General features: G+C 50.8%; 93 protein-coding genes, 3 tRNA genes and 3 riboswitches (2 of these 99 only partly in view). Of the genes, 64 read left to right on the top strand and 32 right to left on the bottom strand.

From position 1 onward, the window contains the following. The 4 genes from DEV76_RS09110 to DEV76_RS09095 form a co-directional block, all read right to left on the bottom strand. On the bottom strand, window positions 1–701 hold the 5' portion of the coding sequence (locus DEV76_RS09110) for an MBG domain-containing protein (RefSeq protein WP_109697566.1). Its footprint begins 4,732 nt before the window's first position; 701 of the gene's 5,433 nt are visible here — the first part of the coding sequence; its start codon is at window positions 699–701; its stop codon lies off the left edge, out of view. Window positions 702–788: 87 nt separating this feature from the next. Then, window positions 789–2,108, bottom strand: coding sequence for a RagB/SusD family nutrient uptake outer membrane protein (locus tag DEV76_RS09105; protein WP_109697565.1), 1,320 nt, complete (start codon window positions 2,106–2,108; stop codon window positions 789–791). A 21-nt stretch (window positions 2,109–2,129) separates the two neighbouring features. After that, complete coding sequence (locus DEV76_RS09100; RefSeq protein WP_109697564.1) at window positions 2,130–5,045, bottom strand: SusC/RagA family TonB-linked outer membrane protein; 2,916 nt, start codon at window positions 5,043–5,045, stop codon at window positions 2,130–2,132. Window positions 5,046–5,423: 378 nt separating this feature from the next. Continuing rightward, window positions 5,424–6,821 (bottom strand): Gfo/Idh/MocA family protein, encoded by a 1,398-nt coding sequence (locus DEV76_RS09095; protein WP_109697563.1) that lies wholly within the window; start codon window positions 6,819–6,821, stop codon window positions 5,424–5,426. A gap of 221 nt (window positions 6,822–7,042) precedes the next feature. Here DEV76_RS09095 and DEV76_RS09090 point away from each other — a divergent pair, with 221 nt between their 5' ends. The 10 genes from DEV76_RS09090 (at window position 7,043) to argH (ending at window position 18,387) form a co-directional block, all read left to right on the top strand. Further along, the gene (locus DEV76_RS09090; RefSeq protein ID WP_109697562.1) at window positions 7,043–9,070 is read left to right on the top strand and encodes an alpha-L-fucosidase; all 2,028 of its coding nucleotides are present in this window, start codon (window positions 7,043–7,045) and stop codon (window positions 9,068–9,070) included. Window positions 9,071–9,466: 396 nt separating this feature from the next. Next, window positions 9,467–10,249 carry a GNAT family N-acetyltransferase gene (locus tag DEV76_RS09085; protein WP_232826912.1) on the top strand — a complete coding sequence of 261 codons (783 nt, stop codon included), beginning with the start codon at window positions 9,467–9,469 and terminating at the stop codon, window positions 10,247–10,249. Window positions 10,250–10,298: 49 nt separating this feature from the next. Continuing rightward, window positions 10,299–11,495 (top strand): argininosuccinate synthase, encoded by a 1,197-nt coding sequence (argG, locus tag DEV76_RS09080; protein ID WP_109697561.1) that lies wholly within the window; start codon window positions 10,299–10,301, stop codon window positions 11,493–11,495. A 4-nt stretch (window positions 11,496–11,499) separates the two neighbouring features. After that, window positions 11,500–12,474 (top strand): N-acetyl-gamma-glutamyl-phosphate reductase, encoded by a 975-nt coding sequence (argC, locus tag DEV76_RS09075; RefSeq protein WP_109697560.1) that lies wholly within the window; start codon window positions 11,500–11,502, stop codon window positions 12,472–12,474. Window positions 12,475–12,493: 19 nt separating this feature from the next. Further along, complete coding sequence (locus tag DEV76_RS09070) at window positions 12,494–13,630, top strand: aspartate aminotransferase family protein (RefSeq protein ID WP_109697559.1); 1,137 nt, start codon at window positions 12,494–12,496, stop codon at window positions 13,628–13,630. Beyond that, window positions 13,630–14,583 carry a Rossmann-fold NAD(P)-binding domain-containing protein gene (locus tag DEV76_RS09065; RefSeq protein ID WP_109697558.1) on the top strand — a complete coding sequence of 318 codons (954 nt, stop codon included), beginning with the start codon at window positions 13,630–13,632 and terminating at the stop codon, window positions 14,581–14,583. Before DEV76_RS09070 ends, DEV76_RS09065 begins: the two co-directional genes overlap by 1 nt. Next, on the top strand, window positions 14,583–15,380 hold the full coding sequence (gene argB, locus DEV76_RS09060) for an acetylglutamate kinase (RefSeq protein ID WP_109697557.1): 798 nt from the start codon (window positions 14,583–14,585) through the stop codon (window positions 15,378–15,380). The genes DEV76_RS09065 and argB overlap by 1 nt, the downstream gene beginning before the upstream one ends. A gap of 4 nt (window positions 15,381–15,384) precedes the next feature. Continuing rightward, window positions 15,385–16,458, top strand: coding sequence for a M20 family metallo-hydrolase (locus DEV76_RS09055; RefSeq protein WP_109697556.1), 1,074 nt, complete (start codon window positions 15,385–15,387; stop codon window positions 16,456–16,458). Between the two features lie 5 nt (window positions 16,459–16,463). After that, window positions 16,464–17,042 carry a GNAT family N-acetyltransferase gene (locus DEV76_RS09050; protein WP_109697555.1) on the top strand — a complete coding sequence of 193 codons (579 nt, stop codon included), beginning with the start codon at window positions 16,464–16,466 and terminating at the stop codon, window positions 17,040–17,042. 13 nt (window positions 17,043–17,055) lie between these two features. Beyond that, window positions 17,056–18,387, top strand: a complete 1,332-nt coding sequence (gene argH, locus DEV76_RS09045) for an argininosuccinate lyase (RefSeq protein ID WP_109697729.1) — start codon at window positions 17,056–17,058, stop codon at window positions 18,385–18,387. A 70-nt stretch (window positions 18,388–18,457) separates the two neighbouring features. Here the strand turns inward: argH and DEV76_RS09040 are convergent, their stop codons facing one another. Continuing rightward, window positions 18,458–18,832 carry a hypothetical protein gene (locus tag DEV76_RS09040; RefSeq protein ID WP_109697554.1) on the bottom strand — a complete coding sequence of 125 codons (375 nt, stop codon included), beginning with the start codon at window positions 18,830–18,832 and terminating at the stop codon, window positions 18,458–18,460. A 144-nt stretch (window positions 18,833–18,976) separates the two neighbouring features. Between DEV76_RS09040 and DEV76_RS09035 the strand changes: the two genes are divergently transcribed. Further along, the gene (locus tag DEV76_RS09035; RefSeq protein WP_109697553.1) at window positions 18,977–19,984 is read left to right on the top strand and encodes an AraC family transcriptional regulator; all 1,008 of its coding nucleotides are present in this window, start codon (window positions 18,977–18,979) and stop codon (window positions 19,982–19,984) included. Between the two features lie 53 nt (window positions 19,985–20,037). Here the strand turns inward: DEV76_RS09035 and DEV76_RS09030 are convergent, their stop codons facing one another. Beyond that, window positions 20,038–22,410, bottom strand: coding sequence for a TonB-dependent receptor (locus DEV76_RS09030; protein ID WP_109697552.1), 2,373 nt, complete (start codon window positions 22,408–22,410; stop codon window positions 20,038–20,040). Between the two features lie 105 nt (window positions 22,411–22,515). Continuing rightward, a riboswitch (TPP riboswitch) is annotated at window positions 22,516–22,608 on the bottom strand. Window positions 22,609–22,797: 189 nt separating this feature from the next. Between DEV76_RS09030 and DEV76_RS09025 the strand changes: the two genes are divergently transcribed. From DEV76_RS09025 to DEV76_RS08980, 10 genes are all read left to right on the top strand, one after another. Further along, window positions 22,798–23,217 (top strand): single-stranded DNA-binding protein, encoded by a 420-nt coding sequence (locus tag DEV76_RS09025; RefSeq protein WP_109697551.1) that lies wholly within the window; start codon window positions 22,798–22,800, stop codon window positions 23,215–23,217. A gap of 378 nt (window positions 23,218–23,595) precedes the next feature. Beyond that, window positions 23,596–23,667 (top strand) — tRNA-Met (locus DEV76_RS09020). A 235-nt stretch (window positions 23,668–23,902) separates the two neighbouring features. Continuing rightward, window positions 23,903–23,974: transfer RNA gene (locus tag DEV76_RS09015), tRNA-Met, on the top strand. A gap of 1,057 nt (window positions 23,975–25,031) precedes the next feature. Continuing rightward, window positions 25,032–25,103: transfer RNA gene (locus tag DEV76_RS09010), tRNA-Met, on the top strand. 202 nt (window positions 25,104–25,305) lie between these two features. Further along, window positions 25,306–26,178: a GTPase Era gene (gene era / locus DEV76_RS09005; RefSeq protein WP_109697728.1), complete on the top strand. Its 873-nt coding sequence runs from the start codon at window positions 25,306–25,308 to the stop codon at window positions 26,176–26,178. A 26-nt stretch (window positions 26,179–26,204) separates the two neighbouring features. Further along, window positions 26,205–27,518 (top strand): ribosome biogenesis GTPase Der, encoded by a 1,314-nt coding sequence (gene der / locus DEV76_RS09000; protein ID WP_109697550.1) that lies wholly within the window; start codon window positions 26,205–26,207, stop codon window positions 27,516–27,518. 80 nt (window positions 27,519–27,598) lie between these two features. Next, complete coding sequence (locus DEV76_RS08995; protein ID WP_109697548.1) at window positions 27,599–27,805, top strand: hypothetical protein; 207 nt, start codon at window positions 27,599–27,601, stop codon at window positions 27,803–27,805. A 117-nt stretch (window positions 27,806–27,922) separates the two neighbouring features. Next, window positions 27,923–28,147 carry a hypothetical protein gene (locus tag DEV76_RS08990; protein WP_109697546.1) on the top strand — a complete coding sequence of 75 codons (225 nt, stop codon included), beginning with the start codon at window positions 27,923–27,925 and terminating at the stop codon, window positions 28,145–28,147. A 106-nt stretch (window positions 28,148–28,253) separates the two neighbouring features. After that, complete coding sequence (locus DEV76_RS08985) at window positions 28,254–28,796, top strand: hypothetical protein (protein ID WP_109697544.1); 543 nt, start codon at window positions 28,254–28,256, stop codon at window positions 28,794–28,796. A gap of 81 nt (window positions 28,797–28,877) precedes the next feature. Then, window positions 28,878–29,276 carry a hypothetical protein gene (locus tag DEV76_RS08980; protein WP_109697542.1) on the top strand — a complete coding sequence of 133 codons (399 nt, stop codon included), beginning with the start codon at window positions 28,878–28,880 and terminating at the stop codon, window positions 29,274–29,276. 203 nt (window positions 29,277–29,479) lie between these two features. On the opposite strand, the gene DEV76_RS25890 is transcribed toward DEV76_RS08980, so the two are convergent. Next, window positions 29,480–29,626, bottom strand: a complete 147-nt coding sequence (locus DEV76_RS25890; RefSeq protein ID WP_157962793.1) for a hypothetical protein — start codon at window positions 29,624–29,626, stop codon at window positions 29,480–29,482. Window positions 29,627–29,696: 70 nt separating this feature from the next. Further along, the gene (locus DEV76_RS08975; RefSeq protein WP_109697540.1) at window positions 29,697–31,304 is read right to left on the bottom strand and encodes a S41 family peptidase; all 1,608 of its coding nucleotides are present in this window, start codon (window positions 31,302–31,304) and stop codon (window positions 29,697–29,699) included. Window positions 31,305–31,418: 114 nt separating this feature from the next. On the opposite strand from DEV76_RS08975, the gene DEV76_RS08970 reads away from it, so the two are divergent. The 8 genes from DEV76_RS08970 to DEV76_RS08935 all read left to right on the top strand — a co-directional run bounded on the left by DEV76_RS08970 (window position 31,419) and on the right by DEV76_RS08935 (window position 41,055). Continuing rightward, on the top strand, window positions 31,419–32,273 hold the full coding sequence (locus DEV76_RS08970) for an N-acetylglucosamine kinase (protein ID WP_109697538.1): 855 nt from the start codon (window positions 31,419–31,421) through the stop codon (window positions 32,271–32,273). Between the two features lie 4 nt (window positions 32,274–32,277). Further along, a complete protein-coding gene (murQ, locus tag DEV76_RS08965) occupies window positions 32,278–33,090 on the top strand; it encodes an N-acetylmuramic acid 6-phosphate etherase (RefSeq protein WP_109697536.1) in 813 nt (270 codons plus the stop codon). Between the two features lie 22 nt (window positions 33,091–33,112). Further along, window positions 33,113–33,676: a hypothetical protein gene (locus tag DEV76_RS08960; RefSeq protein ID WP_109697534.1), complete on the top strand. Its 564-nt coding sequence runs from the start codon at window positions 33,113–33,115 to the stop codon at window positions 33,674–33,676. Window positions 33,677–33,780: 104 nt separating this feature from the next. Beyond that, a complete protein-coding gene (locus tag DEV76_RS08955) occupies window positions 33,781–34,467 on the top strand; it encodes a succinate dehydrogenase cytochrome b subunit (RefSeq protein WP_109697532.1) in 687 nt (228 codons plus the stop codon). A gap of 11 nt (window positions 34,468–34,478) precedes the next feature. Further along, window positions 34,479–36,452 (top strand): fumarate reductase/succinate dehydrogenase flavoprotein subunit, encoded by a 1,974-nt coding sequence (locus DEV76_RS08950; protein ID WP_109697334.1) that lies wholly within the window; start codon window positions 34,479–34,481, stop codon window positions 36,450–36,452. Window positions 36,453–36,481: 29 nt separating this feature from the next. Further along, window positions 36,482–37,225: a succinate dehydrogenase/fumarate reductase iron-sulfur subunit gene (locus DEV76_RS08945; RefSeq protein WP_109697332.1), complete on the top strand. Its 744-nt coding sequence runs from the start codon at window positions 36,482–36,484 to the stop codon at window positions 37,223–37,225. 239 nt (window positions 37,226–37,464) lie between these two features. Further along, window positions 37,465–38,853 (top strand): Gfo/Idh/MocA family protein, encoded by a 1,389-nt coding sequence (locus DEV76_RS08940; RefSeq protein WP_109697329.1) that lies wholly within the window; start codon window positions 37,465–37,467, stop codon window positions 38,851–38,853. Window positions 38,854–38,931: 78 nt separating this feature from the next. Beyond that, window positions 38,932–41,055: a S9 family peptidase gene (locus tag DEV76_RS08935; protein ID WP_109697327.1), complete on the top strand. Its 2,124-nt coding sequence runs from the start codon at window positions 38,932–38,934 to the stop codon at window positions 41,053–41,055. Window positions 41,056–41,140: 85 nt separating this feature from the next. Here DEV76_RS08935 and DEV76_RS08930 read toward each other — a convergent pair whose 3' ends face one another. Then, a complete protein-coding gene (locus DEV76_RS08930; protein ID WP_109697325.1) occupies window positions 41,141–41,707 on the bottom strand; it encodes an HdeD family acid-resistance protein in 567 nt (188 codons plus the stop codon). Window positions 41,708–41,845: 138 nt separating this feature from the next. Here DEV76_RS08930 and DEV76_RS08925 point away from each other — a divergent pair, with 138 nt between their 5' ends. Then, the gene (locus DEV76_RS08925; protein ID WP_109697727.1) at window positions 41,846–43,486 is read left to right on the top strand and encodes an ABC-F family ATP-binding cassette domain-containing protein; all 1,641 of its coding nucleotides are present in this window, start codon (window positions 41,846–41,848) and stop codon (window positions 43,484–43,486) included. Between the two features lie 94 nt (window positions 43,487–43,580). Here the strand turns inward: DEV76_RS08925 and DEV76_RS08920 are convergent, their stop codons facing one another. After that, window positions 43,581–44,000 carry a response regulator gene (locus DEV76_RS08920; protein ID WP_157962792.1) on the bottom strand — a complete coding sequence of 140 codons (420 nt, stop codon included), beginning with the start codon at window positions 43,998–44,000 and terminating at the stop codon, window positions 43,581–43,583. A gap of 243 nt (window positions 44,001–44,243) precedes the next feature. Then, window positions 44,244–45,206, bottom strand: coding sequence for a hypothetical protein (locus DEV76_RS08915; RefSeq protein ID WP_109697320.1), 963 nt, complete (start codon window positions 45,204–45,206; stop codon window positions 44,244–44,246). Window positions 45,207–45,313: 107 nt separating this feature from the next. Between DEV76_RS08915 and DEV76_RS08910 the strand changes: the two genes are divergently transcribed. Then, entirely contained in the window at window positions 45,314–46,039 is a 726-nt protein-coding gene (locus tag DEV76_RS08910) for a ribonuclease H-like domain-containing protein (RefSeq protein ID WP_109697317.1), read from the top strand. A gap of 21 nt (window positions 46,040–46,060) precedes the next feature. Continuing rightward, on the top strand, window positions 46,061–47,059 hold the full coding sequence (gene holA, locus DEV76_RS08905) for a DNA polymerase III subunit delta (RefSeq protein WP_109697315.1): 999 nt from the start codon (window positions 46,061–46,063) through the stop codon (window positions 47,057–47,059). Here the strand turns inward: holA and DEV76_RS08900 are convergent. Next, window positions 47,048–47,980: a bifunctional riboflavin kinase/FAD synthetase gene (locus tag DEV76_RS08900; RefSeq protein WP_109697313.1), complete on the bottom strand. Its 933-nt coding sequence runs from the start codon at window positions 47,978–47,980 to the stop codon at window positions 47,048–47,050. The genes holA and DEV76_RS08900 overlap by 12 nt on opposite strands. Before the next feature lie 96 nt (window positions 47,981–48,076). Here DEV76_RS08900 and DEV76_RS08895 point away from each other — a divergent pair, with 96 nt between their 5' ends. Further along, window positions 48,077–49,255, top strand: a complete 1,179-nt coding sequence (locus DEV76_RS08895; protein ID WP_109697311.1) for an AIR synthase related protein — start codon at window positions 48,077–48,079, stop codon at window positions 49,253–49,255. A 263-nt stretch (window positions 49,256–49,518) separates the two neighbouring features. Here the strand turns inward: DEV76_RS08895 and DEV76_RS08890 are convergent, their stop codons facing one another. The 3 genes from DEV76_RS08890 to DEV76_RS08880 form a co-directional block, all read right to left on the bottom strand. Then, window positions 49,519–50,340, bottom strand: a complete 822-nt coding sequence (locus DEV76_RS08890; RefSeq protein WP_232826920.1) for an energy transducer TonB — start codon at window positions 50,338–50,340, stop codon at window positions 49,519–49,521. A 486-nt stretch (window positions 50,341–50,826) separates the two neighbouring features. Further along, a complete protein-coding gene (locus DEV76_RS08885) occupies window positions 50,827–52,134 on the bottom strand; it encodes a M56 family metallopeptidase (RefSeq protein ID WP_109697307.1) in 1,308 nt (435 codons plus the stop codon). Next, window positions 52,131–52,502, bottom strand: coding sequence for a BlaI/MecI/CopY family transcriptional regulator (locus DEV76_RS08880; protein WP_109697305.1), 372 nt, complete (start codon window positions 52,500–52,502; stop codon window positions 52,131–52,133). Before DEV76_RS08880 ends, DEV76_RS08885 begins: the two co-directional genes overlap by 4 nt. Window positions 52,503–52,766: 264 nt before the next feature. Here DEV76_RS08880 and DEV76_RS08875 point away from each other — a divergent pair, with 264 nt between their 5' ends. The 3 genes from DEV76_RS08875 (at window position 52,767) to DEV76_RS08865 (ending at window position 56,286) form a co-directional block, all read left to right on the top strand. Then, the gene (locus DEV76_RS08875; RefSeq protein WP_109697304.1) at window positions 52,767–53,459 is read left to right on the top strand and encodes a cell division ATP-binding protein FtsE; all 693 of its coding nucleotides are present in this window, start codon (window positions 52,767–52,769) and stop codon (window positions 53,457–53,459) included. Between the two features lie 113 nt (window positions 53,460–53,572). Then, the gene (gene rpsO / locus DEV76_RS08870; protein WP_109697302.1) at window positions 53,573–53,845 is read left to right on the top strand and encodes a 30S ribosomal protein S15; all 273 of its coding nucleotides are present in this window, start codon (window positions 53,573–53,575) and stop codon (window positions 53,843–53,845) included. A gap of 86 nt (window positions 53,846–53,931) precedes the next feature. Continuing rightward, window positions 53,932–56,286 carry a polyribonucleotide nucleotidyltransferase gene (locus DEV76_RS08865; protein ID WP_109697299.1) on the top strand — a complete coding sequence of 785 codons (2,355 nt, stop codon included), beginning with the start codon at window positions 53,932–53,934 and terminating at the stop codon, window positions 56,284–56,286. 86 nt (window positions 56,287–56,372) lie between these two features. On the opposite strand, the gene DEV76_RS08860 is transcribed toward DEV76_RS08865, so the two are convergent. After that, a complete protein-coding gene (locus tag DEV76_RS08860; RefSeq protein WP_109697297.1) occupies window positions 56,373–56,948 on the bottom strand; it encodes a hypothetical protein in 576 nt (191 codons plus the stop codon). A 102-nt stretch (window positions 56,949–57,050) separates the two neighbouring features. Here DEV76_RS08860 and prmA point away from each other — a divergent pair, with 102 nt between their 5' ends. The 3 genes from prmA to DEV76_RS08845 all read left to right on the top strand — a co-directional run bounded on the left by prmA (window position 57,051) and on the right by DEV76_RS08845 (window position 59,572). Next, window positions 57,051–57,872, top strand: coding sequence for a 50S ribosomal protein L11 methyltransferase (gene prmA / locus DEV76_RS08855; protein WP_157962791.1), 822 nt, complete (start codon window positions 57,051–57,053; stop codon window positions 57,870–57,872). Between the two features lie 118 nt (window positions 57,873–57,990). Beyond that, window positions 57,991–58,635, top strand: coding sequence for a glycerol-3-phosphate 1-O-acyltransferase PlsY (gene plsY / locus DEV76_RS08850; RefSeq protein ID WP_109697292.1), 645 nt, complete (start codon window positions 57,991–57,993; stop codon window positions 58,633–58,635). Window positions 58,636–58,771: 136 nt separating this feature from the next. Then, entirely contained in the window at window positions 58,772–59,572 is an 801-nt protein-coding gene (locus tag DEV76_RS08845; protein WP_109697290.1) for a M48 family metallopeptidase, read from the top strand. Window positions 59,573–59,649: 77 nt separating this feature from the next. Here DEV76_RS08845 and DEV76_RS08840 read toward each other — a convergent pair whose 3' ends face one another. Both DEV76_RS08840 and topA read right to left on the bottom strand, forming a co-directional pair. Continuing rightward, entirely contained in the window at window positions 59,650–60,519 is an 870-nt protein-coding gene (locus tag DEV76_RS08840) for a transglutaminase-like domain-containing protein (protein WP_109697288.1), read from the bottom strand. A 44-nt stretch (window positions 60,520–60,563) separates the two neighbouring features. Beyond that, a complete protein-coding gene (topA, locus tag DEV76_RS08835; RefSeq protein WP_109697286.1) occupies window positions 60,564–62,915 on the bottom strand; it encodes a type I DNA topoisomerase in 2,352 nt (783 codons plus the stop codon). A 210-nt stretch (window positions 62,916–63,125) separates the two neighbouring features. Between topA and DEV76_RS08830 the strand changes: the two genes are divergently transcribed. The 5 genes from DEV76_RS08830 to DEV76_RS08810 all read left to right on the top strand — a co-directional run bounded on the left by DEV76_RS08830 (window position 63,126) and on the right by DEV76_RS08810 (window position 66,953). Next, window positions 63,126–63,887, top strand: coding sequence for a Rossmann-like and DUF2520 domain-containing protein (locus DEV76_RS08830; RefSeq protein WP_109697284.1), 762 nt, complete (start codon window positions 63,126–63,128; stop codon window positions 63,885–63,887). 70 nt (window positions 63,888–63,957) lie between these two features. Beyond that, entirely contained in the window at window positions 63,958–64,479 is a 522-nt protein-coding gene (locus DEV76_RS08825; protein ID WP_109697726.1) for a KdsC family phosphatase, read from the top strand. 27 nt (window positions 64,480–64,506) lie between these two features. Beyond that, on the top strand, window positions 64,507–65,448 hold the full coding sequence (locus tag DEV76_RS08820) for a geranylgeranylglycerol-phosphate geranylgeranyltransferase (RefSeq protein WP_109697282.1): 942 nt from the start codon (window positions 64,507–64,509) through the stop codon (window positions 65,446–65,448). A gap of 1 nt (window position 65,449) precedes the next feature. Beyond that, complete coding sequence (locus tag DEV76_RS08815) at window positions 65,450–66,019, top strand: Maf family protein (protein ID WP_109697280.1); 570 nt, start codon at window positions 65,450–65,452, stop codon at window positions 66,017–66,019. Window positions 66,020–66,146: 127 nt separating this feature from the next. Further along, the gene (locus tag DEV76_RS08810; RefSeq protein ID WP_109697277.1) at window positions 66,147–66,953 is read left to right on the top strand and encodes a hypothetical protein; all 807 of its coding nucleotides are present in this window, start codon (window positions 66,147–66,149) and stop codon (window positions 66,951–66,953) included. Window positions 66,954–67,195: 242 nt separating this feature from the next. On the opposite strand, the gene DEV76_RS08805 is transcribed toward DEV76_RS08810, so the two are convergent. The 3 genes from DEV76_RS08805 to DEV76_RS08795 all read right to left on the bottom strand — a co-directional run bounded on the left by DEV76_RS08805 (window position 67,196) and on the right by DEV76_RS08795 (window position 70,552). Further along, on the bottom strand, window positions 67,196–68,092 hold the full coding sequence (locus DEV76_RS08805) for a hypothetical protein (RefSeq protein ID WP_109697275.1): 897 nt from the start codon (window positions 68,090–68,092) through the stop codon (window positions 67,196–67,198). A gap of 94 nt (window positions 68,093–68,186) precedes the next feature. Beyond that, on the bottom strand, window positions 68,187–69,371 hold the full coding sequence (locus tag DEV76_RS08800; protein ID WP_109697273.1) for a homoserine dehydrogenase: 1,185 nt from the start codon (window positions 69,369–69,371) through the stop codon (window positions 68,187–68,189). A gap of 2 nt (window positions 69,372–69,373) precedes the next feature. Next, window positions 69,374–70,552: a trans-sulfuration enzyme family protein gene (locus DEV76_RS08795; RefSeq protein ID WP_109697271.1), complete on the bottom strand. Its 1,179-nt coding sequence runs from the start codon at window positions 70,550–70,552 to the stop codon at window positions 69,374–69,376. A gap of 215 nt (window positions 70,553–70,767) precedes the next feature. Continuing rightward, window positions 70,768–70,880, bottom strand: a riboswitch (SAM riboswitch). A 121-nt stretch (window positions 70,881–71,001) separates the two neighbouring features. On the opposite strand from DEV76_RS08795, the gene DEV76_RS08790 reads away from it, so the two are divergent. After that, window positions 71,002–72,351, top strand: coding sequence for a DUF2851 family protein (locus tag DEV76_RS08790; RefSeq protein ID WP_109697269.1), 1,350 nt, complete (start codon window positions 71,002–71,004; stop codon window positions 72,349–72,351). Window positions 72,352–72,400: 49 nt separating this feature from the next. On the opposite strand, the gene DEV76_RS08785 is transcribed toward DEV76_RS08790, so the two are convergent. Next, window positions 72,401–72,808 (bottom strand): OsmC family protein, encoded by a 408-nt coding sequence (locus tag DEV76_RS08785; protein ID WP_109697266.1) that lies wholly within the window; start codon window positions 72,806–72,808, stop codon window positions 72,401–72,403. Between the two features lie 162 nt (window positions 72,809–72,970). Here DEV76_RS08785 and DEV76_RS08780 point away from each other — a divergent pair, with 162 nt between their 5' ends. Beyond that, window positions 72,971–73,798: a hypothetical protein gene (locus DEV76_RS08780; RefSeq protein WP_157962790.1), complete on the top strand. Its 828-nt coding sequence runs from the start codon at window positions 72,971–72,973 to the stop codon at window positions 73,796–73,798. 29 nt (window positions 73,799–73,827) lie between these two features. After that, window positions 73,828–74,727 carry a lipoyl synthase gene (gene lipA / locus DEV76_RS08775; protein WP_109697262.1) on the top strand — a complete coding sequence of 300 codons (900 nt, stop codon included), beginning with the start codon at window positions 73,828–73,830 and terminating at the stop codon, window positions 74,725–74,727. A gap of 218 nt (window positions 74,728–74,945) precedes the next feature. On the opposite strand, the gene DEV76_RS08770 is transcribed toward lipA, so the two are convergent. Next, window positions 74,946–75,656, bottom strand: coding sequence for a hypothetical protein (locus tag DEV76_RS08770; RefSeq protein WP_109697261.1), 711 nt, complete (start codon window positions 75,654–75,656; stop codon window positions 74,946–74,948). Between the two features lie 98 nt (window positions 75,657–75,754). On the opposite strand from DEV76_RS08770, the gene DEV76_RS08765 reads away from it, so the two are divergent. After that, window positions 75,755–76,660 carry a phosphodiester glycosidase family protein gene (locus DEV76_RS08765; RefSeq protein WP_109697259.1) on the top strand — a complete coding sequence of 302 codons (906 nt, stop codon included), beginning with the start codon at window positions 75,755–75,757 and terminating at the stop codon, window positions 76,658–76,660. A gap of 4 nt (window positions 76,661–76,664) precedes the next feature. Here the strand turns inward: DEV76_RS08765 and DEV76_RS08760 are convergent, their stop codons facing one another. Together DEV76_RS08760 and DEV76_RS08755 are read right to left on the bottom strand one after the other, a co-directional pair. Next, complete coding sequence (locus DEV76_RS08760) at window positions 76,665–77,069, bottom strand: SdpI family protein (protein ID WP_109697257.1); 405 nt, start codon at window positions 77,067–77,069, stop codon at window positions 76,665–76,667. A 48-nt stretch (window positions 77,070–77,117) separates the two neighbouring features. After that, complete coding sequence (locus DEV76_RS08755; protein WP_109697255.1) at window positions 77,118–79,829, bottom strand: AsmA-like C-terminal region-containing protein; 2,712 nt, start codon at window positions 79,827–79,829, stop codon at window positions 77,118–77,120. A 96-nt stretch (window positions 79,830–79,925) separates the two neighbouring features. Here DEV76_RS08755 and DEV76_RS08750 point away from each other — a divergent pair, with 96 nt between their 5' ends. The 3 genes from DEV76_RS08750 to DEV76_RS08740 are packed head-to-tail and all read left to right on the top strand — an operon-like array spanning window position 79,926 to window position 82,099. Then, a complete protein-coding gene (locus DEV76_RS08750; RefSeq protein ID WP_109697725.1) occupies window positions 79,926–80,519 on the top strand; it encodes a TrmH family RNA methyltransferase in 594 nt (197 codons plus the stop codon). Beyond that, on the top strand, window positions 80,516–80,983 hold the full coding sequence (locus DEV76_RS08745; protein ID WP_109697253.1) for a TlpA family protein disulfide reductase: 468 nt from the start codon (window positions 80,516–80,518) through the stop codon (window positions 80,981–80,983). The genes DEV76_RS08750 and DEV76_RS08745 overlap by 4 nt, the downstream gene beginning before the upstream one ends. A gap of 42 nt (window positions 80,984–81,025) precedes the next feature. Then, complete coding sequence (locus DEV76_RS08740; protein ID WP_157962789.1) at window positions 81,026–82,099, top strand: hypothetical protein; 1,074 nt, start codon at window positions 81,026–81,028, stop codon at window positions 82,097–82,099. A gap of 318 nt (window positions 82,100–82,417) precedes the next feature. Here DEV76_RS08740 and DEV76_RS08735 read toward each other — a convergent pair whose 3' ends face one another. The 4 genes from DEV76_RS08735 to DEV76_RS08720 form a co-directional block, all read right to left on the bottom strand. Further along, window positions 82,418–83,680 carry a hypothetical protein gene (locus DEV76_RS08735; RefSeq protein ID WP_109697250.1) on the bottom strand — a complete coding sequence of 421 codons (1,263 nt, stop codon included), beginning with the start codon at window positions 83,678–83,680 and terminating at the stop codon, window positions 82,418–82,420. 381 nt (window positions 83,681–84,061) lie between these two features. Then, window positions 84,062–84,664, bottom strand: a complete 603-nt coding sequence (locus DEV76_RS08730) for a hypothetical protein (protein WP_109697247.1) — start codon at window positions 84,662–84,664, stop codon at window positions 84,062–84,064. A 216-nt stretch (window positions 84,665–84,880) separates the two neighbouring features. After that, window positions 84,881–87,250 carry a ribonucleoside-diphosphate reductase subunit alpha gene (locus DEV76_RS08725; RefSeq protein WP_109697245.1) on the bottom strand — a complete coding sequence of 790 codons (2,370 nt, stop codon included), beginning with the start codon at window positions 87,248–87,250 and terminating at the stop codon, window positions 84,881–84,883. Between the two features lie 62 nt (window positions 87,251–87,312). Next, the gene (locus DEV76_RS08720; RefSeq protein WP_109697243.1) at window positions 87,313–88,284 is read right to left on the bottom strand and encodes a ribonucleoside-diphosphate reductase small subunit; all 972 of its coding nucleotides are present in this window, start codon (window positions 88,282–88,284) and stop codon (window positions 87,313–87,315) included. 132 nt (window positions 88,285–88,416) lie between these two features. After that, window positions 88,417–88,617, bottom strand: a riboswitch (cobalamin riboswitch). A 544-nt stretch (window positions 88,618–89,161) separates the two neighbouring features. Between DEV76_RS08720 and DEV76_RS08715 the strand changes: the two genes are divergently transcribed. From DEV76_RS08715 to DEV76_RS08700, 4 genes are all read left to right on the top strand, one after another. Next, on the top strand, window positions 89,162–89,722 hold the full coding sequence (locus DEV76_RS08715; protein WP_109697241.1) for an RNA polymerase sigma factor: 561 nt from the start codon (window positions 89,162–89,164) through the stop codon (window positions 89,720–89,722). An 88-nt stretch (window positions 89,723–89,810) separates the two neighbouring features. Further along, complete coding sequence (locus DEV76_RS08710; RefSeq protein WP_109697239.1) at window positions 89,811–90,875, top strand: FecR family protein; 1,065 nt, start codon at window positions 89,811–89,813, stop codon at window positions 90,873–90,875. Window positions 90,876–91,055: 180 nt separating this feature from the next. Next, window positions 91,056–94,490: a TonB-dependent receptor gene (locus tag DEV76_RS08705; protein ID WP_198651990.1), complete on the top strand. Its 3,435-nt coding sequence runs from the start codon at window positions 91,056–91,058 to the stop codon at window positions 94,488–94,490. 24 nt (window positions 94,491–94,514) lie between these two features. Next, complete coding sequence (locus tag DEV76_RS08700) at window positions 94,515–96,179, top strand: RagB/SusD family nutrient uptake outer membrane protein (RefSeq protein WP_109697237.1); 1,665 nt, start codon at window positions 94,515–94,517, stop codon at window positions 96,177–96,179. A 63-nt stretch (window positions 96,180–96,242) separates the two neighbouring features. Here the strand turns inward: DEV76_RS08700 and DEV76_RS08695 are convergent, their stop codons facing one another. Then, entirely contained in the window at window positions 96,243–97,796 is a 1,554-nt protein-coding gene (locus DEV76_RS08695; protein ID WP_109697234.1) for a hypothetical protein, read from the bottom strand. A 245-nt stretch (window positions 97,797–98,041) separates the two neighbouring features. On the opposite strand from DEV76_RS08695, the gene leuC reads away from it, so the two are divergent. From leuC to DEV76_RS08655, 8 genes are all read left to right on the top strand, one after another. Further along, the gene (gene leuC, locus DEV76_RS08690; protein ID WP_109697232.1) at window positions 98,042–99,439 is read left to right on the top strand and encodes a 3-isopropylmalate dehydratase large subunit; all 1,398 of its coding nucleotides are present in this window, start codon (window positions 98,042–98,044) and stop codon (window positions 99,437–99,439) included. 21 nt (window positions 99,440–99,460) lie between these two features. Further along, on the top strand, window positions 99,461–100,060 hold the full coding sequence (gene leuD / locus DEV76_RS08685; protein ID WP_109697230.1) for a 3-isopropylmalate dehydratase small subunit: 600 nt from the start codon (window positions 99,461–99,463) through the stop codon (window positions 100,058–100,060). Between the two features lie 8 nt (window positions 100,061–100,068). After that, window positions 100,069–101,148, top strand: coding sequence for a 3-isopropylmalate dehydrogenase (leuB, locus tag DEV76_RS08680; protein ID WP_109697229.1), 1,080 nt, complete (start codon window positions 100,069–100,071; stop codon window positions 101,146–101,148). A gap of 19 nt (window positions 101,149–101,167) precedes the next feature. Next, window positions 101,168–102,673, top strand: a complete 1,506-nt coding sequence (locus DEV76_RS08675) for a 2-isopropylmalate synthase (protein ID WP_109697227.1) — start codon at window positions 101,168–101,170, stop codon at window positions 102,671–102,673. A gap of 588 nt (window positions 102,674–103,261) precedes the next feature. Continuing rightward, complete coding sequence (locus tag DEV76_RS08670) at window positions 103,262–106,243, top strand: SusC/RagA family TonB-linked outer membrane protein (protein ID WP_157962788.1); 2,982 nt, start codon at window positions 103,262–103,264, stop codon at window positions 106,241–106,243. Between the two features lie 18 nt (window positions 106,244–106,261). Further along, window positions 106,262–107,710, top strand: coding sequence for a RagB/SusD family nutrient uptake outer membrane protein (locus DEV76_RS08665; RefSeq protein ID WP_109697223.1), 1,449 nt, complete (start codon window positions 106,262–106,264; stop codon window positions 107,708–107,710). Window positions 107,711–108,241: 531 nt separating this feature from the next. After that, the gene (locus tag DEV76_RS08660; RefSeq protein ID WP_109697221.1) at window positions 108,242–111,226 is read left to right on the top strand and encodes a SusC/RagA family TonB-linked outer membrane protein; all 2,985 of its coding nucleotides are present in this window, start codon (window positions 108,242–108,244) and stop codon (window positions 111,224–111,226) included. 20 nt (window positions 111,227–111,246) lie between these two features. Next, entirely contained in the window at window positions 111,247–112,938 is a 1,692-nt protein-coding gene (locus DEV76_RS08655) for a RagB/SusD family nutrient uptake outer membrane protein (protein ID WP_109697219.1), read from the top strand. A 404-nt stretch (window positions 112,939–113,342) separates the two neighbouring features. Here the strand turns inward: DEV76_RS08655 and DEV76_RS08650 are convergent, their stop codons facing one another. Together DEV76_RS08650 and DEV76_RS08645 are read right to left on the bottom strand one after the other, a co-directional pair. Next, complete coding sequence (locus tag DEV76_RS08650; RefSeq protein ID WP_109697217.1) at window positions 113,343–114,176, bottom strand: 3-keto-disaccharide hydrolase; 834 nt, start codon at window positions 114,174–114,176, stop codon at window positions 113,343–113,345. A 34-nt stretch (window positions 114,177–114,210) separates the two neighbouring features. Next, window positions 114,211–114,885 carry a M15 family metallopeptidase gene (locus DEV76_RS08645; RefSeq protein ID WP_157962787.1) on the bottom strand — a complete coding sequence of 225 codons (675 nt, stop codon included), beginning with the start codon at window positions 114,883–114,885 and terminating at the stop codon, window positions 114,211–114,213. Between the two features lie 115 nt (window positions 114,886–115,000). On the opposite strand from DEV76_RS08645, the gene DEV76_RS08640 reads away from it, so the two are divergent. Continuing rightward, a protein-coding gene (locus DEV76_RS08640; protein WP_232826910.1) for an SDR family NAD(P)-dependent oxidoreductase crosses the window boundary here: on the top strand, window positions 115,001–115,343 show its 5' portion. 440 nt of this gene lie beyond the right edge of the window; 343 of the gene's 783 nt are visible here — the first part of the coding sequence; the start codon lies at window positions 115,001–115,003; the stop codon falls past the right edge of the window.

Here is a 115,343-nt window from a genome sequence, read left to right as displayed (position 1 = left end):
TAGGTGACGCCGTTTTTAAGTTGGTAAACAGTAGTGGGGGGAGGGTTAATATACCAGTTGTAGATAACATAGTTTCCTGTACCTATCTGTGTGCCAAAACCGAAGTTGGCGTTGGCATTGTAATTCACAAATTCAACAGGCTCAGCGTTTACAGCGCCGCCTTCCCGCATAACGATCATGCGACCATAGCCGTTTCCATGTGTCCAGCTGATGGTTGCCTTGTTCGCGGTAATGTTTGAGAATTGCAGACCTGAAACCTGAGTTGTGGGGGCCTGTACCGTTTTCTTATTGCCGGTGAGGAACCCGGTGGTTAGGTATTCAGTAGTAGTACCATCGCCATTGAATTCGAATATGGCGATGTAGTAATCCACTCCGGAAGTTAGGCCGGAGAGGGTTACCTGGTTGATATTACCATATCCTACCACAAATTCGCCGGGCTTAATAGCCTCGCCCTGTCCGAAGGTGAGGCTGGCAGTGTACGACTTGCCGTTTTCAGGTCTGGCAGAGACCGGCTGGCCTGCACGGGCAATAACGATGCGTTTATCGCCATCGCCTCTGGTCCAGTAAAATCCTAAGTGATTGCCTTCAATGGTGTTAAAAGTCACAGCGGAGGAAGGCAGTGTGGGGGTGGCGGCCCTCAGGCCTGTAAAGCTGCAAAGCAGCCATGCAAGCAGGGGCACCATACGTAGATAATGCTTCATGAGAGATGGTATTTATTGAGTTGGGGTTATGGCAGAAGGCTGCACGTTGGCAGCCTTCTGTCTTTTTGATTATTGATTAGAGGTGTTTTACTTGGAATTTTCTGAAAGAGGAACGGGGATTTGTGACCAGATCTTATCACCGGTACGGTCTACTGGTAATTGGTTAAGCCTGTTGTAGCGGCGCATATCGATCCATCTGTGGCCTTCGCCCCAGAGGGAGAAGCGGCGTTGTTTCAGGATCTCATCGATCAGTTTATCTTTTGTATCCAGATCGAGCCGGGCGGTGAGGCCGTGGCTGGTGCGAATGAAGTTTACCGCATCGGCAGCAGCAGGCAGCGCGTTGGTTTGTGCACTTGCTTCGGCAAACAACAGCACAAGCTCCTCGTTACGGATGATACCGATAGGGTCGGTCTGTGTTTTAAAGATGCGCATTTCATGGGTACCACTCAGATCTTCGAAAGCAATGGCTTTTGCACGGAGGCGCGCTTTGCCGATACGATCGTCACCTGCTTCCATAGCAGTAATATAGGATGGGTGAGCCATTTGAATTTCATCTTCATTATCCTGCTGGAGGAACAGCTCGTTTACCTGATCGTTAGTGCCGAGAGAGTAGATGTGTTTGGGACCAGTGGTGAGGCTGGCGCCGGCGGTCATGGAGAGGAAACTGTTCGGCAGGATAGTGAGTGCATCGGCCCAGCGTTCACGGTAAACTGCAACACGTGCAGCAAGGGCACGGTTGAATTTGCGGAAGTTAGCGGGTGTTTCAAATCCTTCAAATCCGGCAGACAGCGGGAAGCTGAATTCGGCGTTGGCCAGCAGTCCATCTGCTTCATTCAGCATGGTGGCAATTGCCTCCAAGGCTACAGCACGTGTTACAATCGGGCCGGGATTGTATGGGTCAGTAACTTCCAGCCGGATGCCATTATCGTGTGTGCCGTTCAGGATCAGCATCAGCTGGTATGCTTTGATCGTTTTGGTGAATGCGGAGTAACCGTTTTTCACATTGGCATTGGGGAAGTACTTGGAGTTTTCGATCCCCTGCAGTAACAGGTTACAGTTTTTAACGACGTTGTAGCGGGAATCCCAGGGGATGGAGGCGAAGAAACCGCCTGCGGGAAGCACGGTGGCGTCTTTACCCAGGATCACGTCTGTCCAGCGGGGATCGGAGCCGGAATGCCGGTAGTATTCCCTGCCCAGTACGCTTACCGCATCTATATAAATCTCCAGCCGGTTACGCATACTGCTTTCCGTGCCGATGATAAGACTGTTCAATTGTGTCAGCGTAGGGTTCTTGATGATTTCTTCCATCGAAGGGGCATTGGGATTGGGGATGGCCTCATTCTTACATGATGCGAGCATTCCGAACCCTGCCATTATTGCGATTGCACTTGCTAATTTCAGTTTCATTTTTCTGACTGCTTTTATGTTTTAGAAATTCACGGACAGGTGGAACTGCAGGCGTTTAGTAGCTGCATAAGGCGCTACGTCTATACCGGTTCCGAAAGTGGTACCGAAGTTGGACACTTCAGGATCATAACCGCTATATTTTGTCCAGGTGAAATAGTTGTTGGCTGATACGCCGATGGTTACGTTGTTCACTACGCGGGGCTTGATGGGGAGCTGATAGTACAGCGCCACTTCGCGGAGGCGGAGGTAAGAAGCATCTTCGGTGTAAAGCGCCAGGTTCTGACGGCGGGCCCTGCCCATGAATACGCCTTTGTCGTTGAGGTCGCTCCAGTCTTTCGACAGGCGGGCACCATCACGGAGGTAACGGGTCAGGTTTACGTTGTTGCTACCGTTTTTGTAGTGCAGCATAGCACGGAAGGTGAAGTTCTTGAAGAAATTCACTTCGTTGAACCAGCTGATCTGGTAACGGGGTTCGATGTCGCCGATCACTTCCAGTCCGGTTGCTTTTTCGATTACCAGCTGTGTGGCAGATTTACCTTCTTCAATCCAGATAGTACCAAGGCCGGCGCCGAAGCTGTCGCCCTGATCAAATGCAGGAACGTTGAGTTTCATTACACGGCTGCGGTTTTTCCAGTAGTTCAGGGTAGTGTTCCAGCGAACGTTACGGGTATTGAACGGAGTAGCACGCAGGCTGAGCTCAATACCACGGTTGCGGAGTTCACCGCCATTCACCCATCTGGCCACGAAGCCGGTAGAGCCATACCAGTCGGCAGCAACCAGCAGGTCTTTAATGAGTTTATTATATGCAGTTGCTTCAAAGTTCAGTTTGCCGGAGAACAGGCTGATGTCGAATCCACCTTCCAGTTCTGTCTGGCGTTCGGATTTGATTTTTGGATCACCCAGTGTGAGGCTGCCTATGGAGCCAACGTTTCCGCCGATTGCAGTGGCAGTAAGGGTAGTGAAACGGCTGTTGAATGTAGGGAAGCCGCTGCTCTCACCGTAGGCGACACGGAATTTAAGGTCGCTAACGATTGAGCTGTTCCATTGTCCCATTTTGCTGATGTTCCAGGAGGCATTGGCTTTAGGGTAGAGGTTATATTTTTTGTAGTCTCCGTTATTGGTTGATTTATCCAGGCGTACACCAGCCGTGAGGTTCAGGAACTCCTTATAGGCCAGCTCTTCCTGAAAGAAGAGGCCGTCGTTACGATATGAACTGCGGGCTTGCTGTACTCTTACAGCACCTGCCTGGCCCTGACTGGTTTCTGCACCGATGAGCTGAGAAGCTACGTTCAGCAGCTGATCGTATTCGCCGGCCTCGTGCGTCATACCTGCGGTGGTTGTTAATGAAAGATTACCGGCGCCGGGGGTAAAGGTGTTTACGAGGAAGCCTGCCCAGCTCGTGTTCATTTCATATGTATTACCACGGATGTTGCGGCCGCCTGTAGCAGCTTCGAAGAACAGCATGGCGGGGAAGAGGGCGATGGATTTGGTATGATAGTAATCCAGGCCAGCGCGACCGATCAGGCGGGTAGTGGATGTGGCAGACTGCTGAAGGATTGCATCAAAGTTGGCACCTGTAAGGATGCGGTTTACCTTTTCACTGTTTTCTGAGTGAGCAAGGGTTTGCAGGATGTTTGCACCACCGCGGGGATTGGGGAATACGCCATCCGCATTCGGATGCAGATCAATCCAGGGAGCAGTGGCGATCAGGCCATAACCCACGGTATTACCGGAGTTTTCATTACCGAACAGGCCACGGTCAGCATTCGTGTTCATATAAGAACTGGTGAAACCGAGCTTAACACGATCAGAGATTTTATGATTGAGGTTCAGACGCACGTTAGCATTGGAATAGCCGGTATTACGTACAATGCCTTCTTCTTTTTTCAGGCCGGTAGCCAGGTGGAAGGTAGTTTTGTCGTTACCGCCGTTCATGCTGAAAGTAGTGTTGCGTGCGAATCCTTTTTCACCGAATACTTCTTTTTCATAATCGAAGAATTTGCCGGAGTTAATGGCGGCACGTACGGTGGCAAGGGGCCAGGAGGCTCCTCTTGCAGTGATCTCTGCATCAGTAAGATCCATACGGGTGCCCTGCAGTTTACGTGCAGTTACAAGGCCGAGGTCCTGCCCTACATGGAACGTGGTTTTACCGGAGCGGCCTTTCTTGGTTGTAATGATTACCACACCTGCAGACGCCTGGGAGCCATAGATGGCAGAGGCGGATGCGCCTTTCAGGATCTCAACGTTCTCAATGTCGTTAGGGTTGATGTCTGCGATACGGGAAGCGGCGTTATCCTGACCGGAAGTAGCACTGGTGCCGCCCTGTGCTTCCGTTACCACGTTGATACCGGTGGAGGTGGCACGGTTGGAAACGATGATGCCGTCGATAACGAACAGTGGCTGAATGGTACCGAAGATGGAGGATACACCACGCAGTTTGATGGAGAGACCGCCACCGGGAGCGCCTGAGTTGGCAACGATGTTGGCACCGGTAATCTTACCGCTCAGTGCCGCATCGAATGTTTGGGCAGGAGCCGCTCCTGCCAGCTCCTTGGCGGAAATAGTGGCAACGGAGTTAGCTGCGTTTCTTCTTTTAACAGTTGTGGCCAAACCGGTAACAATTACCTCATCGAGTTTGGCGATGTCGTCTTCCAACACAACATGTACCGGCTCTGCGGGGTTGGCTGTAACAGTTGCTGATTTGTAACCTGTGAAATTGATGGTAAGTTTACTGCCGGGGGCTACGTTTATCTCGAAACGGCCTTCGGCATTCGTCACAGCACCCTGGCGGCCTTTCTGCACTGCAATGCTGGCACCAGGAAGAGGGTTTCCGGCCACATCCGTGACCCGTCCCTTTACGGTTTGATTTTGCGCTTGCATGACAAGCGGGAGTAACAGGCATAAGAGCGATAGGATGCCTTTTAGCGTTTTTCTCATTTGTTTGTTTTTAGATTGAAGCGATGAATCGTCAACCAGTGTGTATGGTCTGGTGATTGCATTATTACATAGGCCGCATGGTCCTTACTTATTGGCTGATATTCTATTCTTCAGGGTCAGATTAGATGTAAATGTAATCTCTGACCACCCTACAGGAATTTGCACCTGTTTCGAGGTGCTTGATGTACTGACTGAAGCAGCGGAATTTGATGCTGAACGGGTAAAAGCAGACAGGTTAAGGCAACGGGTTTGCCGGTTGGGAGCTGGAAATGAAGGTCCTGTCGTTAATAAAACATCGTTACGGCGGGTTTTCCGAAATGCAAAAAAGCCCGTTCCGGATCATCCGGAACGGGCTTTTGTATACGTTGCTAAACGGGATTAGTATTCTCCGTCCAGCGCGAAATTAGGTTTGCGGTTGATCCACTTGCCACGGGTAAAGTCAGGAATGTACTGTACTGTGCCTCCTTCCAGTACGCTCTGCTCACTCAGCGGAGTAATTGCGTACCAGGTAGCGAGGTCGTAAACATCCATCTGGTAATCTGTACCACGTTTAATGGATTCGATGAAGGAGTTGATCACGAACCAGTCCATACCGCCATGTCCTGCACCGGAAGCATCGTTGCCATAGCGCTTCCACAGCGGGTGGTCGTACTTACCCATATAGCTCTCAGGATCTTTCTCATCACCTGCCTTTTCCCAGCGGTGAGGCTTGCTTTTCCCTTCGATATGGATGGAATCGATATCGTCCATCCACAATCCGTTAGTACCCTGTACGCGGAAGTTCAGGGAGTAAGGACGGGGGAGGTTGGTGTCGTGAGAAAGCATAATGGTTTCGCCATTGTTGGCTTTGATGAGGGTAGTTACCACATCGCCCAGCTTAAATTCCACTTTTGCATTGGGGTGGTTAGGCCCGCCGTTCGGATGGTCTACAATGTATTTGTGCAGGCCCCGCGCTTTGGTAGCCACGCTGGTGAGAGACATGAGGCGGTTACCGCGGTTGGTGTTGATCATGTTGTTAACCGGTCCCAGCCCGTGGGTGGGGTACAGGTCGCCGTTGCGGTGAACGGAGTGGTTGGTACGCCATTTGGCTTCCGACAGACCTTTATCGCCAAACTCCACGCCGCCGCCGTAGTACTGCTTGCCGTCGTTGAATTTCACAGCGCGGAGGTCGTGCTGGTAACCGCCCTGCAGATGGAGCAGCTCACCAAAGAGGCCCTGGCGTACCATGTTGAGTACGGCCAGCACATCGCGGCGGTAGTTCACGTTTTCCATGCCAAATACGGGGATGCCAGTGGATTCGGATGTGTTCACCAGTTCCCAGCACTCCTGGATGTCAGCAGCGCCGCATACTTCCACGGCGGGTGTAACCCCTGCTTTCATGGCTGCCACTGCCTGAATGGTATGCCATTCCCAGGGAGTGGCGATGATCACCGCATCGATGTCGCCCCGCTTGAGGAGGTTTTTGTAATCGTGCGGACCGTTGGTGTATTCTGCTACCTTACGCTTGGCGCCATAAGCCGCCTGGATTTCTTTACGCACCAGTGGCATGGCGAAGTCGTTATCACAATCTGCCACGGCAACAACATCCACGTCGCTGCGGTGAAGACAGAGCTTCAGGTGCTCAATGCCCCGGGCGCCAACACCGATCAGTCCCAGTCTTACTTTATCTTTTTTAATGCCCGCAAAAAGCCGCGCGGGCGAGTTCATGAGGCTGAGGCCTACGCCTGCGGCCATGGTATTCCGCAGAAATTTTCTGCGATGCAAGTGCTTGTTCATAGCTGCTCGATTGTTTTGAATAAAGAGTAACGGTTTACAATGTAGGGCATTCAGCTTATTTCAGGAGCCAGTGGTAGATGAATTTTGACAATCGTGTGATGGACGGCAAACCGGAAGGGTTGTTTCTATAGTATTTTCTCATTCTTTTTCATGATATTGACAATGTTCGCTTAATGAGCGGCAGGATATTATATTAGATGCTTACGTCTACAAACTGATATATGAAGAAAGTGATTCTCTTAGCGCTCCTGCTGGCAGGGGGCAAAGCATGGGCACAGCCGGAGATTAAACCGGTAGGCGCCTTGCCTTCGAATGCACAGGTGAAATGGCAGCAGCTGGAATATTATATGTTCATCCACTTTGGGCCGAATACCTTTACGGATAAGGAATGGGGGCATGGTGACGAAGATCCTAAGGTTTTCAATCCTACTGAGCTGGATGCCCGCCAGTGGGCACGCACCGCCAAACTCGCCGGTATGAAAGGGATCATCATTACCGCCAAGCACCACGATGGCTTCTGCCTGTGGCCCAGCGAATACAGTAAACATACCGTACGCGAAAGCGCCTGGAAGAACGGGAAGGGCGATGTGCTGGCCGAACTTTCTGCCGCCTGCAAAGAGTATGGCCTCCTTTTCGGAGTGTACCTCTCTCCCTGGGACCGTAACCACCCTGCCTATGGTACGCCTGAATACAACCAGGTGTTTGCTAACCAGCTGAAGGAAGTGCATACCAAATACGGCGATGTGTTCGAGCAGTGGTTCGACGGTGCCAATGGAGAAGGTCCTAATGGCAAAAAGCAGGTGTACGACTGGAACCTCTTTGAATCCACCGTTACCAATATCCACCCCAACGTGATCTTCTTCAGCGATGCCGGCCCCGGCTGCCGCTGGATCGGGAACGAGAACGGATATGCGGGTGTTACCAACTGGAGCACACTTAACCGGGCAGATTTTAAGCCTGGCATGGGTGGTATTACAGAAACGCTTAATAAAGGGCAGGAAGATGGTACGCATTGGGTACCGGGAGAGGCCGATGTATCCATCCGGCCGGGATGGTTCTACAGTGAAACAACCGATAACCAGGTGAAGAGCCTGGCGCACCTCCTCGATATCTATTATGGTTCCGTGGGCCGCAATGCCAACCTGCTGCTCAATGTTCCGGTAGACCGCCGCGGCCGCATCCATGAAAATGATTCTATCCGCCTGATGGAACTGCGCCGTACTCTCGACGTGGATTTTAAGGAGAACCTGGCCCGTAAGGCGCGGGTTGCTGCTACCAATACCCGTCAAAACAGTTCTGTGACCAGCGCGGTATACCTTACTGATGGCAATTACAATACCTACTGGGCTACTGCCGACGGCAAAACTACCGGGGATATTACCCTCAGTTATGCCAGCCCGGTTACCTTCAACCGCATTTCCGTACAGGAGTTTATCCCCCTTGGTCAGCGGGTACGGTCGTTTTCCGTGAGTGTACTGCAGGGCAAGGAGTGGAAAGAGATAGCCCGGGAAACAACGGTGGGTTACAAGCGCATCCTGCGCCTGCCGCTCACTACCGCCAAAAGCATCCGTGTGAGCATCCTGGATGCCAAGGCCAGCCCGGTAATCAGCGAAGTATCTCTGTTCCGCGCGCCTGAGCTGATCTCAGATCCTGAGATTCAGCGTAATAAAGCGGGGATGGTGACGATCAAAACCGCATCACCCGATCCTGTGATACACTATACTACAGATGGAACGGCGCCAACAACGGCATCGCCGAAGTATGAGCAACCTTTCTCTTTCCCTGGTTCCGGTACTGTATCTGCTGTTGCTTTCGTGGAAAACGGGAAGCGCAGCAGTGTAGTGATCGATGCCATCTTCGGTATTGCCCCCACCAACTGGAAGGTGCTGACGCCCGGTGCTGATAATGCAATAGATGCTACGCCACGTGCCTGGACCACTAAAGAGAACGGCTATCCGGCAGAGCTGGTGGTGGATCTGGGACGGGAAGAAACCATTAAGGGTGTTGGTTATCAGCCAAATACCCATGGTGGAATCGTATACAAATACGCGCTGTACCTGAGCGCTGATGGTAAGGAGTGGGGGAAACCTGTATCTGAAGGGAGTTTCGCCAATATTCTGAATAATCCCATTGAGCAATACATAAAGCTTTCATCATCAGCTACTTGCCGGTATATCAAGTTCGTAGCTCTAGCTCCGGCCAATGCGCAGGATACCCGTGTTTCGGTAGGGGAATTGAAGGTGTTCTAAGGCTGATCCGGCCACCCGGAACGGGAGAAGGGAAACACAGGCTGGGCCTGCGTTTCCCTTCTTGTTTTTAAGTCAAAAAAAAATCGGTTGCATATGTAATAATGTTATAACTTTGCATTTACTTTAAAACTAAAGGCACATTTTTATCACAATTTAACGTCGAACTGCCGTTGGAATATATCGCAACCCATACCAACATATTCGCTTTTCACCCTTCTCTCGAAGAGGGTGTTCATGCTATTGGGTTTCCTGTCTTTAGATACCTTTCCCGACGACCTCGTATTTGATAGCGGCCACCCCGGTCGTGTAACCCTTCCATAACTACTGTTATGGGCCTGTCCCGGTAATGGGAATACTCAATTAATTTATTGCATCACAATTTTCAATTGTAAAAAGTTGGAAAATAAAGATATCATCGTTCGGGCAGCATCTGCCGATGATAAGCATTATGCCACCACCATCACCGATGAGATGGAGGCTTCTGCCAAAGCGCGTGGAACGGGCATTGCCAAACGTTCCCCGGAATATGTGCAGCTGAAAATGGACGAAGGAAAGGCCGTTATCGCGCTCACCAAAGCTGGGGAATGGGTAGGGTTTTGCTATATAGAAGCCTGGGGGCACGAAAAATTCGTTGCCAACTCCGGCCTCATCGTGAACCCTGCCTTCCGCGGGCATGGTGTAGCCAAGGCTATCAAAGAGAAGATCTTTGAATTGTCGCGCACCAAATACCCCGATGCCAAGATCTTCGGCCTCACTACCGGCCTCGCAGTTATGAAAATCAACTCCGACCTGGGATATGAACCGGTAACCTATTCCGAACTCACTGATGATGAGGAGTTCTGGAAAGGCTGCCGCAGCTGTGTGAACTACGAAGTGCTCATGTCCAAGAACCGGAAAAACTGCCTCTGCACCGCCATGCTCTACGATCCTGTGGAGAAGGCGAAGGAAATTGAGGAAAGAGCCGCCAAACTGCTGGCAGCCCAGCAGGTACCGCCCGCTGCAACCGCAGCAGCAGTAGCTGTGGAGCCCCATGCCCGGAAACGGAAATTTAAAGGAAACTTTTCCCTCTTTGAGCGGTGGATGCGGTATAAAAAGTACATCTTGCTGAAAGCAGCACGCAAATCAGGCGGCAGCGGCGCCGGAGCCTCCAGGAAGAGATTCTTCTTCGGATGGCTCTAAACCAATTTTTAAACTATTTACGAACTACCAAATACAAGCAAAAATTACCATGAGAAAAGTTGTACTGGGTTTCAGCGGAGGACTTGATACATCGTATTGCGTTAAATACCTGTCCGAAGAGAAAGGTTATGAAGTGCATTCAGTGATCGTGAATACGGGCGGTTTTACTGCAGAGGAATTGCAGGAGATCGAGAAACGCGCCTACAGTCTGGGTGTGAAAAGTCACAAGACAGTAGATGCGGTTCGCTCTTATTATGATAAAGTGATCCGCTACCTCGTATTTGGTAACGTTCTTAAAAACAATACCTACCCCCTCAGCGTAAGCGCCGAGCGTATGAGCCAGGCCCTCGCCATTGCCGAGTACGTGAAGGAAGTAGGTGCCGATGCCGTTGCGCATGGTTCTACCGGCGCCGGTAACGACCAGGTGCGGTTCGATATGATCTTCCACATCATGATCCCCGGTGTAGAGATCATCACACCCATCCGCGACCTTAAACTCAGCCGCGAAGAAGAAATCGCTTACCTCCAGGCCAAAGGCGTGGAAATGAATTTCGCCAAAGCCATGTACTCCATCAATAAAGGTATCTGGGGTACCTCCGTTGGCGGTAAGGAAACACTCACCTCCAATGGCATGCTCCCGGAAGAAGCATGGCCTACCCAACTGACCAATAACACCCCCGAGCAGGTTACCCTTACTTTCGAGAAAGGCGAACTGACCGGTGTGAACGATAAACAATTCTCTCACCCTACCGATGCGATCGTATACCTGCAATCTATTGCCGGTGCATTCGCCATTGGCCGCGACATCCATGTGGGGGATACCATCATCGGTATCAAAGGCCGCGTAGGCTTCGAAGCCGCCGCTCCCATGGTGATCCTCAAAGCACACCATGCCCTCGAAAAGCATGTGCTGAGCAAATGGCAGCTTACCTGGAAAGATCAGCTGGCTACCTTCTACGGTAACTGGATGCACGAAGGCCAGATCCTCGACCCCGTTATGCGCGACATCGAGGCTTACCTCGAACACAGCCAGGCTAACGTAACCGGTAAAGTATTCGTAAACCTCATGCCTTACCGTTTCCAGGTAACTGGTATTGAGTCTGCATACGACCTCATGAGCAGCAAGTTCGGCAAGTATGGCGAAATGAACAGCGGATGGAGCGGTGATGATGTAAGAGGCTTCTCTAAGATTTTTGGTAACCAGACGATGATCTGGAACCAGGTGAACGAATCCAACAAAAAATAAAGGCATGAAAACGAGAAAGGCAGGCATTATTGGTGGGGCAGGATATACGGGCGGCGAAGCCATCCGGCTGCTGCTCAACCATCCCGATGTGGAACTGGCATTTGTACATTCCCGCAGTAATGTGGGCAATCCGCTCCATGCCGTTCACGGTGATCTCCTTGGTGAAACCGATTTGGTATTTACCGGTGAGATCGATAACACCGTGGATGTGCTTTTCCTTTGCCTCGGCCATGGCGAATCAAAGAAGTTCCTCGAACAGAACGATATCGCTGCTTCCGTGAAAGTGGTAGACCTCAGCCAGGATTTCAGGCTGGGCGAAACCGTGAACGGCAGAGCATTCGTATACGGCCTTCCCGAAGCTAATCGCGATGCCATCAAACAGGCATCCAATATCGCCAACCCCGGTTGCTTTGCCACGGCTATTCAGCTGGGCCTGCTGCCCCTGGCGAAAGCAGGACTGCTGACAGAAGTGCATACCACAGGCATTACCGGTTCCACGGGCGCCGGGCAAAGCCTGCAGGCCACTTCCCACTTCACCTGGAGGGCCAATAACATATCTACCTACAAAGTACTGCAACACCAGCACCTGAAAGAAATACGACGAACCCTGCAGGCCATACAGCCTGCTTTCGGAGGAGGCGTTCACTTTGTGCCGGTGCGTGGCGATTTTCCGCGCGGCATTTGGATCACCTCCTATCTGGACTGCTCACTGTCGCTCGACGAAGCCTACGCCCTGTATGAAGCGTATTACGAAGGCCACCCCTTCACCCATGTCAGCCGCAAACAGATAGACCTCAAGCAGGTCGTGAATACCAATAAAGTACTCGTACAGCTGGAAAAGCAGGATAATAAACTGGTGATCCACTCCATCGAAGACAACCTGGTTAAAGGCGCCTCCGGACAGGCAGTCCAGAATATGAACCTGATGCTCGGCCTCGAAGAAACGGCCGGACTCAAACTGAAATCCATCGTATTCTAACAAGTCAAAACAACTAGTCATGCAATTATTCGACGTATATCCGGTTAACGATATTACCATCACCAAAGCACTCGGCTCACATGTGTGGGACGATAAAGGGCAGCAGTACCTGGACCTTTACGGCGGCCATGCCGTGATCTCCATCGGTCACACGCACCCGCATTATGTGCAGCGGCTGACGGATCAGCTCAGCAAAGTGGGGTTCTATTCCAACTCCATCCACATTCCCCTGCAGCAACAGCTGGCGGAGAAGCTGGGCAAGATTTCCGGAAAAGAAGACTATCAGCTGTTTCTGGTGAACTCCGGTGCGGAAGCGAATGAGAATGCGCTGAAACTCGCTTCGTTCTACAACGGTAAAAAGAAGATCATTGCTTTTAAGAAAGCTTTCCACGGCCGTACTTCACTGGCAGTAGCGGCAACCGATAATCCGAAGATCGTAGCGCCGGTGAATGAGACGGACAATGTAGTGTTCCTCCCCTGGGAAGATCTCGCTGCACTGGAAGCCGCTTTCAAAGAACACGAAGTATCGTCCGTAATCATCGAAGGTATTCAGGGCGTGGGTGGCATCAACGTAGCTTCTCCTGCATTCCTGCAAAAGATCCGGAGTCTTTGTGATCAGCATAATGCCGTATTCATCGCCGACTCCGTTCAGTGCGGTTACGGCAGAAGCGGTAAATTCTTCAGCCACGATCATGCCGGTGTTAATGCCGACATCTATACTATGGCAAAAGGCATGGGCAACGGTTTCCCTATCGGGGGCATCATCATCGCTCCCAAATTCAAACCTTCCTACGGTATGCTGGGCACCACTTTCGGTGGTAATCACCTGGCCTGCGCGGCAGCACTCGCTGTACTGGAAGTGATTGAAAAGGAAAACCTCATCGCCAATGCGGAAGCAGTAGGTAACTACCTTATGGAAGAACTGAAGAAGTTCCCCGAAGTGAAGGAAGTAAGAGGCAAGGGCCTGATGATCGGGATCGAGCTGCCGGAAGAACTGGCACATGTAAAGAAAGAATTGCTCTTTAAATACAAGATCTTTACCGGCGAAGCAAAGCCGAACGTGATCCGCCTCCTGCCTTCACTGGCTCTTACGAAAGATCAGGCAGATCAATTCTTAACCTCATTCAAACAAGCTTTAAAACCGGTACACGCTTAATGAAACAGTTTATTTCCGTTGCGGATGTTCCCGGCGTGCCACAAATGGTGGACATCGCTATGGGCTACAAAAACAGCCCTTTTAAAGACAAGGGCCTGGGCGAAAATAAAACGCTGGGCATGATATTCCTGAACCCCAGTCTCCGCACCCGCCTCTCCACACAGGTGGCCGCCAGGAACCTGGGTATGGAAGTGGTCGTGTTTAATATCGATAAGGAAGGTTGGGCACTGGAAATGAACGATGGCGTTGTTATGAACGGCAATACCACCGAACATGTGAAGGAAGCTGCCGCCGTGATGGGACAGTATTTCGATATCCTCTCCATCCGCACCTTTCCCGGTTTGAAGAATAAGGAAGAAGACTACACCGAAAAATACATCAACCAGTTCATCAAGTACGCGGGTAAACCGGTGATCAGTCTGGAAAGCGCTACCCTGCATCCTTTGCAGAGCCTTACCGATGCCATCACCATCCGCGAACAATGGAAACAGCCACGGAAACCGAAAGTGGTAATGACGTGGGCCCCCCACGTAAAAGCCCTTCCGCAGGCAGTTCCCAATTCCTTCGCGCAGTGGATGAACGCCTGGGATGAAGTTGATTTCTCCATCGCACATCCCGAAGGCTATGAGCTGGATCCGAAATTTGCCGGTAAAGCGCAGATCTTCCACAACCAGGAAGAAGCTCTGGAAGGCGCCGATTTCGTGTATGTGAAAAACTGGTCGTCGTACACCGACTATGGCAAGATCCTCAATTCCGACCCTGCCTGGATGGTGACCAACGATACCCTGAAAAATACCAACACCGCCAAAGTCATGCACTGCCTGCCCGTTCGCCGTAATGTGGTGATCGCTGATGAAGTGCTGGACGGGCCGCAGTCTATCGTAATCCCTGAAGCGGGCAACCGTACCTGGGCTGCACAGGCTGTGATCAGTGAAATCTTAAAAAACCGCTGATGGCTGCGAAAGAAAAAGTATTTGTAGTGAAAGTGGGCGGGAATGTCATCGACAATCCCGCCCTCCTTGATAAATTCCTGGCCGATCTCGCACAGGTATCCGGCCGTAAGATCCTCATCCACGGAGGCGGTAAAATCGCTACGCGGATAGGAGACAAGCTGGGCATCGAATCCAAATATGTGAACGGCCGCCGTATCACCGATGCGGAAACGGTAGACGTGGTGACCATGGTGTATGGCGGACTTGTCAACAAACAGATCGTAGCCAGGCTGCAATCGCTTGGAGCCAACGCCATCGGCCTCACTGGTGCAGATGCCAACATCATCCCTGCAGTAAAGCGCCCGGTGAAAGATATCGACTACGGTTTTGTAGGCGATGTACCAGCCGGTAGTGTAAATACTGCACCGCTGCAGCTGCTGCTGGATGCAGGCCTTACCCCCGTCATGTCTCCGCTTACGCATGATGGTAAAGGGCAGATACTCAATACCAACGCCGATACCATTGCTTCTTCGCTTGCCGTGGCTCTGGCCGCACATTATGATGTACGCCTCATTTTCTGTTTCGAAAAGAAAGGAGTACTCCGCGATGCAAACGACGATGATTCGGTGATCAACCTGATCAACCAGGAAGTGTACCAGGAGCTGATGGCTGCCGGGGCACTTTCCGACGGCATCCTCCCTAAACTGGAGAATGCCTTTTCGGCTATTGACAACGGAGTGAAAGAAGTGCTGATCGGCCATGCCGACGACCTTCGCAGAAACACTACCGAAGCAGTAGCCGGCACCTTAATATGCTGACTATATGTGGAATCAACAACGCTATGAAGACGCCGTACAGCTCCTGAAAACACTCATCGCCACGCCTTCCATCAGTAAAGAGGAAGACGGTACTGCGGCGGTGCTGGCTGCTTTCATGGAAGCACACGGAGTGAAATATAACCGCCACCTCAATAACATATGGGCACTCAACCGGCACTTCAATCCGGCAAAGCCTACCATCCTTCTCAATTCCCACCACGATACTGTTAAGCCTAACCCGCAATATACCCGCGATCCGTTTGAGCCCGCAGTGGAAGACGGTAAGCTGTACGGCCTCGGTTCCAACGACGCCGGCGGATGCCTGGTAAGCCTCATAGCAGCGTTCCTCCATTTCTATGAAGCGGAGAACCTGCCTTACAACATCGCCATCGCTGCTACAGCGGAAGAAGAGATCAGTGGTGTCAACGGCATCGAAAGCGTGCTGCCCCTGTTGCCGGTGATCGATTTTGCCATCGTGGGAGAGCCTACCAAAACCGACCTGGCAGTAGCCGAAAAGGGACTGATGGTACTCGATTGTATTGCACATGGTAAAGCAGGCCACGCAGCACGGGATGAAGGGGATAATGCACTTTATCATGCACTCGACGATATCCAATGGTTCCGGAACTACCGCTTCCCCAATGTGAGCGAAACGCTGGGACCGGTAAAGATGAGTGTAACCGTGATACAAACATCCAATAAAGCACACAATGTGGTGCCTGCAGAATGTGCCTTTGTGGTAGATGTGCGGGCTACTGATCAGTATACCCTCGAAGAAATGCTGGAAACCATCCGCGCCAATGTGCGATGCGATGTGAAGCCCCGCTCCATGCGAATGCGCCCTTCCTTTATTCCAGTTGAACACCCGCTGGTACAGGCAGGGATTGGAATGGGGAAGCAACTGTATGGCTCACCCACTACATCCGATCAGGCGCTTATACCCGCCACTTCGGTAAAGGTGGGTCCGGGCGATAGTGCCCGCTCCCATACGGCAGATGAATTCATTTACCTCGACGAGATACGCGCGGGCATAGATACATACATCCGCCTGCTGTCTGTCGTGAATGGTGTAAATTAGCGGATATGGAAAAGCTGACGCTTGAAAATAAACGTGTATTGCTCCGGCCGCTGGAGATAACTGATCTGGACAGCCTGCTGGAAGTGGCGCTCGTTCCAGAGATGTGGACAGTGGGTTCTACCGCTATCCGCGACAGGGCAGAGCTTGAAGGTTATATAAAGACTGCATTGAAGGAAAGGGAAAATGGACAATCTATACCGTTTACGGTGGTAGACAAGCAGAACGGCCGTGTTGCCGGAAGCACCCGTTTCGCCGCCATCTCTGAAAGTAATAAGCGTGCAGAAATAGGATATACCTGGATCCATCCCGACTTTCAGCGCACCGGCCTCAACCGTGCCATGAAATTCGCTATGCTGCAATATGCATTTGAGACATGGGGCCTGAACAGGGTAGAGCTGAAAACCGATGAACGCAACGAGAAATCCCGCAATGCCATGCTCGCCATAGGATGTACGCAGGAAGGCATTTTGCGGAAACACATGATCACCTGGACGGGGCATTTACGCAATTCTGTGTATTTCAGCATCCTCCGGGAAGAATGGCCTGACATCCGCGAGCGGATTTTCGGCAAGTATGATTTTTAAAAAAGGAATGAGTATGAAACTTTGGCAGAAAGATAAAGCCTCCCTCGCTTCGGTAGAGCAGTTTACCGTAGGCCGCGACCGTGAAATGGACGCCTACCTTGCACCTTTCGATGTGCTGGGATCGCTGGCGCACATTGCCATGCTGGAGTCTGTAGGACTGCTGCCGGCAGAAGACCTGGCTGTATTACAGGCAGAGCTGAAAAAGATTTACCGCGAAATCGCAGAAGGGAATTTTGTGCTGGAAGATGGTGTGGAGGATATTCACTCACAGGTGGAGCTGCTGCTTACACGCCGTGTGGGCGAGTCCGGCAAAAAGATTCACAGCGGTCGTTCCCGTAACGATCAGGTGCTGGTAGATCTGAAGCTTTTTCTCCGCCATGAGCTGGAAGGCATCGTAAACGAAACCAAACAATTATTCGACCTGCTGCAAACGCAGAGCGAACAATATAAGAATACCCTGCTGCCGGGCTACACCCATCTGCAGATCGCCATGCCCAGCTCGTTCGGCCTGTGGTTTGGTGCTTATGCCGAAAGCCTGGTAGATGATCTGATTATGCTGCAGGGCGCTTATCGTGTAGTGAACAAGAACCCGCTGGGTTCCGCTGCAGGCTACGGTTCTTCCTTCCCGCTGAACCGTACCATGACTACGAAGCTCCTGGGCTTTGAAGCCCTGAACTATAATGTGGTGTATGCACAGATGGGCCGTGGTAAAACAGAGAAACTGGTAGCATTTGCACTTGCCGGTATCGCTGCTACCGTGAGCAGAATGGCGATGGATGCCACACTGTTCATGAACCAGAACTTCGGTTTCATTGGTTTCCCAGATGAGCTTACGACAGGTTCCAGCATTATGCCACATAAAAAGAACCCCGATGTATGGGAACTGATCCGCTCACATTGCAACAAGCTGCAGGCACTGCCAAATGAGATTGCTATGATGACGGTGAACCTGCCCTCCGGCTACCACCGCGATCTGCAGCTGCTGAAAGAAAATCTCTTCCCCGCATTCTCCACCCTCCGCGATTGCCTCCGCATGAGCCGCCTCATGCTTGAAAACATCCGGATTAAGGAAGATATCCTGAAAGACGAAAAGTACCGCTACCTCTTCAGCGTAGAAGTGGTGAACCGCCTGGTGCTGGAAGGCACCCCTTTCCGTGAAGCTTACAAGCAAGTGGGCCTCGATATAGAAAGCGGTAAGTTTGAGCCGGATACAGACATCCGCCATACCCACGAGGGCAGTATCGGTAACCTGCAGAACGAAGCTGTTAAGGCACAAATGGAAGCCGTCATTGCAGGGTTCCCCTTTAGCAATGTACATGCAGCAATTGATGCGCTGGTGAAATAAGGAACACATTATTACCATACTAAAAAGGCCGCCTCAGCAAATGAGGCGGCCTTTTTCTGTTTCAGCGGTACTACGCAGTGGCCAGACTCCGTAATCCTTTTTGCTGAAGGAAAGCCATCAGGCCTACCCAAAGGGCTACCCCGGCAATGAGTAAAGAGCCTATACCGGAGATAGCTGAGAAAAGCAGGGCGATAGCCAGGAAGCTGCCGATTACCCAGGTGATATCCAGCGCAATAATCCATTTAACGGCGGAAAGAGAAGGGCGTTGGGCTACGAAGAGTACCCCTGCGGCAAAGATGACCAGGAAAACACCGGTGGCCATGAAGGGGAGGGTGGCAGTTACCCCGAAGAGCGATGCGGCCATGCCGGGGAAAATGGTGAGCAGGAGGCCGGTAGCGCCGGAAGAAAGTCCGTTAATGCGTAAGGTGGTGGTTAAAGGTATCATGGTGTTTGTGTTTTGATTTGTTGAAACAAAAGTACTCCGGCCTGCCGCCCCGGGAATTATCCTGACACGACAAACCATTGTCATTTTGCGACAACCATCGTAACTTCCCTCTCAGCCGCCCTAATTTTGGTGAAAAATTCCGCCATGCAGGACTTACAACAACAACTCATTCGTGCCCTTCTGGCTTACGCCGGCCAGCGAGGTGCCGATCCACGCCGGCTATGCTCCCTTTCGGGTATCGATGAAAAGATATTACAACAGGGACATATTGTGAAGCTTACCGCTGCGCAGGTCAACAGCTTATGGAAAAACGCTGCTCATGCCACGGCCGATCCGCAGTTTGGCCTCCACTTCGGGGAAGCCATGCAGCTGGCGGCCCTGGGTGTGGTAGGACAAATCATCCAGACGAGTAACACCGCCGGAGAAGCCATTGCCCACGCAGGTGCGCTTACGCCCTTGCTGACAGATATGTTCCGCATGCAGGTGCATCATGGTGCAAAGCAGTTTTCTATTTGTTTCGTAGCTGATCCTGCTAAAGTGAAAGAGCATCCATATACCTTTCGCCATTTAACGCCCTTTTTAGCCGTATTTTCCGTGCATGAGCTGGATGGGTTACTTATGCGCCGGTTAGCGCCTGTATCGGCTCAATTGCCTTACGAAGTGGCAGAAACGGGGGAGTATGAACGCGTGCTCCGGTGCCCGCTCCGGAAAAAGGGGAAAGACCTCACCATTACTTTTGACAACAGCTGGCTGCAGCAGGAAATACTTTCCGCCAATTATGAGCTACAGACCATACTGCTGCAGCAGGTACATGCATTGCAGGCAGGTGCGCAGCCTGCAGGGGATTTTCATGCACGCATCTACCAGTTCCTGCTGTCTAATTCCTTCCTCTACGCTGCTTCCCTCGAAGCCGTGGCCGCCAATTTCAATATCAGCGCCCGCAGCCTCCAGCGCAAACTGCGCGACGAAGGCATTACTTTCCTCCAGATACAGGACGAAGTACGTAAGGCTCTCGCGCTCGATTACCTCCGCTCCGGCCACCATTCCGTGAAAGACATTGCCTATATGCTGGGCTACAATGAATCCAGCGCATTCCTTAAAGCCTTTAAACGATGGACCGGTAAAACTCCCGGCGAAATGCGTGCGGCATAAAAAAAGCCGGCGTTATGAACGCCGGCTTTTCAGTTCTGGTTTGGATATGGTGATTACAGCCCGATTTTAACTCCGGCCATGAAGTTGATCCCCGCCATGGGGAAATAGTTATTCGTTGCTTTCATGCTGCCGCCTTCCAGGTACCCGTAGGTGTATCCATTGGGTGCATACAATTTATCGGTCAGGTTATAAACGATGAACTGCAGGCCCAGCTCGCGGAAGAAGCTTTGCGGCACCGTGTAGTTGAGTCGAATGTCGGTAACAGCGTAAGCATCGAGACGGCGGTTTTTATCCCCTGAGTTATCGAGATATTGCGCGCTTACATACTTCTCCACCACATCTGCGGAAAACCCTTTAAACGGACGGAAAGTGGCAGTAGCACCTCTTATGAAGGAAGGAGAGAAAGAGATTTCCGTGTTGTCGTACCGCTTAGGGGTTTGGCCGCCATTATCCCAGTCGTCCAGGTACTCCGTAAATCCTTTTACGCGGTTGCGGCTCAGTGCGGCATTAGCCTGTATGGTAAACCAGGAAACGGGGGTGTATTGTCCTTCCACTTCAAGGCCGAGGCGGTAGCTTTCGGGGATATTGGTGCGGGCATATGCGCCTACATCATTGATCCGGCCGGTAAGTACCAGCTGGTTGCGGTAGTTCATGTAATACACATTGGCAGTAAGACTGCTGTTGGCACCACGCCATACATAGCCTGCTTCAAGGTTGCGGAGCGTTTCATGCCTGGGCGCTTCGGCCTGTACCACTTCAAAATCATCACGGTTAGGTTCTTTGTTTCCGATAGCGTAGGAAGCATAGATGTACTGGCGCTCGTTGATCGTGAAAGTGGCGCCTGCTTTGGGATTGTAGAAGTCGTATTTTTTATGCTGGCGGATATTCGGGTTCTTCCGGAAACCGTTCAGTTTATATCCTACATGGCGGTATTGCATGTCTGCAAATACTTTCAGCCGGTTAGTGACAGCGTATTCCCCTTTCCAGTAAGCGTTGAGGTCGGTTTTGTATGCATCGAGGTTATACCAGCGGTGATCTTTATCAAAACCACCCAGCTCTGCCCAGATCACTTTACCATAGTGCTTGCCGTCGTATTTATTCCAGCCGCCGCCAGCCGTCCAGTTGAACTTGCCGAGATCGTGCCGGATGGAGAAAACACCGCCGTAGAAATGGTTGTCGAGCCACAGCTGGCGTACCAGGTCAGTTTCTGTAGCCGGTGTACCATTCACATCAGGACCGGTAACACCGTAATCGGTGTACAACTCATCTTCCCGCCAGTTCTCATAATATCCACGGCCGCGGGTATAGTGCAGTGCGGCGTTGAATTGCAGGTTGGAGCGGAAAGCGTGGTTGAACAGCAGTTGATAATGATCCTGCTGGTAATTGTCGGTTTCGTTATCATAGAACCCGCCTTTTTCCATTTTCCCGTTAGGATTGTAGCGGCGGCCATTTTCTTTGATCTGTTCGTCTGTAGCGCCTGTCCATGCCTGGTAGGTTTTTTCCTTACCGGAGAAAACGTTGAGGCGGAGAGATGATTTATTGGCGATGTATGCGAAGGAGGTGTAGAAAGATTTGAGATCGGAAGACGCGCGGTCGATGTACCCGTTGGAGGAAATGCGGGAAAGGCGCGCGTCAACGGTGAAGTGATTGTTGATCAGCCCGGAGCCTGCGCTAACCGTGGTTTTCCAGGAGTCGAAGGATCCGTATGTGGCATTTACTTCGCCGTAAGTTTTTTCGCGGAACTCGTTGGTGGAGAGGTTGAGGGAAGCACCGAAAGCACCGGCACCGTTGGTGGAGGTGCCTACACCGCGTTGCAGCTGGATGCTGGAAACGGAGGAAGCAAAATCGGGCATATTCACGAAAAAGGTGCCCTGCGATTCTGCGTCATTGACAGGGATACCGTTGACGGTAACATTGATACGCGTAATGTCCGACCCGCGAACACGCATGCTGGTATAGCCAATGCCTGCGCCGGCATCAGAGCTGGTGGTAACGGAAGGCAGCTGGTTGAGCAGGAGGGGGAGATCCTGCCCGAGGTTCTGCCGTGCGATCTCTTCGCGGCGGAGTTCCGATTTGGTGAAAGGGGCATTGGCGCCGGCACGGGTACTGGTCACTTCCACAGGCTTTACAAAGAGGCCTGTTTCGGTGAGGGCAAAGTCGAAGGTGGCGGTACCGGGGCGGAGTGTATCTCTCTGGGAGGCATATCCGATGAAGCTGGCCTGGATGATGGCGGGCTGGTGTTTAGGGAGCGGCAGAATGTACTTTCCGGAAGCGTTGGTGGTCACGGAAGGGCCGTTCAGTACGGATATAGTGGCGCCATTGAGTGGTTGGCCGGTACGGCGGTCGGAAGCGGTTCCGGAGATCGATCTTTGGGCCTGTGCGGCAAGGGTGCAGCAGATCAGGGCAAAGAGCATCAGATGTTTCATGATCGGTCCTGTTTTAAGACTTTGTTTAAAGTTCATGTCCAATAGCGGAGCGGAGCCATTATGGCCGCACCGGTGTACTATCGCAATAAAAACAGGTAAGTAGGAAAAAGTGCTGCTTACCTTTCCTTACCAGCATTACCTGGTCAGGTTCAACGGGTTTGATCTCAGCCTGATAGTAAGGCACCCCGAGGTGAAAAGAGGCCGCAGTGAAAAGCGCGGGCTCTGATTCTGGTGCAAAGTTAGCCACATGAAAGGAAATAAGCGGAAATAATTTTTTGCATACCAAAATTATTTATATTGCTTTTGTTGTTAACCGTTACGCATTACTACTTCTACTTATTCGCACCGCCAACTTTTTTTAATTGTTAACCTAAAATCGGAAGTACAATGATTAAGCTTGAATTAATCGGACATCTGGGCAAGAATGCCGTTTTACATGAAGTGAAAGGTAAGCAGGTGTTAAATTTCAGTGTGGCACACAATGAACGTTTCAAGAATCCGCAGGGTGTAGTTCAGGAAAGAACCATCTGGGTGGAATGTGCATTCTGGCAACCGCGGAATGTAGGGCCTTACCTGCTGCAGGGTACGCTGGTGTATGTGGAGGGTACACCTTATCTGGACATGTACACAACACAAACTGGGGCACCTGCCTGTGCGTTGAAAATGCTGGTGAAGAACATGGCGCTGCTGCCACACGGCCCGCGTCCGGAACACAAACCAGCGGCAGAGGGGGCAGGAGATGGAGGTGAAGCAGTTACGTTGCCAGCATCCATGCATGCGGACGAAGCGGAAGAGCTGCCATTCTAAAGCAACAATTATTCAAACGAATATGATACCAAACAAGTAGCCGGCTGGAACGGTCTGGCTGCTTGTTTTATGAAACATTCCGGATAACGGAGTGGAAAGGGAGAAGTATGTGTGGAAAGTAGAGTAGAGTAGAGTAGAGTAGAGTAGGGTGTGTATGTTTTTGAAGGTGATATTTAGCGAGTCCGCGTAATTTATTTTGTGCGCTATGTAGCTATTTTACGTTTGCAGATGCGTGATTGAATTGTTGGGGGAAATATTTTTGTTCCATTGCAACCCTTGTTGGTAGAAGGTTTGGTGAGAATGGTAAATGTTGTTTTGCGAAAGAATGTAAAATAAAATTAGGCAGGGCGAATAATTCTCTTACATTTGCACCCACATTGCGAGATAGAGCAGAGGTAGCTCGTCGGGCTCATAACCCGAAGGTCAGAGGTTCGAATCCTCTTCTCGCTACAACAGGAAACGGTTTTCAGATTATCTGGAAACCGTTTTTTTTATATAAAATCCCCACTGCAAACATCTCTGATCAGGCCCGGTTCAGTATCACTGAAATCCTGTAACAGCCCGGTTTTTAGAAACAGCTAAGTTTTTTTTAAAAGCAACTTTCGCAATAGTCAGAAGCACCTGGATTGCTTGTGAAAATAAAAATTAGGCAAGGCGAAATATTCCATTACATTTGCACCCACATTGCGAGGTAGAGCAGAGGTAGCTCGTCGGGCTCATAACCCGAAGGTCAGAGGTTCGAATCCCCTCCTCGCTACGAATAGGAAGATCTCCTAAAATACAAAAGGGCCGTTCTGCAAAGAGCGGCCCTTTTCTTTTCAGTTAGTTCATGATGTAATTTGCAGAAAGGAAAAGTAGATCAGGTCAAATTCCGGATCAAATCAAATACCTCGGGGATTGGGAACTCAGGCATACAATTTCCCCCAACCACCTGCCCAAACACGGGTCATTAATCCTGGAACTCCCCCCTCACAAAATTTGTCCTATAGCCCACACATCTGCCATCTCAAAGAAATGCTTCCGGCATAGCTTTTCTTCCATTTGTCTATTTCCGGTTGAAAGGAAAAACTACATCATAGACAAAAATGGTGGCCGGTTTAGCGCGTGACTGTTTTCCGCATATCCAACCGTAGGCTTACCCTTGGCTAGTCCCGGGGTAAACTGCCTGTAACTTCCTTCCAGACCCTTATATATTTAGCCTATATATAGCCTATACTTAGCCTATATTTAGCCTATGTATAGGGGTATAAGGGGCTAGACATAGGCTATATATACCCTGATTAATCCCTATGTATTCCCCATAAATTGGTAAAGCTTCCCCCCGCTAATACTTATATTAGAGGCAGGTAACACAATGTCAAAAGAAGGTTTAAAGAAGCAATATGCCCAGGCTTCGGGCTTTGAGATGGCACGTACGAAGCTCTCCGGCTTAGATTCATGCAACAGGATGACGGGTAACTTATGGCGTTTTTTAGTTCTTCCCCCAACTTTTTAACTTGAATTATTATTCTGACTTTTGGGATGAAGGCATTTAATTGCAGGATTAAGTTAGGGATTGGGGGAGGGGGTGCTCAAACCGGCAGGGCTACGGAAGTGCGGATCACAGGAAGTTTTCCAATTAAAGCATGCTTATGGGGTAAAATTCTAACGGCAGATATTGGCCGGCACACAAATTTGTACAACTTGTAAATATTTTCGTGCACCTGTAAGTCATGACAGGAGGAGGTTTAAGGGGATAATTGTCATGGTTTTATGACCTTTTTGTTAAAAAATATTTGGCCGGGAGAAATATTAGCTTACCTTTGCATCCACATTGCGAGGTAGAGCAGAGGTAGCTCGTCGGGCTCATAACCCGAAGGTCAGGGGTTCGAATCCTCTCCTCGCTACAAAAGAAAGTCAGAATCCCGCTCCCGGAGCGGGATTTGCTTTTTTATCACCAACGGACATACGCATACGGATTACCGGAAAAGGTACCTTCCATTGAATCATGCCGAACCACATTCGGCTTTTTTTATTTGTACTACCTTTGCACCCGGGCGTCCGGGGACGGCATCCCCGCTTACGTTCACCGTATCAAAAAACAACATAATGCATCGCGCAGGTTTTGTCAATATTTTCGGGAAACCGAACGCAGGGAAATCTACCCTCCTGAACGCCCTCCTCGGCGAAAAGCTCGCTATTGTTTCCCCGAAAGTACAAACCACCCGCCACCGCATTACCGGCGTACTCACCGAGCCGGGTTACCAGATCGTTTTCTCCGATACCCCGGGCATTATTGACCCGAAGTACAAAATGCACGAGAAAATGATGTCTGCAGTTAAATCTGCACTGGAAGACTCCGACGTGGCCATCCTCCTCATGGATGCCCGCGATAACCTCGAAGAATGCCTCGAACTCTTCGGCTCCCTCAGGCTTAAAGGCACTTCCATCCTCGTTATCAACAAAATGGATAACCTGGAAGCCCCCGCCATCGAAGCCATGAGGGAAAAGTGCCTCGCATGGGGCAAAGCCAAATCCGTCCTCTTTATCTCCGCCATTCAGAAGAAGAATATCGACCTCCTCAAAAAGGAAATCGTTCAGCTTCTCCCCGAAGGCGAACCATATTATCCGGATGATACACTCACCGACCGTTCCACCCGATTCTTTGTGGCAGAAATGGTCCGTGAGCAGATCTTCCACCTCTTCGAAGACGAGATACCCTACCATACTGCCGTAGTGGTAACCCTTTTCGAGGAAAAAACAACATTGACGAAGATTTCCGCAGATATCGTCGTTACCCGCGAAACACAGAAAGGCATCATTCTCGGTGAAAGAGGCCGCTCCATCCGGGAAATCGGATCGCGTGCCCGCCAGGAAATAGAAAAGTTCCTCGACCGTAAAGTGTTCCTGGAACTGCATGTAAAGGTGCGCGACAAATGGCGGGACAACGATAATTATCTCCGTGAATACGGATTGCTTTAATCAAAGAATTTTAAAATCAGAATAATATGCCTGGGTTCACAGTAGCCATCGTAGGACGCCCGAACGTAGGGAAATCAACCCTCTTCAACCGCCTGCTCGAACAACGCAAAGCCATTGTCGACGACGTGAGCGGCGTTACCCGCGACCGGCAATACGGCATCGCCGACTGGAACGGTAAAACATTCAACGTCATAGATACCGGCGGGTTCGTTTCCCGCTCGGAAGATGTTTTTGAACGCGAAATCCGCAAACAGGTGAAAATCGCCATGGAAGAGGCTAACGTCCTCATTTTTATGTGCGATGTAACCACCGGTATCACCGATCTGGATGCTGATGTGGCTGACCTGCTCCGCCGCTCTTCCAAACCGGTTTTCCTGACTGTCAATAAAGTGGATAACCACGAGCGCCAGCTCGAAGCTGCCGAATTCTATTCCATGGGCTTCGATAACATCCACTTCCTGTCTTCCATGACAGGCAGCGGCACTGGTGAACTGCTCGATGAAATAGCCGCCCTCATTCCCGACGAAGATCAGGCGGGCAATGAAGACGACGGGATTCCTAAAATCGCCATCATCGGTCAGCCTAACGTGGGTAAATCGTCGCTGCTCAACGCCCTTGTTGGTGAAGAGCGCAACATCGTATCCGATATCGCCGGCACCACCCGCGATACCATCCATACCCGCTACCGCCTGTTTCAGAAAGATTTCGTGCTGATCGATACGGCCGGTATCCGCCGGAAGGCCAAAGTACACGAGGATCTGGAATTTTACTCCGTGATCCGCGCCATTAAAGCCCTCGATGAAGCCGATGTGTGCCTCCTTATCCTGGATGCCGAAAAAGGTATCGCAGGGCAGGATCTGAGCATTTTCAGCCTGGCTGCCCGTAAAGGGAAAGGCCTGGTGATTTTCGTGAATAAGTGGGACCTGGTGGATAAAGAAACCAATACCGCCCGTGATTACGAAAAAGAGCTCAGGAACCGTATAGCGCCGTTTACTGACGTGCCTATCATCTTCGGCTCGGTAATCGAGAAACAGCGCATTTTTAAGACGGTAGAGACCGCCCTGGAGGTTTATGATAACCGTCAGCGCAAGGTGCAGACTTCCGTGCTGAACGAGGTCATGCAGAAGGCGATCGAAGCCCACCGTCCTCCCGTGGTTCGTGGTACAGCCATCAAAATCAAGTACGTTACGCAGTTGCCGATGCATACGCCTTCTTTCGCGTTTTTCGCCAATTTGCCGGATGATATCAAAACGCCGTATAAAAATTACCTGGAAAACAAGATCAGGGAAAACTTTAATTTCCAGGGAGTTCCGATCAGAATCTTCTTCAGGAAGAAATAATTTACCCGTATTACATAAAAATATATTTTGTAGTAACGGAATTTTGAATACCTTTGCGGCGTTTTAAAACAAACATTAATATGAAAAAATTATTCGTACTCGCTATCGCTACCGGCATGTTCGTAGCTTGCAACAACGCTACTACTACTTCTAACGATTCTACCGTTGTTCCTACCGATTCTCCGGTTGTAGTTCCTGCAGCTGACACTAACGCAATCGTTGCTGGTGATTCTTCCGCAATCGTTGCTGGTGACTCCACTAAAGCAGATAGCACTCACAAACACTAATCAGCGTTTGATGAAAGTATATGGTCCTTCCGGTGCAAACCGGAAGGATTTTTTTTTGTTTGGCACAGTCATTGCGCAAATGGGCGTATTAAACCATATAAAAAAACCATATCTCAGATGAAAAAATTATTTCTGCTTGCATTTGCCGCCGGATTGTTCGCGGCCTGCAACAACAACGCTACAGACACTACTGATTCTACCAACGTTTCTACCGACGCTCCTGTTGTAGAAGAAACCGCTCCACTGCCTGATTCTACGCAGCTCGCGGATTCTACTACCCTGAACGCCGATCCTAACGCTGCTCCGGTAGCCCCGGCAGACAGTGCTGCGCATAAACACTAATCGTGTCAGAGAATGCATTTGATCCTTCCCGCCACTGGCCGGAAGGATCTTTTATTTGGCACAGCAATTGTTTAGGTGCGGATACTTCACTAACGGACCCGAGCAAATGAAAAAGAGCCTGTTTACCGCCCTGCTGCTTTGCAGCCTGTACATCTTCGCCGCCGCCCAATATGATCCCGGGAATTATGTATTCCGCTTCCCCGGTACCGATCTCAAAGGCCTGGCGCAATTACCTCCTGCAACGCGCGACAGTATCCTAACCGCTTTTTCCCGCTTCGATCCTGCCACGCTCGATTTCAGCCAGGCTTCTCCTAAGCATGGTGCCGCACTGCGTGCTGTGTTGGTGGATATGATGGAAACCGTACGCACCGTTATCCGCGACCCTTCCACCGCTTCGGATATGGATCGTAAAATGGCTGTGCTCCAGCAGAAAATGGATGAAGTACAGGAAGATATTATTGAAGAAGATGCACTCCGGGAATTAAAGGATTCATATGAGGCAGATCGTGCCCGCCGTACCAGGGAGTTCGGGAACCGGTCTTACCCCAGCGACAGGGAGCAGAAAATGGCTAAACGCCAGCTGGAGCAGGAGTTGCGCGACCTCCGGAGAGATTATGAGGAAGAACGGGCCCGCCTGCGCCATCGCTGATTCCCCCTTTCATGTCATACGGCCGATAACAGGGATACCTTATTTTTGGGACTGATATCCTTATAACCGAACCGTACGCCTATGAAACCCGCACCCTTCAGGTATGCCCTGCGCATATGGCTGGCCAGTGTGGCCATTTCCCCGCTTATTTTTATTATTACCATCTTTGACCGCATGCCCGGAAGCCTGCCGCTCAATTTCCTGCTCATGGTGCTGCTATTGGCCGTATCCATGCTATTCGGACTTCCTTCCTTATTTGCTTTTGGCTGGCTGGTTTACAGGAAATCCGATACCGGTGGGGAAGAAGGTAGATGGAAACAGTATTGCATGCGAAGCGCTGCCATTGTGCTGGTCCTCAATTTTCTGCTGCTTTGGGCCATACTTCGTTCCGATGTAATGGCCGATGCCACATTTTATCTGCGGCTGATTGGAGTTTATCTCATAACTACGATGTTTTGTATCCGCTATATGCGTTACTAGCTGCTGCGTTACTCTTTTTTGGAATTGTGTTTCTTCTTATCAGGTAATAGGATGTATATAACCAGAATAGCAACCACTACTCTGAGGATATAGTAAATCATGCATTGAAATTATAAAAAAGCCGGACAGGATACATCCTGCCCGGCTTATTAATTTATTTCAAAAAAGGTTACGCCTGCTTTGCAGATGGTTTGGAATGCAAACTAATAAACAGGATGCTTCCCGGTAAAGGCCGGCTGATTGCCGGTGCGAGCCGCATTATCCGGGGGTCCATATGGCCAGTGTTGTATTTTAAAGAGGATGCCGATGGTGCCGGTAAGCATGGAAAGGATGAACGATGCAATTTTCATGGGAGGGGTAGGGTATAGGTTAAAAGAAAAACTGCCAGTGCAATGATCGCACTGGCAGTTTGTTTATTCGTTATTTCATTTCCTGCAGCTCTTTCACTGCACGTTCTATCACAGGGTCGCCGGCGTTGGACACTTCATAGAAGCCCTCACTGCGCCAGCGCTGGCGGGCCAGCAGTGCTTTAATGCGTGTGCGGATCTCCTCATTGTCTTTCGCAGTGGCACGCGCCATATTCACCCCTTCTTCTGCAGCCAGCGTACGGAAGCCGGCCAGCATTTTATCACTTACCTGGAACTCGCGGTTAAACGCAGATGCATCTTTGTATCCGCTGAATTCTGATGCGTTGGCAGTGTAATATTGGTAAACATAATCACCGAATACGTTGCGGTTGTACAGCTCCGTGAGTACATCCGAATACCGGGTGGTATCAAAAGGAATGAACACATCTGGCATAATACCGCCGCCGCCATATACTACTTTACCACCGGGCGTTTTGAACTGCAGGCTGGAATCCACGGGGCGGATGCTGTCGCGGTTCAGGAACTCGCCATGGCTGTAGCGGTTGGCAATATCTTCTTCATAAGCCTCGCGGCCGTTTTCATAGCTCTTCTGGATGGAGCGGCCCGAAGGCAGATAATAACGGGCGATGGTAAGGCGGAGGGTAGCGCCGTTATCCAGCTCGAAAGGTTCCTGTACAAGGCCTTTACCGAAGGAGCGGCGTCCTACGATGATACCACGGTCCCAATCCTGCACGGCACCGGCCAGTACTTCACTGGCGGAGGCAGAACCTTCGTCGATGAGGATAGCCAGACTGCCTTTCTCAAACACGCCGGGGCGGGTGGTTTTGTAATCCTGCCGCGGGGAGTTTTTACCCTGCGTATATACGATCAGTTTACTGCCTTCCAGAACTTCATCGGCCAGGCGGGTGGCTGCATCGAGGAGGCCGCCGCCGTTCTGCCGGAGGTCTATCACCAGCTTTTGCATACCCAGCTTTTCCAGTTTACGGGAAGCTTCGAGGAATTCGGTGTAGGTGGTGGCAGCGAATTTGCTGATTTTGATATAGCCAACCCCGGGAGCGGTCATATAAGCGGCATCCACACTGTTCAGGGGGATCAAGCCGCGTTTGATGGTGATATCCACCTGTTTGGAACCGCGCAGCATTTTGGTTTTCACCGTAGAGTTGCGGGGGCCGCGGAGAAGCTTCCGGATGTCTTCAGCAGTAATATTCTTACCGGCAACGTTCACGGAGTCGTCTACTTTCAGGATCTTATCACCTGTCAGAACGCCCGCGGCGTCAGAAGGGCCGCCGGCTATTACGCTGAGGATGTTAACCGTGTCGCGGATGATGTTGAACTCCACCCCGATACCCTCGAAGTTACCGTCGAGGTCTTCATTTACCTCCTGCACGTCGGCCGGAGGGATGTATACAGAGTGGGGATCGAGGTGAGAGAGGAGGCCTTCTATAGCCTCTTCCTGGATGGAGGCCACATCCAGCGTATCTACGTAATTATATTTCAGGAGGTCGAGCACTTCCTGGAGGCTGCTCCTTCTGTTGAGGAAAAAACTGGCGGAATCGCTATTCCGGGCCGCTGGCATCTTGTGCCCGAGATACATGCCCAGCGCAAGTGCGAAGGCAAACATCAGGGGCAGCCAAACTTTTAGTCTTCTGTTGTCCGACATATGATTATTTAAAACGTTGAAGGGAATCCTCCCTTTTGTTTAACTTGTGACAAAAATAACATATTCACAAGCAAAACATCTACATCTCAATCTTAATTTCATAAACGAACGGATATGCCTTCGAAAGTAAAGCTGGTGGCGGATAGTGGGTCCACTAAAACGGAATGGTGCCTGACGGACGGTAAGCAGCGGCAGCATTGGCTGACGCAGGGCCTGAGCCCTTATTTCCTGACCAGTATCCAGATAGAAGAGCTGATCCGTGCGGAACTGCTGCCGCAGATGGGGGATGTGGTGCCTGACCAGGTTGCCTTTTACGGAACCGGATGCCTGGCCGAAAAGAACGTGAAACTCATGCACAAGGCCCTCCATGCCGTATGGCCCCATGCTAAAATTGAAGTTACCCACGACCTGATGGGGGCTGCCCGCGCCCTGTGTGGCCATGAACCGGGCATCGCCAGCATCCTGGGTACCGGCTCCAATTCCTGCTATTATAACGGCAAAGAGATCGAAAAGAACAACCCGGGCCTGGGATATGTACTGGGCGACGAGGGTTCCGGCGCCTACCTTGGCAAAAAGGTACTCCAATATTACCTGTACGAAACCTTCGACGGGGAACTGCGATACCGCTTTGACCAGAAATTTGGCGTTAATAAGGAAGATATCCTCGAAAACGTATACCGGAAGCCGCTCCCCAACCGTTTCCTCGCATCTTTCACCCCCTTCCTGGCTGAGAACCGCGGTCATTTTATGATCGAGAACATACTGGAAGACGGGCTAAACGAGTTTTTTTTCAATCACATCTATAAATACCGCGAAAGCTGGACCGTGCCCCTGCACTTTACCGGCAGCGTAGCCTTCCACTTCCGCGATGTGCTCGAAGCCCTCTGCAGCCTGTATGAGCTCCAGCTGGGCAGGGTGCTCCGCAATCCCATGGATGGATTGGCATTATATCACGAAGAACAAGATTAACCTTATGGCATTTACCAAAGTCACAGAACAACCGAGCAGTTACCGTCACCTGGAAACCATGACCATTCAGGAAGTGCTGACGAATATCAATAACGAAGACAAAACCGTTCCCCTGGCTGTAGAAAAGGCCATCCCCCAGATTTCGAAGCTAACCTCCGCCATCACTGATAAGATGCTGGCCGGCGGACGGCTCTTTTACATGGGTGCAGGCACCAGCGGCCGCCTCGGTATCCTCGACGCCTCAGAATGCCCGCCTACTTATGGTGTGCCCCAGGGGCTGGTGGTAGGGCTCATTGCCGGAGGCGACTCCGCCATCCGCCGTGCGGTTGAGAATGCGGAAGACGACAGGGAGCAGGGCTGGAAGGACCTTCAGCAGTTAAACATCTCTGATAAAGATGTTGTGGTGGGCATCGCTGCCAGCGGTACCACTCCATATGTAATAGGCGCCCTCAAAGCCTGCCGGGAAAACGGCATTATTACAGGCTCTATTTCCTGCAACCCCGGTTCTCCCGTATCGGAACATGCCGACTTCCCCGTGGAAGTAGTCGTAGGTCCCGAATTCGTGACCGGATCCACCCGTATGAAATCAGGCACGGCGCAGAAGCTGGTGCTCAATATGATCTCCACTACCGTCATGATACAGCTGGGCAGGGTGGAAGATAACAGGATGGTTAATATGCAGCTCAGTAATGAGAAGCTGGTAGACCGTGGTGTGAAAATGGTGATGGAGCAGCTGCAGCTCACTGATTATGAAGTGGCCAAAGGCCTTCTGCTGGAGCATGGCAGCGTCAAGCGTGCAGTTGAAAGCCGGAAATAAAAAAATTCTATAAATTGCCGGCATGCATGAGATAGAACCATTTTATAACTGGCGGCACCTGTATGCTGCGGAAGAAGATGAACAGTCCCCGTTCTATGGACGAGAGTATAGTGAGTTCGAATTTACCAACACGGTTTACAACTACTACATTCATCCACAGTGGGATGATTTTGGCGCGCCCAACCTTTACATGAAGATACTGTTCGCCGATTACCAGTTCAATTTCGCCATCATAGAACTGATAGGGGAGTGGAACGATGCGGTGGAGAACAACATCATGACACTCAAGCGGGATATCATAGATATACTTACCCGCGAGGGCATTTACAAATTCATACTTATTGGTGAGAACGTACTTAACTTCTATTCGTCTGACGACTGCTACTATGAAGAATGGTGGGAGGATATCCGGGACGAAGGGGGGTGGATTGTTCTCCTGAACCTGCCCCCACAAACGCGGGAGGAGTTCGAAAGTGCGCGCCTGGACAATTACGTGCATTTGCTGGATGAACCCAAATGGCGAACTTTTCTGCCGCAACACTTGTTTAATCTCGTGGATAACTGGATGATGCGCCGTCTCGAATAAGCATTTTTCGTGACATTTATCATTTGGTTTTAATTTTTCATGTTATAAATTTGCCCGACATTTCACTTATTTATTCATACTAAAGGAAGCTTAGAACGTATCTTATGAAATGGTCGCAATTCTTTTCAACCTCCATTGGTAAAAAACTGCTGGTGGGTGCAACTGGCTTTTTCCTGTGCACATTTTTGATCGTGCACCTGGCCGGTAACCTGTCGCTGATGAAAGACGACGGGGGACAGGCCTTTAATCTGTATGCGGATTTCATGGGGCACAACCCTCTGATCCAGACATTGGCCTGGGGCCTGAAGGTAGTGATACTCATCCACGCTTTCCTGGCTATTCAGCTTACCATCCGTAACCAGGCCGCCCGGCCGGTTAAATATGCCGTTAAGCCCGGCAATTCCACCTCCTCCTGGTACAGCCGTCAAATGGCGGTTATGGGCAGCATCCTCTTCATTTTCCTCGTGATCCACCTCGCCAATTTCTGGTGGGCTATGCACTATGGAGACATTCCTTCCAGCACTTACGACGGTAAGGAAGTAGGAGATCTTTACACGGTGGTATGGACTGCATTTGAGAACATCGGGCTTGTGGTGCTTTACATCGCAGGTATGATCGCACTGTCTTTCCACCTGATTCACGGCTTCAAAAGCGCGATGCAGACTTTCGGCTTTAACCATCCGAAGTACAACGGCATGATCAATTTCGTTGGTCTTTGGCTTTTCGGCATCATCATCCCCGTACTCTTCGCCGTGATCCCCGTGTACATTTACTATAAACAAATCGCATAAAGCAAGGATATATGTTGAACGCAAAAATTCCTGCAGGGCCGCTGGAAACCAAGTGGAGCAAGTATAAAAGCACTGTGCAGCTGGTAAACCCGGCCAATAAGCGCAAACTCGAGATCATTGTGGTAGGAACCGGTTTGGCCGGTGCCTCTGCAGCCGCATCTCTCGGTGAGCTCGGGTACAAAGTGAAAGTGTTCTGCTTCCAGGACAGTGCCCGCCGTGCGCACTCTATTGCCGCACAAGGTGGCATCAACGCAGCTAAAAACTACCAGAACGATGGTGACTCCGTTTACCGTCTTTTCTACGATACCGTAAAAGGTGGCGACTACCGTGCCCGTGAAGGCAACGTTTACCGCCTGTCTGAAGTAAGCGGCAGTATCATCGATCAGTGCGTGGCACAGGGTGTTCCCTTCGCCCGCGAATATGGCGGCCTGCTCAGCAACCGCTCTTTCGGTGGTACCCAGGTTCAGCGTACCTTCTACGCTGCAGGCCAAACCGGCCAGCAGCTCCTCCTCGGCGCCTACTCCGCACTGGAGCGCCAGGTAGCCCTCGGCAACGTGAAACAATACACCCGCCACGAAATGCTGGATGTAGTGAAGATCGACGGGAAGGCGCAGGGCATCATTGCCCGTAACCTCGTTTCCGGTAAGATCGAGCGCCACTTCGGCCACGCTGTCCTCATCTGCTCCGGCGGTTATGGCAACGTGTTCTTCCTGAGCACCAACGCCATGGGCTCCAACGTTACTGCAGCATGGAAAGCCCACAAAGCAGGCGCTTTCTTCGGTAACCCCTGCTTCACGCAGATCCACCCCACCTGTATCCCCGTTTCCGGCGATCACCAGTCTAAGCTCACCCTTATGTCTGAATCCCTCCGTAACGACGGCCGCATCTGGGTTCCCAAAAAGAAAAACGACGAACGTAAAGCCGTTGATATTCCTGAAGACGAGCGCGACTACTACCTGGAGCGCCGCTACCCCGCATTCGGTAACCTCGTTCCCCGTGACGTGGCCTCCCGCGCCGCCAAGGAAAGATGTGATGCCGGATATGGCGTAGGCACTTCCAAAATGGCCGTTTATCTCGACTATGCCGACGCGATCAAACGCTATGGCAAAATCGAAGCAGGTAAACGCGGTGAAGAAAACGTAGGAGAAGAAGAGATCATTAAAATGGGTAAAGCCGTAGTAGCAGAAAAATACGGTAACCTGTTCGATATGTACGCCAAGATCACCGGCGAGAATCCTTATGAAATGCCTATGCGCATTTACCCCGCCGTACACTATACAATGGGCGGCCTGTGGGTGGATTATGAGCTGATGACCACCGTAGAAGGCCTCTACGCCCTCGGTGAAGCTAACTTCTCCGACCACGGTGCTAACCGCCTCGGTGCCTCCGCGCTTATGCAGGGGCTGGCAGACGGCTACTTCGTGATCCCTTACACCATCGGTAACTACCTCGCGAAAGAGATCCATACCAAACCTATCCCCACCGACCACCCCGCCTTCGTAGAAGCGGAGAATAAAGTGAAGGAAACGCTGAACAAACTCATGAGCATCCAGGGCAAACACTCTGTGGACCATTTCCACAAAGCCCTCGGAAAAATCATGTGGGACAAATGCGGCATGGCGCGTAACGCAAAAGGCCTCGAAGAAGCGATTAAGGAAATTCAGGCACTCCGCGAAGAATTCTGGAAGGATGTGCGCATCCCCGGAAGCCAGGATGAAATGAACCCCGAACTGGAGAAAGCAGGCCGCGTGGCCGACTTCCTCGAACTGGGAGAACTCATGTGCCGCGATGCACTGCAACGCAATGAATCCTGCGGTGGTCACTTCCGTGAAGAATACCAGGATGCTGAAGGCGAAGCAAAACGCGACGACGAAAACTATGCTTTCGTAGCAGCTTGGGAATACAAAGGTCAAAGCAATTACGAACTGCATAAAGAGCCGCTGAACTTCGAGATCGTTAAACCGACTCAGCGTAGCTATAAATAAGTTTGATAAGGGATATAAAACTGCATATTATGAAGCTCACATTAAAAGTTTGGCGTCAGAAAAATAAACAGGATAAAGGCCAGTTCGAGACCTACCAGGTTTCGGATGTTTCGAAAGACATGTCTTTCCTGGAAATGTTCGACGTCCTGAATGAGCGTTTGATAAACGAAGGAAAAGAACCGATCGCATTCGACCACGATTGCCGCGAAGGCATCTGTGGCATGTGCTCCATGTATATTAACGGCCGTGCACATGGCCCGTGGGATCAAACCACTACCTGCCAGCTGCACATGCGCGCTTACAATGATGGCGACACCATCGTGGTAGAACCATGGCGTGCTTCCGCTTTCCCGGTGATCAAGGATCTGACGGTAGACCGTAATGCGTTCGACCGTATCATCCAGGCCGGTGGTTACATCTCCGTGAATACCGGTAATGCGGTAGACGCGAATGCCATCCCCATCGAGAAGCATGATGCAGACCTCGCGTTTGCCGCTGCAGCCTGTATTGGTTGCGGTGCCTGCGTAGCTGCCTGCAAAAACTCTTCTGCCATGCTCTTCACTTCCGCTAAGGTTTCCCAGCTGGCATTGCTGCCTCAGGGCCACCCCGAGCGCGCCACCCGTGCTGCGGATATGGTGATGCAGATGGATAAGGAAGGATTCGGTTCCTGCACCAATACCGGCGCCTGCGAAGCGGAATGCCCCAAAGGTATCTCCATCAGCAACATCGCCCGTATGAACCGTGAACTCTTCTCCGCAGGGTTCACCAAGTAAGATCGTATCATACTGACTATAAGGCAATTGCTAAGGCCGGCCTGGGGTATCATAACCCCGGCCGGCCTTATGCTTTTCATTTCCCGATTCCCTGCTTCAGGATTGCAGCGGCCTGCTGCACAGCCCCGTTCACCAAACGGATTGACCATTGATCATTTTATACAGCCGGATGCAGTGTAGTGGCGCCTCTTCGCAGCATCCGGCTTGCATTTTCTGCCTTGCTTCGTTATCTTGCCTTTATGTCAAACAATTCCCGTAGAAAATTCATCAGGCAGCTGGGCAGCACTGCCGCATTACTGGGAGCCGCTCCCCTGGCCGGTTTAGCAGCAGAACCCGGAAAAAGGGTTCTCCTCAATCCCGAAAAGCGCGTGAGCGCCAACGATAAAATCCGTATCGCCGGTATCGGTATGGGCATCATGGGCTTCGGTGACGTGTCCTGCGCACTCAAGGTTCCGGGTGTGGAACTGGTAGCCGTGGCAGACCTCTACGACGGCCACCTCGAAAAAGCCAAATCCACTTACGGCAAACATATCCAGACCACCCGCGACTACCGCGAGATACTGGAACGTAAAGATGTGGATGCCGTAATAATTGCCACTCCAGACCACTGGCACGATACCCAGGCCATTGCAGCACTGCAGAAAGGTAAAGCCGTGTATTGCGAAAAGCCCATGACGCAGCAGATAGAGGAAGGACATAAAGTGATTGCTGCCGTAGAGCGCACCAAAGGCATCCTGCAGGTAGGCAGCCAGCGTGTGAGCAGCGTAGCCATGGCCGAAGCAAAGCGCCGCTACCAGGCGGGCGATATTGGCAGGCTCAACCTCGTAGAAGCGAAGATAGACCGCCACAGCGCACTCGGTGCCTGGCAGTATTCCATACCCACCGATGCATCTCCTAAAACGATCGATTGGGATACCTTCCTGAAAGACACGCCCAAGATGCCCTTCGACCCGGTACGCTTCTTCCGCTGGAGAAACTACCAGGCTTTCGGCACCGGCGTTCCCGGTGATCTCTTCGTACACCTCATTACCGGTCTCCACTTCATTACCGGCTCCAAAGGCCCTAACAGGATCTTTGCCAGTGGTAACCTTGTTCAGTGGCAGGACGGGCGCGATGTGCCTGATCTGATGGTAGCCATCTTCGAATATCCCGAAACGCCCGAACACCCGGCCTTCCAGATGCAGCTGCGCGTGAATTTCGCAGACGGCGGCGGGGGAGGGGAATACACCCGCCTCATTGGCACAGAAGGCGTTATGGAAATGGGCTGGAACGATTTCACCATCAAGCAGCACAAACTGCCCAAAGCACCCGGTTATGGCGGATGGGACACTTATAACACTTTCACCAAATCGGAGCAGGAAGCGTTCGTAAAGGATTACATGTCTAAGTACAGTGAAGCCGACCGTAAACAGCTCAAAGCAGAAGAAATCAAGTACCACGCACCGGCTGGGTACGACGACCGGTACGACCACTTCGTGAACTTCTTCGACTCCATCCGTACCGGAAAACCGGTGGTGGAAGATGCCGCTTTTGGCTTACGTGCTGCTGGCCCGGCCCTGGCGGTTAACGAAAGCTACTTCAAAAAGAAACTGATCGAGTGGGATCCCATTAAAATGAAAATCAAATAATTTCCGATAGCCGGGGCCCAGGTGGCCCCGGTTTTATTTCCAGCTTTTCCTTACATTCAGGTATCCTAAAACTCTCATATGCGACTACAGCCCCTAACCGTATGCGCTGCCGTGATGCTGTCGGCCTGCGCTCAAAAAGATAAAAAAATGGAAAAAGTGAATGTGCCTGCACCTGTTGCGGAGAAAATTAAACATGAAATGTCGATTCACGGGGATACCCGGAACGATGAATACTACTGGCTTAACGAACGCGAGAACCCGAAGGTGATCGCTTATCTCGAAGCAGAAAACAAATACACAGACACGATGCTCTCGCCGGTGAAAGACCTCCGCGAAAAGCTGTTCACCGAAATGAAGAGCCGCATCAAGGAAAAAGATGAAACGGCTCCCGTAACTGAAAACGGTTACCTCTATTACATCCGTTACGAAGAAGGGAAGGAATACCCGCTGCTATGCCGCAAGAAAGGAGCGGAAACAGCTCCCGAAGAAGTATATCTCAATGTGAATGACCTGGCTTCAGGGCATGAGTATTTCCAGTTGGGTAGTGCAGACGTTAGTCCGGATAACAAACTGCTCGTTTACGCGCAGGATACCGTGAGCCGCCGCCTCTACAACCTCCGTATCAAGAACATGGAAACCGGGGAACTCTACCCTGAAACCATCACCAATGCAGACACTGAAGTAGCCTGGGCCAAAGACAATAAAACCTTCTTCTACGGCAAAAAGAATGATACCACTCTCAGAACGGAAAGGATTTTCAGGCATGTGCTGGGGACCGACCCCGCGAAGGACGTGGAGATCTTTTACGAGAAAGATGATACCTACTCCACCTGGGTGGGCCGCACCCGCTCGCGCGACTTTATTTATATCGGCAGCGAAAGCACTCTCTCTTCGGAATACCGGGTACTGGAAGCCGCTAAACCCGATGGCGCTTTCCGTGTGATACAGCCCCGCCAGAAGGATCTGCTGTATAGTATCGATCACCGTGGAGATAAGTTTTATGTGCGTACCAACCTTGATGCGAAGAACTTCCGGCTGATGGAAACCCCCATCGGTAAAACCACGAAGGATAACTGGAAAGAAGTAATCCCTCACCGTCCGGATGTTTTGCTGCAGGGCTTTACCCTGTTCAATAACTTCATCGTTCTCAGCGAAAGAAAGAACGGGCTGTCGCAATTACGCATCATGCCCGAAGGCGGACAGGAGCATTACCTCGACTTTGGCGAACCTGCCTATGTTGCCTCCGTGATCTCTAACCCAGAGCTGGATACCAAGATTGTCCGTTATAGCTACACCTCCCTCACCACGCCTAATTCCGTGTACGAATACAACATGGAAACCAAGGAGAAAACCCTGCGCAAACAGCAGGAGGTGATCGGAGGATATGATCCCAAAGAATATGTAACGGAAAGATTGTTTGCCACGGCAGACGATGGTACCCGCGTACCCATTTCCCTTGTGTATAAGAAAGGCTTCGAAAAGAACGGTAAGCAGCCGCTGTTACTGTATGGTTACGGCTCGTATGGCGCCAGCATGGAGCCCACTTTCAGCTCTAACCGCATCAGCCTGCTCGACCGTGGTTTCTGCTACGCCATCGCACATATCCGTGGCGGACAGGAGCTGGGCCGGCAATGGTATGAAGATGGAAAGATGTTTAAGAAGAAGAACACTTTTACCGACTTCATCGACTGTGCGGAGTTCCTCATTGAAAACAAGTTCACAGATACATCGCACCTCTTTGCACTGGGCGGTTCTGCCGGCGGGCTCCTGATGGGCGCTGTCGTAAACATGCGTCCGGAGCTCTGGAAAGGCGTGATTGCCGCAGTGCCTTTTGTGGACGTGGTAACTACCATGCTGGATGAAAGCATTCCGCTGACAACCGGTGAGTTCGATGAATGGGGTAATCCCAAGAACAAGGATTCTTACGATTACATGAAATCCTATTCACCCTACGATAATGTGGAGGCCAAAGTATATCCCAATATGCTGGTTACTACCGGCCTGCACGATTCTCAGGTACAGTATTTCGAACCGGCCAAATGGGTGGCTAAATTGCGGGAACTGAAGAAGGGAGATAATCTCCTGCTGATGGAAACCAATATGGAAGCAGGTCATGGCGGAGCCAGCGGAAGGTTTAAAGCACTGAAGGACGTTGCGCTTCAATACGCATTCATGTTCTACCTGCTGGGCATCGATAAGTAAAAACTAACTGGAAACTAATAACGAAGGGCCACCCGGAAGGGCGGCCCTTGTTTATTTAACCAAAACATTAGATCGGATACAGCCATCAGGCATGTTTTTGATGATGACCTTCAAAGCTTTTATGCACTTTCCGGAGACGGAAGCCTACAGAAAGCAGGAAGATGCCCAGTAAGAGAGCGTAGAAACCAAGATACCAGGCGAGTACTACCACGCCGGCCAGCGGCTGCATGAAAATGAGTATGCCGAATACCACAGACAGTATCCCTGCCAGTATAAGCATCCATTCGCCGGTGATTTCCTTCCGGAGGCGGATGGCTACGATGATTTCCAGCAGCCCCGTTACAACGGCCCAGATGGCCACCAGCGTTACAAGGAATACGGCTGTTACGCCGGGCATGAACAGCATAATACCCCCGGCAATGATACCCATGAGGCCTATCAGCAGGAACGTCCACCAGCTTTCATCCTTTTTCATGATCTGGAAACCATGAATAATGGAAAATATGCCATCTACAAGGAAATAGGCTCCCAGGAAGATAACAAGTACAGAGAGGGTGAGGGCGGGCCAGAGGAAAGCAAGGATGGCAAAAACTATGGCCATCACACCCCGGAAAACCACAAGGCCCCAGTATTTGGACAGTTCATGGATCATGGTAATAAAATTTGATTGTTATTGATAACAATACATATCCCTAAAATGTTCAATAACCGCATGTTGGAAAGGATGTTGCGGGCATGGACATATGCCCGGGATTTCGTATCTTTGCGGCTTCAAATTATTCAGCCAGGTATGATCAGTGTTAAAAATGTCACGCTTTCTTTCGGCAAAAGGGTTTTGTTCGATGAAGTGAATATCAACTTTACGAAGGGCAATTGCTATGGAGTGATCGGCGCCAACGGGGCCGGTAAATCCACTTTCCTTAAAATCCTGTCCGGTGAAATTGAGCCGAACAAGGGTTCTGTGGAAATTACCCCGGGCGAACGCATGTCCGTCCTCAAACAGAACCACTACGAGTTCGATGAGGTTACGGTACTGAACGCTGTGCTCATGGGCAACAAAAAGCTCTGGGACATTGCGCATGAGCGCGACACGATCTACGCTAAGGAAGATTTCACCGAAGAAGACGGTATGCGTGCAGGTGAGCTGGAAGCAGAATACGGTGAGATGGGTGGATATACCGCCGAAAGCGATGCCGGTGTGCTCCTGGGCGACCTGGGCGTGAAAGAAGAACTGCATCAAACCCTGATGAAAGACCTGAGCGGTTCCCTCAAAGTACGCGTACTGCTTGCACAGGCCATCTTCGGTAACCCCGACATCCTGCTGCTTGACGAACCTACGAACCACCTTGACGTTGAAACCATCGGGTGGCTCGAGAACTTCCTGGCCGATTATGAAAACATCGTGATCGTTGTGAGCCACGACCGTCACTTCCTCGACGCCGTTTGTACACACGTGGCCGACGTAGACCGCGCCAAGATCAAGATCTTCACCGGTAACTACTCTTTCTGGTACGAATCCAGCCAGCTGATCGCCCGCCAGATCTCCGATAAGAACAAGAAAATGGAAGATAAGCGTAAAGACCTCCTGGACTTTATCGCCCGCTTCTCCGCCAACGCCTCCAAATCCAAACAGGCTACTTCCCGTAAGAAAGCCCTCGATAAACTGGTGATCGAAGACATCGAGCCTTCCAGCCGTAAATACCCTGGTATCATCTTCAAACAACTGCGCGAAGTTGGTAACCAGATCCTGAACGTGGAGAAACTGGAGAAAACAGTGGATGGCCGTAAGATTTTCAGCGATGTAACCTTCTCTGTGAATAAAGGCGATAAAATCGCTTTCCTTTCCAAAGACCACCTGGCACTCAGCACTTTCTTCGATATCATCAACGGCGACCAGCAGGCCGACAGCGGAAAGCTCGAATGGGGTACCACCGTTACCAAAGCTTATCTGCCCGACGATAACGCCGCTTTCTTCAAAAGCGACTATAACCTGCTCGACTGGCTCCGCCAGTATGTGCCTGCGCACGTAACCGATGTGGATGAGCCTTTCCTCCGTGGTTTCCTCGGCAGAATGCTCTTCTCCGGTGATGAGATTATGAAGAAAACCACAGTACTCTCCGGTGGTGAAAAAGTACGTTGCATGGTGAGCCGTATGATGCTCCAGGATCCTAACGTGGTGATCCTCGATGAACCTACCAACCACCTCGACCTCGAATCCATCCAGTCTTTCAACGAAAGCATGAAGGATTTCAAGGGTATTGTACTGTTTACCACGCATGACCATACGTTCATGCAATCCGTGGCTACCCGTATCATCGAAATCACGCCCGCAGGCATTATCGACCGTCTCAGCACCTTCGATGAATACCTGGCAGATGAGCGTGTGAGAAACCTCCGTGCCGAAATGTACGGTGAGGCGGTAAGCGCATAACCGAAACAAGACTTACAACTACTGAAAATAAAAAGAGCGGATATTATCCGCTCTTTTTTATGGGTTACTTTTTTGGGTATTAGCTCTCTGCTACTCAGAGATATTCTTCGATTACTTTCATTTTGTGTTTGTCGAGCGGCTTTGTGATATAAGCCATCAGCTCCGGTGTTCTCTCCACTTTTTCCATATCCTGGATGTTCATGGAGGAGGAACACATTATAATGGGCACATCCTGCGTAAGCTTGCTTTTCAGCTTCCGGAAGGCCTCTATGAAATCCCACCCGTTCATCCGCTGCATATTCATATCGAGAATGATCAGGCAGGGGAGGTGGCGGGCGGCAAAATCGTTCAGATCCTCAATGGCGTCTTCCGCTGAAAGAAAGGAATTCACCCTAACATCCCATCCCTGTAAACCAAACATCTTCTTCACAATAAAGTGGAAAATCTCATCATCGTCGATTACATAAACTACTTTATTCTGTGCCATGTCAATAATATTATCGAATTGCTTCATATAATTTCGTTTACTATCTGCAATTCCCATTTCCGTTAGCATAGGTATTTACCGTATTGGGCCACACAAGCCGGGTTTTCATCAAAAGCCGTTTCGTAATTTCACCGCAAAGAAAGTTAATTTATTTTTAATATTAATATTTTTTAACCTTCAATAACCAATCTTTAACAAAGGGATGGAAAAAAGAAAGGGTATGACCGGAGCCATACCCTTTTACTATGAATGTTGGATTGTATATCCTGATTAATTGAACAGGCCGCCTTTTTTCAGGCTTACTTTGCCATTACCGATACGGAAGCCGTCCTGGTAAATTTCCACGCTGTAATCGCCTGGTTTGAAGTCAGAATTCTGTTTCCAGTCCATGCTCACGGGAGTGATGCCGCCAGACTGGTAAGAAACGGTTTTCTTAACGGTGTAGAGCTTCTCGGTACCGTCTTCCAGTGTGAAGCGGCCGCTGCCGAGGGCTTCTACTGCGAGGGGAGAACCATCGGGCGCTGTAATAGCCACGTAGATCTCTTTGTCGCCGGTGGTAGCGATACGGTTATCCAGGTCGAAGGATACACGCATCATATCAGCACGTTTGGCTTTGGTGGTTACTTCTTCCTTACCATTCTTACGCAGGTTTATGGGCGACAGTTTGATATTGGAAGCATGCAGTACAGATCCGAGATCTACACGTTTGCCGAGGCTGTCTTTCACAGTGGTTACAGAGTCGCGCTCTTTGCGGGCGTAATCACGTTCACCTGCCAGTACGATCTTCTCACCTTCAAGGCGCTCGATCGTTTGCACATAACCTTCGGTTTTGGATTTCAGCTCTTCAATAAGCCTGCGGGCTTCTGCCAGCTGGGCTGAAGTAGCGTTCTTGTTGCTGAGGATGCTGGTAATACGGCCTTTCATATCCGCAATTTCTTTATCCTTGCTTTTCACCAGGCTGTCCATCCGGCTGTTCTGAGAGATCAGATCGTCCAGGCGGGCGGATGCAGCTTCATATTCGGATTGAATCTGATTCCGGGATTCTGTCAGCGTATCAAGTTGATTTTCTTTAGTGGCTATCTCCCGGCTGGTTTGGCTCTTGTCATAATACATGTAACCCCAGGTACCCACGAGGGCTGCGATGAGGATGCCATATATCAGGCCGTTCTTACTGCTTTTCGGTTTTTCAGGCCCGGGATTGGGCGTACCAGCGTTAAAGGTGTTTTCCGCCATAATGATTGATGTTTTGTTAAGTTGATTGTTGTTATATGGGTAAAATTTTTCCCTCGAAATTGAAACGTTAAAATTTAACTAAATTACACGCTTTAAAATTACAGGCTTTGTTATATACCGTTGCGCTCGACCAGTTATTACTCCTGGATATTGAAACCACTCCGCTAACACCTTCGTTGGATCAGCTTTCCGCCGAATTGAAAGCGCTCTGGCTGGAAAAGAATGCAAAAACTTTGCCAGATTCTGAAGATCCTGCTGCTGACTACTTCGAAAAAGCCGGGCTCACCGCAGAGTTCGGGAAGATTGTCTGCATTTCTGCCGGCTTCTTTTTTACGGAAAACGGTCAGTATCAATTACGTATAAAATCATTTTATGGAGACGATGAAAAGGAGCTGCTCGCCGGCTTCCTCGACACTGTTGCCAGATTTCACCAAAAAATCCAACGTTTTCAGTTCGCCGGTCATAACATCCGCGAGTTTGATATTCCCTATATTTGCCGCCGCGCAATGATTAATGGCCTCATGCTTCCGGCTCCCCTCCAGCTGCACCAGTATAAACCCTGGGAACAGCCCCTCCTGGATACCCTCCAGTTATGGCGGTTCGGGGATTTCCGGAACTACACCTCCCTTAAACTGCTCGCCGCCGTACTGGGCATACCCACTCCTAAAGATGATATAGACGGCAGCCAGGTAGGGAAAGTGTACTGGGAAGAAAAGGACCTCCGCCGCATCGTGGAATATTGTCAGAAAGATGTACTCACCGTGGGCCAGCTCCTCCTCCGCTTTAAGGGCCTCCCCCTTATGGATAAAGAAGGCGTGGAAGTAGTTGCTTAACTGAATTGAAAAGAAAGGGTTATGGATTATCAGGACATTATTAAAGATTGGAAAAGCAATAAATTCAAGCCATTGTACTGGCTCGAAGGGGAAGAGGATTTCTTCATAGACCAGGTGGTGAATTACGCGGAGCATAACCTGCTTTCCGAAGCGGATAAAGGCTTCAACCTCACCGTTCTCTATGGGAAAGATACCGATTGGGCTACCATCGTTAATGCCTGCCGCCGCTATCCCATGTTCGCAGACCGCCAGGTGGTGATCCTCAAAGAAGCCCAGGCCATGCGCGACCTCCTGAAGTTAGAACCCTATATCGATAAACCCCTCGAATCCACCATATTCGTGGTGGCACACAAACAGGGCAAGCTCGACGGCCGCTCCAAAATGGCCAAGCTCGTTAAAGAGCGCGGGGTAATGCTCTCCACCAAAAAACTCTACGATAACCAGATACCCCAGTGGGCGGAAGCCTACGTCCGCTCCCAGGGCCTCGCCATATCAGAAAAAGCCTGCATTATGCTGGCAGATCATATCGGGAACGATCTCAGCCGCATCGCCAACGAGATCGAAAAGCTCATGGTGAACCTCCCCGAAGGCAAAAAGATCGATGAAGCCGATATCGAAAAGTATGTAGGCATCAGCAAGGAATACAACGTATTTGAACTGCAGAACGCCGTTGGCCAGCAGGATATGGCCAAAGCCATGCGCATTATCCACTATTTTGCCGCCAATCCCAAAGCAGCGCCTATCCAGGTTGTCATCCCTTCTTTATACGGTTACTTCTCCAAGATCAATCTCCTGTTTGGTGCCAAAGGCGGGGAAAAGGAAATGGCCGCAGCACTGGGTGTGCACCCCTTTTTCCTGAAAGATTATACTGCCGCAGCCCGCAAATTCGGTCCGGATGGAACTGAGCGTGCCATACTCCTGCTGGCGCAATATAACCTGCGCAGCATCGGTATCGGGGACAGCGGTAATGAAGACGGTGAATTGATGAAGGAGCTGGTATACAGGATATTAAGGCCTTGAGGCAATGGCCCGGGCCTGCTCCACGTCGTTTTTCATCTGAGCGATGAGCGCTTCCACATTGTCGAACTTCCGGTCTGACCGGATGAAAGCCAGAAAATCGACCCGGATGGGCGATCCATATATTTCCCTGTCAAAATCGAGGATAAATACTTCTATGCGGAGCTCCGTACCATTGAAGGTAGGGCGGGTGCCGATGTTGAGCGCGCCTTTATGCAGGTGCCCGTCTCCCGTATCCACGGTAACGGCATATACACCCTGTGCGGGTATCAGCTTACGGTAATCGTTCAGTTGTATGTTAGCGGTAGGGAAGCCCAGCTGGCGGCCCATTTTATCGCCATGTACCACAACGCCGTTCAGGAAGTAGGGATAGCCGAGCAGCTCACTGGCCAGCGCCACATCGCCTTCCTGCAGGCTTTTACGGATACGGGTAGAGCTAACAGCGGCATGGTGGATCACCTGTTGGGGGATCTCAAGCAGCTGGAACCCATATTTCTCCTGCTCTGCTTCCAAAAGCTCCAGCCCGCCTTCGCGGTTATGACCGAAACGGTGATCGTACCCGATAATGATGGTATGCGGACGGAAGGTGCTGATCAGGAAATCTTCGAGGTAAGCCGTGGCTGACATTTCTGAGAACTCCCGCGTAAAAGGTACCACCACCAGGTGATGGATGCCCCAATGGGCAAGGAGGGAGATCTTTTCTTCGAGCGTTGTGAGCAGCCTTACGGATTTGTCGCCCGCCAGCACTTCTCGCGGATGGGGATCGAAAGTAATAATAACCGTTTCTCCGTTGCAGGCAGCCGCTGCCTCCTGCAATTGCTGCAGAATGTGCTGGTGGCCGGTATGGACCCCGTCGAAAGTACCGATCGTGATGACGGCGTTCCGGAATGCGGGTAAATTATTTAATTGGCTGTGGACCTGCATGGTTAAACGATCATATTTGCAAAAACGCCGTGCAAATCTAAATGTTTTGACGGGATTACAATACTTTTGCATCTTAATCGCAAACAAAGCACTACCGTGGACCAGAACCTTTACGCCAAAAGAGGCGTTTCCGCCGGCAAGGAGGATGTGCACAACGCCATCCGCAATATCGACAAGGGATTATTCCCCCAGGCCTTCTGCAAAATCATCCCCGACCTGCTGGGGGGAGACCCTGAGTGGTGCAATATCATGCATGCAGACGGGGCGGGCACCAAATCCTCCCTCGCATACGCTTACTGGAAAGAAACGGGCGACCTCAGCGTTTGGCGCGGCATTGCGCAGGACGCGATTATCATGAATACGGATGATCTCCTCTGCGTGGGCGCTACAGACAATATCCTACTGTCGTCCACCATCGGCCGCAATAAAAACCTCATCCCCGGCGAAGTAATCGCTGCTGTAATCAACGGTACGGAAGAAATCCTCGAAGAGCTCCGCTCTTATGGCATGGGTATCTACAGCACCGGCGGCGAAACTGCTGACGTGGGCGATCTGGTGCGCACCATCATCGTAGATTCTACCGTTACCGCACGCATGAAACGCGCTGATGTGATCTCTAACGACCGCATTCAGGCCGGCGATGTAATAGTGGGGCTCGCCTCTTCGGGTCAGGCTTCCTACGAACGCGAGTACAACGGCGGTATGGGTTCCAACGGCCTCACTTCTGCGCGTCACGATGTTTTCAATAAAACCGTAGCATCCAAATACCCTGAATCCTTTGACCCCGCCATTCCGCAGGAACTGGTGTTTTCCGGTAAAAAGGCATTGACGGATATGGTAGATATTCCGGGTGTGGGACAAATCACCGCCGGTAAACTGGTACTGTCTCCCACACGTACCTATGCACCTGTGATCCGCCACATCCTCGAACAGTTCCGCCCGCAGATACATGGTATGGTGCATTGCAGTGGTGGTGCGCAAACCAAAGTGCTGCACTTCATCAACAACCTGCATGTAGTGAAGGATAACCTGTTCCCTGTTCCTCCGCTGTTCCAGCTCATCCGTGAGCAGTCTGGCACCGAATGGAGAGAAATGTACCAGGTGTTCAACATGGGGCACCGTATGGAACTGTATGTACCCGGCGAAATTGCGGAAGACATTATCCGCATCAGCCAGACCTACAACATCGAAGCGAAGATTGTAGGAAGGGTAGAGGAAAGCCCGGAGAAAAAAGTAACCGTGAAGAGCGAGTACGGTACTTTCGAATACAAATAACCAGATTGAAGTATACAGCAGAAGCCGGCGGTCCGTATGGGCCGCCGGCTTTTTTTGTGAAGTATTGTGGGCAAGAGACTTTCCTTTCAATCAGGATGCCTGATGCTTGTTGTTTTGTGTTCATTGCTGCACAAAGGATATGCGGGTTCTCAGTACAGATGCAGTATTGGTACAGTATTGGTACAGTACGATTACAGCGCGATTAGAACGCTATTGCAGCAGGTTTAGCTTATCGTAATAATGCTTAAACTGTATTTGCAAGGCTAATCCATTGAGAAGCGGATGGGTAAAGTGTAAAGCGTTTTTTCCGCTTTGCCTTTTGATGTACCGGGTATCCAATTGGGCATTAATCTCACCACACGCAGCGCTTCTTCTTCCAATCCAAAACCTATGGGTGCGCTAAGGATTTTATGATCTTCCGTTTGTCCGGTTTCTGAGATCGTAAACCGGACAAACACAGTGCCCGATTTTTCATGCGCCAAAGCTTCCTCCGGATATTTCATGTGCTGCTGCAGAAATGCGCGAAGAGAATCTTCGCCGCCAGGGAATCTGGGCTCTGGAGGAAAGCAGCAGATAATATCACTGTATGGGATTTTGGGGATTTCCATAGGTTCAAAGTCCTCAGCAATAACCAGTGAGTCTTCCAAAGGAGTGTCTAAACTGATGATAGATGGGCAATAATGGCTTTTTGAGCGCGGCAACAAAATGCTATGGATATGTGAAGAAGTGCTCCAGCTTACATGAAAATAATCAGGAGGGAGATCTGTCTGTTTCGCACTGCTTTGTACATAACAGGGAATTGACACTACCATGTTTACCACGGAAGCATATTCATACCCTTCGAATACAGGGGCTTCCCATAAAGTCATTTTACGGCTTACACGAAGCACTTCGTCTTCCAATCCGGTGTCATGGGGGCAACTACAAACCCGCATGTTATGAATGCTTCCTTTTTTATCCAGATAAAAGCTAACCGTAACGTTCCCGCCTGCACTTTCCCTGATCGCTTCCGCCGGATATCGGAAATGCCGGATGAAGAAGGCGCGGAGGGAATCGGGCCCGCCGGGATACACTGCTTCCGGCATACGAGGGGCATCGTAGGCAATTGGCGCATATTCCCTTGAAGCAGTATTCCTCAATTGTATTTGGATGTAGGATGCTGAATTACTCCGTAGCAAACAGGAGGAGGTGATCAGTATACAGGCAATAGGGAGGTACCGGTGCATCATAACGGATGTGCTTTCAAAATAGATGCTCCTGTTCAGCATTTCCATAATGGCACAAAAGCCCCTTATGAGGCAGGTTCAGGTAATTCTGCCTAATACCTAACCCGCCCTAAACCCGGATATATCCCGGGGATAAGCCGTAGATAAGCCGCCTCTATATAGGGGCGGCTTATGGGCGGGATATGGGCGGCTTATAGGCGGCTTAAGGGCGGCTTATCTCTTATTAAAACAGGGAGTTGTTCTGCAGTTAGGCCGGAGTAAAGGGGGGGCTTCCCGGTAATGGCTGCCGGGCATAAAAAAGGCGCCGCATTGCTGCGGCGCCGGGGAATATGAAGTGAAATCAGGTTAACATTCCTTGTTTTTGCCGGGCCAGTAAGATTGCTCAACGGGCCAGAAAGAGGTGGTTTTGCTGGTTTCATCCTCCTGCAGCGTATAGCGGATGGGGATGTTGAACAATACATCCACTTTTCTGCCATTCTGCACGCCGGGTTTCCATTTGGGCATTTCACGCACCACCCGGATGGATTCTTCTTCAAGTCCGGAGCCTATTTTGTCGCCAACCGTCTTTACTTCATCGATGCTGCCATCAGCACGGACAATGAATGTTACGAAGATGGTGCCGGAAACGCCATTCTCAACGGCATCTTCAGGGTATTTGATGCTTTCTGACAGGTATTTGTTCATGGCGGTACTGCCACCAGCGAAGGTGGGCGGTTGCTCTACCTCCGTGAAAATTACGTTGCTGGGGGTGTTCAGGACCTGCTTTTCCTGTGCGGTGATGTTGGCTTCATCTTTTTGAACACAGGAAACTGCGAAGAGGAGCCCGGCTGCGAGGGGGAGCGCCATCAGCTTGCGTGCGGCGGCATAACGGGTACGGGTGTTGCGGGTGAGCATCATGATTCTGCGTTTTACAGGAGGTTGGGAAAAATGGTGAATGAATAAATGGGCGGAAGGAGCGTGGAGAGCCTGGCGCAGGAGGTTTTCAGCATATTCGGCAGACTGGCCGTTGCCAGCCGGCACCTCATCGGCTTCAAACTCATGAACTACCGACAGTTCCTTTTTTACAAAATGAAAGAACGGGTTTACCCAGCAGATGGCCGTTACCAGTTCCATGAAAAGGGTATCCCAGCTGTGGCCTTTGCGCACATGCACCTGCTCATGCTGGAGCATATGCCGGCTTTCCGGGGAATGTTGCTCTGTGCCGGGGTTCCAGAATATGAAACGGAAAAAGCTGAAGGGCGATGGAACGGAAGGGTGGAGAACGAGGCGGTAATTAGGTCCTTCCTGCATTCGGCCTCCGTGGATGAGGCGGCGCAGCTGCCAGATGGCATATCCGAAACGTACCAGCAGCAGGATAGCTATGGCCGCATATGCAACGTAAGCCCATTGCAAAGCAGTGAAGCCTGAGCCCGGGGTATTGTTGCTGACTTCAAAGGTTGCGGCGGAATAACTGAACAGCGCAGCAGAGTCAGGCGTGCCTCCCGGCAGGGGGATGCGCAGCAGGGGTAATAAAAGACTGACACCGGTAAGGCCCAGCAGGTATACCCTGTTCCAACGGTGCTGGCGCTGGTTACGGAGCGCCACGCAGTAGTAAGCGAACAGTATGCCGGAGCATACGGCAGCTTTCAGGAGATAAATGAGGATCGGGCTCATGATTCCTTGTTTTTGGATTTGCGGATTTCCTCCAGCAGGTGCTCGAGGTCGTTAACAGACATGTCTTTTTCCTTCACGAAAAACGAAACGAGGTTGGAGAACGAGCCGTCGAAATAGCCTTTTACAAGATTTTTAACGGTGCGGCTGCTGTATTCATCCTTAGTAATAAGCGCATGATACTGGTGGCTTTTGCCAAAGGCCTTGTAGTCTACAAATCCTTTATCGACCAGGATCTTCACGAGTGTGGAAACAGTGTTGTAATGCGGCTGCGGCTCCGGCAGCACGGTAATAATGTCTTTCACGAAAGAAGGGCCCAGTGCCCAGAGGGCCTGCATAATCTGTTCTTCCGCTTTTGTCAGTGTTTTCATTGTATCGCTGTTTTATTTGGCGGGGTGCGCTGTCTATGTATTTTGGTTGTTTCCCTGTCCCGCCTCCAGGGTTTAAAAAGTAGCTGTGAATGTCCCTGATTCCTTGTCTGGTCTTAGTTTGGTCGTCTCAATTTCTGGTAGTTGCTCTATGCTTTTACGAATGTAGAACTATTTTCTTAGTTTACAAACTAAATTTATAGTTAATAAGGGATGTGGGTCATTGACAAGGATTTAATTATTTTTGGATTTTAAAACAGGAAATTAATGGCCGATCAACCGATAGTACAGCTGACGAATGCGAATATTTACCAGGGGAGTTCTCTGATCCTGTCCGATGTGAACATTTCGATCAACAAGGGCGAATTTGTTTATCTGATCGGGAAAACGGGCACGGGGAAGTCGAGCCTGCTCAAGACGTTGTATGGCGATTTGCCGTTGCGTGAGGGGAGTGGCCAGGTGGCGGGGTTTGATTTAACGAAGATGGACTGGAAGAAGGTGCCTTACCTCCGCCGGAACCTGGGGGTGGTTTTTCAGGATTTTCAGTTGCTGACAGACCGTACGGTGCATGAGAATCTGAAGTTTGCCCTGAAGGCAACGGGTTGGGCTGATCAGAAGCAGATAGAGGATAAGATAGCGGATGTGCTGGAGAAGGTGGGTTTGGCAACGAAGGGTTTTAAAATGCCATATGAGTTATCGGGCGGGGAGCAGCAAAGGGTGGATATTGCCCGTGCGTTGCTGAACGGGCCGAAGCTGATTCTGGCGGATGAGCCTACTGGTAACCTGGATCCTGAAACGTCTGACGGCATTATGCAGTTGCTGTTCCGCATTTGCCGGGAAGATGGAACTACGATCGTAATGGCGACGCATGATTATATTGTGTTGCAGAAGTTTCCGTCGCGGGTACTGCGTACGGAAAACGGTCAGGTTACTGACAATGCAGCAGTAAATTTTGTATAGATAAAACATTGGTTATCAGTAAAGGTGTTCCTAATAATTCTATTTGGAACTTGCCATATTACTTCTTACCTTTGCACCGGAAAAATAGCGAGTAATAATTTATTTTATCAAAGATGTCTTACTTAACTTTAGAAAAGAAAGCAAATATTTTCAAGGAATTCGGTGGTAGCGAAAAGAACACCGGCTCTGTGGAAGCGCAAATCGCCCTTGTAACTGAGCGTATCAACAGCATTTCCGCTCACCTGAAGCAAAATAAAAAAGACTTCTCCACTCACCGCGGCCTGATGAAGATGGTAGGTCAGAGAAAGCGTTTGCTCTCTTACCTGTCTAAAACCAACCTCAGCGGCTACCGCGCCCTCATTGAGAAGTTAGGTATCAGAAAATAATCCGAATTTATTGATAGCGCTATTCCCAACTATTCTGGTTGGGAATAGTTTTTTTGTATGTGTACCTTATTAATCCTCACACAAGTATGAATCTCACACCTACTTCGGTTAAATTTGATATAGGCGGAGGTCGCGAAGTGACGATCGAGACCGGCAAGATGGCCCGCCAGGCCGATGGAGCCGTGACCGTTCGCTGCGGAGACTGTATTCTGCTGGCTACGGTGGTGGCCAATAAAGAGCCCAAAGCCGGGCAATCTTTCTTTCCCCTCACCGTAGACTATCAGGAGAAATTTGCATCTGCAGGTCGTATCCCCGGTTCCTTCTTCAAACGTGAAGGCAAGCTGAGCGATTCTGAAGTGCTTGTTTCCCGACTCATCGACCGTGCCCTGCGCCCCCTGTTCCCCGATGACTACCTTTGCGATGTTCAGGTGCTGGTAACCCTCATCTCTTCTGATAAAGAAGTAATGCCCGACGCTCTTGCCGCACTGGCAGCGTCTGCAGCTCTCGCCGTTTCCGACGTTCCCATCCAGGAGATCATCTCCGAAGTGCGTATCGCCCGTGTAAATGGTGAATTCATCATCAATCCCTCCCGTACACAGCTCGCTGAAGCCGATATGGACTTCATCGTTGCCGCTACAGAGAAAAATATCATGATGGTGGAAGGCGAATCCAAAGAGTGTCAGGAAGAAGACCTGGTAAAGGCCATCGAACTTGCACACGACGCCATCCGCATCCAGGTAAAAGCCCAGGAAGAACTCCGCGGTCTTATCGGTAACCCCGCCAAGCGCACCTTCAACCTGCCTTACGCCAACGAAGAACTGAAAGCGAAAATCGATGCCTTTGCTTCCGGCAAAATCCTCGAAGTTTCTAAATCTGCCCTCGGTAAACACCAACGCAGCGAAGCTTTCAGCAAAATAGAAGAAGAACTGAAAGAGCACCTCGGCGAACTCCCTGAAGAAGACGCCCCGCTCGTAGGTAAATACTTCCACAAACTGGAAAAAGAAGTGGTGCGTAACATGATCCTCGATCAGTCTGTCCGTCTCGACGGCCGTGTACTCGATCAGGTTCGCCCCCTCGCCATGGAAGTAGACCTGCTGCCCAGCCCTCACGGCTCCGCACTGTTCACCCGCGGCGAAACGCAATCCCTCACCACCGTTACCCTCGGCACGCCCGATGACGAACTGCTGGTAGAATCCGCCGCCGTTTCCAACTACGTTAAATTTATCCTCCACTACAACTTCCCTCCCTTCTCTACAGGAGAAGTGAAAATGATGCGCGGCCCCGGCCGTCGCGAAGTGGGCCACGGTAACCTGGCAATGAGATCCCTCCGGATCATGATGCCCGGCAGCGATTACGCTTACACCGTGCGTGTAGTTTCCGATATCCTCGAATCCAACGGTTCCTCTTCCATGGCTACTGTTTGCGCTGGTTCCCTCGCCCTCATGGACGCTGGTGTTCCCATCCCCAAACACGTATCCGGTATCGCAATGGGCCTCATCTCCCGCGCTTCCGATGGCAAATGGGCCGTACTGAGCGACATCCTCGGCGACGAAGATCACCTCGGCGACATGGACTTCAAAGTAACCGGTACCCGCGATGGTATCTGCGGTGTGCAGATGGACATTAAGGTAGACGGCCTCAGCATGGATGTTATGCGCGCTGCGCTTGCACAAGCCCGCCAGGGCCGCCTGCACATCCTCGATGGCATGTACAACACCATCGAAACTGCACGTCCTGAACCGAAACCGCATGCTCCACGTATGGAGAAACTGATCATCGACCGCGAATTCATCGGTGCCGTTATCGGACCCGGCGGTAAAGTGATTCAGGAAATCCAGCGCGAAACCGGCACTACCATCAATATTGAAGAAGTTAACCAGCATGGTGAAGTTTCCATCTTCGCTACGCAGAAAGAAAACCTCGATAAGGCAGTTGCATGGGTGAAAGGCATCGTTTCCCAGCCCGAAGTTGGTGAAGAATACGAATCCGTAGTAAAAAGCGTAATGCCTTACGGCGCATTCGTTGAATTCCTCCCCGGCAAACAAGGCCTGCTCCACATCTCTGAAGTTTCCTGGAAACGTCTTGAGACAATGGACGGCGTGCTGAGCGAAGGCGATAAAGTGAAAGTGAAACTGGTAGGCACCGATCCTAAAACCGGTAAGTTCAAACTGAGCCGCCGTGTGCTCATGCCGAAACCCGAAGGTTATGTAGAACGCCCCGAACGTGAAGAACGTGGCGATCGTGGTGACCGCGGAGATCGTCGTGATCGTGGTGGTGACCGTGGAGACCGCCGTGGCGGTGGAGACCGTGGCGATCGTCGTGATCGTGGCGACCGTCCCGACCGTGGTGATCGTGGAGACCGTAATGACCGCGGGCCCCGTCCTTCCCAGTCAGAACAGAACGAAGGTCCTGAACTGGGCCCCGTTTTCGACGAACAATAATCGTGTGAATAGCTTACATAGAAAATGCCCCCGGTGTATAACCAGGGGCTTTTTCAATTATATGAGGCAGTGTCTGCAGTTTTCGTTTAGCGCCCTGCGTTATACACCTGTTCAATAAACACCTCGCTCTCGCGCCAGAGTATCTTGCCCTTCTCCAGTTTGAAGATCCGGAAAGATTTACCGTTTACATCTTCATAATCCAGCTTGTAAAGCTTCACGCGTTTGTTGGTAGAACGGTCTACCACCTGCACCTTGCCGGCCTCCAAAAGGTCGGGGATGATCTCGTCGATATAAGGGAGGATAATACCTTCATTGTCGTTCCAGAAAAGCGTGATCTTATCCGTGCTGTAACTAAGTGGATTGGCTTTGGAGGCAGTCCAGAATTTGCTGGCAAGGCTATAGTGGCGCTGCACTTCTTCAGGGCTCAGCGGGCTGAACTGGATGTTGCGGAACACGGTTTTGTTGTAGGCTTTCTGCACGAGGAGGGTGTCCAGGTTTTTGAAATAGTCCTCAATATCAAGCTTGTCGATGATGAGAACGGCATTGGGCACCTGGTAGAAAACGGAGTCCTTTTTCTCGTATTCGTGCGGGATGATGGTAGACTGTGCGGATGCATGGAAAGCACCGCCCAGCAGGGCTGCGAAGATGATGAGCTTTTTCATAGGATAAGGTTATATTTAATAAATATCAAATATAAATACAGCATGGGACATGACCAAGGAAATTTGGGTCAGGCAGCGGAAAAATGTCGTTATCTTGCGGCCATGTCTTACATCGCGATTACGATACCCGCGCCACAGGAGCTGCGGGATGTGTTGGTAGCTCAGCTGAGCGACATGGGTTACGAAGGGTTTGAAGAGCGGCCTGATGAACTGGTGGCGTTTATACCGGAAGCAGATTTTGAAGAAAACAACCTGGCGGGCCTTGCAGGCTCTCACGGTTTGGAATATACGAAGGAGACGATAGAACAAACCAATTGGAATGCAGTGTGGGAAAGCAGTTTTGAACCGGTGACGATAGGTGACTTCTGCGGTATCCGTGCTGGTTTCCATGCTCCGATGGGAGATGTGGTGAAGCACGAGATAATTATCACACCCAAGATGTCGTTCGGAACGGGGCACCACGCCACTACCTGGTCGATGGTGTGGCTCATGAAGGAATTGGATTTCAAAGGGAAGAAAGTGTTCGATTTCGGGTCGGGAACAGGCATTCTGGCGATCCTGGCAGACAGGTTGGGAGCAGCAGAAACGCGTGGTATCGATATTGATGCCTGGGCAGTGGAGAACGCAGAGGAAAATGCGGGAGCGAACGGGGCGAAGAACGTGCATTTTGCACAGTCAGATACCCTGGAAGGAGAGGAGATTGGTGCGTACGATATACTCCTTGCAAACATCAACCGTAACATATTATTAGCGAATATGGGGAGCATGAAAAGAATGCTCAAAAACGATGGTATATTGATTTTGAGTGGTATATTGCAAGAAGACGAACCTGCAATTGTAAAGGCTGCCCTGGCAGAGGGGCTGCGTCCCGCGGAGCGGGCAGAGAGGATGCACTGGCTTGCGCTTTCATTCTATGCTGGCTAATGTGGAAAAAATTACATATTTTAATTACTGATTTCAGAGTAATTAACTTATTATTGCAGTGAAATTTACATTCATTTTAACACATTAATTGCTAACTTAGCATTTCTAACTTATTGTGATGACAGAATTATTGCTAATACTCGGTGCCTATCTGATTGGCTCTTTTGCAACTGCCGTGTGGGTAAGCAAGGGAGTTTTCGGTATCGACATCCGCGAGCACGGTTCTGGTAACGCCGGCGCCACCAACACTTTCCGGGTACTCGGTCCTAAAGCCGGTACATTCGTGATGCTGGTGGATATGCTGAAAGGCGTACTGGCTGTCAGACTTGCCTATTTGATCCCTACTTACGATTCTCTCGAGCAAATGATTAACCTGCAGGTAGGCCTTGGCCTTGCTGCTGTTGTTGGGCACATTTTCCCCATTTGGGCAGGTTTCCGCGGGGGGAAAGGTATCGCCACCCTCTTTGGAATGGTACTTGCCATCCAGCCGCTCGTAGCCCTTTGCTGCGTAGGCGTATTCCTTATGATCCTGTTCCTCACCCGTTACGTATCGCTGAGCTCTATCCTTGCCAGCATCGCGTTTCCGGTATTGATTCTCTTCATCTTCCGCGAACAGGAAATCTATTACCGCATTTTTGCCATCGCCGTGGCAGTAATGGTTGTTTTAACACACCAGAAGAACATTGTACGGCTGATCAGTGGTAACGAATCCAAGGTTCCTCTCTTCAAAAACAGAAAAAACAAGCACGGGAACGACCTCTAGTTCCTGGTTTCTGTAAATCCGGCACAACGATTGTACTCTTTAAGGAAAGTGGTAATTTCGCCGCAACAACCGTTCGCATGAACGTGTTAATGTAATGCGCAGCGATTGTATCCTTTCTACTAAACTATTACACCCGATGAAAAAAATTGCGTTGTTATTGGTTGCCGGAACCGGGCTGATATATGCCTGTTCAAGAGTGCCTATCACAGGCCGGAGCCAGTTAAACCTCATTCCCGAAGCCACCATGCAATCCATGGCCCTCCAGGAATACCGGACCTTCCTTTCCCAGAACAAAGCCGTAGCAGCCACTGCCAGCAAAGATGCTGAAATGGTACAGCGTGTTGGCGGGCGTATCGCTAAAGCGGTTACCACCTACATGACCCAGAACGGTATGGGCAACGAAGTAGCCAGCTACCAATGGGAGTTCAATCTCGTTAACGATAAACAGGTAAACGCCTGGTGCATGCCCGGCGGCAAAGTAGTGGTATATACCGGCCTGCTGCCCGTTACCCAGAACGAAACTGCACTTGCCTGCGTTATGGGCCACGAAATCGCTCACGCTATTGCCCGCCACGGTAACGAGCGTATGAGCCAGGGCCTCGTAGCACAGGGTATCCAGATTGCAGGCGCCGTTGCCCTCAATAAGAACCCCCAGGCGCAGAACATCTTCATGCAGGCGGTAGGTGTGGGCGGTCCTCTCGGTCTTATGGCTTATGGCCGTCAGAACGAGCTGGAAGCTGACCACCTCGGCATCATCTTCATGGCTATGGCTGGTTACAACCCGCAGGAGTCTATCAGCTTCTGGAGCCGTATGGCTGCAGCAAGCGGTGGACAGAAGCCCCCTGAACTGCTGAGCACCCACCCGAGCGATGATAAGCGTATCGAACAGCTGAGGGCTAAAATGCCGGAAGCAATGAAATACTATACTGCACGCTAACACGAAAGCATTTCATATAAAAAAAAGCGGCCCCGGTATAACCAGGGCCGCTTTTTTATTGGCAGTAATATCATTGTTTAATCCAGTATCCGGGCAAGGTTCTGCAACTCGTCGTGCTTGTACTGCTCCTTATCGTTCCGGAAGCATTTGGCAGTTTCTTCCAGCAGGAACTGGATGACCCTTGCGTTGCTCTGGGGCTTATAGAAGTCGGGGTTTACCGGTACATTCACCCGTTTCAGGTAAGTATCCACATCCTGCTGTGTGTAAATCTGCCCCTGAATGGGGTCGATGAAGAAGAGAATGCGGTAATCTCCCGGATCGGCCGGCTCTGTAAAATCATAAAAGGTATCGAAATACGCGAGAATGAATTGCCGGGGGATGTTTACGGCATACACCGGCAGGTCGAGCATAGCGCATAACGCCTGGTATATGATGCCGTTGGTAAGCGGGTTACCTTTGCGCGACTCGATCACCTGGTTGAGGAAAAACTGGTTCTTACGCTGGTAGCTTACTTCTTCCCCTTTCAGTCCGAAATAGTTATAAATCATGCTGTTGAGCACATTGATCTGCTCCAGCGGGGTAAGGTAATTATTGAGTTCGAGCCAGATGTTACGTTTGATGCGGTCTATTTCAGTGTGTACCTGCTGCTCGGTGAGGTCCGGATACTGGTACCTCGCAGCGAGCAGGGCGCCCCGGATCAGCTCTTGTGAACCGGCAGTATGCCATACCCTGAAAGCTTCCTGCAGGTCGTGATAATGGACGCGGTGTATCAGCATCTCAATCCTTTCCTGGATATTTTCATCAACCGTGGTTTCCCACAAATGCTCCAGGTTGGGGATGATCTCTTTTCCATACATGAGGATCTTACTGGCCACGGTGTCAAAAACTTCCTGGTCAGGATCGTCCAGCAGATGGAATAGCGCGTTTATTTCCCTTGTTTCGTGCAATGGATTGTGTTAAGGATTCTTGTCTTTAAGTTACGATTTTTTGGCTAGTCCGCTTTCTTTTTGCGGGGCGGCGCCTTCTTCTTCGGCGGGTTGGCTTTCAGCTCTTCAATGATGGCTTTAGCCTCTTCCACAGTGATGTCGGCAGCAGTATCGTGTTTCTCTTTAGGAAGTTTATAGTTGCGTAAACCTACTTTTAAGTAGGGGCCATAAGGGCCTCTCAGTACCTGGATCTTTTCCTTCTCAAATACCTTGATGGTACGTTCGTCTTTAGCCGTGCGTTTCTCCACAATCAGTGGCGCCACTTCTTCCAGTTCCACGGTGTAAGGGTCCATTTCTTTTTTAAGGGAATAGAACTTCTTATCGTGTTGTGCATATGGGCCGAACCTGCCAATGTTCACGGATACTTCGGAATCTTCGAACATACCGAGTACACGGGGGAGGCGGAAGAGGTCCATGGCTTCTTCGAAACTGATGGTTTCGATGCTCTGGGTTTGCTTCAGTTTGGCGAAACGGGGCTTCTCCTCGTCCTCTACCTTGCCGATCTGTACCATGGGTCCAAAACGTCCCATACGGGCGGTAACGGGCTTACCGGAGGCAGGGTCTTCACCGAGGTGGCGCTCTCCCTTCACTCTTTCCGCCTTTTCGAGGGTTTCCTCTACATTATGATGGAAAGGTGCGTAGAAGTCCTGCAGCATATTGCTCCATTTCTTCTTACCACCGGCAATTTCATCGAACTCTTCTTCGATACGGGCCGTAAAACCATAGTCCATTACCCGGTCGAAATATTGTTTGAGGAAGTCGGTCACCAGCATACCGAGGTCGGTAGGGAACAGCTTGGATTTTTCCGCGCCTGTATTTTCCTGGTCGGTGACTTTACTGATCTGATCATTTTTGAGCCAGAGGATGCGGAAATCCCTCTTTACGCCTTCCTTATCACGTTTCTCCACATATCCGCGTTTCTGGATGGTGGTGATGGTGGGTGCGTAGGTAGACGGGCGGCCGATGCCCAGTTCTTCGAGCTTCTTCACAAGGCTGGCCTCCGTATAGCGGGGGGCAGGGCGGGAGAAGCGCTCAGTGGCTTTCATTTCCTTCAGTTCCAGTACCTGCTTAACGGCCAGAGGGGGCAGTACGCCTTCCTGGTCGTCTTCTTCCGCGTCTTCATCGTCACGGCTTTCCATATAAACTTTCAGGAAGCCGTCGAATTTGAGTACTTCACCGCTGGCGATCAGCTCTTCGTGATTGGTAGAGATATCGATCTTGGCGATGGTTTTCTCCAGTTCGGCATCCGCCATCTGGCTGGCGATGGTACGTTTCCAGATAAGCTCATAGAGGCGCTTGGTATCGGAATCCTCTACCGTGGCGTTCTCCATATATGTAGGGCGGATGGCTTCGTGGGCCTCCTGCGCGTTTTCGTTCTTGTTTTTGTATTTGCGGGATTGATAGTAGCGGTCGCCCCAGTTTTTGTGGATGGCTTTGCTGATATCTTCCATGGCTGTGTCGGACAGGTTTACCGAGTCCGTTCTCATGTAGCTGATCTGCCCGGACTCATACAGTTTCTGTGCGAGGAGCATTGTTTTGGACACGCTGTATCCCAGCTTACGGGAGGCTTCCTGCTGGAGGGTGGAAGTGGTGAACGGTGCTGCGGGGGATTTTTTCCCGGGCTTCACGGTCACATCTTTCACGGTATAGCCTGCACCCACGCACTGGGTAAGGAACTTCTCGGCGTCTTCAGCGGTCTTAAAGCGGGAGGGGCCTTCGGCTTTGAAACCGATGGTACGGCCCTGGATGTCTTTAGACAGGAACCAGGCCTCCACTTTAAAGCTGCTAACGGTCTCAAACTGGTTGATCTCGCGTTCGCGCTCTACGATGAGGCGGACAGCTACGGATTGTACACGGCCGGCAGAAAGGGAGTTGCGCATGCTCATCTTACGCCATAAAACGGGCGACAGCTCAAAACCAACGATCCTGTCAAGGATACGGCGGGCTTGCTGGGCATTCACCAGGTTCATGTCGAGCAGGCGGGGCGTACGCACTGCTTTTTCAATGGCAGGCTTCGTAATCTCGTGAAATACAATGCGTTTGGTAGAAGATGGATCAAGGCCGAGTACTTCGCAAAGGTGCCAGGATATGGCCTCCCCTTCACGGTCCTCATCCGTTGCCAGCCAAACCTCGTCAGAGTCTTTCACCAGTTTTTTTAATTCCTTGACAACCTTTTCCTTGTCTTCCGGTATTATATACTTTGGCTTGAAATTATTCTGAATGTCGATTCCCATGTCATCTTTCTCCAGGTCACGGATGTGACCAAAGGAAGATTTCACTTCAAAATCCTTTCCTAATATTTTTTCAATGGTTTTCGCCTTTGCCGGGGATTCTACAATCACGAGATTTTTAGCCATGAACGCCTTTTTATTTCTGTAATTACGCCAAATTTGTACAAATATTACAAATCCGAATGGTGCAATTATATAAAAGTAGGTTGATATAAAAAATAGATAAGGTTAAATACTTGATTTATAGTAGTCAACAGACGCCATATTATTATATTATCTCCTTTTCGCCGAAAGACGCTATTATTACATATCCATTTTTAATATTATTAAACCGCCATGGACATTGTCATCATCGGATCCGGAAACATAGCCCACTGCTTTGGCCATTTCATGAAACTTCACGGTCACCCCGTTAAGCAGGTCATCAGCCGGAATAAGGATAATGCCAGGGCATTAGCCGAATCCCTGGGAGCCGATTTCTCGGCAGATCTCATGGATATCCACATGGAAGCCGATATTTACCTCCTGGCGGTGGGAGATGATGCCCTTGCCGAACTGAACAACGATCTTCGCCTTGGCCGCCGCATCGTGGTACATACTGCCGGAGCCGTACCCCTGTCGGCCATCAGCAACATCTCTGTCAATACCGGCGTACTATACCCGCTCCAGAGCATCCGGAAGGAGAATAAAAGCTACCCCGAGATCCCCCTGCTGCTGGAAGCCTCTTCCGAAGAAGTACAGAAACGCCTGATGGCCCTGGCCCAAAGCATCAGTGGTTCCATTTCCGTTATGGACTCCGCCCAAAGGCTCCAGATGCACCTGGCGGCTGTATTCTGTAATAATTTCACCAACCACCTCATCGCCCTCGCCAAATTCTACTGTGTAAACGAAGGGCGTGATTTTGGGCTGCTGACACCCCTCATACGGGAAACCTTTCAGCGGCTCGATAAGTTTCCCCCGGAGAATGTACAAACCGGCCCGGCTGTCCGGAACGATGAAAAGACCATGGCCCTGCATGAATCCCTGTTGGTGGATTACCCGTCCATGGCCCAGATCTATCCGCTCCTGTCGGAAAGCATTCATCAGTTCCACAAATGATTGGCCGTCTCCCGATTAACAGATATTTTTGCGCACCGGCCCGGAGCCGGGCAACGCAGAAACGACAGCTATGAACGTATTGGAACACTTCTCCCGCATCCGCACATTTGTATTCGACGTAGACGGCGTGCTGACCGACGGCACCGTCCAGCTCCTGCCCGGTGGCGAACAGAGCCGGAAAATGAGCATACGCGACGGGTATGCATTGCAGCTTGCGGTAAAGAAGGGCTATCGCCTCGCCATTATTTCCGGTGGAAGGTCGGAAAGCGTGGTAAGCAGGCTTAACGGATTGGGTATCACCGACGTATATACGGGTGTGTCTGATAAGGTAGACCGTCTCGAAACCTATGTACTCATGCACGATCTCAAATGGGATGAAGTCCTCTTTATGGGAGATGATATCCCTGATTACCGTGCCATGCAGCTGGTAGGCCTGCCCGCCTGCCCGGCAGATGCCGCACCTGAGATCAAATCCATCAGCAAATACATTTCCCCGGTAAACGGCGGCGCAGGATGTGCCCGCGACGTGATCGAGAAAGTACTGAAGCTGAATGGCGACTGGCAGCTGGACGAAGGCATCAGCGCGAAATAAACCACTACTCCATATATAAAGCAACATATGACCCTCATAGCAGCTTTTTTCAGGATGATCCGGTATCCCAACCTGATCTATATTGCCCTCACGCAATTGCTGTTGCAGTTTTGCGTAGTGGCCCCCGTGCTGCAGAAAAGCGGGCTGGAGCCCTCCCTTTCCTGGCCGCATTTCGTGCTGCTGTGCATCTCCACCCTCATGGTGGCGGCAGGCGGCTATATCATTAACGATTACTTCGATATCAATATCGACCTGGTTAACAAGCCGGAGAAAATGGTAGTGGAAAAGATCATCAACCGCCGCTGGGCTATGGCCTGGCATACCATGCTCAACATGGCAGGCGTATCCATCGGTTTCCTCGTGGCCTTTAAAATAGGACAGTTTTACCTGGGCTTCATCCAGGTGATCTGCACCATGCTCCTCTGGTTTTACTCCACTTCCTTCAAGCGCCAGGTGATCATCGGCAACGTGGTCATCTCCCTGCTCACGGCATTGAGCGTGGTAGTGGTAGGGTTCTATGAGAAGCAGATCTATGAAAGCTTCGAAGCCATACTGTCTCCTGCAGGCCGTAAACTCATACAGATCATCGGTATTTACGCCCTTTTCGCCTTCCTGCTTTCCATGATCCGCGAGATCGTGAAAGATATGGAAGACATGATCGGCGATAGTAAAGACGGCTGCCGCACACTGCCCATCGTTTGGGGTGTGAAGAAAACGAAGAACTTCACCATGGTGCTCATTACCGTTTTGGAAGTGCTGTTGCTGATCCTGATGGCGGTAACGTTTATGCGCGGGTGGTATGCAGCGGTGGGCTATGTAGGCCTGTTCGTACTGTTCCCCCTGGCCTGGTTTATCCAGAAGCCGCTGTCGAAGGCTTACCAGCCGGAGCATTACCATTCCATTTCTACCTGGATCAAGATTGTGATGCTGACCGGCATCCTGTCCATGGTGTTCTTTAAAATCATGTAAGATGTATTCCCGCAAACCCGTTATACTTGCCAGCCAGAGTCCCCGCCGCGCACAGCTGCTGGAGCAGGCCGGTATCCCCTTCGAAGTAAGAGTAAGTGCTGCAGATGAATCGTGGCCCGATGGCATGCCTGTTCCCGAAGTGCCGGAACACATTGCCCGGCAGAAAGCCAAAGCAGTACAGGAACATTATTCGGCAGACGATATCATCATAGCTGCAGATACCATTGTGGTACTGGATGGTAATGTGATCGGCAAGCCGGCAGACCGTGCCGATGCCATTAATATCCTCAGCCGCCTGAGTGGCCGTATCCATACCGTGATTACCGGTGTGGTGATTGTCCGCAACGGGGAAGAACAGGCATTCTCTCAAACTACGGAGGTGCATTTCAAATCACTCACCCCTGAGCAGATCGCCTATTATGTCGACAACTACCAGCCTTACGATAAAGCCGGAGCCTATGCTATCCAGGAATGGATCGGGGCAGTGGGGATCGCAGGTATTAACGGCGACTTTTATAATGTAATGGGGTTGCCGGTGAGTGAGGTGGCGGAGCGGTTGGCTGTGATGTGATTAATCTACCCAGGTCACTGCCTATAAATAGATTTGATAATTTCATTATATTTACCCCCGGTAATGCAATAAACTGACCGAAGAAACCGTAGCACCTGAAAATCGCGTTATTGACAATCAAACACCTATGAAGAAAATGCTACCCGCAGCGCTTGTAATGGCGCTAACGGCATGCAGTAAAAAGGATGCACCTCAAACACCCCGCCCTGCCGAACCCGTCTGGAAACTGACGGAAATAGCAGGAACCGGGCAGTCTACCGTTTTCCACTACAACACCACCGGCGAGCCCTCAGCTTATGTGTCCACCACCACTTCAGGAAAAGACTCTGTGGAAGTGACCTGGAACAATGGCCTGCCACATCGTACCTACTTCTTTTTCTTTCTGCAAAAACGGGTAGACAGGTCGTTCGTTTATTCCGCCAACCTGCTTTCCCGTATCCAATACTATAATTTCGATCATCTGGGGCAGTGGACCGTCACCGACTACGACTCACTCGTATACAACGGTAACCGGCTCTCAGAACTCCATGTCATAAATGGGGGTGCGCGTAACCAGTTCTATGCGCTCACCTGGGAAGGGGAGAACATCACCCGCTGCGACAGCTACGACATCAACGGCGACTTGAAAATACTGACTGAAACCACCACTTACTCGTATAACGATCAGCCTTCACTGGCACGTTCCTTTCAGCCCTGGTTCTTTTTCATTTATGCAAAGCAATATTTCCCAGCACTCAGCCATAATGAACTGATCCGGGAAGAACGGAAGTCGGCCACAGGGGTACTTCGCTGGCGGAATACATACGGACCATCTTACCTCACAGGCGGCAGACTGGAAAGAATGACCCGGCTAAGTGAGGATTTCACTTCCCCCGCTACTGAAAACACTGCGAAAGATTATATGTATCAGAAAATACCCGGTACCAAATTTTAGCATTTTTCTAGTTCCTTGAATAGCAACAAAGATTCGCTGATTTATATCCACAAATCCCAATGTACTTATAAGCCAAATTTCATGGACCAGGCACTTCGTCCGAATGTTTTAAGGGCAATGGGGCAGGTGGAGAAAACAGAGCATCTCAGCGAACATATCATTTCTGCTGCCCAAGCAGTAATAACAGAAAAAAGAAAGGGAAGCATTTCATGATGCTTCCCTTTCTTTTTTCTGAACTACAGTTATTTTTTACTGTAACTAAATTCATGAACATAATAGTAGGAGGGGCTTCCTGGCTCCTTATGTAAGGTTCGCTTTTTCGTTACTTTAACTGGAAGACCCTCTGTATTGAATACCCAGATGAAATCAGTGGTTACCGGAATGGTATAATCCATGTCTACTTCTTCCTTTTTCAGCATCAGCTCGGCACTGAACATTGAAACATCAGACCAGCTATTATAAGAAAACCACTTTTGCATAGCTATGCCCGTTCCAGAGTAAGGGTTTACTTTTCCTGCTGTATAGGTATGTCGTAAAGAAAACCTGCGAATAGTATCCCTTCCGGTTGCTGCTTCGCGATAATAATGGGTCTCTTCCCTGATGTTAGATTTGTCCCAGTAACAACGGATATAACCAAAACTTTGGGTGGGGCTAATATAAGTTGTATCCCCCAGGTACATCGGTTTATTACCTTCGAAGATATATGTAAATACATTCGGGGTGAAAATATTTAAAGTATGGACAGCCAATTTAAGCACATTACCATTTTTAGTAAATAGATAATTGGTACTAATTCTGCCATCAGGTTCCCTATAAAGCATTTGTTTCAATTTGCCCTCTTCATAGAAGAACCTGTTGATGTACTTCGTTGTATCACTATGCAGGGCTTTGGTATGGAATGTAAGGCGATCGAGTGTGCCGTTGGTGTTGTACAGATAATGTAGTGTGTCTCTCCGGGTGTTATTGGGATCGTACATAACTTCATAATCCAGCTGATAAGCGGGTTCCAGGGGATCTATGATGGGTTTTGGGTCCTCGTTGTTGTCTGATGAGCAGGCTGTCATTGCCAGTACAGGTATTAGCGCCCAAAGGCTTCTTGATATGCATTTGAATATGCAGGTCAGCATGTTTTCGTTCATAGTTATAAGGATTGGGTTATTTTCTGGTTGCAAATATAACAAAAGCGGCCCGCTGTTTATGCGGGCCGCTTTAAGTTTGACGGACAGGACAAGTCTATTGCTCCAATACCAGCAAATTCACATCTTTATTTTTCAGCCAGGTGGCTTCTTTCAGTTTCTGCAGGTTGATGGTGCCTACGATGTAACGGCATTCCGGAGATTCGTATTTCTCGGATATGTTGTAGAAGGAAGCAAGGTCTACCTGGTCGGGGCTTTTGAAGCGGAGGTAAACTTTCAGCTGCACATCGTTGGTAAACGAAGGCTGGTTTTGCTGCTTGATCTTCTTGTATTCGTAACGGTAATTGTAAAGCAATGCAGAGATATCGCTCAGTACAGCGGAGCCGGTAGCGGTACCACCTGCGCCTTTACCTACGAAGAACTGCTTGTCGGTGAATGCAGATTCGAGCAGTACGCCGTTGTATTCGTTGTATACATCATAGAGCAGGTTATGCTCGCGGATAAGGTGGGGGAGCACATAAGCATTTACGCTGCCGTTCTGCCTGCGGCAGTTGGCGATCAGCTTAATGGTGCAGTTACGCTGACGGGCAAAATTGATATCGAAATCATTGAGGTGATTGATACCGAAGTTGAACACTTCTTCCGGTTTCACGAAGGTGCCGAAAGCATGCAGCAGGAGGATAACGATTTTAAACTTGGGGTCGTAGCCTTCCACGTCGAGGGTGGGGTCGGTTTCTGCGAATCCAAGGTCTTGTGCCTGCTGAAGGGCAGTGTCGAAGCTCAGGTGCTCTTCGAATATTTTGGTGAGGATGTAGTTGGTGGATCCATTACAAATACCTTCCACAGCGTTGAGCAGATCGTTGTCGTAGTATTCTTCGAGGTTGCGGATGATGGGAATGCTGGCGCAGCTGGATGCTTCGTAAAGGAAGGGAACTTTATTCTCTACCTGCAGCTGGTACAGTGCGGGCAGGTTTTCGGCAATCATACGTTTGCTGGCGCTCACAACAGCTTTGCCATTGCGGAGTGCGGTGCTTACAATCTGGAAAGCCGCGTCGGTTTCATTGATGAGTTCAACTACCACATCAATGGTGGGGTCGTTGAGGATCTCGTTGGGGTCCGTCGTGAAGTAGCTCATATCGATCGGACGGGGCTTGTTCGGGTCTTTGATGCAGATTTTCTTGATCCTGGCGTTGATGCCCTTCGTTCTGTTCAGCACTTCATACAGGCCCTGGCCTACGCAGCCGAAGCCGAAGATGCCGAGATTGATTGTCTTCTGTTCCATATTTATTGCAGTACGGTAATTTGTTTGCCGATAGGCTGGTTAAGTTTATCTAAAGCTTGTTTCAGGTCGTTGATAAGATCTTCCGCGTCTTCGATACCTACAGACAGGCGGATACAGGAATCCTGGAGGCCTGCCTTACGGCGGAAGTCTTCCGGAATATTGCGGTGTGTCATCGTAACGGGGTGGGCCAGCATGCTTTTCACACCGCCGAAGCTTTCAGCGAGCTTGAAGAGTTTGGTGGCGTTCACGATACGGATGGCGTTTTTGATAAGATCATCTTTCAGTGAGAAGCTGACCATGCCGCCGTAGCTTTTTTGTTGCTTACGGGCGATGTGATGGTTTTTATGGGTGGTGAGGCCCGGATAAAACACTTTATCTACCGCCGGGTGATCGGCCAGCCAGTGGGCGATGGCTAATGCGTTGGCGCATTGCTTCTCCAGCCGCAGGCTCAGTGTTTCGATGCCGCGGATGGTGAGCCAGGCTTCGAAGGGGCTGAGGATGCCGCCGGAAATATTCTGGTTAAACCTCACCTGGTCGGCGAGGGCTTTGTTGTTTACAACCACGAGGCCTGCAATTACGTCGGTATGCCCGGCGAGGTATTTGGAGGCGCTGTGGATCACAATGTCTGCACCCAGGGGAATGGGTTTTTGCAGCAGGGGAGTACTGAAAGTATTATCTACTACCAGCAGAATATTATGCTGCCGGGCTATTTTGCTGATAGATTTGATGTCGGATATTTTCAGCGTTGGATTGGTGGGCGATTCCAGCCAGATGATCCGTGTTTTGGGCGTGATCTTTTCCAGCACTTTGTCTGTATCGCTCATGTCCACGAAGTTGACCTTGATGCCGAAGCGCTCAAACATGTGGTTGAATATGGAAAAGATGCCACCATAGGTATCCTCCACCGCCATGATCTCATCCCCCGACTTCAGGAGTTTCAGTACGGCATCAATAGCCGCCATGCCACTGGCAAAGCCGAATCCCGCATACCCTTCTTCGAGGTTGGTGATCAGGTCTTCCAGCACTTTCCTTGTAGGGTTGTTGGCCCTTGAGAACTCAAACCCCTTATTGATACCCGGGCTTTCCTGCACAAACGTAGACGTTTGGTAGATAGGCACTGAGATCGCCCCGGTCAGTTCATCTATCGGGATGCTGTGAATCAGTTGTGTAGATGGTTTCATCTGTGTTCAATTTTGTTTCTCCGCCGCCTGCATTACCCCTGCAGATAACGGACATGGTTGATCATTGTTTTTACGAAACGGCAATGCCGCAACGTTCGCTGTAAACGTACAGGTAATTAAAGTTCACATTATGTCAGATGAAAACAAAAAAGCCCTTCCGGGGGTTGGAAGAGCATATCGCAACAGGTAAGTGCGCTAAAAGGAAAATCTCTGCCAACTTATCTTTCCCCAATATCCGGGGCCGGAATTAGCACCTTTTTCCCGCTTAGAGCGGAATTGGTTGCTAAGGCTTCATCGGGCCAGTACCCTCTGCCTTTCTGGATAAGTGATATTAAAGAACTGTCCGCAAAGTTAACGGCAGGAAAGCCAGATTTCCAAATTCCTTCTGTGAATTTCGATTTTTATTATTTTTTTATGGTAATTTATGAACGGATTATAATACTATTTTAATGAAATCGTTTGTTACCCCCCTCTGTCCGGAGTCGCTCCTCCAGTTCATCTGGTATTCCGGCAGGTTTAACATGGAGCGCCTGTGTACCGTTACAGGCGAGCCCCTCGAAATACTCCATCCCGGCCAGCTTAACCGCCATGCCGGTCCCGATTTTACCGCCGCCCGTATCCGGATAGGCCCCCTGCTATGGGCAGGGAACGTGGAAGTGCACTACCGAACTTCCGACTGGTTGCGCCATGGCCACCAGCACAATCCGCAATACGATAAGGTGATCCTCCACGTGGTATTCGAGCACGATGACCCTTCCTGCGGCATCCCCGTGCTGGAACTGCAGCCCCGGGTGCCTAAATTCCTCCTCCGGCGCTACCATGCTTTAATGGATAATGCAGACGACCTGCCCTGCTCGCGCCTGCTGGCCCGTGTGCCCGACAGCGTGTGGGACCAGTGGCTGGATGCCCTCACGCTTACGCGTATGGAGCGGAAGGCCGGGGTATTCCTGGGCTGGCTCCGGCAAACAAAGGCCAACTGGGAGGAGATATGCCTCCGTGCTGTGGCTGCCTGCTTTGGAATGCCGGTAAATACAGATGCTTTCCGGGAACTGATGGCATGTACCCCTTTCCGGGTGATTTCCCGCCTCCGCCATAACCTCCCTGCCCTGGAAGCCCTGCTTTTCGGCCAGGCCGGCCTGCTGGAAGATAAAGCCAGGGACCCTTACCACCGCGCCCTCCTGGATGAATACCGCTTCCTGCAGCGTAAGTACGGCCTTACACCCATGGCTCCCCATAACTGGCACTGGCTCCGGATGCGCCCCTCATCTTTCCCTACGATCCGGATCGCCGGTCTGGCTGCTTTGCTGCATAAGGAGCAGCATCTATTCTCCGCCATGCAGGACCATGAAACCCCTGCGGCATTGGAGAACCTCCTTTCCGTACGGCCATCAGCGTATTGGGACGATCATTACCGGTTCGATATCCCATCGGTTCGTACCGGCACCATGGGCAGGCAGGCGGTCAGGCATATCCTGATAAATGCAGTAGCGCCACTCTTATATGCTTATGGCATGTACCTCCGGAGCGATGCGCACCGTAACCGGGGACTGGCACTGTGGAAAGCGCTGGAGCCGGAAAACAACCGCATTCTGAGGGCCTGGGCTAAAGAAGGGATCGAAGTGAAGACGGCCAGCGGATCTCAGGCACTGATAGAGCTGCGGCAGCAGTATTGTGATGAAAAGAAGTGCCTGGATTGCAGGGTGGGAAAGGGAGTGCTGGGAGATGAAGCCTGGGTGGCCACCCAGCTGGGCGAAGAAGCCTGGGGCGATTGGGAAGCCGGCTGGCACGAGGAATGGTGATACGAAAAAGCCGCCCCGGAAGGGCGGCCGTATTCGTTTGGAAATGTGTTTACCAGTTAAAGGTCACGTCCTGCTGAATGTCGGAATGAAGGCTTTTAGCCACCGGGCAGGTAAGCGCCGCATTTTCGAGGATCTTGCGGGCTGTATCGTCCAGGTCGAGGCCCTGTGGGAAATCGAACACCACTTTCACACCGGTGATCCTTCGGGGTTCAGTACCCATGATCTTTTCAATGCCCACTTTGGTACCGTCGATGTTCCAGCCTTTGTCGCGCGCCTTAATGCCCATAATCGTGAGCATGCAGGAGCCAAGTGCAGAAGCCACCAGGTCGGTAGGAGAGAAACGCTCGCCTTTGCCATTGTTGTCTACCGGCGCATCCGTCTCAATCAAAGATCCGGAGCGGAGGTGGGTAGCCGATGTTCTGAGTTCGCCGTTATAAAGGATGGCAGCCGTTTGCATATGGATGGTTTTTGATGTAAAAATAAGCGTATTTTTAAGAAATTGCCCCGTACTGTGCTACAACAGGCCCCGGGACAACTACGAACAAATTTGTGTATGTTTGTATAGGAATAAAACATAAAACGATATCCCGCGTTTAATAAAATATAATTGCGCTACACGGTGAAAAAATTCAACACACTTTTAATACTCCTGCTGGCTTCCCTCGCATTGCATGCACAGTCTGACCGGTCTGCCAAAAAGGAGGAAAGAGAACAGAAAAGGCTTCGGAAAATTTCCCTGTTCCGCGAAATTGAGGAAGGTGAAAACCTTTACAACCGCGAGTTTTCCCTGGGCGCACGGCTCAATACCGACGGGTGGACCGGCTTCATGGAGCTGGGATACCGTAAAAGCGCTACCATCGTAAATTACTTCCAGTTCGAGTTTTCGGAAAAGAAACATCCGAAGCAGGACCGCTCCTCTTACGGTGTCCAGATCGCCGGGTTTTACATCAGCAGTGCCCCATACGTGTATGGTAAAATGAATAACTTCTACCAGGCTAAATTCGGCCTTGGCCAGAAGCGGCTCATTGGCGGCAAAGGCAATAAAAACGGTATCGAAGTAAATGCCATCTACTACGGCGGCATTTCCGTGGGCCTCATGAAACCTTATTACCTCGAACTGATGAACGATGCCGGTGATAACGACAACCGGAAAATCGTTAAGTTTAACGACTCAATACGTACCGACTTCCTGAATAAAGAGCTCATTTATGGCCCCGGAGGGTTCACCAAAGGCCTGAGCGAGATTAAGATCAACCCGGGACTGCATGCCAAAATCGGCTTCCGGTTCGACTGGGCTAAATTCAACGATGTAATATCTGCCCTGGAAGTAGGGGTAAATGCTGAATATTATACGAAAAAGGTGCAAATAATGGTAGATCAGGATAGTAAGTCCTTCTTTATCAATGCTTATGTAGGTTTGCAATTAGGTAAACGCTGGAATAAGTAACTTTGCACTTATTAAAGAAAGGATTTGCGATGCAAGAATTACCAGTAATCGCCGCCGAACCGGTAGCGCCCAGAGTGAAAAAGCCCGACTGGCTGCGAGTTAAGCTCCCCATCGGAGAAAATTACAGACAGGTCAGAAACCTTGTAGACACCCATAAGCTTCATACCATCTGCGAAAGCGGCAACTGTCCCAATATGGGAGAGTGCTGGGGCGCAGGTACCGCCACTTTTATGATCCTCGGGAACGTTTGTACCCGCAGCTGCGGCTTCTGCGCTGTAGCTACCGGCCGCCCGGAACCTGTGGATTGGGATGAGCCTCAGCGTGTGGCCGAGGCTATTTTCCTCATGAAAGTGAAACACGCAGTTATTACTTCCGTAGACCGCGACGAGCTGAAAGACGGTGGGTCCATCATCTGGGCTAACACCATCAAGGCCGTTCGTGCCCTCAACCCGGAAACCACCATGGAAACCCTCATTCCCGATTTCCGGGGTATCTGGGATAACCTGGACCGTGTGATTGAAGCAGCCCCCGAAGTAGTATCTCATAACCTTGAAACCGTGGAGCGCCTCACCAAGCAGGTCCGCATTCAGGCTAAATACCACCGCAGCCTCGAAGTAATCCGCAGGCTCAAACAGGGCGGCATGCGTACCAAATCCGGTATAATGCTCGGCCTCGGCGAAACCAAGGAGGAAACCGTTCAGGCTATGCAGGACCTGGCCGATAATGGTTGCGATGTGGTAACACTCGGCCAATACCTCCAGCCCACACCCAAACACCTTCCCGTTGTCCGCTTCGTGCATCCTGATGAGTTTGCCGAACTCCGTGAGATTGGTTACGGTATGGGCCTCGATTATGTGGAAGCCGGTCCGCTCGTACGCTCTTCCTACCACGCTGAAAAACACATCTTCAGCGGCAGAAAAGCCAACTAAGACATACTGTAATGTAAATAGCTGCCCGGAACCAATTGGTTCCGGGCTTTTTTTATGGAAATTACTCTTAAATAGCTGTAAATCAATTGAACTGAAAATGGCCTTCCTGCATTTCCAGCATGCTGCAGAAGGCCATTAATACGGCAATACCACACGATTACTACATGAATACGGTTTCATTACCGTTAGAGACGTTTTATTTAGCTCCACAGACCGGGTTAATGGTGATGATGCCCATGATGATGGGAATGCCCCGCTACAGGCGTTTCCTTCGCCTCCAGTACAAAATCGGTGGTGTGGATGGTTCCCTGTGCTTTGAACTGAATCCAGGCACGGTAGGTGCCTGCATGAGGCAGATCGGCATGGAGTACGAAGCGTCCGTTGCGGACTTCGGGGTGTACATGTACAAAAGCCTTGCTTTCCTGATGGATCAGTACCGCATGCGCTTTCTCTCCCAGGTAGTTTTCCAGCAGTTCGGGGTTGATGGGAGTGCCATTTCTGGAAAGTCCGGCTGAGAGCATGGCATGTCCCTGCTTAAGGGGGCCATGATCAAGATGAAGTTCCAGCGTATAATCGCCGGCGGTGGAAGTAAGTTGGGGTTGACAGGCAGCATGTGAAGGAACAGTATCACCTTCGGCATGTATTTCAAAACGATCGATCACCTGATGATGCCCCTCCGGTACATAATCCGCAAATACCCAGAAACGGCCGCCATGTGGCAGCGCGGCATGCACTGCATAACTGTTTCCGTTTTCGATGGGATGGATGTGGGTAAAGAAGCTAAGATCGTCGCTGACGATGATGGTATGAATTTTCTGCTCATGCGAATCCTGCAGGCGGAAAGGCGTAGCGGGCCTGAATTGGAATAAGGTTTCCCGGCCGGCAATAACAGGTTGGGTAACGTTCAGCTGCAATTGATATGTGTTCATCTTCGGTAGGTTTGTTAACACAAAATTAGCGCTGCACAAGGGGCTGAACGTTATAGTTTCCGGGAAACTATTTACATAGTTTTTATATTTTTCGGATCATGAAACCATTGCTGATCTTCCTTACCATGCTCCCCTGCGCCGCCATGGCGCAACTACGCTGGCAGCCTTCTGCTGCGCATAACGAAGGCCTCCCCGAAGGAGCGCGCGTTTATCAAACTACCGATTCCATCTCCGGCAGGCCTTTCAGGGCTTATTACCTCGAGGTTTCCCCTAAGGCCGGAAATCTGCGCCTTTCCGTGGAAGCTTTTCCCGGTAAGCGCTACACGCCCATTCAGTACGATAGTATCCTTGGCCCGGGTACACTGGCCGTTATGAACACTACCTTCTTTTCGTTCAAAGACAACAGTAACCTTAACATTGTTGTGAAGAAAGGAAAGGTGTTTGCCGTAAACCCCCAGCCCGCAACGGATGCCGTGCCGAAGAAGTATTTTACCCGCGGGGCTTTCGGGATAGATAAGCGCGGCCGGCCGGATGTAGCCTGGGTGTATAATGTGGGAAAGAAAAGAACGCCCTACGCATACAACGCTCCCGTAGAAAATGTGGAGCCCACCAGCACCACGCCTGCAGGTGCACAAAAGTGGAAGGTGCGTGAAGCCGTAGGCGGCGGACCGGTACTCGTTCAAAACGGACAGGTTTTCATTACCACCGAAAAGGAAGGGATGGGTAAAAGCATCGCTGCACTGCATCCGCGCTCTGCGATTGGTTACCGGGCCGACGGTACTATATTACTCATGGTGATAGAAGGGCGGAATAAAGGTGTGGCAGAAGGCGCCAACTTCGAAGAGATGGCGAAGATCTTTACCGACCTCGGCTGCGTGGAAGCGCTGAACCTCGATGGCGGCGGATCTTCCGCATTATACGTCAATGATCAGAATACCATCAAACCATCAGACCCTTCGGGCCAGCGGCCGGTACCTGCGGTGCTGGTACTAAGCAGGAAATAATACATCAAACGGCGGGCTTTTTTTGTCCGCCGTCCTTTTTACGGGGCGCACCGTCTTCATCAAATTCCTGCAGCAGGTGCCACTCCGTGATGCCTGTCAGCAGTAAGGCCCCTACTATCACAGGCGTAACTGTGAGGTAAAGGAAAACATCCGTCTGCCTGCTGAAAATTAACGCCATTAATACGCCAAACGGGAAAAGTATCCAGCCCAGCCAGCGCGATACATAGGCGGCATAGCGGTTGCCTTCGTTCCAGGTGCTTTGATTGATAGTGGAAGAGAAAGTACGGTAGCCGTACCAGGTATTCATACTGCGTGGAGGGTACCGCCGGATCATGTGGCCCATGAACAGGAACAGCAGCCCGGCCAGTAAACTGGCATTACAGAAGGGGTTTTGTATAATGCTGTCCATAAAAAAAGCGTGACACAATGTGTGCCACGCTTATTATTACAAGTTAACTCAGTTCTTTGTTGAATCCGCTGCGGTGTTTTTGCGTTTATTGAGCAATCCTTTCAGCGTATTGTTCAGGGTTTTCTCAGCAGCTTTGCCTGCGCCCTGTATACCCCCGCTGTTTCCGGTGGTATCTTTCCCGCCGAGGAGCTGCTTCTTCAGCTCATCTTTCGCTGCGTTTACTGCCTCATTTTTTACATGCTTCAGTGAATCTTTCAGCGTTTGCTGCACGGTATCGATCTTGTTCTTCACCATAGCGGTTGCCTGATCTTTCAGGTTTTCGGCTGCTTTGCCGGCAGCTTCTTTCAGATCAGTCTTCACAGAAGGTTTCATGATGTTGCCACCCAGCAGCACGTTGAGATAAACCGTATCACCCACGTTTACAGGGATACCTTTATTGTTTGCCTGCTTTACGAGGTTATTCACCAGCCCGTTACCCTGCTGGCCCAGCAATGCTCGTGGCAGTGCCAGTTGCATGGTGTAGTCCATCGACTGGTCGAAGCCATGCGAACCGCCCACGAGCATATTGAAATTGTTCATCTTGATGCGGAAAGGGTTCACCGTCATCCGGCCGTTCTGGAAGGCGAAATAGTTCTTGATATCGCGGATGGAGATATCTTTCAGCGCATTTACATTCAGCTGATTGGCCAGCTGATCCATGGGAGCGAATTTCTTCAGGAAGCCCTGGATAAGCAGGAGGTTGCCATCGCCGGAGAGCGAGCTTAATACGGGAGACATATCTTTCCCCAGCTTACCATTCACCGTCATCTGGCTGCTCATTTTACCGCTGAGGAATTGAGCGATAGGCATGAGCTTCTGCACGGTGTTGAAAGCTTTGAAGGTTTCCTGTACATCCAGCTCTTTCACATCGTAGGTGAAGTTGATATCCGGATTGTTCTTATCGAGTTTGGTGGAGTAGGAGCCGTCGATTTTCATGGTGCCCTGAAGAGCATTGGCCTTGATGTCTTTCATGATCACGGCTTCATCGCGCACGAGGAGGGTGCCATTCAGATTGTTGAGGTCCACTTTATCGTAAATCACTTTGCCGGCCTGTGCCTGCAGGGTGAAATCGAGGTTGTTGGGAACGGCGAAAGGTACGCTGGATGCAGTATCTGCAGGCTTGCCTTCCGGAGTAGCCTCGCCGGTGGCCATCCACTTGTTGAGGTTCACCTGATCGGCGGTGAGGGCCAGGCGGCCGTTAAGCGCATCGTTCTGGAAAAGGTATGCCAGCAGGTTGTTCACCTCACCGTTTGCATTGAAATTGGTACCGAGATACTGACCCTTGAAATCAGACACTGTTACGTTTTTCGGATTGAAGGTCATGAGCAGCGATGATACGTTTACGCCATCAGGATAATCCTTGCTCTTATACGCCATATCTGCAACAGATATTTTACCTGCTGCGTGGAAGGCTTCATATTGCTGCCGCTCGATAGCGCTCATGTAACCACGTGCCTGAAGGTCGGCATCAAGTAAACCGCTCAGCCTGGTCCCGTTTTCGAATTTTACGAACTGACCTACTTTACCAAGGTCGAGGCGGCCTTTGGCAGCAGCGTCGAGGTAAAGGTCGGAGATGGGCGTTTTGATCATCAGGCGGAGGTCTACCGGACTATCATCCATTTCCAGGTGCGCCTGTGGTACATCCACGATAGTATGATCGGGAACGCCATCGGGGTTGGTTACGTTTACAGCCAGCTGAATGTTCTTCACCGGCTTGGGAAGGTCGGGGTATTGGAAGAAGCCGTCTTTAATACCGAGGTGAAGCTCGTATGCCGGCATCTGTTCGCCGGCGTACATGCCTTTTACGAAGCCTTTAAAGGTGGCTGCGCCGGATGTTTTGATACTGGCGAAGTCCTTGCTGTAAACGGCGGGTACGAGGGAAAGGATGTCTTTAAAGTCTGTGCTGGGTGCCTGGAAGCTGATATCCATGTTGTAGGAGCTGTCGTTCACCAGCTGGAAGAAACCTTCGGTACTGAGCTTCAGGTTGTTGATGGAAATTTTATCGGTTTTGAAGGAGTATTTACCGGCATTGTTATCGATTTGAATATCGGCCAGGATTTCCATTTTGGTATTGAGCAGGTAGGGGATGAAGCCCTGTGCGTAGCTCAGGCTGCCAGCGGTGGTGCTGGTGCTGAGTACGAAATTATCCTGTGTGAAATCGCCTTTACCTTTGTGGTTAAGTCCTTCAATGGCGAGGTGCATATGGCCCTGAAGGTCGTCGTACTTAATCACTGCGTCTTCGATGCTGTATTGCTGCAGGCTGAAGGCGAATTCGCTTTTGGAAGTATCTTCCGGTGCGGCGCCTGCGGTGTCGGTATCAGGCTTCACAATGTCCCAGTTAGGGCGGCCTTCTTCGTCTACCAACGCATAGATGCGGGGCTGCTGAAGGGAAACATTGTAGATACTGATATTTTCACCTTTGATGGCACTCATCAGGTCAAGTGCCAGATCGAGCCGGCGAACGGCGAGGAGGGTATCGCCTTCAAAATGCTGTACTCCGGTCACCTGCAGCTCTTCAAGGGCAACAGCGAGGCGGGGGAAGCGGCGGAAGAGACTGATATCCACGTCTTTGAAATCCACTTTGGCGTTAAGGCTTTTGTTCAGTTCCGTCTTAACCCTGGCAATGATCTGGCTTTTAAACAGATACGGGATGGCGATCAGGATCGCTATCAGCACGAGCAGTCCGATGCCGATACCTTTCAGTACCTTTTTCAGTTTCATAGGATATTATTGTTGATGTTTAATTGTTGGCAGATGAATGTATATCGCATATCAGCAGTTAAATTCATTAATTTTGACACAAATATATACAACGGCATGACACCGGAACGGAAAGAAAGGCTTTTATCGGTAATTAACAAACGTCAGGCCAACCTTACGGTGGTGCTGGAAAATGTGGAAGACCCCCATAATGTTTCCGCAGTGCTCCGTACCTGCGATGCTGTCGGCATCCAGGATATACACGTACTCACTACCAAAGTGCCGCGCCATAAGCGCTGGGGTGTTAAGAGTTCTTCCAGTGCCGCGCAGTGGCTGACGGTTCACCAGCATACCAATACGCAGGAAATGGTAACCATCCTCCGCCGTAAATACGATAAAATCTATACGACGCACCTGGCCGATGGGGCTTTGAGCCTCTACGATATCGATTTCACCGGTTCGGTGGCGCTGGTATTCGGCAACGAGCAATTTGGTGTGAGTGAAGATGTGCGGGCGCTGGCGGATGGCAATTTCGTGATCCCGATGATGGGCATCATCCGCTCCCTGAACATTTCAGTGGCAGCGGCAGTCAGTATTTACGAAGCCATGCGGCAGAAGCAACTGGCCGGCCAGTATAATACGCCATCCCTGCCTGAAGCCCAGCGAAACGGATTGCTGACGGATTGGGGATTTAAGGAAGAAGATCTATGAATGCATTCGTGATGATATGGTCCTTCTGGATGGCAGCTGCCGTAACCCGGGTAAGTCCCGCGGAACTGGAATCCCGCCTGAACCGCACCGATTCCCCGGTGGTAGTGAACCTATGGGCCACCTGGTGCGCTCCCTGTGTGGAAGAGCTCCCTTACTTCGAGAAAGCCGCTAAAAAGTACCCCGGCGTCAAATTCATCTACCTCAGCCTCGACCTCGATGATGCATATCCTCATCAGATAAATGCTTTCATTCAAAAGCTCGGTCTTACCGGGGAAGTATGGTGGATGGAAGAAAGTAATGCCAACAAATACGCTTCGATAATTGATGCACAGTGGAAGGGAAGCCTCCCGGCTACGCTGTTTATTCATCCGGGGAAGAAGTACCGGAAATTTGTGCAGGGTGCGATGGATGAAGGGGCGGTGATGCGGGAGGTTGAGTGGTTAGTGAAAAATAAGTCTTACTAATAGTATTTTTAATATATTGTATAGTCTATAACCCAATTTAAAATGACAATGAGATCCCTTACCTTAATGCTGGCTGCCGTATTTGTTAGCCTGTCTGTAAACGCACAAAGCAACCATTGGCCTCCTTCAGGCTCTGCCGGCGTCGGTACTTCAACTAATCCCACCGAACGTTTCGAGATTCGCGATGCGGCGCCATCTTACCTGAAATTTACACGTAATAGTGATGTAATGGGGTCAGTTGGCGGCATCAAGTTTGATGTTGCCGGTACAGAAGTAGCTCGTATTGAAACGGAGCGTACAGCTGATGCTAACCGTTACAGCGCCATGATCTTTTCACTGAAGAACTGGCTGAGCAGTGCGAATATGATTGAGGTTATGCGCCTGCATGAAAATGGAATGCTTGGGCTCGGAACAGCCTCACCTTCTGGCAAGCTTCACATTCATGTTCCTCACGGGACTCGTCAGGCAATGTTTACGGTAGGTAATGTGAGTTCTGCCAATGGTTATCTGGAAATTAATAACGCTACAGGTGCTGCCGGGCTGTATATTCCCTCCATAAAAGGGCGTGGTTATAACCCCGGGCATACTTTCGGTTTATACCTCGTAGGCGAGTCGGAAGATGTGGCCTCTGCCGGTGCATATGAAGCCGCTGTGATCCTCGATGGGCGCTCCCTTATGGGAACGAGGATCAACACTGCCAATGTGCTGGCCATTAATTCCATGGGTGTCAATCTCGCCGTGGTAAAAGCAGACGGCTCAGTTGGTATCGGTACCCCCGTTACACACGGGCACAAACTTGCCGTAAACGGTAGTGCACTTTTCACAAAGGCAGTGGTTAAACTAAACGCTAACTGGCCCGACTTCGTATTCGAGCCGGATTACCAGCTACAACCGCTTTCGGATCTCGCACTTTATATCCGGGAAAACAAACACCTGCCCGAAATGCCTACCGCAGCTGATATAGCCCGCGATGGTCAGGACCTCGGAGAAATGAACAGAAAGCTTCTCCAGAAAGTGGAAGAACTTACGCTGTATATCATTGAGCAGGATAAGGCACGGAAAGCGGTGGAGGCAAGATTGGCAGAAATAGAGAATAGAATAGAGAATCTGAAGTAATCGATTTCTATCAGAGAGTCAAAGGTTTGGCCAGCGTTTAACAGGGCTCTCAGCAATAAGTAATAACAACAGGCCATTGCCAACCAATGTGGCGTACTGGTATAACATAAACTTTGTAAACATAGAAAATCGGAGTTCGTAAGCGCTCCGATTTTTTACTTTTTAGTCTGCCTGTTAAAGCTCACCAATGTCACATCCAACGCCGCATAACACAGTTCACCAATGTAGCATAGCTGCTCAGCAATTAAGTCTCAAAAGCGGTTGGCATTAGTCCGTGGAAACAGACATTCCCCCGGAGAACATTCCCATCAAAGCGTACTATCCCGGCTTCATCAGCGAACCTGTCACGCCCTGCATTCCGGGACGAAAGGCATGCCTCCCGCGCCTGCACACCGTAAGACGGTGCACACCACGGCCAACAGCACGCTGCGCCAGTTCGATTAAATCACCATCATGCCGTACGGCGAATCCGGATGTTGGAACCCTCCGGCTCCCGGCAGCCTTTAAATGCCGTCGGCGGATTTTCGATGTTTCCGGTAACGAAGTATTCCTGTAGGCTGGCCGCTTATCGGGCTGCCGTTCTACAGCTTCGGTCGTGGTTTTTCGACTATGGGTACGGCTGGCGTTATGATCCGGGAGCTGATCGGGAATCTTACTTTCACTGGTTTCCTCAAGCTGCTGTGTTTCATTCACGGGGCAATTCTCCGAAAGATTAGCGTTATGCAGCTTTGGGTAGCACTGGCTTAGTGGAGCTTCCGCTTCCGTTTCTGTAACAACCAAAGTTTCGCCCTGCGGGAGACTTTGTTGTATTACGGCGGTTGCGTTTATGTCTACTCCTGTTAGCTGCATGAGGTTAAACTGGCTATCTGGTACAGGGTTAAAAGCCCCTTTCTCCAACGTCAAAAACTCAACCGCCATCGCAATGAACAGGGGATCACTTGTTCCGGCCGGTATCTGCACAGTAAGATCTTCCGGGCTGATGGGTTTCTTTCCCTTGGGGATAGGAGAGGAGCAGGCTGATACGAACGTAAACATTTCTTCCTCGAAATTAAGCACCGCCACACCCATCTTCAGCCGGGCATGCGTGGCATGCTTCGGGAACCGGATTGCGTCAGCAGGGGCAAAGACAGGCATGCCGATACTAACGGTACCGGTGGTACGGTCCACTGTATGCTGCAACGGGATACTGACGATCCGTCTGAACTTGCCGGTGGGGCTGAAGTTGAATTCCCTCAGCAGTGAGAGATCTCCGTTCATGAGCATGCGGCTGCCCCTCTGATGACCGGCGTCGGAATTAATGATGTCTTTACAGACTTTTGTAAGCCGGCTATGCAGCTCATCGTTCGCCACCTTGGGCATCATGGCACGGAAAGCCCGACGGATCAGGGCGCTGCCTTTGGCCGCCTGACCAAATTCGCTGGTGTTGATCCTTGCCTGTGCATAATTCGGGTCTTTGGCGAACCGTTTCGCCGTTGGACTGCCTTTTCTTCTTAGTCCGTATTCACCGTTTCTCTTCCGGTAAATACTCATGTTTTGCGTAGGCCCCAGCATCTGCAAGAGGCCGCTTTGCGTGCTTGCCATAGCGTAGTTTGTTTTTTATTGAAAAATAGGTGTATCAGGCCTTGGTGGCCTTTCTGCATCGTGAATCCCGGTATAATAAGATACGGAATCCTCACCAAATATCCATTGGTTTTTTACGTTTTTTACGCTTGGGGGAGTAATAGTTCCGATTAGGGTAATTTTGGGTCAAATGGGTGTTTTAGGGTCGGTTTGGGCCTTTAGTGATTTGGGCTAATCTCTATCCTGACATAGTGGAAAAGGGGGGATATAGGCGGCTAGTCTGCCCTTCGTCTGCCTTTCATCTGCCCTTCGTCTGCATGGTACTCCGGTATAATAACGACCTTATTGGCACCAAGCCTGCAGGCTGACTGATACAGATACCGTACTATCTAAAAGGTCAGGTCACGCACCAGCTTTCCGGATATGTTCCTTCACAAAGGTTTTAAACGCACCGTCGATCCCCACTTCCCGGGTTATCTCATCCCATTCTATCCAATCCTGTTTTGTAACCACACCACGGTCAACAAATAGCTCGTTGATATTGGCTGCAGTTTTCTCATCTACAAGGCCGCTGCCTGCAAAAGCTGCAAGGAGGGCTGTACCGGCAATTTCTCCGGCCGTCTGGGTCTGGTTTTCGAAGTAATAAGCATCTATGGTGCGGTAGAGGCAGCCAATTGCCCGGATAGAGGCCTCCGCCCGGCTCAGGTTACGTTGTGTCTGGCATTCGGTAATCCACAGGGTTATCATTTCCATATCGGAAATGCTGCTGTTGATACCGTGCTCGCTGCTCAGCAGTAAAGATTCATCCCGCGAAAGCACGAACGCTTCCTCGAGGAATTGCAGGGCATGGAGCACCATGTCCATCACAAATTCATTATCAATCTTTTCTGAACTAAAATCTTTTTCAATCCATTTTACAAGGAATGGATGAACCTGGCGCACCGATTGGTAAAGCGCTTTCATTTGCTGGACATGGCCCAGTCCGTTGAATATTTCGGGTAGCATGGGGGCTGAATGATTTGGGGCAGGAAAATTACCCGCTAAGCGGCTGTAGTTAAACAGGATAGCCGTAAACTGTCGGTAGAAGCGAGCGGAAGGGCGGTTTTAACGGATGGGTTGAGCGCAATTTCCGTGAAATGTATACGCAAAACAAAAGCCCGGAAGCATTCGCTCCCGGGCCTGATTTTATTATCTGCAATGAATGCTGTAAAGCCTTATTAATTAGGCGCTGCAGGTTACGCAGCCTTCTTCCATGGTACAAACTGCACCTTCCACAATTTCCATCTCGGCACCTTCTGCAGGTAACACAGGCACCATATTCTGGCCGCCCTGTTTTTCCACGGTAAACTGTACAGCTTGTGCTGCAGCCTGCGTACGGAGGTAGTACATGCCGGTTTTGAGGCCTTTCTTCCAGGCATAGAAGTGCATGGAAGTGAGCTTGGAGGCAGATGGTTTGTCTACAAACAGGTTCAGGGACTGAGACTGGCAGATGAACGCACCGCGGTCGGCCGCCATGTCGATGATCGTACGTTGCTTGATCTCCCAAACAGTTTTGTAGAGTTCCTTGATATTGGAAGGGATCTCGGGAATGCCCTGGATAGAACCATTGGCAGAGATGATCTTGTTCTTCATATCATTATCCCAAAGGCCCAGTTCCACGAGGTCTTTCAGCAGGTGCTTGTTTACCACCACAAACTCACCGCTCAATACACGGCGGGTGTAGATGTTGGAAGTGTAGGGTTCAAAGCACTCGTTGTTACCGAGGATCTGCGAAGTGGATGCAGTAGGCATAGGCGCCAGCAGCAGGGAGTTGCGGATGCCATGCTTTTTGATCTCGGCTTTCAGGCCGGTCCAATCCCAGCGGTCAGACGGCTGAACGCCCCACATATCATACTGCAGGATGCCTTTGGAAACAGGCGAACCTTCGTAGGAAGCGTATTTGCCTTCGGTGATGGCGAGGTCTTTGGAAGCTGTCAGCGAAGCGAAGTAGATCGTTTCGAAGATGTCTTTATTCAGCTGCTGCGCAGGCTCGCTTTCGAAGGGGAGACGGAGAAGGAAGAACGCATCTGCCAGACCCTGTACGCCAAGACCGATGGGGCGGTGGCGGAGGTTGGAGTTACGGGCTTCATCTACCGGGTAATAGTTCTGATCGATGATCCTGTTCAGGTTAATGGTAGCCTGGTAGGTTACTTCGAAGAGTTTCTGGTGGTCGAACTTACCGTCGATTACGAAGCGGGGCAGGGCCAGAGAAGCAAGGTTGCACACGGCCACTTCATCTTCCGCAGTGTACTCGATGATTTCAGTACAGAGGTTGGAAGATTTGATGGTGCCAAGGTTCTGCTGGTTCGACTTGCGGTTGGCAGAGTCTTTATACAGCAGGTAAGGCGTACCGGTTTCGATCTGAGCGTCGAGGATAGCGAACCAGAGGTCCTGCGCTTTAACCGTTTTACGCTGACGGTTTTCGGATTCGTATTTAGTGTAAAGTTCTTCGAATTCTTTACCCCAGCAATCCGCCAGTCCGGGTGCTTCGTGTGGGCAGAAGAGGCTCCAGTCGCCGTTTTCTTCCACACGCTGCATGAACAGGTCGGGCATCCAGAGTGCGTAGAAGAGATCGCGGGCGCGCATTTCTTCTTTACCGTGGTTCTTGCGGAGGTCGAGGAACTCGAACACGTCTGCATGCCAGGGCTCCAGGTAAATGGCGAATGCGCCTTTGCGCTTGCCACCGCCCTGATCCACATAACGGGCGGTGTCGTTAAACACGCGCAGCATGGGGATGATGCCGTTGGATGTACCGTTGGTGCCGCTGATATAGGAACCTGTGGCGCGGATGTTATGAATGCTGAGGCCGATACCGCCGGCGCTCTGGGAGATCTTGGCGGTTTGCTTCAGGGTATCGTAGATGCCATCGATGCTGTCGCCTTTCATAGTCAGCAGGAAGCAGGAGCTCATCTGCGGTTTGGGTGTACCAGCGTTGAAGAGGGTAGGCGTGGCATGTGTGAACCAGCGCTCGCTCATCAGGTGATAGGTTTTGATGGCAGAGTCGATATCCTCTTTATGGATGCCAACAGCTACACGCATAAACATATGCTGCGGGCGCTCGGCGATCTTGCCATCTATTTTCAGGAGGTAAGAGCGCTCCAGCGTCTTGAACCCGAAGTAATCGAACGCGAAATCGCGGTCGTAGATGATGGTAGAGTCGAGGATCTCGGCGTGTTTCTTTACGATTTCCCATACGTCGTCGCCCAGGAGACCGGCGTTTTTACCGGTTTTGGGGTCTACGTATTCAAACAGTTTCTTCATCGTTTTGGAAAACGACTTCAGTGTATTTTTATGCAGGTTGCTCACCGCGATGCGGGAAGCGAGCTGCGCGTAGTCGGGATGCTTTGTTGTCAGGGAAGCGGCGGTTTCAGCAGCGAGGTTGTCGAGTTCGCTGGTGGTAACACCGTCGTACAGTCCCTGGATCACTTTCTTCGCTACATCTATTGAATCAACGTATTCCGGCGCCAGTCCGTAACACAGCTTCTCTACTCTGGCCGTAATCTTGTCGAATTTGACAGTTTCTTTTCTGCCGTCTCTTTTTATAACGAACATAGTGTGATGAATTTAGTGGGTGAAAAATTGAATATGGCTTATTTGAGGGTAGATTGTATTTACTAGAAGTCTTCGTCGAGGCTGAAGGTTTGTGTTCCTTTCTCGCCCATAACGCCGGCTTTCTGATAGTCGCCTACGCGTTTTTCGAAGAAGTTGGTTTTGCCCTGGAGGGAAATCATTTCCATGAAATCGAAGGGGTTTGCGCTGTTGTAGATCTTGGAGCATCCAAGTGCCTGGATCCAGCGGTCGGCCACGAATTCGATGTATTGCTTCATGAGTTCGGCATTCATGCCGATGAGCGCTGCGGGCAGGGCTTCGGTGATGAATTCTTTCTCGATGGTAACGGCGTCGGAGATGATTTCGTGTACTTCTTTCTCGCTCAGCTTGCCTTCGAGCATTGAGTAAAGGAGACAGGCGAATTCGCAGTGGAGGCCTTCGTCGCGGCTGATGAGCTCGTTGGAGAAGGTGAGGCCGGGCATAAGGCCGCGTTTCTTCAGCCAGAAGATGGAGCAGAAGCTGCCGGAGAAGAAGATGCCTTCCACAGCGGCGAATGCTACCAGGCGCTGGGCAAAAGTGCCGTTCTCGATCCAGCGGAGGGCCCATTCTGCTTTCTTCTTAACAGCGGGTACGGTATCGATGGCGTGGAAAAGACGGTCTTTTTCCACAGGATCTTTTACGTAAGTATCGATAAGGAGGGCATACGTTTCGGAGTGGATGTTTTCCATCATGATCTGGAAACCATAGAAGCAGCGGGCTTCAGGGATCTGTACTTCGCTCATGAAGTTCACGGCGAGGTTTTCATTCACGATCCCGTCGGATGCGGCAAAGAATGCCAGTACATGGGAAATGAAATGGCGCTCGCCATCGTTCAGTTTAGCCCAGTCCGACAAATCGCCGGAAAGATCAATTTCTTCTGCTGTCCAGAAGCTGGCTTCATGCCGTTTATACTGTTCCCAGATGGCGGGGTAGTTAATCGGCAGGAGTACGAACCTGTCTTTATTCTCCTTGAGTAATATCTCATTCTCGTTATTCATACAAGATTTTTTATATGGTTAACCAGTTATAGTTGCCTGATTTGTGAGATTCGAAGGGAGACGGAGGTCCATTATCCTCGTAAGGAAGGTAACAGGGGCCATCAGCCAACACCTTGAATCGCGAAGGTTTAGACGTTATCCGAAGTGCTGGCAGGTCTCCTGGCTATCCCTCGCCGGGTGAGCCTTCCCGTTACGGTATTACCCGGAACAGTGGCTATGGAAGATCCGGCATTACAGGGGTTTACAGTAGCGCGTCTGCCCGTGATTTTCACACGGTTCCCTTTTAATTCCTTTCGTCGGAAACGTTCGGAAGCCAGCACAACGATGTCAAGAACTGTGTGCAAATGTAATGATCAAACCCCCTGCACAAATTCATAAGTTACCCCCATATGTGGATAAAGAACTGAACAACTTTGAAGATCGCGCAGGGATACCGGATAGCGGCTTTTGCACACTTATTTGCAGGTATTTGGTATATAGAATTTGCAGAATGTGTTGATTTTCTGGCACATATTAGACCATTGAAAATATATGTCAGAACAGCAATTGAATTCCAATCTTTTGCACATACTTAAAAATGAGTATTCCTTTTATCATGCCTACAGGAGTTTCGGATCGAGGTACCGTTACCCCCTCATCCGTTATAAAAACGAAGTACTTCCTGTTAGTGAGGACTTCGAATCAGGGGAACCGTGGAACTTCCTGTAAGGGCCTGATAAAATAGCCACGTTTACCCGTCAGGAAGGATGACTAATAATAGGTTACGGGCAAATTTTACATGGTCTCGGGTGAAAAAACAGGATTTCAATGTGAAAATTATATCACTAACGTGTTCGTCTGACCTGTAACTTGCATACAGGGTTATTAAATTCCGCGGATGGAGCAGTTGTTGGAACGAATTGCGAAGAACAGTGATCAGTTGGCTTTTGGCCAGCTCTTTTCTCATTTCAGTGACCGGCTCATTTATTTCGCCTCCGCCCTCGTCCGCTCCCGTGAAGAAGCCGAAGAAGTAGTGGCCGATGTTTTTGTGAAGCTTTGGCAAAACCGCTCCCAGCTCCTGGAGATCCGGCATTTTCAAACCTACGTTTATACCGCCGTCCGGAATACCGCCCTCAATCACCGCTCCCGTTCCATCTTTCCCATCGAAGAACTCGAAGGCAATGAGGCCGCCCTTATACCCTGTGTGGTATCTCCCGAAGAATCACTCATCAGCCGCGAAAACCTGCGCCAGATAGAACAGGCGGTGAACGGCCTCCCCATTCGCTGCCGTCTCATCTTCAAACTCGTGAAGGAAGACGGGCTGTCGTACCGCGAAGTAGCCGAAGTGCTGGATATTTCCGTGAACACCGTAAATGCCCAGATCACCATTGCCCTGAAGAAACTCAGCTCGGCCATCGACCTGCGGAAGCCTTTCCGCATCCCGCTCGTCCGCAAGTAAATTATCTTTTGAAAATATTTTTTGACTGTCTTTAACTGGATGGCCGAAAAATCCTGTCTAACTATATAACCACCTGATTATTTCCTGCATGGAACAAGAACAAAAGCTTTGGGAATTATTTGGCAAGGAACTGTCCGGTACGTTGTCGGAAAGGGAGCGGCTGGAACTGGAATTGTTGAAGAAACAGTTTCCGGATGTGGCCCGTCAATACGAACTACTGGGCGCATTATCGTTCCGTAGTGCCGAAATACAGCCGGAAGCCCGGAAGGAAGAGATGCTGGGCCGGATCTTTACCGCAGCGGGAGAAGCAACATCAGAAGAGGAGCTGCCTGAATTTACGGAAGTGGCTATTCCCCGCAGGAGAAAACTTTGGCTGGCCGCCATACCCCTTGCCGCTGCTGTATGCACCGGCATATGGTTCTGGACAGGAGGAAAAAAGGCAGAAGATAAAGGCTGGAGCACCGTACAAACGCGCAAAGGCAGTAAATCGAAACTTACCCTGCCCGACGGTACCGAGGTAATCCTCAATGCCGGAAGCTCCCTTTCATATGCAGAAGGTTTCCGCGACGGCACACGACAGGTGCGCCTGAATGGTGAAGGATATTTTAAAGTGGCCGCAAGCGCCGAGCATCCATTTATTGTAACCACCAACGCGGTGGAAGTCCGCGTACTGGGCACGGAATTCAACCTCCAGGCCTATGATGCAGACATGAAGACTGAGACCACCCTTATCTCCGGAAAGGTGGAAGTAAAAGTTAAAAATGATGGGAAAAGCTACCTCCTTGCACCCCGGCAAAAGCTGGCCGTGCAGAATGTAACGGAGTTGAAAAAGGTAGTAAATGCTCCCGCTAACGATCCCGTGCCGCCGCAGGTGGAACTGAAAGCTGCTGATACAGACAGCCGCGACAGCTCCCTGACGGCTGGCGCCTGGGTCGAAAACAGGCTCGTATTTAATGATGAGCCGCTCGAAGTACTGGCCCGCCGCCTCGAACGGTGGTATAATGTGGAAGTGGAAATCCGCAACGAAGCACTCAAACAGGCACGCTACACCGGCAGCGTGGAAAACGAACCGCTTTCACAGATCCTCGAAATCCTGAACACGATCAAACCGATACGATACAAAATCACCACGACCAAAATCACCATTTACTAACCAAAACGAATAACATGAGATTTCTACCTGGATCCACACTGGTATTTTCCTGACCTCTCAGCGTCATGAAATAGAAAACGGGAAATGCGGCTAACATTCCCCGTTTGATAAGTATGCAGGAAATCCGTCTGCTTTGGATTTCAACGGGTTTCCTATTGCCTGGACTTAACAATCAAATCTATGAAATTATTTACAAAACGCACTGCCAACAGGCGGTTGTATCAACTTTTGCTGATCATGAAGATGAGCTTCTTGCTGACGTGCCTCTTCCTGCAGGTGCATGCCGGCGTTTATTCGCAAAAACGTATCAGCGTTCATGCCGACCGGCTGCCGGTAAGCCAGGTGCTTGCCATGATAGAGCTGAAATCGTCGTACCGGTTCTTCTATAACAGCGACGAGCTGCGTAAGCTCCCGCCGGTTTCCCTTAAAGTAACCAACGGCACCCTGCCCGAGGTAATGTCCCTCGTATTGGCCTCCCACATGCGCTACCGCGTGATGGACGACCGGTTAGTGGTACTCGGCAACGACATCGACGCCAAACAGTTTAAGCGGGTAAAAGGCCGGCTGGCAGATAGCAAAGGCGCTCCGGTTCCAGGCGCTACCATTGTTATCAAAGGCACCACCAAAGGTGTGGCCAGCGATGCCGAAGGCCGCTTCGAGATCGAAGCCAATAACGAAGACGTGCTCGTGATCAGCATGATGGGCTTCAAGAAACAGGAAGTGCCCGTTGCCGGTAAAGATCAGCTGGATATTACCATGGAAGCCGACGTTGCCGGCCTGCAGGAAGTGCTGGTGGTAGGATATGGTACCCAGAAGAAAGCGAACCTCACAGGTGCCGTAGCTTCCGTGGGCGGAGAAGTGCTGGAAAGCCGTCCCCTCGTGAACCTTGCACAAGGGCTTCAGGGTGTAGTACCTAACCTTAACGTGAACATGAATAATGGTGCCCCTGGCCGGGGAGCCACTTTCAATATCCGTGGTACCGGCTCCATCACGGGCGGTAACGACGCTCCGCTGGTACTGGTAGACGGCGTGGTGATGGACCCCAACCTCATCAACCCGGCAGACGTGCAGAGCGTAACCGTTCTCAAAGATGCCGGCTCGGCCGCTATCTATGGCAGCCGCGCTGCCAACGGGGTAATCCTCATCACCACCAAGAATCCTAACAAACATCAGCCCATGCGACTGTCGTTTAACAGCACATACTCTTTCAACCGCGCCACTTACATGCCTAAGTACATCAATTCTGTTGATTACATCCGCATGTTCCGTGAGGCAGACAGGACAGGAGCCGATGGCGGCAATACTTCCTCCGAGCCTTTCACCGTGGAAGATTCCATCCGCGCAGCGGCCTACTACCGCGACCCTGCCAATACATCGCCGGTGTACGTGGATCCCAATAACCCGAATAAATACCGCTATGTAGGCAATACCAACTGGCTGGATGAACTGTATCCCGGATGGGCGCCTATGTGGGATAACTCTTTCTCCCTCAGCGGCGGTTCCGGTAAAATCTCCTACGTTGCCAGCCTTGGCTACCTCAAACAGGATGGCCTTATCAAAGCTGCCAACCAGCGGTACAACCGTTACAACGCATCCTTACGCCTCAATGCGGAAGCCACTTCCTGGCTCGACCTTAATTTCAAGGCAGCCCTGAACCGCTCCGATTACAATACCCCTAATGCCACGCAGTTTGCAGAAGCGAGTGTAAATGATTTCGCGTTCATTTCAAGTGACCTTCGTCCGATTATGCCTATCACACATCCGGATGGCAACTGGGCAGGACAGGGCAGCTTCACGAACCCTTTTGCCGTTATGGCGGAAAATGGCCGTGTAAAGGAGAATAAGACCGACATCTGGCTCACCGGCGGCTTCACGGTTAAACTGCTCCGCAACCTCCGCATTATCGGTGACCTCACCTGGAATAATTATGGTGCAGGTAAAAGCATCCATTACAAAGCATTCAAGGAATATGGGGTAGATGGCAGGCTGATAGGAACCTATCCCTGGACGAACCCCGACCGTTTGATCCGCTCGGCTGCTAACGACGGTTACCATGCCATTAACTTATACACGGAGTACTTTACCACCTTCGCGCGTAACCATAACATCAAACTGATGGCAGGTTACAACGAAGAGGCAAAGCAAAACCTTTCGTTCAGCGCTACAGGCCGTAATCTGCTCGATCCCACACTGGAAAGCCTGACGCCGAACAACGACCCCACGGCAACTTCCGGGTCAGTTGGTAACGCTATTTCGGAATGGGCTGTTCGCGGAGGCTTCTTCCGTGCTAACTACGACTACAAGGAAAAGTACCTCCTGCAGCTTACCGGCCGGTACGATGGTACCTCCCGCTACGCCCGTGGTAAACGCAATGTATTCTCTCCTTCAGTATCCGCAGCATGGCGCGTGTCTGAAGAGAATTTCTTCGGCAGTGCTAAAAGCTGGGTGAACGACCTGAAGCTGCGTGCTTCATACGGTACATTGCCCAACCAGCTGAGTGAAAATCCTTATCCGTATATCACCTTCATGCCCACAGGTACCACACCTTACCTCTTCGGTAACAACCCTGGTGTAATTGTAGGTGCGCCTGCCTTGGTGAGTGAAGATTTCACATGGGAAAAAGTAACGACGCTGAACTTCGGTCTTGATGCAACTACCCTGCAGGACAGGCTCTCCTTCAGTTTCGACATATACCGCCGCAAAACGACAGACATGATCACAGCCGGACGCCTGCTGCCGGCATTGCTGGGTACCAGTTCTCCCGCCCGCAACTCAGCAGATCTGCTGAACAAAGGATGGGAGTTGTCGATTGGCTGGAAAGACAAAATAGGCAGTGATATCCGTTACAATGTATCGCTCGTGCTGGCCGATAATCAGGCAGAGATCACCCGCTTCGAAAACAACCCTACCGGCAATATCACCCAGCATTATGTGGGTAAGAAATGGAATGAGATCTGGGGATTCCAGACCGATGGTTTCTTTACTTCTGACGCAGAAGCTGCCGCTACTAACCAGACGCAAATCTGGGCAGGCAAATGGCTGGCAGGAGATATCCGTTATGCCGACCTCGATGGCGACAAGAAAATCACCCGCGGCAGCAGCACCCTTGCCGATCCCGGTGACCAGCGTATTATTGGTAACTCCACACCGCGTTATACTTATGGCCTGAACCTGGGTGTTGAATACAAAGGCTTTGACCTTACGGCATTCTTCCAGGGTGTAGGCAAGCGCGATTTCATGGCGGGCGGTAACTACTTCTGGGGCTTTGGAAGCGAATGGGATGTGCCGATGGAGTATCATACCGACTACTGGCGTGCTGACAATACCAGCGCTTACTATCCGCGCCTTCGCTTTGGTGGCGGTGGCAACTTCCAGACGCAGACCAAATACCTGCAGAACGCAGCATATGCCCGTTTGAAACAGGTGACCCTCGGTTATACTCTGCCCGAAGAATGGCTGCGTGTCGCTAAGATCCAGCGCCTGCGCGTTTTCGCAACGGGTCAGAACCTGTTCACCATCACTAAAATGCACAAGGCATTCGATCCCGAACTGCTGGGCGCCAACAGCTATCCGCTGAGCCGCACCATCGCATTCGGCATCCAGCTGGGACTGTAATCGTTGAACAAAAAAAGCAACCACATGAAAAAAACACTCGTCATATCTTCAGCCATGCTCGCCCTCGTTTTCGGTGCAGCCTGCAATAACGATTTCCTCGACCGTCTTCCGCAAGACCGTCTCAGCGAAGCCACGTTCTTTAAGAATGAAAACGACCTACGCATTTACGCGAACCGTTTCTACACCATTATTCCCGCACAGGGCCATACCAGCGATAATAACTCCGATAACTTTGTGCCCCGCGACCGTACACCGCTCCTTGCAGGCACCTATACTGTTCCAAATACAGGTGGTGGCTGGACGTGGAATAACGAACGTGAAGCCAACTTCTTCCTCATGCGTTATGAAAGGGCGGATGCCGCTCCGGCCGTGAAAGCGAAGTATGCCGGCGAAGTACGTTTGTTCCGTGCCTATATGTGGTGGAGGAAAGTAGTGCAGTTCGGTGATGTGGTTTGGTTCGGGAAAGATCTGAATGAGAATTCCCCCGAATTGTTTGCCGCCCGTACTCCCCGCGCTACTGTGATGGATACGGTGCTGAATGACCTCAACTATGCGGTGGCCAACCTGCCGGTGCCTGCGAGCGCTGAGCAGGACCGCGTCAACAAAGACATTGCCAATGCCATTAAATCACGCATCTGTCTTTGGGAAGGCACTTACCGCAAATACCGCGGCCTGCCCGGTGCGGAAACTTATCTGCGCGAAGCTGCCACTGCTGCCGAAGCAGTAATGAACTCCGGAAATTACGCGATATACACAACCGGAGCACCTACCCGCGATTATGTGAACCTGTTTATCCAGGAAGAACTGCGCGGCAATAAAGAAGCCGTGATGGCACGTCGTTATGTGAAAGATCAGTCGATGCACAATGCCACCCGCCAGATCTCTGACGTATGGCCCAGCTACAGCAAAGATTTCGTGGAGTCGATCCTTTGTGCCGACGGACTGCCCATCAGCCTCAGCCCGCTGTATCAGGGAGATGATACCCCGGAGAAGGAACGTACTAACCGTGATCCGCGTTATTCCCAGCTCATCGTTACCCGCGATTACGTGGTAACGCAGAATGCCGACGGGTCTGCCGATAAGATCACCCTTCCGCGCATTCCCGCTGTACTTACCGGCTATGCGAGTGCCAAGTATAAAAGCCCTGACCCGGTGCAATGGGTGGCAAACCAGTCTACCCTCGATCTCTTCATCGTCCGCTATGCAGAAATACTGCTCAACTTTGTGGAGGCTAAAGCAGAACTGGGAGAAGCCAGCCAGGCAGTGGTTAACCAGACGATCAATAAGATCCGCGACCGCGTAGGTATGCCGCATATGATTATTGCCGCGCTGATAAAAGATCCTGCCTCCACCTTCCCTACGGTACCGGTATTGATCGATGAGATCCGCCGTGAACGCCGAATAGAACTGGCACAGGATGGCTTCCGTTTCGATGATATCATCCGCTGGAAAGCCGGTGAGCTCATCAATAACGCCAAAACCATTGTGGGCATGAAGCTTACGCCCGCGCTGAGGGCTCAGTATCCCGCATCGCAGGTGGCTGGCATCCAGGTAGATGCGAATGACCGCATCCGGGTGTATACAGATATTACCACACGCGTCTGGAACGACAGGATGTACCTCTTCCCGCTGCCGCTACAGGAAATGAACCTGAACCCGCAGCTGAAACCACAGAACCCGGGATGGTAATTTATAAATGGAAAGGAAAGTAATAAGAACAACGAAGGGGGCTGCGGCCCCCTTTTTTATGCCCTAAATACGGGGCACCTTATTCCTGAATTTCTGTTGGATAACTTCCTGCACCGGTATGCCTTCTATCTTACTTTCCAGCCAGCTTACAATATCGAGGTAAAGATAACTGCGGCGCTCGTAAGGGCTTTTCGCAATCACTTCCAGCCTGCCTTTCAGCTCGCGGAATGCGGTACGTAATGCACGGGGATTGGCATACATGTTCTTCCGCAGGAACTTCAGGATCTCTTCCATTACAAGGCTTAAATCCTTGTTCTTGGCAATGAAGTGATACACCGATTTAATGAGGTACTCCACCAGGCTGTAGTTCTCCAGCTCGTAGTGTGCAATAAGATGGAGAATGCGCGCGAAACACTGAATATCTGCCCGGAGGTTGCCGATCTTCAGTTGTATGATCTTGTTGAGGTAAATGATGGCATTATCATTATCGCCGCTGCCGAAATACAGGCAGGCGATCTTGTAATAGAACACCAGTACGCGGTGCTGATCTACCGTAAGCTGGTGCTCACTGATCTTTTCCTCCACCTCAGCCACCAGCTTCAGACCTTCCGAGAAAGTACCGTCGAGGAAGTGGCGGTTGATCTTACCGGTATAGAGATACACGAACGCATTGGTACGCGTATTCTCATTGAGCGATTCTTCTTTTTCAGTGATATAATCTTCCATGTCCTGCAGCACTTCGGTGAACTTATCGTGGTTCATAGTGTGGAAGTGTGCGGTGAGGAGATTGTGCATGGCTTTGATGTAGAGGTCCACATCGGTTTCCTTCAGATGGGGATATTCGCTGAAGAGGTCTACCCACTTCTGGGTGTACCGGTAGTACATGACGAAATCCTGCAGGATGTAGTAATACCAGCAATACGCCTGATACAGATAGATGCGTTCATAAAAACTCATCTGGCTCCGCTGAACGGGAGGGAGGTTGGTATCGAAGAAGGATTTGAGCATGAGGGTGTCTTTCTCATCGCGGGCATGGCCGAGTTTGAGATAGAGGCCGTACATGCGCAGGGCGAGGGTAGACAGGCGGGAAACATTATTGAGCTGCTCGTTGATGACACGGCTCTCTTCACTCAGTTCCTCAGCCCGGTTATCGAGGCTGCGGGTAATGTGCCGCGTTTCTATCAGCTTTTCGAATTCCACGATCTCGAAATAGAGCATTACCTCTTCCTGCTCCCGGGCCGATACCTTGGCTTTGGCCAGGATCTTCAGGCTTTGATGGTAAAGCCCTTTGTTGTACAGCACCCGGGCATAGTCCAGCTGCTCCCGGAGCTCAATTAAGGCGTCTTTCGTTTTATACAGGAGGCGGAGGGTGGTCAGTAAGTGTTTATAGAGATGGGCCTTGATATTGCTGAGCTGTTGCTTTTTGATGTCGGGCACGCGCCGGAGGATCTGCTCATCGTCGTATTCCTTCATTTTGTCCAGCGCATTAAACAGCTGTATGAAAAGCACGTCTTCTTTCGTATTGTCCCGGTTAAAAGCCAGCTGGAAGTTCCTCTTTTCTGCTTTAGTTAGCGTTTTTATTAATATGAATAAGGCATCGTTCTGCGTGTTGGACATCGTTGTTATAGGATTGTAAGATATTGAATTACAATAGTTTAATGGCCTCAGGTAACAGTTGCTAATCGTAATATTGACAAATTTAACGAACTGAGGTTTAAAAGTGTCGATTAGATTTGAAGTAATAAAGCGATAAGAAAAGCAAATATACGGGTTTGACTGACAATGCTGCCTGACACAGAATATTTAACATATCTACGTCGGATTGCATGTATGAAGCCCGGTTAATAAAGTCAAATTACGCCATGGGGAATACATTATTCGACAAAATTTGGGACGGCCACATCGTGGCAAGCCGCTCCGGCCATCCGGACGCGGTGTATATCAACACACATTTCATACATGAAGTAACAAGCCCCCAGGCATTCGACGGTTTACGCAAACGGGGTGTTCCTGTTTTCAGACCGGGAAAAACACGTGCCACGGCAGACCATAACGTACCCACCCTCGACCAGCACCTGCCCATTAAGGAGGCGCTGAGCCGCAAGCAGGTGGAAATGCTCACGGCCAACACCGCAGAGTTTGGCGTAGAACTGTACGGGCTGGGCCACCCTTACCAGGGCATCGTTCACGTGATCGGACCTGAGCTGGGTATTACCCTGCCGGGGATGACCATTGTGTGCGGCGATTCCCATACCTCCACCCACGGTGCTTTCGGAGCAGTAGCCTTCGGTATCGGCACCTCGGAAGTGGAGCAGGTACTGGCCACCCAGTGCATCCTGCAATATAAACCCAAGCGCATGCGCATCACGGTGAACGGGCAGCTGAAGAAAGGTGTGGTGTCTAAAGACATTATCCTGTATATCATCTCCAAAATCTCCGCGGCAGGGGGCACCGGGTACTTCGTGGAATATGCCGGCGAAGCCATCCGCAGCCTCAGCATGGAAGCAAGGATGACGATCTGCAACATGTCTATCGAAATGGGTGCCCGCGGCGGCCTCATTGCTCCTGACGAAACTACGTTCGAATATATTAAAGGACGCGAGTTCGCTCCCAGGGGCGAAGAATGGGACAAATCCCTCGCATTCTGGAAAACCCTCCGTACCGACGACGATGCCGTTTTCGACTCGGAACTGGTTTTCGACGCTGCTGATATTGAACCGCAAATCACCTACGGTACCAACCCCGGTATGGGAATGGGCGTTACCGGGAACATACCCGCACTGGCGGAAATTGAAGAGAAAGAACAGCTTTCCTTCTCCAAATCCCTCCAGTACATGGACCTTCAGCCCGGCACCCAACTCCTCGGAAAGAAAGTGGATTACGTTTTCATCGGCAGCTGTACCAACAGCCGCATCGAAGACCTCCGCATGGTAGCCGAGTTCGTGAAAGGCAAAAAGAAATCCGATGATGTAACCGTATGGATCGTGCCCGGTTCCAAACAGGTAGAGGCACAGGCCATTGCGGAAGGTATCGATAAGATATTTGAGGATGCCGGCTTCCAGCTGCGCCAGCCCGGCTGTTCGGCCTGCCTCGCCATGAACGAAGACAAGATCCCGGCAGGTAAGTACTGCGTTGCCACATCTAACCGCAACTTCGAAGGCCGCCAGGGTCCTAACGCCCGCACCTTCCTTGCCAGTCCGCTGACTGCTGCCGCTGCAGCCATCACCGGAAAAGTGACCGATGTGAGAGCAATGATTTAATTCCCGAAACGAACCATCAACATGGACAAGAAATTTGCAAACCTGGTATCCTCCGTGGTACCCTTACCGATAGAAAACATAGATACGGACCAGATCATTCCGGCCCGTTTCCTCAAAGCTACCACCCGCGAAGGTTTTGGAGAAAACCTCTTCCGCGACTGGCGTTTTGACGAGAACAATGAACCTAAAGCTGATTTCGTTCTTAATAACGAAACATATAAAGGCAGGATCCTGGTAGCCGGCAAGAACTTTGGCTGCGGATCGTCCCGCGAACATGCCGCCTGGGCCATTGGCGACTTTGGCTTTAAAGTAGTGGTGAGCAGCTTTTTCGCCGATATCTTTAAGAACAACGCACTCAATAACTTCATTCTGCCCGTGCAGGTGAGCGAGGATTTTCTGGCTAAAATCTTCCGTGCAGTGGAGAAAGTACCTACCACCGCCATCGAAGTGAACCTGGAAGAGCAGTTCATCGAAATCAAGGCAACAGGGGAGAAGGAACATTTCGACATCAACCCTTACAAAAAAACATGCCTGCTGAACGGGTACGACGATATTGATTATCTCCTCAGTCTCCGCAACGAGATCGAAGCATACGAAACTACACGACCTTTTAATTTCTAAAACAATCTATGGGAGTCTCAAAGAAAATACTGGTAATACCCGGAGACGGGATCGGACAAGAAGTAACCGCCTGGGGTAAGAAAGTGCTGGAAACGATTGCGGCGAACTACAAACATGAATTCACATTTGACGAAGGCATCATGGGCCACGTAGCCATTGAGGCTACGGGAGATCCCCTGCCGGCAGAAACGCTGGATAAGGCCCGTGCTTCCGATGCCATCCTGTTTGGCGCCATCGGCCATGCCAAATACGACAACGATCCTACGGCTAAAGTGCGCCCTGAACAGGGATTGCTCAAGATCCGCAAGGAGCTGGGGCTGTATGCCAACCTTCGCCCCATCAAACTGTTCGACGACCTTTTGCAGGCTTCCAGCATTAAGCCGGAAATCCTCCAGGGGGCCGATATCCTGTTTTTCCGCGAGCTCACCGGAGACGTATATTTCGGTGAAAAGCAGCGCAGTGAAGACCGTGCTACCGCATCCGACCTGATGATCTATCATAAGTACGAAGTAGAGCGAATCGCCCGCAAGGCATTTGAAGCCGCCCGTACCCGCCGTAAGAAACTTTGCTCTGTAGATAAAGCCAATGTGCTGGAAGCTTCCCGCCTTTGGAGAGAAGTAGTGCAGGAAATCGCCAAAGATTATCCTGATGTGGAAACCGAGCACATGTTCATTGATAACGCCGCCATGCAGCTTATTAAGGATCCAAAGCGTTTCGACGTGGTGGTGACCGGTAACCTTTTCGGAGACATCCTTACCGATGAAGCTTCGCAGATTGCAGGCTCCATGGGTATGCTGGCATCCGCTTCCGTAGGCGACAGCATCGGGTTCTACGAACCTATCCACGGTTCCGCACACGATATCGCCGGTAAAGGCATCGCTAACCCGCTGGCATCGATTTTATCTGCCGCGCTGCTGCTCGATATCTCTTTCGGCCTGAAAGAAGAATCCCAGCGCGTAATACGCGCGGTAGATGCCACGCTGCGCCAGGGCTACCGTACCATGGACATTGCCAACAAACATACCGCCAACAACATGCTGCTGGGTACAGACGCGATGGGGGCACAGGTGCTGAAAAACCTTAACTAATTTAACTGACGCATATATCATGGATAAGAATAGAGTATACGTATTTGATACCACGCTGCGCGACGGCGAGCAGGTGCCCGGCTGTCAGCTGACTACCGTGGAGAAAATTATCGTAGCCAAAGAACTGGAAGCCCTCGGTGTAGACGTTATCGAAGCTGGCTTCCCCATCTCCAGCCCCGGCGATTTCCAGAGCGTGGTGGAGATATCCAAAGCAGTTTCAGAACCCGTTATCTGCGCCCTTACCCGCGCCAATACTGCAGATATCGACGCCGCCGCTTCCGCACTGGAGTTTGCCAAACGCAAGCGTATCCACACCGGTATCGGCGCGTCTGACATGCACATCAAATACAAATTCAACTCCACCCGCGAAGCCATTCTCGAAAGAGCAGTGAGCGCCGTGAAGTACGCCCGCAAATTTGTAGATGATATCGAATTCTATGCAGAAGATGCAGGCCGTGCAGATAACGAATATCTCGCCCGCATGATCGAAGCAGTGATTGCCGCAGGCGCTACAGTGGTAAACATCCCGGATACAAACGGTTACTGCCTTCCTGAGCAATACGGTGCCAAGATCAAGTACCTGGTCGATAATGTGAAGAACATTGATAAGGCCATCATTTCCGTGCATTGCCATAATGATCTGGGCCTTGCTACTGCCAATACCATTGCCGGTGTAATCAACGGCGCCCGTCAGGTAGAGTGTACCATCAACGGTATCGGTGAGCGTGCAGGTAACACTTCGCTGGAAGAAGTGGCCATGATCCTGAAAACGCACCACGCGCTGGGATACACCACCGGCATTAACAGCAAACGCATTTACGAGATCAGCAACCTGGTGTCGAACATGATGCGGATGCCTGTGCAGCCCAACAAAGCCATCGTGGGCCGTAATGCTTTTGCACACAGCTCAGGCATTCACCAGGATGGTGTGCTGAAGCACCGCGAAAACTACGAGATACTCGATCCGGAAGATATCGGCCTGTCGTCTAACGCAATTATCCTTACTGCCCGAAGCGGCCGTCATGCACTGAAGCATCACCTCGAAAGACTGGGTTACAAGATCGATAAGATCAACCTCGACGATGTGTATGCCCGCTTCCTCGAAATGGCAGACAGTAAGAAAGAAATCAACGATCACGACCTGCTTACCCTCATGGGGGATGGCGATGCCAACCACTATGGCGATAAAGCAATTAAGGTAACGCTGCTGCAGGTAGTATGTGGCGACCCGCTGCGCCCGATGGCTACCGTAAAGCTGCGCGTGAATGGCGAAGAGAAAGAAGCAAGCGCGGCAGGTAACGGTCCGGTTAACGCTACTATCAACGCTATCCAGCATATCATCAATGACGAGATCACCATCGATGAGTTCAGCATTCAGGCTATGCACGGCGGCAGCGAAGATGTAAGCAAGGTAAACATGCGCGTACACAAAGGCGGAAAGTCTTATTACGGCTTCGGGTACTCCACCGATATCGTGAACGCAAGCGTACACGCTTATGTAGATGCATTGAATAAGATTTACTAGCAGAAATGCATAGTTATAATAATTTAAAAGGCCGCCATTGTGCGGCCTTTTAACATTTTTTTAAATTTCTTGTGAAGTTTTATACTTGATAAAATATTTTCCAGTATTTTCACCGAATAATTAGAAAGGGAACCATTTCAGCATATTCCGGGGTTCCCGTAAATCGAGATCCAAGTGCTTTCCATCCTACATCAAAATGCAGCTGGTGGCCATTATAACCTAAGTGTATTATAATCTAAATCTAAATCGGACTTATGAATCAAAGCAGTATTATTCATTAACCAGGAGAGACATTTATCCCGTATCCAAACGTAAAATTCACCACTATTTAAGCCGTGCTAACTTATGCCAAATGCTACTACGCATCGCGGTACCATAGTATGATGTGGGAATAAGCCAACGTTTTCCAGGGAACAAATCTATATCGTAACACCATCCGTAAACGGAGCGGTAAGCCCGTGCATTGCCTGATAGTAATGCCTGCGGGATACCTGCATCAGTTTAACCGGAATGGCATCGCCATGCCAGCATATTCAGCCTTTTCATTGCTCATCAATATGTATCCCATTCACAAAATCTAAATTCATCATGAGGAAATTCTTTACGCTCCTTTCCGTACTGATCCTGCTCGGCGCCAGTGTGTTTGCGCAGGACAGAACCATCTCCGGAAAAGTATCCGACAGCCGTGATGGTAACCCGCTGCCCGGGGTAACCGTAGCTGCCGGCTCCCGTGGTACACTTACTGCGGCCACAGGACAGTACACACTGAAAGTACCCGCAGGTACCCGGCAACTTACATTTTCATTTATAGGGTATACCAGCCAGACCGTTACGCTGGGCGAAAGCGAAGAAGTAAACGTACGCCTGGAAATTAACCAGGAAAGCCTGGATGAGTATGTGGTAGTAGCATACGGTACACAGAACAAGCGTTCACTCACCGGTTCTGCAGGTATCATCAGCGCAGAAAAGCTGAGCCGTGCACCCCGTGCTTCCATTCAGGAAAGCTTCCAGGGTAACATTGCAGGTGTGCAGGCTACCAACGGCTCCGGCCAGCCCGGTTCCGTACCCAACATCCGCATCCGTGGCGTGGGCAGTATCAATGCTTCCAGCGCACCGTTGTATGTGGTAGACGGTATCCCGGTTGTATCCGGCGACATCACCGGTTATAACACCAACACCATCGCGGGCCTCAACAGCTCTGATATCGAAAGCGTAACCGTACTGAAAGATGCGGCAGCAGCTTCCCTCTACGGTTCCCGTGCAGCCAACGGCGTTATCCTCATTACCACTAAAAAAGGTAAAGCGGGTAAAACCAAATTCAGCGCCTCTGCTCAATATGGCGTAAATAAAATTACCCTCCGCGATAGTGACCTTCCGCTTACCACCCCCGAAATGCTGGAGCTGCTCCGCGAAGGCTGGGCTAACAAGGGTAACGATCCTGCCGCTTTCGATGCGGAAGTTACACGTCTTAAAATCGATCCGAATTATACGACCGACTGGGTAGATGCCCTTACCCGTAAAGGCAACTTCCAGCAGTACGACCTCTCTGCTTCCGGCGGTAATGATAAAACCACCTTCTACCTTTCCGGCGGACTGTATAAAGCAGAAGCTCCCCTGAACGGTGTGGATTATGACAGGATCACTTCGAAGCTGGCCGTTACGCATAAAGCAAACGACCGCCTGAATTTCGATATGAACATCGGCCTGGGTTATCAGAAATCCAATACGGTGCAGGATGCAGGTGCTTTCGGTAACCCCATCCGCTCCTTCTACCGCCTGCAGCCCTGGCTCAAAATCTATAATGCCGACGGTACCTACGACCTCTCTTACAACAGCAGCCACAACCCTGTTGCAGTTGTTGATAACAACAAACGTATCGGTAAAACTTATTCCGCACTTGGTAACATCGGAGCCCAGTACAATATCTGGAACGGACTTAGCTTCCAGACCAAATTCGGTCTCGATCTGAACTATGCGAATATGGACCTGTTCTGGGATCCCCGCTTCGGTGATGGCCGTAACTACAACGGTTATGGCACTTCCGCAGGACGCCTTTACCTGAACTGGATCTCCACCAACCTCCTGAAATACCGCAAAACCTTCGCGGAAGATCATGAGCTGGATGTACTGGCAGGTTACGAAGCACAGAAAACTACTATTAACAGTAACTCCGCTACCGGTACAAGCTTCCTGCCCAATACCGAAACTGTTGCCAACGCAGGTTTGCCTTTTGCAGTTTCTTCCAGCATCCAGGAAGCTACAATCGCATCCGTGTTTACCAACCTTGGTTATAATTACAAGCAGAAGTATTTCCTGAACGCCTCTTTCCGCCGTGACGGATCTTCCCGCTTCGGTTCCAACTACCGCTACGGTAACTTCTGGTCGCTGGGTGCCAGCTGGGACATCACCGAGGAAAGCTTCCTGAAAGGCAGCAGCTTCCTCTCGCTCCTGAAGCTCCGTACCAGCTACGGTGTGAATGGTAACCAGGATATCGATTATTACGCTTCCATGGGCCTGTACAGCAGCAACTCCGTATACAACGGTGATCCTGCCTTTACTTTCAGCCAGTACGAGAATAAGAACCTGACCTGGGAACAGAACAAACCATTTAACATTGGTCTTGATTTCGGTCTCTGGCGCAACCGCCTCACCGGTACCGTGGAGTACTACACCCGTACAACCTCCAACCTGCTGCTGAACGTACCGATCTCTTCCACCAACGGTCTTACCGGTTACCTCGAGAACATCGGTGAAATGCAGAACAGCGGCTGGGAACTGACACTGTCGTCCCGCAACATCGAAAGCAAAAGCGACGATGGCTTCTCCTGGACAACCGACTTCAACTTCTCTACCCTCAAGAACCGTATCACCAAACTGAACGCGCCTATCCGCGGAACGTTTAACCGCGAAGAGGGACTGGATTATTATCAGTATTACCTGATCGGCTATGCCGGTGTGGACCCCGCCAACGGCGAAGCCCTCTGGTATTCCGATTCTTCCAATACCAAAACCACGAACGTTTACAGCCGCGGTGTACGTACCAACCAGGGTTCCGCACTGCCTAAGTTCTACGGTGGCCTCACCAATACGCTCAGCTTCAAGGGTATCTCTCTCAGCTTCCAGCTGTTCTATAACTTCGGTAACAAACTGTACGACGGCTGGGGAAGCTTCATCAACTCCGATGGTGCCAGTGGATTCAGCGCCACCGGTAAGATCAACCGTCATACTTACGACAACCGCTGGCGTAAACCCGGAGATATCACCGATGTACCGAAAGTTACCTATGGTGGTACCCAAACCGGCAGCTCCAGCCAGAACTCTTCCCGCTTCCTGTACGACGGTGATTACATCCGCCTCCGTGATATTACACTGGCTTACAACCTGCCCCGCAACCTGCTTAATAAGATTGGTGTGGGCAACGTGAAAGTATATTTCCGTGCCAACAACCTGTACACCTGGGTGAAAGACGACCGCCTGAAGTATGATCCGGAAGTACCGGTGACCGGCGATCTCGATCAGCGCCCGCCTGTATTCAAAACCATGCTGGCTGGTATCGACTTATCCTTTTAATTCTAAAAACGGAAGACAATGAGCATTATCAAGAAAAACATATATGCACTGCTGGCCGGAACGGTTTTACTGGCTTCCTGCAGCAAAGATTTCCTCACGCTGGAACCGCGTCAGAATACGGAAGTAAGCGTGGCAATTAAAGACCTGCAGGGGATGCGCGCCGCTGTAAACGGACTTTACTCAGCCCTGCAAAGCGCCAACTATTATGGCCGTACTGCCTCTGTACTGCCCGATCTGCAGTCAGACAATGCGCACATCAGCACCAACTATTCCAACCGTTATTCCAACCAGGATACCTATACCACCACTGCGAATGACGGTATGGCTTCCGGTTTGTGGAACAGTCTGTATATCACTGTAGCCAATGCCAACCTGCTGATTGAGAAAGGCACCGCGCTCCAGCTGCCTGCTGCAGATACTGCAGAGCAGCGTTCTATCCTCGGGCAGGCATATGCATTGCGTGGCCTGGCGTACTTCGACCTGGCGCGTTACTTCTGCCAGCCTTACAACTTCACGGCAGATGCTTCACACATGGGCGCCCCCATCGTACTGAAAACTGCTACTGAAAAGGCCGGTATTGTTGCACCTCCGCGCAGTACTGTTAAGCAAACATACGACCGCATCATTGAAGACCTGGATTCTGCAGTGAGCAAACTGAACCGTACTACCAGCGTTTCCGTACGCGCCAAGTTCAACGTATATGCAGCGAAAGCACTGCTGGCGCGTGTATACCTGTACAAAGGCGAATGGGCGAAAGTAGTGCCGCTGTGTACGGATGTACTGGCAGCAGGCTCCAGCCGCTATTCCCTCATCCCTGCATCTACCATGCTGGGCGATTTCCTGAAGCAGAACAATCCTGAGGTGATCCTTGAAGTGGCCAATACTGCAACGGATAATAACAGCACCGACTGGCTGGGGTATTTCTATGATCAGGGCGGATATGGCGATATGCTGTCTACCGCAGGCCTGTACAATATCTATTCCGCAACGGATGCACGCCGTGGATTCATTACCAAAGGCTCCCGTTCCAGCGGCGAAAATCCTGCATACATTGTAGGAAAATATACCCGCAAGTTTGAAGAGAACGTGAAACTGATCCGTCTGGCAGAGATTTATCTTACAAGGGCAGAAGCATATGCCCAGCTGGGAGAATCTGATAAAGCCATTGCCGACGCCAACGTGGTGATTGCACGGGCAGATTCGGACCCGGCGGCTTTACTGGATGCGGCACTGACCGGTACCCCGCTGGTAGAAGCTGTATTGCTGGAGCGCCGGAAAGAGCTTGCTTTTGAAGGGCAGCGCCTGTTCGACCTCACACGTTACAAGAAAGATTTCGTGAAGATCCGCCGCGGCGGCAACACGATTAACGTGAAGTACCCCGAGAACAGAACGATCCAGCCCATCCCTCAGCGGGAGCTGGATGCGAATGCCGGTCTGAAAGGACAGCAGAACCCCGGTTACTTCTAGTCTTACGATAGCAACTGTTAAAGATACAGCCGGGCTTCCTGTAAAGGGAGCCCGGTTTTTTTATGGAGACAGGGAGAAGAATATTCCCGGCCTGTTTTTTGATGCTGCAATGGCCGCGCAGCGGGAAAGAGGGGAGCGGAGGGGCCAAAATATAATTTGGAAGCCAGAAGCCTTCTTCTTATCTTGTTGGCAGGTCGGTTAAATAACCGCAGTATATAGAAGCCATATTTAGAAACCATCGACGATCAAATTGTTACCCGCCGGCACGCGCCATATCTAAGTAAAAAATGATGCCAGGCAGTGAACGAAAAACCACAGAGCGAAATTATTATGAAACTAAACTTCATTGACCCACGTATGACAGTGACATTACTTCACGAGCCCACGCCAGGCCAGCTGCAACCGGAGCGAAGATCTTTCCGGTTGATTTCATGAATCGAACAAAGTAATCAGGACAAACGCCAATTTCTAACGCCATCATCCCGCTTGTTAGCCCAGGGACCCGTTCCTCAATCCTAAAACATATCTACAATGAAAACTGCAACCCTCCTTCCACGGGGCATGTCCGTTATTTTGCAAAATCGATTTAGTCGGGCGTTGTATCTTACCGTGCCAATTATTTTGCTGGCCCTTATGCAGGCCTTCGCACAATCCAAAAACATCACCGGGTCCGTTAAAGACGACTCCGGCGCGCCACTCGCAGGCGTCACCCTTCAGATCAAAGGCACCACCAGCGGCGCCGTCAGCGATGGTGAAGGGAAATTTAAACTCACCGTACCCAACGAAAGTGCCGTCCTCAACGTCACCTTCATCGGCTACGAACCGCAGGAAGTACCCGTTGCCGGTAAAACGGAAATCAACATCGTACTCCTCCTGTCTAAAAAAACACTCACCGATGTGGTAGTGGTTGGGTATGGCTCCGTGGCCAAACGTAACCTCACCTCGGCAGTTACCACCGTTGCCAGTAAGGATTTCATTCAGGGCGGGTTTAACAGCCCCCTCCAGCAGATCGATGGTAAAGTAGCCGGTGTAACCATCTCTAACCCCGCCGCCGCTGATCCTAACAGGGCTACAGACGTGCAGGTACGTGGTGCCGCATCCCTCAGCGCAGGAAACTCCCCGCTCATCGTAATAGATGGTATGCCGGGTGGTGACCTCCGCAACATCATGCAGCAGGACATTGCCTCCATCACCGTCCTCAAAGACGCTGCCGCCGCTGCCATCTACGGTTCCCGCGGCGCCAACGGCGTAGTGCTCGTAGAAACGAAAAGAGGCAAGAGCGGTAGGGTAATGCTCACCTACGACAGCTATGCAGAACATGATGCCGTGGCCGCCAAACCTAATATTCTGTCGGCCCAGGAGTACCTCGACCGCAAGCGCGGAAACGATCAGGGCGCTCGTACCAACTGGTACGATGAGCTGCTCCGGAAAGATAACTTCGGTACCAACCAGTTCCTCACCATTTCCGGCGGTAATGAAAATTCCATCTTCCGCCTCTCCGGTAACTTCCGCACCAAGCAGGGCCTCGATATCGCGTCTGACCGCAGGGAGTATGGCTACCGTGCCAACTTCCAGCAAAAGGTGCTCGATGGCCGGCTGGAGTTTTCAGGTAACCTGTCGCAGCGCTTCGTGAAAGAAGAATACACGAACTATGGCGCCTTCAATCAGGCCGTAAAACTGAATCCCACCATTCCCATCATGGACCCCAACGATCCCACGAAATATAATTTCCTGGCAGGGTACGATACCTATAACCCGGTGGCCGATCTGCTGGCAAGGGAGAATGGGGCCGATCAGAATTATTCCATCGTGGACCTGAACGTGAAATTCCACATCCTCAAAAACTTCAATACCGAACTCAAGCTGGCAAGGCAGGGCAGGGAGATGCTTAAAAGGGAATATTATACCTCTAAAGCGGCGGAATCCATCTCCAACGACCGTACAGGCCGCGCACGCCTCCAGAACGAAAAATGGGCCGATTACACGCTGGAATGGATCGGTAACTATAACACCAAATTCGGTAAGCACGACCTCTCAGCCATGGGCGGTTACTCCTACCAGGAATTCAATAACCAGGCCTTCTGGGCAGAAAACTCCGACTTCCCCAGCGATGGCTTCGGCTACAACAACCTGGGCGCAGGGCTCTGGAATCTGGAAAAAGGCCGGCTGGGAATGGACTCCTGGAAAAGCAAGGAAAAGCTGATCGCTTTCCTCGGCCGTATCAACTATAACTTTGATGATACTTACTTCCTCACCGCTTCGTTCCGGTACGAAGGCAATACCAAATTCGGGAACGACAACAAGTGGGGTATGTTCCCCGCACTGTCTGCCGCATGGCGTATCTCCAACCTGCCTGCCCTGAAAGACAGTAAGCTCTTCAACGACCTGAAGCTCCGTGCTTCGTACGGTGTTACCGGCCGCTCAGGCTTCGACCGTTATACCGCCCTCTTCCGTTACCAGCAATATGGCATGTATCAGAACGATGCGGGAGAATGGATCTCTGTGTATGGCCCGGGTAACAACTTCAACCCGCGGCTGGCATGGGAACGTGCCGTGGCATATAACGCAGGGCTCGATTTTGCCATGCTCGATAACCGCCTCAGCGGCAGCATCGATGTATTTGACCGCCGCAGCAAAGGCATCCTCGATAACTACGAAGTTGCAGTGGGTGCATTCCCGCACACGAATATGTTCGTGAACGTGGGCACCACCAGCTCCAAAGGCGTGGAGCTTACCCTGAACTGGGATGCGGTGAAAACCGGTGATTTCACTTACACCACCAACGTTACGGGTTCTTACATTAAATCGAAACTGGTATCATGGTCTAATGCGGAGTATACAGGCAACTTCAGAGAACTGCAAAGCCTCCCTTCGCCGGGCAACCCTGGCTATGCATACCGCCTCGATCCCGGTACGGAACTGGGCAGCTTTTACGGGTATAAATATGCAGGAGTAAACGATGCCGGGCAGATTATGGTGTGGAAAGACGGGCAGGAAGGAAAGGAATCCATCGTGTACAGCAGTGCCAATGCCGACCGCGACAGGACCTACATCGGCCACGGTGCCCCCCGTTACGAGCTGGCATGGGGCAACAGGCTGGGCTATAAAGCATTTGACCTGAGCCTCTTTTTCCGCGGCCGTTTCGATTACCAGATCATCAACCTCTACCAGATGTACTACGGCCTGCAGGCAGAGCAGGGTATTAACCTGTTACAGGATGCGTATACCCGCAACGGGCATATCAAATCATCCAAGCTCATTACTGATTACTTCCTCGAAAAAGGCGATTACTTCCGGCTGGATAACATCACGCTTGGCTGGACGCCCAAGCTGCAGGGCAAGCTCGTGAGCAGCTTCAGACTGTATGGCAGCGTGCGCAATGTGTTTACGCTCACCGGCTATTCCGGACTGGATCCTACAGCTATCGGTGTAACAGGCCTTACGCCCGGCTATGGCGACCTGAGCCTTTATCCGATTTCGCGCACTTTCACGCTGGGCGCACAGGTAACATTCTAATCACGTAAAAGCTTCACATCATGAACATCAGAACCAAAATAGGCAGCCTTTTGCTGCTCTCCATATTCTCCGCCGCCTCCTGTACGAACCTCGATGAAGAGCCGTTCGATGTACTGCCGGCCGATAAATATTATACAGATAGTAAATCAGTAATTGCCGCTGTGGTGCGCCCTTATGAACATGGCCACTGGTGCGGATGGGATGGCGACCGGTATCTTTTATCGGAGCTTACCGCAGACCACCTGGTATGGACCCAGAAAGGCATCCACGGATACGACGGGGGCGACTGGCAACGGCTGCACCGCCATACCTGGACTCCTGATGATGGCCATATCTACGGCGCATGGTCGGGCCCATATCAGGGCATTGCGCAGATCAATCTTATTATGCGCGATATCAAGGCGTTGAATTATCCATCCATTGGTATGACGGAAGATGAAAAGAATCATCACCTTTCTGAACTCCGCGTACTTCGCGCATGGTTCTATCTCTTCCTCATCGATTACTTCCGCACCGTGCCCATTTACGAAACACCGCAGGAACTGGTGGCACAGTCTACCCCACAGCAGGTGTTTGCGTACATAGAAAAAGAGCTGAAAGAATCACTGCCTTCGCTGCCTAAGAATACCCGTCAGGGCCGTTGGGATCAGGGTGGTGCAGCAGCATTGCTGGTGCGGCTTTACCTGAATGCGGAAAAATGGATTGGTGCGCCTAAGTATAACGAATGCGCTGCCGTGGCTCAGGAAATCATTGATGGCAAATATGGTACTTACGCACTGGATACCGATTACCGCGGTCCTTTCCGCTCGGGTGTGAAAGAATACCGCTCTCCGGAAAACATTTTCGAGTTCCCCCATGCGCGTAACATTTACGAAATGGGCTGGGTGTATAATGCTACCATGCACTATCAGGCCCGCTATTCCCTCGATAACGACTGGGGTGGATGGAACGGTATTCACCTCACGCCATCCCGCAACCCGGATGGAGCACTGTATGCCTACAAGCTGGGTATGCCCTATGAGCGCTATGCTGCGGGCGACAAGCGCAAGCAACCCTTCCGCACCACCAGCAAAGATGCACAGTACGAAGGTTTCTTCCTGATTGGCCAGCAATATGCCTGGAATAATAATGCAGGTTTCGGTTTCGACAGTACCCGTAAGATCAACGGAACGGAAGAATACAAAGACAAGCCGCTGGTTTATGTAGACCAGGTGGCGAGGTTCTCCGAGAAACCGAATGGCCGCTGGGGCGAAGGCTCCCAGGTGCTGACAGGGGAGGAGAACTCCGGCGTGCGGCTCATGAAATTCCCGTGGCTGCCCATGTCGCAGGGCTTCTTCCAGTTCAATTCCGCTCCGGAAATAAGACTGGCAGAGATCTATTACGCACTGGCCGAATGTAAATACCGCGCAGGTGCCAAAGCCGATGCCGCCACTTTGCTGGATGCTGTGCGCAAACGCAACTATACAGACGCTGCATGGCCTGCAAATTCCTATGTGACCAACCTCGCTAAACTTACAGACGATGAGTTTGTGATTGAGCTGGGCCGTGAGTTCATTGCCGAACGCCACCGCCGGGCCGACCTGGTGCGCTGGAACAGATTTGGCGCCGAATGGTGGGATAAACCGGTAGACGGGAAAGACCGCAGCGTGTTCCCCATCCCCAGAAGGGCACTTAACACGAACCCTTTATTGAAACCAAATGGATACGAGTGAGGAAAACAGGAGCAATACAGCCCGGGAGCAGTACCCGGGCTGCTCCTTTTTCAAAGCAAGGTTCCAGCCGGGAACAGTCAGATATACGATTATGTAAAGCCGCGGGTAAACCGTAGTTAACCCGGGGATAACCCGTAGATAAGCCGCCCCTATATAGAGGCGGCTTATGGGCGGGATATGGGCGGCTTATAGGCGGCTTAAGGGCGGCTTATCTCTTATTTTGGATACCCTTTATCATGACGGTGTCCTGACATTAGCAGAGGGCTAACATGCGGGAAGGTTGATAAATAAGCAGGCATTTGCGGCCGGATGTAAATGAAAACTGAAAGGGTACGCCCCGGGTTAAATAGAAAAGTCCCGGTTCTCAGAAGGGAACCGGGACTTTTTTTGAGCAAACTGGTTTGCTATTTCCTTTTCTGAAGCTCTTTAAGTTTCTTTTCGAGCTTCTTTTTGTCTTTCATGTAAGGGGCGAGGTCGAACAGGTCTACTTTACGATATTCGATCGGGTGGCTTTCGCTTTGCAGGGCGATGTAGCCTTCGGAAAGGAGCTTGCCATCCTGTTTAAGGGCAGGATCTGCATTGGATACGTTACCGCCGCCGATCTGGGGCTTCTCGTAAACCAGCACGGTATCTTTCTCCACGATGTGCTTGATGATGGAATCGCCCAGTACCAGTACTTCGGCTCTTACCCAGCGCTCGCCGTGGTAGGTTTCGCTTTTGGAATCCACGCAATGCGCGGTGATCAGTTTATCATTCATCACCACATTGGTGCCGGGAGTGCAAAGGTTAGCCGTGGTGCGGCGCCCGCTGCCGGTACCGCCGAGCAGCTGTACTTCGATGGAGATAGGGAAATCCTGGTCTTTACCCATGGATTTGGCCGATTGGGAGTGGATCATGGCGCCGCTGTTGCGGAGTGCCCATCCCGGGCCGCCTTTCACCTGTTCGCCCACAAAGCGGTACTCCATCACCAGCAGGTAGGCGGAGAATTTCTTTTTATGGAAGATATGCCCGTACTGTTCGTTAAAGGCATCGTAGTTTTCGTAAGACACTGCGAGGTTGCCGTTCTGCACGCGGAAGGTGTTACCGTTGTTATCGTCCAGGTTGTGACCGGTAATTTTTACATTCCAGTCTTTCAGGTCTTTCCCGTTAAACAGCTTGATCCAGCCACCTTTCTGGGCGGAGCAGCTGGCACTTCCCAGGGCGAGGGCGAGTGTCATCAGGAGGGTTGTTCTTATCATACCGAGTAATTATTAGGCCGTTAAACTATAAAATTTATCGCAAGTGCTCAAACGGTATATCCATGAGCGGAAACCGGATGGCGCCTTTGAGTGCATAATGCCACCATTCCGTTTCCAGCGCCACGAAGCCATGGGCTTCCATTAAAGTACGCAGCAACAGGCGGTTTTCCGCAGCTTCTGCCGTTACACCGGGGGCGTTGTGATGCGCTTTCTCTGTAAAATCATCATAAGGCGTGGGCATTTCCATCTCTTTACCGGTTTTGGCGTAAATGATGGTAAGGTCTACCGCCGCACCGCGGTTATGGCCGGAGCCTTTTTTAGGATCGGCGGCATAACGCTCATCCGGCACCACTTCCCACATCTTTTCCGTAACACGGTAAGGGCGGTAACCATCGTATATCTTCAGGCTGAGGCCCATGGGTTCCAGCATATCCTGCAGCTTCAGCAACGCTTCATACACCGGGCGGCGGATGTAAACGGCCGGGTAGGGGTATAGCACGGTGCGGGTAAAATTACTGTCTGTGGCATAGCGTACATCAATAGGGATCGCCGTTACACGCACCAGCTCCTGCGAAGGGTCTGTTTTAACCAGCGACTGGTAGGTCAGCGTATCTTTTACCACAGCGAGGCCGTATTGGTTAAGCGGTATTTGCTGGGCGGAAAGGCGCGTGGATAGTAATAAAATGCTTAGTATAAATAGATTTTTCACGAGTATCGATTTAGATCTGCTTAAAAATAGTCAAGAAAGTACAGAATGAGGCTAAAAAAGAATTGCAATACTGGTTCAAATTGAGGTATTTTAGAACCCTTAAATTAACAGAAAGATGAGTTTGTTCCGATTAGATGGTAAAACTGCTGTGATTACCGGTGCCGGCAGCGGTATCGGTCAGGCAGTTGCGAAGGTTTTTGCGCAGGCAGGCGCCACCGTTCACGTACTGGAATTGAATGAAGAAGCCGGTAAAGTAACGGCAGATGAAATTGCCGCTGAAGGCGGTAAAGCATTCGTTCATGGTGTAAACGTGGCGGATCAGGCTGCAGTTACCACCGTGATGAAAAACGTAGCGGCCACTACCGGCCGGCTCGACATACTGGTGAACTGTGCAGGCATTGCCCACGTAGGTAACCTGGAAAATACTGCCGAAGCGGACTTCGACCGTGTTTTCAACG

The sequence above is a fragment of the Chitinophaga deserti genome, assembly GCF_003149455.1.
GTDB lineage: Bacteria > Bacteroidota > Bacteroidia > Chitinophagales > Chitinophagaceae > Chitinophaga > Chitinophaga deserti.
This window is presented reverse-complemented; position numbering and strand designations above follow the sequence as displayed.

Coding starts and splice junctions, on each gene's coding strand:
- DEV76_RS09105 (WP_109697565.1), bottom strand. CDS start 2,108: ATGAAACTGAAATTAGCAAGTGCAATCGCAATAATGGCAGGGTTCGGA.
- DEV76_RS09100 (WP_109697564.1), bottom strand. CDS start 5,045: ATGAGAAAAACGCTAAAAGGCATCCTATCGCTCTTATGCCTGTTACTC.
- DEV76_RS09095 (WP_109697563.1), bottom strand. CDS start 6,821: ATGAACAAGCACTTGCATCGCAGAAAATTTCTGCGGAATACCATGGCC.
- DEV76_RS09090 (WP_109697562.1), top strand. CDS start 7,043: ATGAAGAAAGTGATTCTCTTAGCGCTCCTGCTGGCAGGGGGCAAAGCA.
- argG (WP_109697561.1), top strand. CDS start 10,299: ATGAGAAAAGTTGTACTGGGTTTCAGCGGAGGACTTGATACATCGTAT.
- argC (WP_109697560.1), top strand. CDS start 11,500: ATGAAAACGAGAAAGGCAGGCATTATTGGTGGGGCAGGATATACGGGC.
- DEV76_RS09070 (WP_109697559.1), top strand. CDS start 12,494: ATGCAATTATTCGACGTATATCCGGTTAACGATATTACCATCACCAAA.
- DEV76_RS09065 (WP_109697558.1), top strand. CDS start 13,630: ATGAAACAGTTTATTTCCGTTGCGGATGTTCCCGGCGTGCCACAAATG.
- argB (WP_109697557.1), top strand. CDS start 14,583: ATGGCTGCGAAAGAAAAAGTATTTGTAGTGAAAGTGGGCGGGAATGTC.
- DEV76_RS09055 (WP_109697556.1), top strand. CDS start 15,385: ATGTGGAATCAACAACGCTATGAAGACGCCGTACAGCTCCTGAAAACA.
- DEV76_RS09050 (WP_109697555.1), top strand. CDS start 16,464: ATGGAAAAGCTGACGCTTGAAAATAAACGTGTATTGCTCCGGCCGCTG.
- argH (WP_109697729.1), top strand. CDS start 17,056: ATGAAACTTTGGCAGAAAGATAAAGCCTCCCTCGCTTCGGTAGAGCAG.
- DEV76_RS09040 (WP_109697554.1), bottom strand. CDS start 18,832: ATGATACCTTTAACCACCACCTTACGCATTAACGGACTTTCTTCCGGC.
- DEV76_RS09035 (WP_109697553.1), top strand. CDS start 18,977: ATGCAGGACTTACAACAACAACTCATTCGTGCCCTTCTGGCTTACGCC.
- DEV76_RS09030 (WP_109697552.1), bottom strand. CDS start 22,410: ATGAAACATCTGATGCTCTTTGCCCTGATCTGCTGCACCCTTGCCGCA.
- DEV76_RS09025 (WP_109697551.1), top strand. CDS start 22,798: ATGATTAAGCTTGAATTAATCGGACATCTGGGCAAGAATGCCGTTTTA.
- era (WP_109697728.1), top strand. CDS start 25,306: ATGCATCGCGCAGGTTTTGTCAATATTTTCGGGAAACCGAACGCAGGG.
- der (WP_109697550.1), top strand. CDS start 26,205: ATGCCTGGGTTCACAGTAGCCATCGTAGGACGCCCGAACGTAGGGAAA.
- DEV76_RS08995 (WP_109697548.1), top strand. CDS start 27,599: ATGAAAAAATTATTCGTACTCGCTATCGCTACCGGCATGTTCGTAGCT.
- DEV76_RS08990 (WP_109697546.1), top strand. CDS start 27,923: ATGAAAAAATTATTTCTGCTTGCATTTGCCGCCGGATTGTTCGCGGCC.
- DEV76_RS08985 (WP_109697544.1), top strand. CDS start 28,254: ATGAAAAAGAGCCTGTTTACCGCCCTGCTGCTTTGCAGCCTGTACATC.
- DEV76_RS08980 (WP_109697542.1), top strand. CDS start 28,878: ATGAAACCCGCACCCTTCAGGTATGCCCTGCGCATATGGCTGGCCAGT.
- DEV76_RS25890 (WP_157962793.1), bottom strand. CDS start 29,626: ATGAAAATTGCATCGTTCATCCTTTCCATGCTTACCGGCACCATCGGC.
- DEV76_RS08975 (WP_109697540.1), bottom strand. CDS start 31,304: ATGTCGGACAACAGAAGACTAAAAGTTTGGCTGCCCCTGATGTTTGCC.
- DEV76_RS08970 (WP_109697538.1), top strand. CDS start 31,419: ATGCCTTCGAAAGTAAAGCTGGTGGCGGATAGTGGGTCCACTAAAACG.
- murQ (WP_109697536.1), top strand. CDS start 32,278: ATGGCATTTACCAAAGTCACAGAACAACCGAGCAGTTACCGTCACCTG.
- DEV76_RS08960 (WP_109697534.1), top strand. CDS start 33,113: ATGCATGAGATAGAACCATTTTATAACTGGCGGCACCTGTATGCTGCG.
- DEV76_RS08955 (WP_109697532.1), top strand. CDS start 33,781: ATGAAATGGTCGCAATTCTTTTCAACCTCCATTGGTAAAAAACTGCTG.
- DEV76_RS08950 (WP_109697334.1), top strand. CDS start 34,479: ATGTTGAACGCAAAAATTCCTGCAGGGCCGCTGGAAACCAAGTGGAGC.
- DEV76_RS08945 (WP_109697332.1), top strand. CDS start 36,482: ATGAAGCTCACATTAAAAGTTTGGCGTCAGAAAAATAAACAGGATAAA.
- DEV76_RS08940 (WP_109697329.1), top strand. CDS start 37,465: ATGTCAAACAATTCCCGTAGAAAATTCATCAGGCAGCTGGGCAGCACT.
- DEV76_RS08935 (WP_109697327.1), top strand. CDS start 38,932: ATGCGACTACAGCCCCTAACCGTATGCGCTGCCGTGATGCTGTCGGCC.
- DEV76_RS08930 (WP_109697325.1), bottom strand. CDS start 41,707: ATGATCCATGAACTGTCCAAATACTGGGGCCTTGTGGTTTTCCGGGGT.
- DEV76_RS08925 (WP_109697727.1), top strand. CDS start 41,846: ATGATCAGTGTTAAAAATGTCACGCTTTCTTTCGGCAAAAGGGTTTTG.
- DEV76_RS08920 (WP_157962792.1), bottom strand. CDS start 44,000: ATGAAGCAATTCGATAATATTATTGACATGGCACAGAATAAAGTAGTT.
- DEV76_RS08915 (WP_109697320.1), bottom strand. CDS start 45,206: ATGGCGGAAAACACCTTTAACGCTGGTACGCCCAATCCCGGGCCTGAA.
- holA (WP_109697315.1), top strand. CDS start 46,061: ATGGATTATCAGGACATTATTAAAGATTGGAAAAGCAATAAATTCAAG.
- DEV76_RS08900 (WP_109697313.1), bottom strand. CDS start 47,980: ATGCAGGTCCACAGCCAATTAAATAATTTACCCGCATTCCGGAACGCC.
- DEV76_RS08890 (WP_232826920.1), bottom strand. CDS start 50,340: ATGCCGGAAGCAGTGTATCCCGGCGGGCCCGATTCCCTCCGCGCCTTC.
- DEV76_RS08885 (WP_109697307.1), bottom strand. CDS start 52,134: ATGAGCCCGATCCTCATTTATCTCCTGAAAGCTGCCGTATGCTCCGGC.
- DEV76_RS08880 (WP_109697305.1), bottom strand. CDS start 52,502: ATGAAAACACTGACAAAAGCGGAAGAACAGATTATGCAGGCCCTCTGG.
- DEV76_RS08875 (WP_109697304.1), top strand. CDS start 52,767: ATGGCCGATCAACCGATAGTACAGCTGACGAATGCGAATATTTACCAG.
- rpsO (WP_109697302.1), top strand. CDS start 53,573: ATGTCTTACTTAACTTTAGAAAAGAAAGCAAATATTTTCAAGGAATTC.
- DEV76_RS08865 (WP_109697299.1), top strand. CDS start 53,932: ATGAATCTCACACCTACTTCGGTTAAATTTGATATAGGCGGAGGTCGC.
- DEV76_RS08860 (WP_109697297.1), bottom strand. CDS start 56,948: ATGAAAAAGCTCATCATCTTCGCAGCCCTGCTGGGCGGTGCTTTCCAT.
- prmA (WP_157962791.1), top strand. CDS start 57,051: ATGTCTTACATCGCGATTACGATACCCGCGCCACAGGAGCTGCGGGAT.
- plsY (WP_109697292.1), top strand. CDS start 57,991: ATGACAGAATTATTGCTAATACTCGGTGCCTATCTGATTGGCTCTTTT.
- DEV76_RS08845 (WP_109697290.1), top strand. CDS start 58,772: ATGAAAAAAATTGCGTTGTTATTGGTTGCCGGAACCGGGCTGATATAT.
- topA (WP_109697286.1), bottom strand. CDS start 62,915: ATGGCTAAAAATCTCGTGATTGTAGAATCCCCGGCAAAGGCGAAAACC.
- DEV76_RS08830 (WP_109697284.1), top strand. CDS start 63,126: ATGGACATTGTCATCATCGGATCCGGAAACATAGCCCACTGCTTTGGC.
- DEV76_RS08825 (WP_109697726.1), top strand. CDS start 63,958: ATGAACGTATTGGAACACTTCTCCCGCATCCGCACATTTGTATTCGAC.
- DEV76_RS08820 (WP_109697282.1), top strand. CDS start 64,507: ATGACCCTCATAGCAGCTTTTTTCAGGATGATCCGGTATCCCAACCTG.
- DEV76_RS08815 (WP_109697280.1), top strand. CDS start 65,450: ATGTATTCCCGCAAACCCGTTATACTTGCCAGCCAGAGTCCCCGCCGC.
- DEV76_RS08810 (WP_109697277.1), top strand. CDS start 66,147: ATGAAGAAAATGCTACCCGCAGCGCTTGTAATGGCGCTAACGGCATGC.
- DEV76_RS08805 (WP_109697275.1), bottom strand. CDS start 68,092: ATGAACGAAAACATGCTGACCTGCATATTCAAATGCATATCAAGAAGC.
- DEV76_RS08800 (WP_109697273.1), bottom strand. CDS start 69,371: ATGGAACAGAAGACAATCAATCTCGGCATCTTCGGCTTCGGCTGCGTA.
- DEV76_RS08795 (WP_109697271.1), bottom strand. CDS start 70,552: ATGAAACCATCTACACAACTGATTCACAGCATCCCGATAGATGAACTG.
- DEV76_RS08790 (WP_109697269.1), top strand. CDS start 71,002: ATGAAATCGTTTGTTACCCCCCTCTGTCCGGAGTCGCTCCTCCAGTTC.
- DEV76_RS08785 (WP_109697266.1), bottom strand. CDS start 72,808: ATGCAAACGGCTGCCATCCTTTATAACGGCGAACTCAGAACATCGGCT.
- lipA (WP_109697262.1), top strand. CDS start 73,828: ATGCAAGAATTACCAGTAATCGCCGCCGAACCGGTAGCGCCCAGAGTG.
- DEV76_RS08770 (WP_109697261.1), bottom strand. CDS start 75,656: ATGAACACATATCAATTGCAGCTGAACGTTACCCAACCTGTTATTGCC.
- DEV76_RS08765 (WP_109697259.1), top strand. CDS start 75,755: ATGAAACCATTGCTGATCTTCCTTACCATGCTCCCCTGCGCCGCCATG.
- DEV76_RS08760 (WP_109697257.1), bottom strand. CDS start 77,069: ATGGACAGCATTATACAAAACCCCTTCTGTAATGCCAGTTTACTGGCC.
- DEV76_RS08755 (WP_109697255.1), bottom strand. CDS start 79,829: ATGAAACTGAAAAAGGTACTGAAAGGTATCGGCATCGGACTGCTCGTG.
- DEV76_RS08750 (WP_109697725.1), top strand. CDS start 79,926: ATGACACCGGAACGGAAAGAAAGGCTTTTATCGGTAATTAACAAACGT.
- DEV76_RS08745 (WP_109697253.1), top strand. CDS start 80,516: ATGAATGCATTCGTGATGATATGGTCCTTCTGGATGGCAGCTGCCGTA.
- DEV76_RS08740 (WP_157962789.1), top strand. CDS start 81,026: ATGACAATGAGATCCCTTACCTTAATGCTGGCTGCCGTATTTGTTAGC.
- DEV76_RS08735 (WP_109697250.1), bottom strand. CDS start 83,680: ATGGCAAGCACGCAAAGCGGCCTCTTGCAGATGCTGGGGCCTACGCAA.
- DEV76_RS08730 (WP_109697247.1), bottom strand. CDS start 84,664: ATGCTACCCGAAATATTCAACGGACTGGGCCATGTCCAGCAAATGAAA.
- DEV76_RS08725 (WP_109697245.1), bottom strand. CDS start 87,250: ATGTTCGTTATAAAAAGAGACGGCAGAAAAGAAACTGTCAAATTCGAC.
- DEV76_RS08720 (WP_109697243.1), bottom strand. CDS start 88,284: ATGAATAACGAGAATGAGATATTACTCAAGGAGAATAAAGACAGGTTC.
- DEV76_RS08715 (WP_109697241.1), top strand. CDS start 89,162: ATGGAGCAGTTGTTGGAACGAATTGCGAAGAACAGTGATCAGTTGGCT.
- DEV76_RS08710 (WP_109697239.1), top strand. CDS start 89,811: ATGGAACAAGAACAAAAGCTTTGGGAATTATTTGGCAAGGAACTGTCC.
- DEV76_RS08705 (WP_198651990.1), top strand. CDS start 91,056: ATGAAATTATTTACAAAACGCACTGCCAACAGGCGGTTGTATCAACTT.
- DEV76_RS08700 (WP_109697237.1), top strand. CDS start 94,515: ATGAAAAAAACACTCGTCATATCTTCAGCCATGCTCGCCCTCGTTTTC.
- DEV76_RS08695 (WP_109697234.1), bottom strand. CDS start 97,796: ATGTCCAACACGCAGAACGATGCCTTATTCATATTAATAAAAACGCTA.
- leuC (WP_109697232.1), top strand. CDS start 98,042: ATGGGGAATACATTATTCGACAAAATTTGGGACGGCCACATCGTGGCA.
- leuD (WP_109697230.1), top strand. CDS start 99,461: ATGGACAAGAAATTTGCAAACCTGGTATCCTCCGTGGTACCCTTACCG.
- leuB (WP_109697229.1), top strand. CDS start 100,069: ATGGGAGTCTCAAAGAAAATACTGGTAATACCCGGAGACGGGATCGGA.
- DEV76_RS08675 (WP_109697227.1), top strand. CDS start 101,168: ATGGATAAGAATAGAGTATACGTATTTGATACCACGCTGCGCGACGGC.
- DEV76_RS08670 (WP_157962788.1), top strand. CDS start 103,262: ATGAGGAAATTCTTTACGCTCCTTTCCGTACTGATCCTGCTCGGCGCC.
- DEV76_RS08665 (WP_109697223.1), top strand. CDS start 106,262: ATGAGCATTATCAAGAAAAACATATATGCACTGCTGGCCGGAACGGTT.
- DEV76_RS08660 (WP_109697221.1), top strand. CDS start 108,242: ATGAAAACTGCAACCCTCCTTCCACGGGGCATGTCCGTTATTTTGCAA.
- DEV76_RS08655 (WP_109697219.1), top strand. CDS start 111,247: ATGAACATCAGAACCAAAATAGGCAGCCTTTTGCTGCTCTCCATATTC.
- DEV76_RS08650 (WP_109697217.1), bottom strand. CDS start 114,176: ATGATAAGAACAACCCTCCTGATGACACTCGCCCTCGCCCTGGGAAGT.